This window comes from Streptomyces sp. NPDC058457, assembly GCF_042720695.1.
Taxonomy (GTDB): Bacteria; Actinomycetota; Actinomycetes; order Streptomycetales; family Streptomycetaceae; genus Streptomyces.
In genome coordinates this window covers 1-93491 of record NZ_JBHXLU010000042.1, presented here as the reverse complement: position 1 = coordinate 93491, position 93491 = coordinate 1, and the positions used below count along the sequence as shown (strand labels likewise).

General features: G+C 72.6%; 63 protein-coding genes and 6 pseudogenes. 28 read left to right on the top strand and 41 right to left on the bottom strand.

Annotation, left to right across the window (positions count from 1 at the left end; genetic code table 11):
- The 3 genes from ACFWPS_RS29120 to ACFWPS_RS29110 all read right to left on the bottom strand — a co-directional run.
- The coding region (locus tag ACFWPS_RS29120) for an SDR family NAD(P)-dependent oxidoreductase (protein WP_383709887.1) at positions 1-13633 on the bottom strand (13633 nt) is incomplete at its 3' end.
- Between the two features lie 9 nt (positions 13634-13642).
- Positions 13643-19615: an SDR family NAD(P)-dependent oxidoreductase gene (locus ACFWPS_RS29115; RefSeq protein WP_383709884.1), complete on the bottom strand. Its 5973-nt coding sequence runs from the start codon at positions 19613-19615 to the stop codon at positions 13643-13645.
- Complete coding sequence (locus tag ACFWPS_RS29110; protein ID WP_383709881.1) at positions 19612-20769, bottom strand: alpha/beta fold hydrolase; 1158 nt, start codon at positions 20767-20769, stop codon at positions 19612-19614. The genes ACFWPS_RS29115 and ACFWPS_RS29110 overlap by 4 nt, the downstream gene beginning before the upstream one ends.
- A 157-nt stretch (positions 20770-20926) precedes the next feature.
- On the opposite strand from ACFWPS_RS29110, the gene ACFWPS_RS29105 reads away from it, so the two are divergent.
- Entirely contained in the window at positions 20927-21532 is a 606-nt protein-coding gene (locus ACFWPS_RS29105) for an isochorismatase family protein (protein ID WP_383709878.1), read from the top strand.
- A gap of 93 nt (positions 21533-21625) precedes the next feature.
- Here ACFWPS_RS29105 and ACFWPS_RS29100 read toward each other — a convergent pair whose 3' ends face one another.
- The 4 genes from ACFWPS_RS29100 to ACFWPS_RS29085 form a co-directional block, all read right to left on the bottom strand.
- Complete coding sequence (locus ACFWPS_RS29100; RefSeq protein WP_383709875.1) at positions 21626-22825, bottom strand: NAD(P)/FAD-dependent oxidoreductase; 1200 nt, start codon at positions 22823-22825, stop codon at positions 21626-21628.
- Positions 22826-22832: 7 nt separating this feature from the next.
- A complete protein-coding gene (locus ACFWPS_RS29095; protein ID WP_383709872.1) occupies positions 22833-23783 on the bottom strand; it encodes a DUF6039 family protein in 951 nt (316 codons plus the stop codon).
- A 49-nt stretch (positions 23784-23832) separates the two neighbouring features.
- Positions 23833-24240, bottom strand: coding sequence for a DUF3224 domain-containing protein (locus tag ACFWPS_RS29090; protein WP_383709870.1), 408 nt, complete (start codon positions 24238-24240; stop codon positions 23833-23835).
- 77 nt (positions 24241-24317) lie between these two features.
- Positions 24318-25832 (bottom strand): class I adenylate-forming enzyme family protein, encoded by a 1515-nt coding sequence (locus tag ACFWPS_RS29085; protein ID WP_383709867.1) that lies wholly within the window; start codon positions 25830-25832, stop codon positions 24318-24320.
- 84 nt (positions 25833-25916) lie between these two features.
- Between ACFWPS_RS29085 and ACFWPS_RS29080 the strand changes: the two genes are divergently transcribed.
- Positions 25917-26687 carry a class I SAM-dependent methyltransferase gene (locus tag ACFWPS_RS29080; protein WP_383709864.1) on the top strand — a complete coding sequence of 257 codons (771 nt, stop codon included), beginning with the start codon at positions 25917-25919 and terminating at the stop codon, positions 26685-26687.
- 54 nt (positions 26688-26741) lie between these two features.
- Here ACFWPS_RS29080 and ACFWPS_RS29075 read toward each other — a convergent pair whose 3' ends face one another.
- The 9 genes and pseudogenes from ACFWPS_RS29075 to ACFWPS_RS29035 all read right to left on the bottom strand — a co-directional run bounded on the left by ACFWPS_RS29075 (position 26742) and on the right by ACFWPS_RS29035 (position 36297).
- On the bottom strand, positions 26742-26939 hold the full coding sequence (locus ACFWPS_RS29075) for a ferredoxin (protein ID WP_383709861.1): 198 nt from the start codon (positions 26937-26939) through the stop codon (positions 26742-26744).
- Positions 26940-26948: 9 nt separating this feature from the next.
- Positions 26949-28013 carry an NAD-dependent epimerase/dehydratase family protein gene (locus ACFWPS_RS29070; RefSeq protein WP_383709858.1) on the bottom strand — a complete coding sequence of 355 codons (1065 nt, stop codon included), beginning with the start codon at positions 28011-28013 and terminating at the stop codon, positions 26949-26951.
- Positions 28010-28900: pseudogene (locus tag ACFWPS_RS29065) on the bottom strand (NAD-dependent epimerase/dehydratase family protein); the annotation flags it as partial. The gene ACFWPS_RS29070 and the pseudogene ACFWPS_RS29065, both read right to left, overlap by 4 nt.
- A gap of 75 nt (positions 28901-28975) precedes the next feature.
- Positions 28976-29929: pseudogene (gene rfbB, locus ACFWPS_RS29060) on the bottom strand (dTDP-glucose 4,6-dehydratase); the annotation flags it as partial.
- Positions 29930-29939: 10 nt separating this feature from the next.
- Positions 29940-30998 (bottom strand): glucose-1-phosphate thymidylyltransferase, encoded by a 1059-nt coding sequence (locus ACFWPS_RS29055; protein ID WP_383709855.1) that lies wholly within the window; start codon positions 30996-30998, stop codon positions 29940-29942.
- Positions 30999-31012: 14 nt separating this feature from the next.
- Positions 31013-31750 (bottom strand): class I SAM-dependent DNA methyltransferase, encoded by a 738-nt coding sequence (locus ACFWPS_RS29050; protein ID WP_383709852.1) that lies wholly within the window; start codon positions 31748-31750, stop codon positions 31013-31015.
- A gap of 82 nt (positions 31751-31832) precedes the next feature.
- A complete protein-coding gene (locus ACFWPS_RS29045) occupies positions 31833-32897 on the bottom strand; it encodes a methyltransferase (protein WP_383709849.1) in 1065 nt (354 codons plus the stop codon).
- 83 nt (positions 32898-32980) lie between these two features.
- Positions 32981-34189, bottom strand: coding sequence for a cytochrome P450 (locus ACFWPS_RS29040; RefSeq protein WP_383709847.1), 1209 nt, complete (start codon positions 34187-34189; stop codon positions 32981-32983).
- 557 nt (positions 34190-34746) lie between these two features.
- Positions 34747-36297 (bottom strand): class I adenylate-forming enzyme family protein, encoded by a 1551-nt coding sequence (locus ACFWPS_RS29035; protein ID WP_383709844.1) that lies wholly within the window; start codon positions 36295-36297, stop codon positions 34747-34749.
- A gap of 192 nt (positions 36298-36489) precedes the next feature.
- Between ACFWPS_RS29035 and ACFWPS_RS29030 the strand changes: the two genes are divergently transcribed.
- The gene (locus tag ACFWPS_RS29030; RefSeq protein WP_383709841.1) at positions 36490-38004 is read left to right on the top strand and encodes an MFS transporter; all 1515 of its coding nucleotides are present in this window, start codon (positions 36490-36492) and stop codon (positions 38002-38004) included.
- Between the two features lie 12 nt (positions 38005-38016).
- Here ACFWPS_RS29030 and ACFWPS_RS29025 read toward each other — a convergent pair whose 3' ends face one another.
- The gene (locus tag ACFWPS_RS29025; protein ID WP_383709840.1) at positions 38017-38925 is read right to left on the bottom strand and encodes a polyketide synthase dehydratase domain-containing protein; all 909 of its coding nucleotides are present in this window, start codon (positions 38923-38925) and stop codon (positions 38017-38019) included.
- Between the two features lie 2 nt (positions 38926-38927).
- Positions 38928-45971 carry an amino acid adenylation domain-containing protein gene (locus ACFWPS_RS29020; RefSeq protein WP_383709837.1) on the bottom strand — a complete coding sequence of 2348 codons (7044 nt, stop codon included), beginning with the start codon at positions 45969-45971 and terminating at the stop codon, positions 38928-38930.
- Positions 45972-46294: 323 nt separating this feature from the next.
- Here ACFWPS_RS29020 and ACFWPS_RS29015 point away from each other — a divergent pair, with 323 nt between their 5' ends.
- Positions 46295-46660 (top strand): VOC family protein, encoded by a 366-nt coding sequence (locus ACFWPS_RS29015; protein WP_383709834.1) that lies wholly within the window; start codon positions 46295-46297, stop codon positions 46658-46660.
- A 519-nt stretch (positions 46661-47179) separates the two neighbouring features.
- Here ACFWPS_RS29015 and ACFWPS_RS29010 read toward each other — a convergent pair.
- Positions 47180-47526, bottom strand: a pseudogene (locus ACFWPS_RS29010) (IS3 family transposase); the annotation flags it as partial.
- 79 nt (positions 47527-47605) lie between these two features.
- On the opposite strand from ACFWPS_RS29010, the pseudogene ACFWPS_RS29005 reads away from it, so the two are divergent.
- Positions 47606-48493, top strand: a pseudogene (locus ACFWPS_RS29005) (MFS transporter); the annotation flags it as partial.
- A gap of 55 nt (positions 48494-48548) precedes the next feature.
- Here the strand turns inward: ACFWPS_RS29005 and ACFWPS_RS29000 are convergent.
- The 4 genes from ACFWPS_RS29000 to lnt all read right to left on the bottom strand — a co-directional run bounded on the left by ACFWPS_RS29000 (position 48549) and on the right by lnt (position 53619).
- Positions 48549-50516, bottom strand: a complete 1968-nt coding sequence (locus ACFWPS_RS29000) for a helix-turn-helix domain-containing protein (protein ID WP_383709831.1) — start codon at positions 50514-50516, stop codon at positions 48549-48551.
- Between the two features lie 81 nt (positions 50517-50597).
- Positions 50598-51404, bottom strand: a complete 807-nt coding sequence (locus tag ACFWPS_RS28995; protein WP_383709828.1) for a 3-hydroxybutyrate dehydrogenase — start codon at positions 51402-51404, stop codon at positions 50598-50600.
- A 54-nt stretch (positions 51405-51458) separates the two neighbouring features.
- The gene (locus ACFWPS_RS28990; protein WP_383709825.1) at positions 51459-51938 is read right to left on the bottom strand and encodes an NUDIX domain-containing protein; all 480 of its coding nucleotides are present in this window, start codon (positions 51936-51938) and stop codon (positions 51459-51461) included.
- A 67-nt stretch (positions 51939-52005) separates the two neighbouring features.
- Entirely contained in the window at positions 52006-53619 is a 1614-nt protein-coding gene (lnt, locus tag ACFWPS_RS28985) for an apolipoprotein N-acyltransferase (protein ID WP_383709822.1), read from the bottom strand.
- Positions 53620-53806: 187 nt separating this feature from the next.
- On the opposite strand from lnt, the gene ACFWPS_RS28980 reads away from it, so the two are divergent.
- Complete coding sequence (locus ACFWPS_RS28980; protein ID WP_383709820.1) at positions 53807-54850, top strand: O-antigen ligase family protein; 1044 nt, start codon at positions 53807-53809, stop codon at positions 54848-54850.
- 85 nt (positions 54851-54935) lie between these two features.
- On the opposite strand, the gene ACFWPS_RS28975 is transcribed toward ACFWPS_RS28980, so the two are convergent.
- Positions 54936-55493 carry a hypothetical protein gene (locus ACFWPS_RS28975; protein WP_383709817.1) on the bottom strand — a complete coding sequence of 186 codons (558 nt, stop codon included), beginning with the start codon at positions 55491-55493 and terminating at the stop codon, positions 54936-54938.
- Between the two features lie 89 nt (positions 55494-55582).
- The gene (locus ACFWPS_RS28970) at positions 55583-56374 is read right to left on the bottom strand and encodes a glutamate racemase (protein ID WP_383709815.1); all 792 of its coding nucleotides are present in this window, start codon (positions 56372-56374) and stop codon (positions 55583-55585) included.
- Positions 56375-56413: 39 nt separating this feature from the next.
- On the opposite strand from ACFWPS_RS28970, the gene ACFWPS_RS28965 reads away from it, so the two are divergent.
- Positions 56414-57607 carry a glycosyltransferase gene (locus ACFWPS_RS28965; RefSeq protein WP_383709812.1) on the top strand — a complete coding sequence of 398 codons (1194 nt, stop codon included), beginning with the start codon at positions 56414-56416 and terminating at the stop codon, positions 57605-57607.
- Positions 57608-57619: 12 nt separating this feature from the next.
- Here the strand turns inward: ACFWPS_RS28965 and ACFWPS_RS28960 are convergent, their stop codons facing one another.
- Positions 57620-58969 (bottom strand): TerD family protein, encoded by a 1350-nt coding sequence (locus ACFWPS_RS28960; RefSeq protein ID WP_383709809.1) that lies wholly within the window; start codon positions 58967-58969, stop codon positions 57620-57622.
- Between the two features lie 279 nt (positions 58970-59248).
- Between ACFWPS_RS28960 and ACFWPS_RS28955 the strand changes: the two genes are divergently transcribed.
- The 4 genes from ACFWPS_RS28955 (at position 59249) to ACFWPS_RS28940 (ending at position 64067) form a co-directional block, all read left to right on the top strand.
- Positions 59249-59707 carry a DUF6643 family protein gene (locus ACFWPS_RS28955; protein ID WP_383709806.1) on the top strand — a complete coding sequence of 153 codons (459 nt, stop codon included), beginning with the start codon at positions 59249-59251 and terminating at the stop codon, positions 59705-59707.
- A gap of 42 nt (positions 59708-59749) precedes the next feature.
- Positions 59750-60574, top strand: coding sequence for an MOSC domain-containing protein (locus ACFWPS_RS28950; protein WP_383709803.1), 825 nt, complete (start codon positions 59750-59752; stop codon positions 60572-60574).
- A 274-nt stretch (positions 60575-60848) separates the two neighbouring features.
- A complete protein-coding gene (locus ACFWPS_RS28945; RefSeq protein ID WP_383709800.1) occupies positions 60849-61454 on the top strand; it encodes a hypothetical protein in 606 nt (201 codons plus the stop codon).
- A gap of 174 nt (positions 61455-61628) precedes the next feature.
- Positions 61629-64067 (top strand): right-handed parallel beta-helix repeat-containing protein, encoded by a 2439-nt coding sequence (locus ACFWPS_RS28940; RefSeq protein ID WP_383709797.1) that lies wholly within the window; start codon positions 61629-61631, stop codon positions 64065-64067.
- Here the strand turns inward: ACFWPS_RS28940 and ACFWPS_RS28935 are convergent, their stop codons facing one another.
- Complete coding sequence (locus ACFWPS_RS28935; protein ID WP_383709794.1) at positions 64068-66476, bottom strand: hypothetical protein; 2409 nt, start codon at positions 66474-66476, stop codon at positions 64068-64070.
- 293 nt (positions 66477-66769) lie between these two features.
- Between ACFWPS_RS28935 and ACFWPS_RS28930 the strand changes: the two genes are divergently transcribed.
- Positions 66770-67588, top strand: coding sequence for a DeoR/GlpR family DNA-binding transcription regulator (locus ACFWPS_RS28930; RefSeq protein WP_383709792.1), 819 nt, complete (start codon positions 66770-66772; stop codon positions 67586-67588).
- A gap of 88 nt (positions 67589-67676) precedes the next feature.
- A complete protein-coding gene (locus ACFWPS_RS28925) occupies positions 67677-68147 on the top strand; it encodes an SRPBCC family protein (protein WP_383709789.1) in 471 nt (156 codons plus the stop codon).
- Positions 68148-68151: 4 nt separating this feature from the next.
- Here ACFWPS_RS28925 and ACFWPS_RS28920 read toward each other — a convergent pair whose 3' ends face one another.
- Positions 68152-69276 carry a PLP-dependent cysteine synthase family protein gene (locus ACFWPS_RS28920; protein WP_383709787.1) on the bottom strand — a complete coding sequence of 375 codons (1125 nt, stop codon included), beginning with the start codon at positions 69274-69276 and terminating at the stop codon, positions 68152-68154.
- Positions 69277-69644: 368 nt separating this feature from the next.
- On the opposite strand from ACFWPS_RS28920, the gene ACFWPS_RS28915 reads away from it, so the two are divergent.
- Positions 69645-69968, top strand: a complete 324-nt coding sequence (locus tag ACFWPS_RS28915) for a hypothetical protein (protein WP_383709784.1) — start codon at positions 69645-69647, stop codon at positions 69966-69968.
- 214 nt (positions 69969-70182) lie between these two features.
- Complete coding sequence (locus ACFWPS_RS28910; RefSeq protein WP_383709781.1) at positions 70183-70779, top strand: ATP-binding protein; 597 nt, start codon at positions 70183-70185, stop codon at positions 70777-70779.
- A 47-nt stretch (positions 70780-70826) separates the two neighbouring features.
- Here ACFWPS_RS28910 and ACFWPS_RS28905 read toward each other — a convergent pair whose 3' ends face one another.
- Positions 70827-71117, bottom strand: a complete 291-nt coding sequence (locus ACFWPS_RS28905) for an SHOCT domain-containing protein (protein WP_383709778.1) — start codon at positions 71115-71117, stop codon at positions 70827-70829.
- Between the two features lie 174 nt (positions 71118-71291).
- Between ACFWPS_RS28905 and ACFWPS_RS28900 the strand changes: the two genes are divergently transcribed.
- From ACFWPS_RS28900 to ACFWPS_RS28885, 4 genes and pseudogenes are all read left to right on the top strand, one after another.
- Entirely contained in the window at positions 71292-71846 is a 555-nt protein-coding gene (locus ACFWPS_RS28900) for a TetR/AcrR family transcriptional regulator (protein ID WP_383709776.1), read from the top strand.
- A gap of 5 nt (positions 71847-71851) precedes the next feature.
- Positions 71852-72241 (top strand): cupin domain-containing protein, encoded by a 390-nt coding sequence (locus ACFWPS_RS28895; protein ID WP_383709773.1) that lies wholly within the window; start codon positions 71852-71854, stop codon positions 72239-72241.
- Between the two features lie 15 nt (positions 72242-72256).
- Positions 72257-72841, top strand: a complete 585-nt coding sequence (locus tag ACFWPS_RS28890; RefSeq protein WP_383709771.1) for a DUF4865 family protein — start codon at positions 72257-72259, stop codon at positions 72839-72841.
- An 8-nt stretch (positions 72842-72849) separates the two neighbouring features.
- Positions 72850-73757, top strand: a pseudogene (locus ACFWPS_RS28885) (phosphotriesterase).
- Positions 73758-74047: 290 nt separating this feature from the next.
- Here ACFWPS_RS28885 and ACFWPS_RS28880 read toward each other — a convergent pair.
- Both ACFWPS_RS28880 and ACFWPS_RS28875 read right to left on the bottom strand, forming a co-directional pair.
- A complete protein-coding gene (locus tag ACFWPS_RS28880) occupies positions 74048-75283 on the bottom strand; it encodes an ROK family protein (protein WP_383709769.1) in 1236 nt (411 codons plus the stop codon).
- Positions 75284-75393: 110 nt separating this feature from the next.
- Complete coding sequence (locus ACFWPS_RS28875; protein ID WP_383709766.1) at positions 75394-76071, bottom strand: alpha-ketoglutarate-dependent dioxygenase AlkB family protein; 678 nt, start codon at positions 76069-76071, stop codon at positions 75394-75396.
- 68 nt (positions 76072-76139) lie between these two features.
- On the opposite strand from ACFWPS_RS28875, the gene ACFWPS_RS28870 reads away from it, so the two are divergent.
- Positions 76140-77270, top strand: a complete 1131-nt coding sequence (locus ACFWPS_RS28870) for a methyltransferase (RefSeq protein ID WP_383709890.1) — start codon at positions 76140-76142, stop codon at positions 77268-77270.
- On the opposite strand, the gene ACFWPS_RS28865 is transcribed toward ACFWPS_RS28870, so the two are convergent.
- Positions 77257-78129, bottom strand: a complete 873-nt coding sequence (locus ACFWPS_RS28865; RefSeq protein WP_383709764.1) for a ketose-bisphosphate aldolase — start codon at positions 78127-78129, stop codon at positions 77257-77259. The two genes, ACFWPS_RS28870 and ACFWPS_RS28865, sit on opposite strands and share 14 nt — an antisense overlap.
- A 2-nt stretch (positions 78130-78131) precedes the next feature.
- Positions 78132-79025, bottom strand: coding sequence for an SIS domain-containing protein (locus ACFWPS_RS28860; RefSeq protein WP_383709761.1), 894 nt, complete (start codon positions 79023-79025; stop codon positions 78132-78134).
- Positions 79026-79157: 132 nt separating this feature from the next.
- Here ACFWPS_RS28860 and ACFWPS_RS28855 point away from each other — a divergent pair, with 132 nt between their 5' ends.
- Positions 79158-79937: a DeoR/GlpR family DNA-binding transcription regulator gene (locus ACFWPS_RS28855; RefSeq protein ID WP_383709760.1), complete on the top strand. Its 780-nt coding sequence runs from the start codon at positions 79158-79160 to the stop codon at positions 79935-79937.
- A 30-nt stretch (positions 79938-79967) separates the two neighbouring features.
- Here ACFWPS_RS28855 and ACFWPS_RS28850 read toward each other — a convergent pair whose 3' ends face one another.
- The 3 genes from ACFWPS_RS28850 to ACFWPS_RS28840 form a co-directional block, all read right to left on the bottom strand.
- Complete coding sequence (locus ACFWPS_RS28850; protein ID WP_383709757.1) at positions 79968-80363, bottom strand: luciferase family protein; 396 nt, start codon at positions 80361-80363, stop codon at positions 79968-79970.
- Positions 80364-80567: 204 nt separating this feature from the next.
- The gene (locus tag ACFWPS_RS28845) at positions 80568-81497 is read right to left on the bottom strand and encodes a carbohydrate kinase family protein (protein WP_383709755.1); all 930 of its coding nucleotides are present in this window, start codon (positions 81495-81497) and stop codon (positions 80568-80570) included.
- Positions 81494-82171 carry a class II aldolase/adducin family protein gene (locus tag ACFWPS_RS28840; protein ID WP_217544821.1) on the bottom strand — a complete coding sequence of 226 codons (678 nt, stop codon included), beginning with the start codon at positions 82169-82171 and terminating at the stop codon, positions 81494-81496. Before ACFWPS_RS28840 ends, ACFWPS_RS28845 begins: the two co-directional genes overlap by 4 nt.
- A 57-nt stretch (positions 82172-82228) precedes the next feature.
- Here ACFWPS_RS28840 and ACFWPS_RS28835 point away from each other — a divergent pair, with 57 nt between their 5' ends.
- Positions 82229-82951, top strand: coding sequence for a TetR family transcriptional regulator (locus ACFWPS_RS28835; RefSeq protein WP_383709752.1), 723 nt, complete (start codon positions 82229-82231; stop codon positions 82949-82951).
- On the opposite strand, the gene ACFWPS_RS28830 is transcribed toward ACFWPS_RS28835, so the two are convergent.
- From ACFWPS_RS28830 to ACFWPS_RS28820, 3 genes and pseudogenes are all read right to left on the bottom strand, one after another.
- Positions 82902-83333 (bottom strand): cupin domain-containing protein, encoded by a 432-nt coding sequence (locus tag ACFWPS_RS28830; protein WP_383709749.1) that lies wholly within the window; start codon positions 83331-83333, stop codon positions 82902-82904. The genes ACFWPS_RS28835 and ACFWPS_RS28830 overlap by 50 nt on opposite strands.
- A gap of 47 nt (positions 83334-83380) precedes the next feature.
- Complete coding sequence (locus ACFWPS_RS28825) at positions 83381-84205, bottom strand: phosphoenolpyruvate hydrolase family protein (RefSeq protein ID WP_383709746.1); 825 nt, start codon at positions 84203-84205, stop codon at positions 83381-83383.
- An 86-nt stretch (positions 84206-84291) separates the two neighbouring features.
- Positions 84292-85478, bottom strand: a pseudogene (locus ACFWPS_RS28820) (Tm-1-like ATP-binding domain-containing protein).
- 495 nt (positions 85479-85973) lie between these two features.
- Here ACFWPS_RS28820 and ACFWPS_RS28815 point away from each other — a divergent pair.
- Together ACFWPS_RS28815 and ACFWPS_RS28810 are read left to right on the top strand one after the other, a co-directional pair.
- Positions 85974-86264: a hypothetical protein gene (locus ACFWPS_RS28815; protein ID WP_383709743.1), complete on the top strand. Its 291-nt coding sequence runs from the start codon at positions 85974-85976 to the stop codon at positions 86262-86264.
- Positions 86265-86383: 119 nt separating this feature from the next.
- Entirely contained in the window at positions 86384-87586 is a 1203-nt protein-coding gene (locus tag ACFWPS_RS28810; RefSeq protein ID WP_383709740.1) for an MFS transporter, read from the top strand.
- 73 nt (positions 87587-87659) lie between these two features.
- Here ACFWPS_RS28810 and ACFWPS_RS28805 read toward each other — a convergent pair whose 3' ends face one another.
- Complete coding sequence (locus ACFWPS_RS28805) at positions 87660-89405, bottom strand: alpha/beta hydrolase (protein ID WP_383709737.1); 1746 nt, start codon at positions 89403-89405, stop codon at positions 87660-87662.
- Positions 89406-89527: 122 nt separating this feature from the next.
- On the opposite strand from ACFWPS_RS28805, the gene ACFWPS_RS28800 reads away from it, so the two are divergent.
- From ACFWPS_RS28800 to ACFWPS_RS28790, 3 genes are read left to right on the top strand one after another with little or no spacing between them, the layout of a single operon-like run.
- Entirely contained in the window at positions 89528-89836 is a 309-nt protein-coding gene (locus tag ACFWPS_RS28800) for an arginine deiminase family protein (protein WP_383709733.1), read from the top strand.
- A gap of 13 nt (positions 89837-89849) precedes the next feature.
- Positions 89850-90554: a CPBP family intramembrane glutamic endopeptidase gene (locus ACFWPS_RS28795; protein WP_383709730.1), complete on the top strand. Its 705-nt coding sequence runs from the start codon at positions 89850-89852 to the stop codon at positions 90552-90554.
- Between the two features lie 38 nt (positions 90555-90592).
- Positions 90593-91327, top strand: coding sequence for a maleylpyruvate isomerase family mycothiol-dependent enzyme (locus ACFWPS_RS28790; protein ID WP_383709727.1), 735 nt, complete (start codon positions 90593-90595; stop codon positions 91325-91327).
- 66 nt (positions 91328-91393) lie between these two features.
- On the opposite strand, the gene ACFWPS_RS28785 is transcribed toward ACFWPS_RS28790, so the two are convergent.
- Complete coding sequence (locus ACFWPS_RS28785; protein WP_383709724.1) at positions 91394-91795, bottom strand: MarR family winged helix-turn-helix transcriptional regulator; 402 nt, start codon at positions 91793-91795, stop codon at positions 91394-91396.
- A gap of 86 nt (positions 91796-91881) precedes the next feature.
- Here ACFWPS_RS28785 and ACFWPS_RS28780 point away from each other — a divergent pair, with 86 nt between their 5' ends.
- Positions 91882-93357: an MFS transporter gene (locus ACFWPS_RS28780; RefSeq protein WP_383709721.1), complete on the top strand. Its 1476-nt coding sequence runs from the start codon at positions 91882-91884 to the stop codon at positions 93355-93357.
- Positions 93358-93491 lie beyond the last annotated feature (134 nt).

Sequence of the window (93491 nt, the reverse complement as noted above, 5' to 3'; positions counted from 1 at the left end):
GTGAGGGTGAGGGGGACCGTGAGGGTGACGCCGACGCGGCCGACTGCTCAGGGGCGGATACGGGCGCGGCCCCGTCTGCGGTGGGTTCGGGGAGCCAGTAACGCTTGCGTTCGAAGGGGTAGGGCGGCAACGGGACCCTGCGTGGGGGCGTCTGCGGCCAGAGCCCGCGCCAGTCGACCGGCGCCCCGTCGACCCAGAGCCTGGCCGGCTTGGCGGGGCGGCCGCGGGAGAGGAGGCCCGCGACGAAGGACGCGCCGTCCTCGTCGTCGAAGAGGCCGCCCGCGGGCCCCGCGGTGCCGGTCACGGCGCCCGGCGCGGTGCGCCCCTCGGCCAGGGCTGTCAGCGCGTCGATCAGTCCCGCCCGGTCGGCCGCGGTGACCGCGAGGCGTTCCGGCAGCTCCGCGCGGCCCACCTGAGTGGTGTAGGCGACCTCGTGCAGAGGCACGTCGACGCGCTGTCGCAGGAACGCGGCCAAGTCCCTTGCCTGCGCTCGCAGTTGCTCAAGCGTACGGGCGGAGAGCAGCAGCCAGCGCTCGGCCTCGGGGGCGTACGGGAGTCCTTCCCCGGCCGGCTCGGTCGCCCCGGGCATCCGTGTCGCACCGGAGGCCGTGGCGGGAACGTACTCCTCGATGACGAGGTGGGCGTTGGCCCCGCCCGCGCCGAAGGAGCTGACCCCGGCCAGGCGTGGCGAAGGTCCCGGCCAGGGGCTGGGCTCGGTCGGCAGGTGGAACGGGGTCCCCGACAGTTCGATCTTCGGGTTCAGCCGGTTCAGCCGCGCGCACGGAGCGATCCGGCGGTGCCGCAACTGCAGCAGCACCTTGGTGAGTCCCGCGATGCCGGCCGCGCCCTCCAGGTGGCCGATGTTGGCCTTGACCGAGCCGAGCGCGCACTCGGCGGGTGCTTCAGGCCCGGTCAGCACCTTGGCGAGGCCCGCGATCTCGATGGGGTCGCCCAGGGCGGTGCCGGTGCCGTGAGCCTCGACGTAGCCGACGGAGCGGAGGTCGGCTCCCGAGGCGCGCCACGCTTCCCTGACGAGATCGGCCTGGGCGTTCGGGTTCGGGACGGTGTAGCCGGAGGTGCGTCCTCCCGCGTTCACGTGGCTGCCCCTGATGACGGCCCAGATCGTGTCGCCGTCGGCCTGCGCTGCGGCGAACGGTTTGAGGAGCACCGCGCCGACGCCCTCCCCCGGCGCGAACCCGTCGGCGCTCTCGTCGAAGACCTTGCACGCACCGTCACGCGAGAGCATGTTCATCGAGCTGAGCGCGATGAGGTGGGCGGGATGGAGGATGAGGTTGACTCCCCCCGCGATGGCCATGCGGCACTCTCCGCGCCGCAGGCTCTGCACCGCCAGATGGACGGCGGTCAGCGAGGACGAGCAGGCGGAGTCCACGGTGAAGCTCGGCCCGTGCAGGTCCAGCGTGTAGGAGACGCGGTTGGCGATCGACCAGGAGGGCGAGTGGCCGTCCCCGTACCGCCCCCGCGGCCAGCCTCCGGCGGCGGCAAGCTGCCCGTAGGCGCCGTACATAGTGCCCGCAAAGACGCCGGTGGACGGCTGGCGGGTGCGGGGCGAAAGGTAGCCCGCGTCTTGAAGGAGGGTCCAGGACGTCTCCAGGAAAAGCCGTTCCTGCGGGTCCATCGTCGCGGCGTCGCGCGGCAGGATCCCGAAGAAGGCCGGGTCGAACAGGTCCACGCCGTCGATGAATCCGCCCCAACGGCCGTATGTGCGCTGGGGTTGCCCGGGCTGGGAGGTGAAGTGGGTGCGCCAGTCCCAGCGTTCGGCCGGTACCTCGGTGACGCAGTCGGCGCCCTCGGAGATCTTCGACCAGAAGGTGTCGAGGTCGGGGGCGCCCGGGTACCGGCCCGTCACGCCGATCACCGCGATGGGTTCGGCCGCGTCGTCCTCGGACGGCACGTTCTCCGTGGCGATCTGCGCCTCGCGCGTGTCCGGCGGCTCCTCGGCGGGATCCTCACGGTCCTCGGGGCCGATCACGGCCGCCAAGGACGCGCCGTGGGCCTCGATGAGATGGGCAGCCAGATCCGTGATGGTCAGATGCTCGAAAAGGAGCGTGGAAGGCAGTTCGCCGAGATCGCGCTCGAACCGGTCCACCAGGGCGAGACTGACCAGGGAGTCGATGCCGAAGGTGTCGAAGCCCGCCGTCTCGTCCAGGGCCTCGACGGTGAAGTGCAGTACCTCGGCGAAGACGTCCTTGACGTAACGGCGCGCGCGGGCCGCGGTGACGGGAACCGGCTCCGTGCTCCGCGCTCCCTCCGGCCGACGGCGCGCCGCGAAGACTGCCTGCGCCAGCTCCTCCTCGGGCGTGCCGGGCAGGCCGCGGACCCGCTCGGGCGTGGTGCCGGCCGCCGTCAAGGCCGCACGCCACTGCCGGGGTGACAGCAGGGGTGCGTGCGCGAGCCGGTCGGCCGAGGTGTCGAACCGCCACCAGCCGGCGGTGAGTCCGAACGTCAAGGTGAGGAAGTCGTCCGCCCGGGTGACCTCGTTGACGAGCAGCAGCCCCCCGGGGCGGAGCAGCGAGACGACCCTTTCGAGAACGGCGGACAGGTCAGCGGTGGCGTGCAGCACGTTTCCCGCGAGGATCATGTCGTAGCCGTCCGCGGGCACGTCCAGATCCTGCTCGCGCGGGTCTCGCTCCACGTCGAAGGGTCCGAACGTCACCTCCGGACGGTCCCGGTAGCGCTCCTTGGCCCGGCCCAGGAAGGCGGGCGAGACATCGGTGTAGTGAAGACGCACCGCGACCGCCGACTCGGCACAGGCACGCAGGACGACATCGGTGCCCGCCCCGGTTCCCGCGCCGATCTCCAGGATGCGGGCGGTCCGCCCCTCGCGCCGCGCGAGCCGGGCGGCCTCGGCGGCGACCTCCTCCGCGAGCAGCGCGTGGTGGTGGTCGGCGGCCGGGTTTCCGCCGTAGACGCGGGCGAGTTCGTCCGTGGCACCCCTGGGGAACAGCACTTCGACACCGCTCACGCGTCCGGCGAGCACGTCGGGCAGCGCGTCGACGCACCGGCGCAGCAGGTCCAGATGGGCGGCGAGTCCGGGGTGACGGTCGGTGAGGTCCTCGTCCTGACCACTCCGTCGGCGACTGCCGGGCTGCAGCAGGGTGAGCATGTCTCCGGTCCGGCGGACGGTCCCCGTACGTTCCAAGATGTCCAGCAATGCGTAAAAGAGCCGCGTGTTGTCCGGGGTGAGGTGGAGCGCGGCAGCCAGCCCGCCGATGGTCGTCTCCTCGCCCACCGCGGGGATGCCGGGCAGGCCGCGGAACCGGCGGTCGAGGAGGTCGCGCGCCGTGGCGACCAGTTCGGCGTGACCGCGCACGGCCGAGGCGAGTGTGGGACGGGAGGTTGTGAGGAGGTCCGGTACGAGGTCGCTCGCCGCGCCGTTGAGGACGAGGGTCTGGGGAAGCGCCGAGGCGAGCACCCGCTCCAGGGCGGTCAGCCCCTCGGCCACCTCGATGGGTGCGATGCCCAACTCGACGAATCTGCGCCGGTACTCGGGGGTGGCGACCGCGCCGACACCGCCCCAGTAGCCCCAGTTGACCGTTGACGCCGGGACGCCCGCATGACGCAGCTCCATGGCGAGCGCGTCCTCGAACCTGCTGGCCGCCGCGTAGTTGCCCTGGCCCGCCGCCGGCAGGAAGGAGACGGCGGAGGAGAAGAACACCAGGAAGCCCAGCGGATCCTCGCGCACCGCGTCTGCCAGGGCCAGCGCGCCCTTGGTCTTGGCGTCGAGCACGGCCGTGAGGTCGCTCTCGGTCATGGTGGCGAGGGTGCTGTCCCGCAGGTCGAGGGCCGCGTGGACGACACCGTGCAGCGGGCCGGCCTCGGTGCGGGCCGCCACGACGGCGGCGCGCAGGGCCTCGGCGTCGGCGGCGTCCGCGCGCAGGTACAGGGCGCTCCCGCCGAGGGCGGTGATCTCGGCGCGAGCCGCCTCTACGCCCGCGTCCGGCGCCCGTCGTCCGAGCCAGACGAGCCGCGCTCCGTGCCGGCGCGCCAGGTGCTTGCTCAGCGCGAACCCGAGCCCGCCGGTGCCGCCGAGGATCAGATACGTGCCCCCGTCGCGCCAGGGCGCGCCCGGCGCCGACGCGGGCGCGGACACAGGCGCGGAGACCGCTTCGAGCGTACGGACGTATTCCCGTCGCCCGCGCACGGCGACCAGCGGGCGGCTCCAGTCGGCGGCGAGTATCCGGTCCGCCTCGGCGCGGGCGTCGTCCGGCTCCCCGAGGTCCAGACAACCGACCCGCCAGCGCGGGTACTCGGCGGCCATGGCCGCCGCGAGTCCGGTGACGGCGGCCGCCTCCGGGTACGGGACCTCCTCGGCACGGACGGCGACCGCGCCGCGCAGCACGATCCCGAAGGTGAGGGGCGCTCGTCCCCGGCCCGCCGCCAGCGCCGCCTTGACCGTACGGAACACAGCCTTCGTCAGATCGTTCGCGGCGGCCGGCCGGTCCAGCGGGGGCGCCGCCCGGCCGCGTCCCGGGACGACCGCGTAGACGGTGTCGTAGGGCTCCTCCCGCTCGTCGAAGACCGCCCCCGCCTCGGTGAGCGGCACACAGCGGACGACGACTCCGGGGTTCCGGCCAAGCAGAGCGTGCACCAGCGGGTCGCCCGGATCGCCCAGGACAGCGACCCGCCGAGGCGCCGACACCGGCTCCGGATCGTTCCGGGCGGGCAGCGGACTCCAGACCGGCTGGTACAGCGCGGGAGGCTCGGGGGGCGATGCGAGTGCCGGTGCCGGCGCTGGCGCTGCGGGGCGCAGGACAACCCCGTCGAGGCGTACGCAGACGCGTCCCTCGAAGTCGGCCAGCCGGACGGTGAACCGGCGGTCCGCCCCGGTACCCGGCCCCATGGCCCGGACGTGGGCGTAGCGGGGTACGGCGGCGGGATCGAGGACGCACACCTCGTCCACGGAGAAGGGCAGCAGGGGTGTTCGGGCCGTCGACGAGTCGGCGGTGCCGTCCGCGAGAAGTGCGACCACGCTCTGGAGGGCGCCGTCGAGCACGGCCGGGTGCGGCACGGTCGTCGTCTTCGTCCCGTCGAAGGAGACGGGCGCGAGCGGCAGCAGCGTTCCGATCGCCTCGTCCGGTCCGTGGGCGCGTAGTTCCGCCAGGGAACGGAAGGCGCCGCTGTAGCTCAGACCACCTCGTTCGAACGTGCGGTACAGCTCGTCGGCGCTCCAGCTGCGCGTCCCGGGACCGGTCAGGATGGCAGGGTCGAGATGCTCGCCCTGGGAGGGCGCGGGCGAAGTCCCGTCCGTGTTCTCGTCGCGACGGTCGTAGGGGGTGCGGACGTCGTGGGCGTCGTGGGCGTCACGGGGGTCGCGGGGGTCGCGGGGCAGGAGCACGCGTGCGTGTTCCGTGGCGGGTGCACCGTCGACCGTGGTGGACAGGGCGACGGTTGCCTTACCGGGCCCGGTCCGCAGCGCGAGGTGGAGCTCGGCGGAGGTTTCGACCTCCAGGGGGCGCGCCCAGCGAAGTCCACGCATGAGCAGAGGAGTTGACGCCCCTTCTGCCAGGGCCGCGGCCGCCGCGAGGCAGACGGTGGCGGTCGCGGGCAGGACGGTGCGGCCCGCGACGCGATGTCCCGCGACGATCCAGTGATCGGGGCCGATCCGCAGCGTCCTGGTCTCCTGCGCCTGGTCGACAGCGGTTCCTGCCTCCTTCTTCCGGCTGCCGACGGCCGGGTCCGGTCGCGCGGGCCAGTGGCGGTCCTTGGTGAGGGGATAGGGCGGCAGCGGCACCCGGCCGGCGGGCGGTCCGGCGAAGAGGATCTGCCAGTGAGGCAGCCGGCCCGAGCGGTACACGTCGGCAGCGGTACTCGCCGAACGGGAGGCCACGGCGTCATCCTGCGGTGCGACCGGGGCTGGGTCGGGTACGGGATCCGGTCCGTTCTCCGCGATCGTGCGGAGCCCTTCGAGCAGGCCGGTGTGGTCGGTGGTGGTGAAGGCCGCGCGTACGGCGTGGTGGCGGTGTCCGGTGGCGAGGGTGTGAGCGATGCTGCGCAGCCTTGCCGCACTCGGGCGCCCGGCGAACGCACGGGCCAGGTCGGCGGCGCGGTGGCGCAGTTCGGCGTCGGTCCGGCCCGAGACGACGATCAATTCCTCATCAGCCTCATCCGGGGTTCGCACCGGGTCCGGGCCGGTGGGAGGTGCTTCGGCGATCACGAGGTGGCAGTTGGTGCCGCTGAATCCGAAACTGCTGAGCCCGGCGATACGGCGCCCGTCGGGTCCCGGGCGCCATGGCTCCAGCGCCCGGACGACACGGCAGGGGCCGGCGTCCAGATCGATACGGGGGTTGATGTGCGGCGAACCGAGCGTCGGCGGAAGCGCGCGGTGGCGCAGGGCGAGCAGCACCTTGATCAGCCCCGCCACGCCCGCTGCCGTGGTCGTGTGCCCGATGTTTCCCTTGACGGAGCCGAGGCCGATGGTGCCGGGTTCGGCGGCGGTCGGCCCGAAGACCGCGTTGAGGGCCTTCACCTCGATGGGGTCACCCAGTTCGGTGCCGGTGCCGTGCGCTTCGATGTAGCCGACGTCCTGGGGACCGATGCCGGCCAGTTCTTGTACTCGGGTGATGAGTTCGCTCTGCGAGGTGGCGCTGGGCGCGGTGATGCCGTTGGTCCTGCCGTCGCCGTTCACGCCGGACGCCAGGATGACGCCGTGGATGTGGTCGCCGTCCGCGACGGCCCGGTCCAGCGGCTTGAGGACGACGACACCGACCGCCTCGCCCAGCACGATGCCGTCGGCCTCCGCCGCGAACGGTGTGCAGCGGCCGGTCGGCGACAGCATCCCCGACTTGCTGGTCCAGATGTGCATCTTCGGTGTGGACAGCACGGACACTCCGCCCGCGATGGCGGTCTCGCACTCTCCGCGCAGAAGACTCGCGCAGGCCAGGTCGACGGCGACGAGCGAGGAGGAGCACGCGGTGTCCACGGCGAGCGTGGGACCGGTCAGGTCGAGCAGGTAGGCGATGCGGGCGGCGAGCACGGAAGGGGCGTTGCCCAGGAAGGCGCCGCTGGTGCCCGCTGTCCCCTGCTCGGTGAGCAGATCGATGTAGTCGCCCGTCGCGCATCCGGCGAAGACACCCCAGCGACGAGGACCGGCGGCCGGCCCCGCGTACCCGGCGTTCTCCAGCGCGCGCCACGCCTCCTGGAGGAACAGCCGCTGCTGGGGGTCCATGGTCTCGGCCTCGCGCGGCGGCAGTTGGAAGAAGGACGCGTCGAAGGCGTCGACGTCCGGCATCAGCGCCGCCCACTTGCTGTAGGTCCGGTCGGGAACTCGCCGGTCGGCAGCGAAGTGAGCCTCCACGTCCCACCGTTCGGGCGGCACGTCGCGGATGGCACAGCGGCCCGCGGCCAGGTTCTCCCAGAAGGCCTCGGGATCGGTCGCATCCGGGAAACGCCCGGACAGACCGATGACAGCGATCGACCGGGAGGAGACGGGCCCGGGGCCCCCTTCGGCATCGCTCACGGTCCGCGCCTCGTCGGCGACGCGCTCGACCGGGGCGAGAAGCACCTGCCCGGCGCCTGGGGCAGCGGAGGGGGACGCCGCCGGGCCGGCTCCCGTGGCGGACGCCCCGACGCTTCCCGCCGACGACGCCCCCGGGGTTCCCGCGTGCTGCCCTTCAGCTCCTTCCACGCTCGGCGCCCGGACGGTGCCCGCAACCGACGCCTCATCGGTGTCCGCAACCGGCGCCCCGCCCGTCCCCGCAACGGACACCCCCGCAACTCCCCCATTCGGCTCCCCTACAGCACTCGCAGCACGCACAGGGGAAGCCGTCGCTTCCCGGTACAGGGCCGCTGTCCCCTCCAAGTCGGCTCGTACCGCCTCCGTGAGGGCGGGGACCGTCGGGTGGTCGTAGACGGTGACCGAGTCCAGGTCGGTGCCGAGTCTGCGATTGAGGCGGCCGATCAGTTCCACGGCGCCGACCGAGTCGAGCCCCATCTCGGCCAGGCTGCGCGCCTCGTCGATCTCGTCGGGCCGCAGGAACAGCACCTCTCCGACGCTCTCCTCGATCGCAGCCCTGACCGCCTCCGCGCTGATGCGGGACTCCTGCACCGGGTGCTCCTGCCGGATGCCGGCGGCCTGCGCAGGCGTACTCTGCCCTTCCAGGGCACCGAACCGCTGGGCCACCAACCGCCGCGCATCCTCCCCCAGCACCTCCCGGTGCATCGCCACCTCGCTCTCGATGACCGGCGCCAGGTCACTCCACGCGCGCCGCGCCAGTTCGGACTTGAGGGCACGCACCGCTGCGGGCGCGTGCTGGGCCACCGCGCGGGCCAGGGCGAGGGCGTTGGGCAGCACGTCCTTTCCCTTCAGGACGAGCAGGTCTGCGCCCCTGGCGGCGAGTTCGCCCCCGCGCAGGGCGCGACCCGTGAACAGCATTTCGGCCGCGGTGACGGCGCCGAGCCGTCGTGCGAGGACGTGGCTGGCGCCGAGGCCGGGAGTGAATCCGTAGGAGAGGAAGTTGGCGCGGTACTCGGCCTCCTCGGCGAGGACCACGATGTCCGCGTGGAGGCCGAAGGTGAAGCCGCCGCCGGCGGCGTGCCCCTGCATCGCGCAGATCACCGGCCGGTCGCAACGGGCCAGCCCCTGGTAGAGGAAGGGAACGTCGGAGAAGCTCGCCTCGCCCGCGGCGATCGAGTCCAGGGCGCGCTCATCGCCGCCCATGCTGAACATCCGGCCGGTGCCGGTCAGTACGACGGCGCGTACGGCGTCGTCCTCGGCAATGCGGCCGAAGGCCGACTCCAACTCCTCGACCATGCCGTCGCCGAACGTGGCCGACCGCAGGGTGACGAGGGCGATGCCCCCGTCGAGAAGCCGCAGTTCTACAGCGCCGACGTCAACCGGTTCCATGTCTCCGCCCTGTTCCACGCCGTTTTCCGCATCGTCGTCCGACACGCTCTCGTCCGGCGCGGGACGAGCCGCCACGCCGTCCGCCGTCGCCCGTTCCGCGCGCCAACCGCCGAGCCGGCACGGCTCCTCCTGGAAGGGGTAGCCCGGCAGCGGCACCCGGCACGGGCGGGTCGCCGGGTCGTAGCACTCCTCCCAGGGCAGGTCCACGCCCGCCGTCCAGCTCTCCGCGCACTGGCGCGGGCGTCCGTTCCGGAAGGCGGCCACGCACTCCTCGGTGGATGGGACGACCGCGTCCGCGTCCTCATTCCAGTACTCGCCGCGCGCCCGGTCCGCGAGGGCGCCGTCCGCGTACCGGCCCAGGGAGGTGACGAGGTGTTCGACAGAGTCCGTCAGTACCGCGAGCCTGATGGCCATCGGGGCGCGCCCGACCTGAAGGCTGTACGTGATGTCGTCGAGGGCGTCGGGGCCGGTGTCCGCCGGCGCCGCGCAACGGCCCGCCAGTTCGCCGAGGGTCTCCTCCAGGCCCACCCCGGCCAGGTCGGGGGCGGCCAGGTCGGGGACGGTGGAGAGCAGGGCGGGGAGGGCCGTCAACTGGATGTGGTCCACGCCCAGTTCGGCGAGGGTCGCGCGGGGGTCCCGCGCATCCGGCGGAATGGCGAGCGCTTCGGCCAGCGCGTCCACAGCGCGGTCCTCGGCCACCGTCTCCCGGCGGGGCGGGGTGGTCGCCCGGAGGCGGTCGGCCAGGGTACGCGCGTATTGCCGCAGGGTGTCCTCGTCCTTGGCGGACAGTACGGCGAGACGTGCGCCGGTGGGGTGTGCGCGGGTCCTCGGTGCGGCGGACCGGTTCACGTACTCCTCGATCAGGACATGGGCGTTGGAGCCGCCGGCCCCGAACGCGCTGACCCCCGCCCGCAGCGCCCGCTCCCCCTGGCGCGGCCAGGGGGTGGCCCGCAGCGGTACCTCGAACGGGGTCGCGGAGAAGTCGATGTGCGGGTTCGTCTCCTGGGCGTGCAGGGAGGGGGCGACCGTGCCGTGCCGCAGTTGCAGCAGCACCTTGGTGACGCCCGCGATGCCTGCCGCGCCTTCCAGGTGGCCGACGTTGGACTTCACCGAGCCGAGCAGACACGGTGCGACGCCGGGCGGCCTCGTCCCGAACACCCGTGCGAGCGCCGTCACTTCGATGGGGTCTCCGAGTGCGGTGCCGGTGCCATGGGCCTCGACGTAGCCGACGGTCGCCGGGTCCCAGCCCGCGCGCTGGAGCGCGGCGCCGACCAGCCGGGCCTGTGCGTCGGGGCTCGGGACCGTGGCGCCCCCGGTGCGGCCCGCGTGGTTGATCGCGGTGGTGCGGATGACGCCGTACACGTGGTCGCCGTCCGCGCGCGCCTTGCCGAGCGGCTTGAGGAGGAGGGCGCCCACCCCCTCGCCCGGCACGTAGCCGGTGCCGTTCTTGCCGAAGCTGCGGCAGCGGCCGTCCGTGGAGAGCCACTGCCCTTGGGCGAGCTGCAGGTACTTCTGCGGGTGTGTGGTGACATTGACCCCACCGGCCAGCGCCAGCGCGGATCCTCCGGTGCGCAGACTCTCCACCGCGAGGTGGAGGGCGGTGAGCGAGGAGGAGCACGAGGTGTCGGTGGCGATGCTGGGGCCGGTGAGGTCGAAGGTGTAGGAGACGCGGTTGGGGATCGAGCTGTGCAGCGCGAAGGGGGCGACGCCGTCGGGCGCGCCCTCGGCGAGCTGGTAGTGGTTCCACATCACGCCGGCGAAGACACCGACGGCCTCGCCGCGCAGGGTGTGCGGCGGGTATCCCGCGTCCTCCAGAGCGTGCCAGCAGGTGGAGAGGAAGAGCCGTTCCTGCGGGTCCATCCGTTCGGCCTCACGGCGGGAGATCCCGAAGAACAGCGGATCGAAGTGGTAAGCGCGGTCGAGGAAGCCGCCCCACTTGCCGTACGTGCGCCCCGCCGCGCCCTTGGCAGGGTCGTAGTAGAGGCTGTGGTCCCAGCGGTCCGCGGGGATCTCGGTCACGCAGTCGTCGCCGTCGACCAGGCGCTGCCAGAACGCGTCGAGGTCCGGCGCCCCGGGGTAGCGCCCCGCCATGCCGATGACGGCGACCGCGCCGTCGTCCGGGTCCGGTGCGGGGGGCGGAGCCATGGTCGGCCGACTCTCCGGCGCGAGCGTCCTCGCCTCCGGCGCCGCCTCACGCAGCAGCGAGCCGAGCGCGTCGGGGAGGCCGTGCAGGACGGCCGTTCTGGCATGGCCGGAATGCAGCACCCACTCCAGCGCGTGCAGGCCCTCGTCCGTGGCCAGCGGAAAGACCCCCGTGGTCCGGCCGGCGCCGAGGACCCGGTCGGCGGAGAGCCGCATGCCGCCCTCTGCCCAGTAGGTCCAGTCGATGGCGATGCTGCGGCCGTGCCGGTCGGTACGCGCGGCACGCCGGTGGGCGAAGGCGCCCAGGAAGGCGTTGGCGGCCGCGTAGTCGCACTGCCCGGGGTTGGGCACGATCGCGGACAGGGAGGAGAACAGGGCGAAGAAGTCCAGGTCGTCGGTGGCGGTGGCCGCGTCCAGGTGCAGGGCGCCGAGGGCCTTGGGCGCCAGGACTCGGGTGATCTCCTCCGGGTGCTTGTGCGGGTACACCCCGTCCGCGCGGACACCGGCCAGGTGCAGTACGCCGTCGATACGGCCGAACGCGGCCCGTGTCTCCTGTGCGGCACGGACGGCCTGCTCGGGGTCGGTGACGTCGGCCTGTACGTACCGGGCTTCTCCCCCGCGCCAGTTGCCGAGTTCGGCCGACAGCTCCGGTGGCAGGGAACCGCGGCCGGCCAGGACCACGCGGGCGGTGTACCGCTCGACGAGGTGTCGTGCGACCAGCTTGCCGAGTCCGCCGGCCCCGCCGCTGATCAGGTACACGCCCTGGTGGCGCAGTGCTCCCGGGGCGTCCCCGGACGGCGGGGGCGCGGGCAGCCAGCGCCGGACCAGCCTGCAACCGCCCTCGTGGCGGACCTCCGACTCGTCGGAGGGATCGAGCACCGCCTCCCGAACGAGTTCGCGGACGTCCTCGGCGGTGGCGGCGCCGCCACTCGCGGCGGGGGCCGACACGACTCTGCATCGCAGGCGGGGTGTCTCCGCGGTGACGGTCCGGGCCAGGGCCGCGAGGGCGGCGGGGACGGGCGCGTGTGCGTCGGTGCCGGGACAGATGACGTGCAGTCGTACGCCTGCGGTACCGCCGCGGTCGATCAGGGCCCGTGCGGTGTGCCAGAGGGCGACGCACGCGTCGGTGACGCCGGTCTCGTCGGCGGTACCGGGCAGGACGAGAGCCACTTCGGCCGCCGCGCCGCTGCCCGGGTCCACGAGCGCGTCGAGAGCGCGGGCGGCCTCGGCCGCCGCGGCGGCGTGGCTGTCCTGGTCGAGCCGTGGTTCCGCTGTATCGACGGTGCGGAGCGCGGGGACCGCCCCGTGCGGGAGTTCCGTGAGGTGGCGGCGCGGTCCCATGACGACGAGTGGGCCGGGACTCCCCACGTCGCGGCGCGGTACTTCCTCTTGTAGCCAGCGGTCGACCAGACAGCGGGTGCGGGCTTCTCCGGCCTGGGGGCCGTCGGCGGCGGCGCCGGCGGGTGCCTCTGCGGGTACGTCGGCAGGGCCCGCCGGGGTTTGGATGTCGAACTCGGCCGCCAGATGCGCGGCGAGGCTGTTGATGTCGCTGTACTCGAACAGCAGGGTCGGATAAAGGGGTGCGCCGACGACCTGTTCCAGTTCCCGGCCCAGGGCGAGCAGCGCGACGGAGTCCAGGCCGAGGTCGTAGAAGCCGGTCTGGGCGTCGACGGACTCCGGAGCGCGTTCGAGGACGGCGCCGACCAGTCCCCGTAGAAGCGCCACGACGTCCGTGGTCGTGGCCCGCCCGGCGGGCGGCGCGGCAGCCTCGGCGGAGGCGCCGCGTCGAGAACCGGGGGACTCGGCGCGTTTCCAGGTCACGCCGGTGCATGCGGCCACGAACCGTCCGTCGTCGTCGTGGAGTGTCAGATCGCGCGTCAGGGCCACGCCGCCACCGGCCGCGGTGGGTCCTGCCGGTGCGGGCACCAGAACGTGGCAGCTGCCCGTGGGGGTGCGCGGTGCCCTGAACTCGCGGATGTGCACGAGGAGATACGGCTCGCCCGGTGCGGAGCCCTCGGGTTCGGGGAACGCCACGAGGGTGGCGGCGTCCAGCAGCGCGGGGTGCAGGGCGAACCCGGCCGCGCCCGCCGTGTCCGGTTGTTCGAGGCGCAGCGTGGCGAGGGTGTGGGTGGCGGTCCGGTGGAGGGTGCCGGTACAGCGCATCGGCGCGTCGTGCACCACTTTCCTCGCGGCGGCCGCCCGGTAGCGATCCGCCATGGCCGTCGTCGTGGTCGCCGTCGGCGCGGACAGGGCGCCGGGGTCGATGTCAGGTGGCCGGGGCTCGTCCTCGTAGTGGAGCGAAGCGGTGAGATGCTCCTGCCAGTCGGTGGGTTGGCCGTCCTCGCGCAGGGCGCGGCTGCGTACCCGTACGTCGTGGACGCGGCGCGCGTCGGGGTCCGACACGGTGCAGTGGATCTGCCGGTCGCAGCCGTCCACGGCGGTCAGCGGGCGCACGAAGACGATGTCGCGCAGGACCGCTCGGGCCCGGTCCTCGCCCGCCGCGGCCAGCATGCGGTGCACGAGGTCGAGGAAGGCCGCGCCCGGCAGTACGGCGACGCCGTCCACCCGGTGCGCACCGAGCACGAAGTCGTCTGTGGTCACCGTCGTGCGGCACTCAACTGCGGTCATGGGACTCCCTCACACAGCGTTCGACCGGTGGGCGGGCGCGATGTCGCGTCCGCCGACGGTCAGTTCGAGGTCCAGGAACGAGGAGCGGGTGGGCGCGGTCGCCGTCCGCTCCTCCCGCCGTGGTTCCAGCCACAGTCGGCGGCGGTGGAAGCCGGGTGGCGGCAGGGGGCTGCGTCGCACGGGCCGCCCCTCGCGCTCCGCCGGGTCGAGCGCGGCCGCGATGAGGTGGGCGTTGGTGCCACCGAGCCCGAAGGAACTCAGTCCCGCCACGCGCTCAGCCGCTCCCGAAGGCCACGGCGAAAGGCGGGTGTTGGGGAAGAAGGGGGAGGTGGAGAAGTCGAAGCGCGGGTTGGGGCGGTCACAGGAGAGCGTGGCGGGGATCAGTCCGTGCTCCAGGGCGAGGACGGTCTTGGCGAGTCCCGCGATGCCCGCGGCTGACAGGAGGTGGCCCAGGTTGGTCTTGACGCTGCCTATGGCGCACGATCCGGGGCCCACTCCGGCGAACACGTCGGTGAGGGACCGCAGTTCGATGGGGTCGCCGATCAGGGTGCCGGTGCCGTGCGCCTCCACCATCCCGATCTCATCGGGGCGCCGGCCCGCGTCCTGAAGCGCGCGCCGCACGACGCGCGCCTGGGCCTCGGGGCTGGGGGTGGTGACGCCCATGGTGCGGCCGTCGTTGTTGACGGCCACCGCTTCGATGACGGCGTGGACGCGGTCCCCGTCCGCGAGGGCCGCGGCGAGCGGCTTGAGCAGGACGACCCCGCACCCCTCGGCCGGTACGAAACCGTCGGCGCGCTCGTCGAACGTGGCGCATCTGCCGGAGGGCGAGAGCGCGCGGGCCGCGCTCAGTTCGAGGTAGGGCTTCTCGTCCAGCAGAATCTCGACGCCGCCCGCGAGGGCGAGCCGCGACTCCCCCGCCAGCAGGCTGCGCACGGCGAGTTGCACACTCACCAGCGACGACGAGCAGGCGCTGTCGACCACGAGGTTGGGGCCGCGGAAGTCGAAGTGGTGTGCCACGTGCGCGGCGATGAAGTTCTGGTCGGAGCGGAGCGCGCCGGACCAGGTGCCGGCCCGTGCCCCGTAGTCGGACATCCGGGCGCCGACGAACACGCCCACGTCCTGGCCCGCGAGCTCGCCGTCGTCGTACCCGGCTTCACGGACACAGGCCGCGGATCCTTCGAGGAAGAGCCGGATGGCAGGGTCGAGGCAGGTGGCTTCCTCGTCGCCGAAACCGAAGTAGGCCGGGTCGAAGTCCTCGATGCCCTCGACGAACCCGCCCCACTTGCTGATGCTGCGGGCCGGGGCCCGCTCCGGCCGGTACCAGCGGTGTACGTCCCACCGGGAGGCGGGCACCTCGGTGACGGCGTCGCGGCCGGCAAGCAGCCCCGCCCAGAAGGAGTCCACGTCCGGGGCGCCGGGGAACCGGGTGGCAAGACCGATCACCGCGATCCGGTTGTCCGGCGTACGTTCCTGGGGCGACGGCGGACGGTCGGACGGGACCCGTTCCTCGGGCGGTGCGGCGTGGGCCGTAGGCTCGGCCCGCTGGACTCCGAGGTGAGCGGCGAGGGCGTCGAGGGTCGGGTGTTCGAGCAACGCGGCCGGGTGCAGGGGCCTCTCGATCCGGTCCTCGATCATGCGCAGCAGTTCGCCGAGCATGATCGATTCCACGCCGAGGTCGCTGAAGGACGTCGAGGTGTCGAGGGCGTCGGCCGGCATGCGCAGCGTGTCCGCGAAGATGTCGATCAGCCAACGGGGCGGGCCCATAAGGGACTCGGGTGGCTCAGGTGGTTCAGGTGACTCGGGTTGCTCGGGCGGAACAGGCGACTCGGGCATGGCGACAGTGGCGTCCCTTCGCAGCAGGACCAGCCGGTCGGGATCGGGAGGCGGTGCGCCCTCCTGCGGGGCGGCCGGCAGGATCCGGGAGCCGGAGGGCAGGGCGAGCGCCCGTTCCAGGACACGAAGTCCTTCGGCGTCGGTGAGCGGACCGATACCCACCGGGGCGCAAGGGTTGGGCAGGTGCCGGGTGCCGCCGCTCTGCGCCCACTGGGGCCAGTCGACGGAGATCACTCGGGGGCGGTCCATACCGGATCGGCTTGCGGCGGCGAAGTCGAGCAGCCCGTTGGCGGCCGCGTAGTCGGTGCACCCCGCCGCGAGGGACGGCACCGCGCTGCACACCGAGGAGAACAGGAGGAGGAAGTCCGGGTCGTCGCCCTGGTCCGCCGAGTCCGCCAAGGTGGCGAGCAGTGCTTCCAGGCCGTCGGCCTTGGGGTCCAGCACTTCCCTCGCCTCGTCGAGCTCCAGGTGTGCGAAGCCGTCGGTGGCGCGGGCGGGCCGTCCCGCGCAGTGCACAATGCCGCCGATGCGGGAGACGGTCCGCCGCACCTCCGCGAGCATCGCCCCGAGCGCCTGCCGGTCGGTGAGCGGCGCCCGGTGCACCCGCACGTCCACGCCCCGCTCCCGCAACTCGCGTACCGTCGCGGCCGATTCGGTAGCCGCGGGGTCGTCGTCGGCCACGCCCCCCGGCCGGGGTGTCCCGCACAGGACGAGGGTGCGGGCACCGCGTTCCGCCAGCAGCCGGGCGACGCGGGCGCCGATCCCGCGCGTTCCGCCGGTGATCACGTAGGCGGCGTCGGGGTCGGTGCGCAGGGGCTGCCAGGGCGCGCGCACCGGGCGCAGTTCGGGAAGCAACCGGGCCCCCGCCCGATGGCACACCTCCCCCACGGCATCCTTCGCCGACCACTCCGCGAGGATCTGGGTCACGAGGTCCTCCTCGTGACCGGGACCGGTGTCGGTGTCGAGGACCGAGGCCCTGAGACGGCGGTACTCCGCACCGATGACGCGAACGAAGGCGGCGGTCCTGGCGCCCGCCTGATTCGTGGACGGTCCGTCGAGGCTCTGCAGCCCCGAGGTGACCTGGAGGACACGCAGTCCGGCGACCGCCCGCTCGCCCACCAGCGTCCGCAGCACGGCGAGCCGGGCCCGCCACAGTCCGCACTCGACGGGCGAGCGGTGCAGATCCGCCAGGTCGAGCAGGCCGACGGGCCCGGTGTGATCGTCGAGGAAGCTGCGGACGATGTCCTGCGCCCCGGTCTCGTCGACGTAGCCGGGTACGCCGTCCCGCAGTTCGCCGCCCTCACGGACCAGCAGCACGCGCCGCCCGCCGAGCCGCTGCGCCAGGGCGCGGGCCACCGGCTGCGAGGCGTCCGAGAACAGGCAGAGCAGCGCCTCGTCCGGTGCACCGGACACCGTGGGCAGGGCCCCGACGGACCGCCAGCCGCGGGTGTACAAGGGGATGTCGTCCCGGACGGGCTCGGCGACGCGGGTGTCAGCGGCCACCGGTGCCGCGGCGATGGCGGTCGTGGTGGCCTCATCCAGTTGCGGCGGCCAGCAGCGCATCCGGGCGAACGGGTACGAGGGCAGCGGCACGAGACGCGGTGCGTACCGGGTGTCGGCCGAGCGCACGTCCGCCCACGTGACCCGGCCGCCGTCGACCCAGTGCCGGGCCAGGGCGGCCAGGTCGTCCGAGGCGGGCGAGGAGTACTCCGAGCCTCCGCGGATGCGGCCGTGGAAGGCGTGCGGATCGTCCCTGACGGCCTCGGGGCCACCGTCGGCGAAGCGTTCCAGGCGCTCGCGCAGTCCCGCGAGGTCCGTGGCGAGGACCGCCAGCCGCTCCCGCAGCGGCTCCCGCCCTACGTACAGGGTGTACGCGAGATCGACGAGGTCGGCCGCGCTGTGCCCGTCCCGCTCGCGGAGCGCTGCCGCCAGGCGTCCCGCCACGGCTCGCAGGCTCCGCTCGTCGTAGGCCGAGAGCGGGAAGAAGAGCGGTCCGGCGACGGTGGCCGCGCTCTCCCCGCGCGGGGCTGCGGGAGGCGCCTCCTCCACGATGAGATGCGCGAGTGTGCCGCCCGCGCCGAAGGAGCTGATCCCGGCCCTGCGGGGGTGTTCGCCCGCGGGCCAGTCGGCGGCCGTGCGCTGCACCCGGAAGGGCACGGAGTCCCAGTCGATGCCGGGGTTCAGCTCCTCCGCGTGCAGGGACGGCGCGAAGCTGCCGTGCCGCATCTGAAGGATGACCTTGGTGAGTCCCGCGATGCCCGCCGCCGGTTCCACGTGGCCGAGGTTGGACTTGACGGACCCGATGGGGATGGTCCCCGGCGCGAGGCCCCGGCCGCCGAAGACCTCGCCGAGCCCCGCGATCTCGACCGGGTCGCCCAACGACGTACCGGCCCCGTGCGCCTCGATGTAGCCGATGGTGTCGGCGGGCACCGACGCGTCCCGCAGGGCGGCGGCGACCATGGCGGCCTGTGCGCGCGGGTTCGGGACGAGGAAGCCGTTGGTGCGGCCGGCGTGGACGGTGGCGCTGCCGCGCAGTACCGCGTGGACGCGGTCGCCGTCGGTGAGCGCGGCGCGCAGGGGTTTGAGGAGCACGACGCCAGCACCCTCCGCGGGCACGAAGCCGTCGCCGTCCGCGCCGAAGCTGCGGCAGCGCCTTCCTCGCGCGGTGAGCCGCATGCGCTGTTGCTGGCGGAACTTGTTCGGGTGGACGGACAGGTTCACACCTCCCGCCAGGGCCGCCTCCACCTCGCCGGAGCGCAGGGCCCGTATCGCCAGGCCGATGGCGACCAGCGACGACGAACACATCGTGTCCACGGTCAGGCTGGGGCCGTTGAGGTCGAAGTGGTAGGAGACCCGGTTGGCGATCCCGCCCAGGGTGGTCCCCGTGTCGAGCGGGGCGCCGCGCAGCGTCGACTCCACTCCGAAGTAGGGGTACTCGTTGTACATGGCGCCCGCGTAGACGGCCACCTTTCCGGCGTGCCGCTCGCGCAGCCGGCTGCGCGGATATCCTGCGTCGTCCAGCGCCTCCCACACCACTTCGAGAAAGATCCGCTCCTGAGGGTCCATCAGGTCGGCGTCGCGCGGGGTGATGCCGAAGAGCAGGGGGTCGAAGGCGTCGATGCGGTCGAGGAAGCCGCCGTGCGCGAGGTCGGCGGGCCAGTCGTCCCGCGCCCGGTCCGCGGGCAGGGTCGTCACGCAGTCGGTGCCGCTGACCAGACGCTGCCAGAGCGTGTCGAGGTCGGCTGCCTGGGGGTAGCGTCCCGCGATGCCGATCACGGCCACGGCGCCGTCGTCGTCGTGCGGCTCCTCAGCGGCCCGGTCGGTGCCGCGTGCCGCGGTGTGCCGGGGGTCGTCGTCCGGGCGGTCCGCCGTCCGCAGGTGCGGGTGGCGGCGGGCCAGTTCGTCCGCCACACCGGCGAGGTCGGCGTGGGCGTAGAACAGCGTGCGGTCCCGCTCGCCCAGTTCCTCCTCCAGCCGTGCGTTCAGTCGCGAGACGAGGAAGGAGCTGAGGCCGTACCGGTCCAGTGGCGTACGGGGTTCGAGTTGCTCGGGCGACAGACCGGACACCTGCGCGTACGTCCGGGTCAACCAGGCGAGAGCGGCCGCCGCGTCGGCGGCGTGCCCCCTGTCGCCCCTGTCGTACGGGGCCGTCGTCCGAAGCGGGTGGGTCTCCTGCCCGGCGTCGACCGTCTCGTCGCCCCAGGTGGAGGTGGGCAGCGAGACGCGTCCGGCCGGCTGCGTCCAGTACGCGCGCCAGTCCACGGGCGCGCCGTGCACCCAGACGCGGGCCGCCTCGCATTCCGTCGTCGCGGCGGTACCGCTCGCGCTGATCGACGCACTGACCGCGCCGCCCCCGTCGTCGGAGGTGCCCGTAGCCAGTGCGGGGTGCGACCGACCCGCGAGGTAGGCGTCAAGTGCCTCGCCGACGTCGGTCAGTTCGGTCACGGTAATCGCGAGACGGTGTTCCAGCTCGGCCCTTCCGGTCTGCAGGGTGTACGCCACGTCGGCGAGCGGCAGTTCCCGTTGCCCGTCCGGCCCGGCGGCTTCGACGAGGTGCTCCCGCAGGAGGCGGGCGCTCGCCCTGAGCCCGGCCGGGCCGGAGGCGGAGAGGACGACGGCGTGCGGGGCGGCGGCCTGGTCGCGGTTCACAGTTCCCCCCGGGTGATGAAGCGCGTGGCCAGGTCGAGCATCGCGTTCCCGGCCCGGAAGAGCCCGAGATGGTCTCCGCTGTCGGCCACCACCAGACGTGCGTCGGGCAGCGCCGCGGCGACGTAGCGGGAGCCGTCAGGGTGGGCGGTGTCGTCGTCCACGCTCGTCACCACCAGCGCGGGCTGTTCGATGCGGGGCAGTTGCGTGGCCACGTCGGCGCCCATGAGGGCGCCGTTGAGCTGGCAGTAGCGAAAGAGCAGTTCGGGGGTGGCGTACGGGTAGAGCACGAGGTGGGCGAGGCCCGGCGGGACGGTGGTCAGCATCGACTGGCAGAGCACGGCGTGCACGCTGCTCGCGCTCACCCGGTTCTCCGCGGCCATGGCCATGAACGCCTGGAGGTTGCGCTGATGGCTCGTCTTCGGCGCATGCTCGCCCAGTTCGAAGTCGCCGTGCCAGAGGCTGAGTGAGCCGACCCGCTCCGGACGCGCGCCGGCGGCACGCACCGCGAGGACGGCGCCGCCGCAGAGGCCGACGACGTGGGCCCGCCGCAGACCGAAGTGGTCCATGACCGCGAACAGGTCGCCGACCTGGGCGGCGACGTCGGTCGCGCCGCCGCCTCCGCCCGTGTCCACGAACAGACCCCGGCTCTCCCAGGTGACCACCCGGTTGTGCACCGCGAGTCTGCGCATCCACACCTCGGCGAGCCGGGCCGGCATGCCACAGGCCGACGCGAGGACCACCCCGGGGGCGTCCGGATCGCCGGCCGCGTAGCCGGGGAGTGCGGCGCCGTCCGCGGCGCGCACGGTGTCCCGCTCGCAGAAGCTGTCGAAGTCGAGGGCGAGGGCGGAGTCCACTGTCGTCTCGAACTCGTCGGAATCCTCGTCCGTGGTCGTGGCCGTGAGCGATGCCTCCAGCCGTTCCAGTGCGAGACGGGCGCTGACGACCCGGCCGAAGGGGCTCAGGTTCCTGCGGTTGGTCAGCCGCATCGGCGGCACGTGAAGCTGTTCCGTGACCCGGTCCAGGACGCGCTGGAGCCCTCGTCGGTCGGCGGGCGCCACGTGCAGGGGAGGCGCCAGCGCGTGGGCCAGCGGACCGACGTCCTTCACCGCTTTCGTCAGTTCGGCCACAGCACGCCGCGTCTCAAGGCTGAGCACTCTTTCGTCAGCTCCTTTTTCCGGCCAGGCTTTGCCAGCAGGCTAGGGAGGCGCTCCGGACCCGGCTGCTCAGTGTTGAGCAGGGCGGTCTCAGGCAATTCCCTAGCCTTTTCCTACGGGCCTTCTCGCGGGCCCGCACGGAGCGAAAGGGAATTCCATGAGCACCGAGGACGCCTTGGGAATCGACCCGAAAACCACCGCTCTCGTGCTGGTCGACTTCCAGCGCGGCGTGGTCGAGGGAATGGGAGGTGCTGCCGAACTCGGACCGCATACCGCCGAGGACGCGGTCGGCAGAGCGCGTCGGACTGCGACGACGCTGCGCGAACTCGGCGGCCTGGTGGTCGTGGTCCGCGGGTCGATGGGCCTGACGGGGGTGCCGTTCCCCGCGCCGCGCACCGACGCCGGCGTGCCCGCGGGCGTCCCGGTCCCGCCGCACTGGGCCGAGATCCACCCCGAACTGACGGACTGCGCCGATCACGTCGTCACCAAACACCAGTGGGGCAGCTTCTACGGAACGGAGCTGGAGGTGCTGCTGCGTCGCAACGGCGTCACGACGCTGCTGCTCGCCGGGATCGCGACGAATCTCGGCGTCGAGTCCGCCGCCCGCGAGGCCTACGACCGCGGCTTCGAACAGGTGCTGATCGAGGACGCGACCACGGCGTTCGACGCGGCGGCCCACCACGACTCGGTGTCCCGGGTCATGCCGCTGCTCGGCCGGGTGCGCAACACCGAGCAGGTGCTGGCCGCGTTCGCACGCCGCTGAGCGGGTTGCGCGACAAGGCGACCACCGCAGCAACGGCCGGACGGAATCGCGGATTTCCGTCCGGCTGCCGGGCACCGTGCCGGTCCCACGGACCTACCCGGTGGCGGCCACCTCCTGCATCAGCCGCAGCAGCTCCGGGGTGTAGAGACCGTCGAGCGGGGCGACTCCCGAGAGCGTGTCGAAGTATCGCTGGGTCAGCTCGGGCGAGGTGGAGACGGCGCGCAGGAGAGCGATCCTGCGGCCCTGGGCATCGGCCTGCGCCACCCCCAAGGTGGCCTGGAACGGGCCGCTGAGCCTCGTGTCCCGTTCGGTGGCGAAAGCGCTGAGGGCGTCGGCCTGTGCGACCGGGTCGCCGACGTGCTCCTGGACCCCTTCGACGAGCAGCTCCGCCTGCATCAGCGCGTCGCCGATGCCCTGGGCCGTCAGTGAGTCCTTGTGGTGGCCGGCGTCACCGATGAGCACCCAGCCGGGCCCCGTGGCGGTGCGAAAGAAGTTCTGCTGGTCGCCCGTTCCGTACAGGCGTTCCATGCGTTTCGCGTTGTCGAGTTGGGCGTGCAGGGCGGGGGCGTTGACCCGGACGCTTTCGAGGTAGGCGTTCACGGCGTCCCGCCGCACCTCGTCGAAGCGGTGCTGCGGGTGGTAGGCGGCGATCAGGGTGGCGTCGTTGGTGGGGACCGCGGCGATCCATCCGGTGGGCCCCTCATACATCTCGAAGTCTGTGCGCGGCCCCTGCCAGAAGGTGTAGTAGGCGCAGGTGAGGGCGGGGTGCTCGACCTGTCTGGCGGCTCCGGCAAGCCGGGCGACCGTGGAGCGCATCCCGTCTGCTCCCACCACCAGATGGGCCCGCTCGGTGTGGACGGCGCCGCCCGGGCCGTTCCAGCGGACACCGGCCACCCTGTCACCGTCGTGGAGGAGGCCGGTGACCTCGCAGCCGTCCCGGAACTCGGCTCCTGCGGCGACAGCGCCCTCGACGAGGATGCGGTCGAGGAGGTGTCGCCGGGGCGCGTACGCCTCACGGATGCCGTCGATGCCGCTGGAACAGCCGGTCACCCGGACACCGCCCACCTCGTAGAGGACGCGTTCCAGCGGCGGGCAGCCGGTGGCCCGCACGGCGTCGAGCAGGCCCCAGCGGGCCAAGCGGGCCACGCCCGGCTGCTGGATGTAGAGCGTGGAGAGGGTGTCCGCGGGGAAGACCGAGCGTTCCAGCAGGAGCACCCGGTGGCCGGCGCGGGCGAACAGCATGGCGGCCGGGGCACCGGCGGCGCGGGCCCCGACGACGATCACGTCGTACACGACCCGATCACTCGCCCTCGGCGGCCTGGGTGGCGTACATGCCCCAGTGCTGCGGCGTCAGTGCCATGTCTCCCAAGGAGCCCTGGACGAACATGCGCTCCCACCCGCCACCGCCCCGCTCGTCGGATATCCACTGTTTGGTGAACACCTCCCGGGTGGCCGAGGTGTTGACCGCGCGCAGCCCCATCAGCGTGTAGTAGGAGCTGAGCGACTTCAGGTGGATGAAGTGGTGGATGCGGTCGGACTTCCCGAAGGCCTCCTCGTACAGGAAGATCGTCGCGTGGCCCTTGAGGCTCTCGTTCCAGGCGTCGCACAGGGCCCGTGCGAACATGCGGCCCTCGGCCCGGAAGGCGTAGTTCAGCTCACCGGTGCGGTGCATGAGGATGCCGCAGTTGGCGGAGTGCAGGATCTCGTCGGCCGGGACGTCGGTCTGCAACTGCGCGGTGGGGACGTCGAAGCGCACACCGCCGCTGCCGTCCTCGCGCACGGTGTCGAGTCTGCTGTCGGCCGTGCCGTACATGCCGAAGGTCGAGGGAATCAGCACCTCTTCCTTGAGGCCGCCGTCGAGGAACATGCGATCCCAGGTTCCGCCACCGCGCTCCTCGGGGATGCGGGGGCGCATCATGATGTCGCGCCACCCCGCGTCCTGGGTGCCCATCTGCACCAGCGTCTCGTACGCGTCGAAGGACTTCAGGTGCATGAGGAAATGCAGCCGGTCCTTGACACCGAACGTCTCCTCGTACACGAAGACGGACACGATTCCGGCATAGTTGGTGTTCAGGTATTCGGCGAGTTCCCGGCCGAACTGGCGCCCTTCCGAACGGAATTCGGCATGCAGCTGACCGACCCGTTCGACGATGACGCCGGAATTCGCGGAATGCAGGATCTTCTCAGGAGGGAGGGTGGTCTGGTGCTGGGCGGACGGGATGAAGAAGTCCTGGGACGTGGGAACGGGCATGTGCGTGGTCTCCTGCCTGTACGTAGGGGGAATGACGGGGTGAGCGGGGTCAGTCGAAGCGGTAGCTGAGGGTGACGGTGCCCGCGGCCTCCTCCTGGGAGAGGTAGTTGCCGCCCCCGGAGAGCCCCGCCAGCTCCCCGGTGCCGGAGCCGGGGACGACCCACAGCTCGGCCTGGAGGGTGCCCTTGTCGAAGGTGCCGTTGGTGCGCAGGGCGAAGCCGCCGCTCCGGCCGCCGAGGGTGCCGGTGACCGTGAGCATGCCGGCGATGTCGGCGAAGGTGTCGTCGGGCCGCACCATCAGGTACTCGGCGCGGACGTCGCCCTCGATCTCGCCCTCGAACCGCTGGGTCGTCGAGGCATGCACGATGCGTGCGCCGCCCTCCTGCTCCTCGCCGAGAGGCTTCTCGTCCCACGACACCATTCGAAACGTCGCCTTCGCCGCGTGCTGTCCAGACATGGCGGATGTCCTTCCGTCGTTGTGGGTCCTGCCGCTGTGGGGCGCCAGGGATGCGTGTGCCGTTCGGTGTGTGAGGATCAGGGCCGGGCCGGGCGCGCGGCGGCCTCGCGCAGCCGGTCCCGCAGGACCCGCTTGCGCACCTTGCCGTTGGGTGAGAAGGGGAGTTCGGGCAGCAGCTCGATCTGTCGCGGCACCTGATGCGGGGGCAACCGGCGCTCGAGGAAGGTGTTCAGGTCGTCGAGAGTGCCGTCCGGGGCGAGCACGACGGCGGCGGCCACCCGCTGCCCGCCGCTCCCGTCCGGGACGCCGAAGACAGCTGCCTCCAGGACCGCGGGATGCTCGTACACCGCTGCTTCGAGAGCGATGCTCGACAGGATCTCGGTGGGAGTGTGGATGGCGTCCTCGGCCCGGTCGAACAGGTAGAGGTCGCCGTCGTCGCCGATGTAGCCGAGGTCGCCGGTGCGGGTCCAGTCGTCTCCCGGGGGCTGCTGGTTGTGCAGGTAGCGGCGCCGCGGAGCCGCGCACCGCAGCTGGATCCGGCCCAGGTCGCCGTCGGGTACGGGGACGTCGTGCTCGTCCACCACGCGGACCCCGGTGCTGGGGGTGGGACGTCCCACGGAGAGTGGCCGCGCCGGGTCGTAGGTGCTGACGACGACACCGGGCACCGCTTCGACCTCGGTGTAGGAGCTGTTGAGGCGGGCGCCGGGGAACATCGCAAGGAGCCGGTCCGCGAGCGCGGGGGCGATGGCCGCGGCGGCCGAGGCGAGGGTGTGCACGGAACTGAGGTCGTACCGTTCGTGGATCTTCGCGGCGACCATCCGGGCGGCGATCATCGGATTGACCATGACGGAACCGACACCGTGCTCGGCGATGAGTTCTCCCATGCGCTCCACGTCCCCGGGCCGGGTCGCGATGAGGGTGGCCCGAAGGGACAGCGCGACGTTGGTGGTGGTCACGCTGGCGGTGGTGCCGAGCTGCATGGGCACGATGAGCGGGCGGGGGTCGCCGAACTGCGCGAACGCCTCGGGTCCGCGTCCGAAGGTCAGATTGCCGTGCGGGACGCGTACCGGCTTGGAGTCGCCCGTGGTGCCCGACGAGTACAGGAGGTCACTGATGTCCTCGGGCCCCACCCGCAGGTCCACGGGCGTCTGTTCGCCGGTCTCCAGCGCGGCGACGGTCCTCACCCAGCAGCCTGGGTCGTCGGGCGGAGCTGTGACGCTGCCGCGGATCATGCCGCGGGGGCGGCACTGGGCGAGGCGGCGGGCGGTCTCCGCCCTCGGCATGGTGTCGTTGAGGTGGATGGCGGTGCAGCCGGCTTTGAGGATCCCCATGTAGGCCACCGCGTAGTCGACCCAGTCCATCCCCCCGAACAGCAGGGCCACCACCTCGCCGCGGGCGGCCCCGGCGTCAAGGAGGCCGTGTGCGAGGGCGTCCGACCGGGCGTCCCAGTCGGCGTAGGTCATGGTCGCCGCCCCGTCGACCCGCATGACGGTCCGGTCGGGATCCTCCGACACCCGCATGCGCAGCAGATCGGGGACAGCGAACCCGGAGGTGGTCGTGGTCTCGGTGCTCTTCGCTGACGGTGTACTCACATCCCGCAAGCTAGGCAGTGCCCACCGCCCCGGCTGCCCAATTCTGCGCAGTAGGGCGTGCGGTTGAGGGGCGATGCTGTGTCCATGACCGACTCGCTTCCGACCAGCGCCCCCGCCAAGAGCTTCGACCGCATCGCCAAGACGTACGACGCGACCCGTGACGGGGACGCGCGGGGCCGCGCGGTGGCCGCGCTCGTCATCCCCCACTTGGTGCCGGGTCCGGTGCTCGAAGTCGGCATCGGGACCGGTGCCGTCGCCGCGGCGCTGGCCCAGGCGGGCCACCCCGCTCTCGGGGTGGACATCTCCGCCGAGATGCTGCGACAGGCGAGACAACGGCTCGGTGCGCGGGTCACGCGCGGCGACGCGCGGGCCCTGCCGTACGCGCGGGGCGCCGTGCCGAACGTGCTCTGCGCCCATGTCCTGCACCTCGTGGGCGACATGGACGCGGCGGTGGCGGAGGCGGCACGGGTACTGGCACCGGGTGGCCGGCTGGTGGCCGTGCACGGGGAGACCTACGCGGACCCGCCGGCCGATGTGACCGAGGCGATGAAGCCCCTGGACCCGTTGCGCGAGCGCCCCGACACCGTCGAGGGCCTGGCCCGCGCGGCCGGGGCGGCGGGGTTGCGGACTGTCACGCAGTACGCCCTCGGACCCAACGAACGCGGCTTCTCGCCCGAGGACTTCGCCGGCGCCATGGAGGCGCGGCAGTACCCGTACCTGTGGGACGTGACCGAGCCGGTCTGGCGCGGACTGGTGGAGCCGGTGATCGCGGCGTTGCGGGCGCTGCCCGAGCCCGCGCGCCCGCGCCCGCTCCAGTGGTGGTCCCCGCTGAGCGTCTTCGCCAAGGACGGATGACAGGCCGCGTGTCCCGAGTTCCGGGCCGGACGCGCCGGCTCGGGAGCGGCCGGGTCAGTCCTCGATGAGCCGCAGCGCTCCTGAGGGGCAGGCGCGCACGACCGCCCGCACCCGGTCCCCCGTCTCACGCGCGGGCAGCTCGCGCAGCAGCACGACCGTGCCGGTGCGCTCGCTCTGCGCGAAGACCTCGGGCAGCGCCCACACGCACTGGCCTGCCCCTACACAGCGTTCCTCGTCCACGCTCAGCCGCATGCCCTCTCCTCACCCACCGTGGCCCTGCGGGGCCGACCGCATCGGCGCGGTCGCGAACTCCTTGACCCCGTCGAGGAAGTCGGTCCGCGCCCGCCAGCCGAGCTCCAGCGCCGCCCGCTCGGCCGAGGCGAACACATGGCGTACGTCGCCGATCCGGTACTCGCCGGTGATCCGCGGGGCGGGCGCCCCGCCGGCCGCGGCGAGCGCCTCGGCCAGCTCGCCGATGCTGCGGGGTGTGCCGCTCGCGACGTTGTAGGCACGCAGTCCGGGGGTGTCGCGGGCGAGCGCCGCGACATTGGCGGAGGCGACGTCGCGTACGTGCACGAAATCCCTGCGGGGTTCGCCGTCCTCGAAGACGCGGGGCGCCTCGCCGCGGGCCACCGCGGAACGGAAGGTCGCGGTGACGCCCGAGTAGGGGCTGTCCTGCGGCATGTCGGGGCCGTACACGTTGTGGTAGCGCAACGCGGTGGCGCTCGCGCCGGTCTCCCTGGCCCAGGCTGCGACCAAGTGTTCCTGGGCGAGCTTGGTGACCGCGTAGACATTGCGCGGCGGGTCCAGCGGATCGTCCTCCTGCACGGCGCTCGCCATGACGTCGGTGCCGCAGCGCGGGCAGCGCGGCTCGAAGCGGCCCGCATCGAGATCGGCGCGCTCGCGCGGGGCGGGCCGTACCCGACCGTGGGCCGGGCAGTCGTACCTGCTGTCGCCGTAGATGACGACCGAACTGCCCAGGACCATCCGCCCGGTCCCCGCCTCCGTCATGGCGGTCAGCAGGGTGGCGGTGCCCAGTACGTTGCTGCTCGCGTAGGCGGGCGCGTCGAGGATCTCGCGCCCCCTGCCGACCATCGCGGCCTGATGGCTGACCAGGTCCACTCCGCGCAGGGCCGCCCGCACGGCGGCGGGGTCGGTGAGATCGGCGTGGTGCAGGTCGACCCCGTCCGGCAGGGTGGGCGGGCCGTCCGGGTGCACCGCGGGCACGAGGGAGTCCAGGACCCGCGGTTCGTGCCCCGCCTCCAGCAGGGCGGCGACGACCCTGCTGCCGATGAATCCGGCTCCTCCGGTGACCAGGATCCTCATCGTTTCTCCTCATGGGTGCCGACGGTAACGGCGTGCGGGCCGGCGATGGACCGCCAGGTGCGGGCCAGCCCTTCGGGCAGTGAGGTGCTCGACCGCCAGCCGAGCACCTGGTGTGTCCTGCTCGTGTCGAGCACCGCGTCGCGGCGGTCGAAGCTGCGGCGCGGGGCGTACTCCACGGACAACTCGCGTTGGACGGTGGCCTCCAGGGCTGCCAGGAGGTCGCTGAGCGAGGTGCCCTCGCCGGAGCCGATGTTCAGGGCGGCGGGCAGGGGCAAGCCCGCTGTGTGCGCGGCGCGGACCTTTTCGAGCGCGGCGCAGACGTCGTCGACGTACACGTAGTCGCGGACGGTGGCCGGGTCGCCGATGACGCGCAGCTGGGTTCCCTCGGCGACGGCTCGCAGCCAGTGGGCGACGACTCCTAGTCCGGTGCCGGTGCGCTGGCCGGGTCCGTAGACGTTCGACAGCCGCAGGGCGATCCCGGGAAGTTCGGCGCGGCGCGAGAACAACGCCTGTTCCAGGGCCAGTTTGGCCGCCCCGTAGGCGTTGGAGGGGTGCAGGGCGGCGTCCTCGCCGTACGGGCAGGGGGCTGCCACGTCGTAGACGGTGCCGCCCGAGCTGGCGAGGATCAGGAGCGGTGGTCGCTCCAGTGCGGCGAGCGCGTCCATGAGGCGGAGGAAGTGGTCGTGGTCGGCAGCCACCGCCGCCGGGTCCCGCCCGGCGGTGGCGGGGTTGACTCTGGTGGCCAGGTAGTAGACGGTGTCGGCCGTGCGCAGCTCCGGCGCCGGGGCGCCGTCGTCGTCCACGGCGGGCCGTTCCCTGGTGAAGGGGACGATCCCCTGGTCCCGGCCGAGGTGGGTGCGCAGTCTGCTTCCGATGAATCCGTCGGCGCCGACGATCGCCGCGGTGGAGCGGGGCCGGCCGGTGCCTCGGCGGTGGGGCGTGGGGACAGGCGCGGCCGCCGGGGCGGCCCACCAGGAGCGGTTCTCCTTGTACCACTGGACGGTGTCGGCGAGTCCATGTTCGAAGGGCACGCGGGGCTCGTAGCCGAGTTCATCGCGGGCGGCCGTTCCGTCGAGGGCGTATCTGCGGTCGTGTCCCTTGCGGTCGGCCGTGTACTCGACGCGGCTCCAGTCCGCGCCGCACAGGGCCAGCAGGCGTCCGGTCAGTTCGAGGTTGGTGAGTTCGGCGCCGCCCGCGAGGTTGTAGACGGCGCCCGGTCTGCCGTGTTCAAGGGCGAGCTGGATTCCCCGGCAGTGGTCGTCGACGTGCTGCCATTCGCGTACGTGCCGGCCGTCGCCGTAGAGCGGGACGGTGCCGCCCGCCAGCAGTCGTGTCACGAAGAGCGGGATGATCTTCTCGGGGAGCTGGTGGGGGCCGTAGTTGTTCGAGCAGCGGGTGATCGTGACGGGCAGCCCGTGGCTGCGGTGGTAGGCGCGGGCGAGCAGATCGGCCGACGCCTTGGAGGCCGCGTAGGGCGAGTTGGGCTCCAGCGGTGCGTCCTCCGTCCACGAACCGCTGCTGATGGTGCCGTAGACCTCGTCCGTGGAGACCAGCACGATCCGCGGGATCTCGGCGCGCAGGCAGCTCTCCAGCAGCGTCTGGCTGCCGAGCACGTTGGTGCGGACGAAGGTTCCGGCACCCGTCAGGGAACGGTCCACGTGGGACTCGGCCGCGAAGTGGACCACACCGTCGTGGCCGGGCACGATCCGGTCTAGGAGCGCCTGGTCGCACACGTCTCCGCGGACGAAGGTCAGCCGGGGGTGCGGGGCGGGCAGATTGCGCAGGTCACCGGCGTAGGTGAGGCTGTCGACGACGGTGACGGAGGCTTCCTCCCAGCCCGGGTAGCGGCCGGCCAGCATGGACCGTACGTAGTGGGAGCCGATGAAGCCGGCGCCCCCGGTCACGAGCACTCTCATCGGCCGTCCCTCATCCCGTGACCGTCGCCGTGCCCGCGTCACCGAGGATCAGCGTCGCGGTGGAGCGGGTGCCGCGGACCTCGGCGCCGCGCCCGATGATCGAGTCCGTGAGACCGCGGACGCCGCTGACCGTGGACCTCTCCAGGAGTACGGAGCGGGCGACGGCGCTGCGCTCCACCAGGCAGTGCGGGCCGACCGACAGGTGCGGGCCCACGTCGGCGTCGCGCAGTGTGGCTCCCGCGCCGACCACGACGGGTCCGGTGACCCGTGAGCGCACCACCTGGGCCGTGGGATCGACGACGATCTGTCCGGTGAGGACGGACTCCGCGTCGACCTGTCCGCGAACGTCGCGCTCCACGGTGTCGAGGATGGTGCGGTCGCAGTCCAGCCAGTCGTCGATGCGTCCGGTGTCGCACCAGTATCCGGTGCACATCTCGGCGCGGACCGGGTGCCCGTTGTCGACCAGCCAGCGCACCGCGTCGGTGATCTCCAGCTCCCCTCTGGCGCTGGGGCGGATGGCGCGTACCGCCTCGTGGACCGCGGGCGAGAACGCGTACGCCCCGGTGACCGCCAGATCGCTGACCGACCACTCGGGCTTCTCGACCAGGCCGCGGACCCTGCCCTGCCCGTCGACTACGGCGATGCCGTACTCGCTCGTGTCCTCGACCTTGGCCAGCAGCAGCACGGACGCGCAGCCGCCGGCGAGGAAGCGTGCGACGAGGTCGCCGATGCCGTCCGTGAACACGTTGTCGCCCAGGTACATCACGAAGTCGTCGTCGCCCAGGAAGTCCCGGGCGATGAGCACACCGTGGGCCAGGCCGGCCGGCCGGTCCTGGTGCAGGTAGCTGACCCGCAGCCCGAGTCGCGCGCCGTCGCCGACGGCCGCCCGGATCTCGGCCCCGCGGTCGCCGACGACGATGCCGACCTCGGTGATGCCCGCCGCCGCGATGGCCTCGAGCCCGTACAGCAGGACAGGTTTGTTGGCCACCGGCACGAGCTGTTTGGCAGTGCTGTCGCTGAAGGGGCGCAGCCGGGTGCCCATGCCGCCCGCCAGGACCAGTGCTTTCATCGCTCCTCCCGGCGTCAGGCGGGGCAGACGAAGCCGAAGAAGAAGCGATCCGGCGCGGTCTCCAGCACGGCGGGGAACGTGTCGCCGAGCAGCCTGAGCACTTCTTCGGAGGGCAGCAGCTGGGTGCGGTACGAGGCCCAGCGGATCCGGCCTTTCGTGGCGCGCAGGGTCACGGCGGAGGCGAGGAACAGCGCCGAGCGTGCGGCGTGGCGCAGCGCTCCGTAGCGCTGCCGCTGGAACTCGTGGAAGTGGTCACGCGTCCAGACGTTGCCGATCAGGTAGCCGCCGGGGGCGACGAAGGTGCGCAGCCGCTCCAGAACGGTGCGGACGTCGCCGAGGTGGTGGATGGCGTCGACGCACACCACCAGGGGGGCAGGTTCGAGGCCGTGGTCCTGCCAGAAGTCGCCCTGCACCACCTGGAGCCGGTCGTCGGCGACGCGGGCCTTCGCACGGGCCAGGCCCTCGGCGGAGATGTCCACGGCGATCAGTTCGCTCGGGCCGACCCGATCGGCGACGATCTTCGTGAACTCGCCGGTGCCGCAGGCGAATTCGATGACGCGATCGGCCCGTGCTCCGTACTTGTCGATCAGATCGCCCAGTACCGCCTTCTGCGCGCGGTAGTGGTCTCCGAGTACCGGGTCCAGTTCCGCCTTGTCACGGTCCCAGAACCGGGCGGCCCAGTACTCCCTGCCTTCCGGCGGATAGCCGGAGATCAGATTGTTGCCGAGACTGACCAGCCGCTCTGCGATCATCCCTGTCTCCACTTCTGCGGGGCTGCCGCCCGCGAGGTCTGCGGACCCGTCGGTCCGGGGTTGCGGCGGGGTGTGCGGGAGGTCAGGGCCGGACCGCCTGGAGCACCTGCCAGGGGCGGGGGCTGGTGGCGCTCGGCACCGGGGTCGTCTTCTCGTAGCGGAACCCGACGCTCTCGACGAGCGTGATGAACTCGTCCTCGGTCCGTGCCCGGCCGCCGGTGACGGTCTGCAGGCACAGGCTCATGATGTCGAGGTGGTCGGGTTGTCCCCCGGCGGGGCGGGTCCACTCGACCACCAGCAGCCTGCTGCCGGAGGGGGCGTTGCGCAGGCTGTTGCGCAGGATGCGGGCGCCGTCCTCGTCGCCCCAGTCGCACAGCACCTGTTTGATCAGGTAGAGGTCGGCGCCGGGCGGGGCGTCCTCGAAGAAGCTGCCGCCGAAGAAGTCGAGGCGGTCCGCGACCGGGGAGTCCGCTCGGGCCGCGCGTCCCCGTTCGACGACGGCCGGCAGGTCGAACACGGTGCCGTGGGCGTGGGGCGCCGCGGTCAGGATGTGGGAGAGGAGGATGCCCAGGCTGCCGCCGATGTCGACGATCCGGTGGTAGGGGCCGAAGTCGAAGCCCGCGGCGAGCGCGCGACCGGCGTCGTTGCTGAGATCCGCCATGGCCTCGGCGTGCCACAGGCGCTCTTCGGGGTGGTGGTCGTAGTGCTGGTAGAGGTCCTCGCCCCGGTCGTCCTTGGCGGGCCTGCCGGTGAGGATCGTCTCGTGCAGCTTGGCCATGCGGTTCCACATGCCCTCGCCCATGTTCATCAGGGCCATGGCCGGGAAGGGGCCGGAGCCCCGGGCGAGCGTGCCGCCGAGGTCGGTGAGGGTGTACGCGCCCTCACCGTCGGACTCGACGAGCCCCAGGATCGCGCAGGCGTCCAGGAAGCGGGTGAAGGTCGCGGGATCCGCGCCGATCGCGGCCGCCAGTTCCGCGCTCTTGCGCGGTCCTGAGGCGAGCCGCTCGGGGATCTCGAACCGTACCGCCGTGGCCACCACCTGGCAGTCCCAGGGACGGAAGACGATCTGGCTGAGGCTGCGTCCGTCCGGCGCGGGGCTTGCCTGCTGCCCCGTTGTTCCCTGACGTGTGTGCGGTGCGGTCGGCATGAACGGCCCTCCGTCACGATCGGTGTCGTAGGTGACGCTAGAGACCGTCGTGCGAGCGGGCCGCTCAAGATTGCGCGTTCACCTCACCAGGTCACCGGCAGGGCGTCGAGGCCGAAGAAGGCGGAGCGCTGGCGGAAGGGCAACTGCTCGATCGGGGTGGCGGGTCGCGCCCCGTCGAGCTCACGGAAGAGGACATCGAAGACCTCCTGGAGTTCCATGCGGGCCAGTTGGAGCCCCAGGCACTGGTGCGGGCCGAAGCCACAGGCCACATGGGCCGAGGCGTTGGGGCGGCGCGGGTCGAGACGGTCGGGTTCCGGGAAGACGGCCGGGTCCCGGTTGGCCACCATGGGCAGGACGACGACTCCTTCCCCGGCCCGCACGGGCGAACCGCCGATATCCGTGTCCTCGGTGGCGACCCGGGGCATCCACTGCGCGATGGCGAGATAGCGCAGCAGTTCCTCGACGGCGCCGGGGACCAGGGCGGGGTCCGCGGTCAGTTGCTCCCGCGCGCCATCGTCCCGCATGAGCGCGAGCGTGCCGAGCGAGATCATGCTGGCCGTGGTCTCGTGGCCTGCGACGAGGAGCAGCAGCACGATCGCCGGGAGCTGCCGGGGATCGAGCGAGGAGTCGGCGTCGAAGCTCGCGACCAGGTCGGAGAGCAGGTCGTCGGAGGGGTCGCGTCGTTTGGCGTCGGCCAGCCGCAGTACGTACTCATGCAACTGGGTGACCGCGTCGGCGACGGCCTCGCGGCTCATCTGCGGGGCCCGCACCATGACGTCGATGAGCACGCCGAACCGCTCGCGGTCCCCGTACGGGACGCCGAGGATGTGACAGATCACCAGGCTCGGCAGGGGCATGGCGAAGGCGCTCACCAGATCCGTGCCCGGGCCCTCGCGCTTCAACGCGGCCACCAGCTCTTCCACGGCGCCGCGCACGACCGGGCGCAGCCTCTCCAGCCGGGCCACCGCGAAGTGGGCGGTGGTCAGCCTGCGGTAGCGGCGGTGGTCGGCGCCGTCCATCCGGAAGAAGGAGAGCTGCTGCGAGGACGAGCCCGAGCCGGCGCGCGCCGTCGGGAAGCCCGGGTGGCCGCCGTCCGCGCTGAAGGGGCCCGCCAGCACGGCCCGTACGTCCTCGTACCGGCCCGCCAGGTGAGCGGTGCGGCCGGCGGGCAGGCGCACCCGGGGAAGCCTGCGTTCGCCGAAGAGTCGCCGGTAGGCGTCCGGTACGGCGAAGGGCTGCGCGGCGGACCGTACCGCCGGGAAGGTCGTCAGCTCGTGGACCGGTGCGTTCATGGGCGGGTTCTCCTCGGTCGCGTCACCCCTGGGCAGCGGTGACGCTACGGTGGGGCACGGCGGCGGGCTGCTCAATAGGGGGCACGGCCTGCCGGCGCACAGGGTTGAGCAGACCGGCCCTTGTGACGTCCAGGAGATGGGCCTGTGACGGCTCGTACGGGAAGAGCAGGCCCTGGAGCGAAGGGACAGGCCAGTTCGCGGTGATCCTGCTGGTGGGAGTCACCGGGGCGCACGGTGTTCCTGGCCGCGGCGGGGCTGCGGATCGATCTGACGGCGCCGGCGGACCCACCGGTGTTGCTCTCGGCGGTCGCGGTGCTCGTGATCGCCGTCGTCAGCAAATTCCGGGGCGCGTGGCAGTCGCCACCTCACTGATGGCACCGCGCATACTGCGCCTTGCGATGCGGCGGCTGGAGCAGATTGCGGAGGAATCGCTGCGAGCGCGGGAGTACGAGCGGCTTACGGGGGTTGGGGTACCAGCCGGGCCGAGCCGGACAGCGGAGTGCCGAGCCGCACCGCGAGGCGTCCGGATGCGGCCCGGGTGCGGCGGGTGCGAGGGGTCAGAGGGCGAGGTCCGCACACTCACGGGCGAGGCGCCACTTCAGGACCTTGCCGAGGTCTCCCCGCGGCAGCGTGTCGAGCACGACGAGCCGGTCGGGCCGGTCCTCCCGGGCGAGCATGTCCTCCATGCGTTCCCGCAGCCGGCCTTCGTGGACCGGGCCGTTGACCGTCACCGCGGCCACGATCTGCCCGCGCCCGTTCCCCTGCTCGTCCGCGGGAGGCAGTGCGAAGACGGCGGCCTCCACGACCTCCGGCTGCCACAACAGGGTGTTCTCCAGTTCCGAGGAGGAGAGGGTACGACCGTCCCTGACGAGCACGTGGGCCGCCCGGTCGAAGAAGTGCACCTTTCCCTCCCCGTCGATGTGGCCGAGGTCCCCGGTCCGTGTCCAGCCGTCCGGACGGAAGGTCCGCGCCTCCTCCTCGGGCAGCGCCACGTACGAGCGGCGGGGCGCGGGATGGCGCAGGTGGATCCAGCCCCGCTCCCCCGCGCCGACGGGCGCCCCCTCCTCGTCGGTGACCATGACCTCGGTGCCGTCCGCGGGCGAGCCCAGGCTGACGGCGGAGCGTGCGGAGGGGGTGAGGGCCGACAAGTAGCCGGGCGGGAGAGGGCTGTTGAGGAATGCGGGCGCTGATTCGGTGGAGCCGTATCCGGCGAGGATCCGCGCCTGGGGCAGCGCGCGGTGCAGCCGTGCCACCGAGGCCGGGGCCACGGGTCCCGAGCCCACCATGAGGGCGGCCAGCCCCGCGAGGTCGTGGCGGCGGGTGATGTCGGTGGCGGCCCAGTGCCGCACGGCACGGGGCGGCAGAACCACGGTCGCCGGCCCGAGACCGGCGGCGGCCTCGGCGATCGTCTCGGGGTCAGGAGCGCTCAGCACGTGGACGGTGGCCGGTGAGGTCAGCGCCATCATGAGGGCGCTGTGGGCGGCGTTGGTGCCGACCGGTACCGCGCACAGCACGTGCGGCGCGCCCGCGGTGAACCTGCCGCGCGCGGCACGCCCGTGGGTGAGGTTGGCGTGGGTGACGGCGACGGGCTTGGCCCGCCCGGTGGTGGTTCCCGAGGTGTGGAGGATGTCCGCGACGTCGCCGGGGAATGCCTCGTCCGCGGGCGCGGCGTCGCCGCCGCGCCGCGTCAGCTCCCCGAGGGTGTCGGTCCAGCCGCCGGGGCAGCTCTCGTGCGCGCCGGACGGACGGATGAGCCCGACGACACCGCAGTGAGCCATCCTGCGCCCGGCCTCCCCCGCGGGCAGCCCCGGCGGCAGCGGCACGGTCGCGGCGCCGAGGCGGTGCAGGGCCAGGGTGGCGACGGCCTGGTCCCACCAGCCGCCGGGCGGGCAGAGTACGGCCACCCGGTCTCCGCGGCGGACGCCATAGGCGTGCATCCCGCGGGCGAGCGCCGTGGCGGCGGTGTCCCAGTCGCCGAGGGTGAGGGATCGCCAGCCGTCGACGACCAGCGCGACATGGCGGCGCCGCTCACGGATGTGCTCGCGCACGAGACGGGGAACGGTGCTGTGGGAGCGGGGGTCGCGGGCGGTGGCGGGAGGTGACGTCATGGCCGCCGACCTTAGATTTCGCGGCTCCGCCGCACTGCGCAGGACTGAGCACCGAAACACCCGCGCCCGCAGCCATACTCACCAATCGCTGTGCAACCTGCGGGCCCGACAGGGAAGTTGGCATCCTCGCTAAGGTGTCGCGTACACGTAACGTAGCGGCGACCGGTCACCACAGCTCGTTGGAGGAACCGCGTGACAGCAACTGGTGCAGGGACAACCGAAGAGACGCCCGAGCCGGGAGCCGAAGCGCCCCCCGCCGCGCGCGGCATCATCACAGCGGGGGCGTTACTCTCGCTGATCCTGTCGTCGATGGACGTCTCCATCGTCGGCACGGCCCTTCCCCGGATGGCGGCCGACCTCGGAGGGCTCAGCCTCTACTCGTGGGTCGGCGTGAGTTACGGCATGGCCGCCGCGGTGGTCATCCCCATCGGCGGGAAACTCGGTGACCTCTTCGGCCGTAAGCCGCTGCTGATGGCGGGACTCGGCGGGTTCGTCCTCGCCTCCCTGCTGGGCGCCCTCGCCCAGAACATGGCGCTGCTCATCGTGGCGCGCACCGTGCAGGGCGTCTGCGCGGGCCTGCTCACCGCCAACATCTTCACTCTCATCGGTGAGATCTACACCGCCGAGCGTCGGGCGCAGATCCAGGGTGTCTTCTTCAGCGTCGCCGGTCTCGGCATGGTCGCCGGCCCGCCCCTCGGCGGTGTCATCACGGACAACTGGGGCTGGCGCTGGGTCTTCTGGATCAATGTACCGCTGGCCGCTCTCGCGCTGCTCACCGTGACCGCCGTGCCGTTCAAGCAAGTGGGGGGCCGCTGGCAGGACATCGACTTCCTCGGCGTCCTGACCCTGACCGCCGGACTCGTCCCGCTGTTGTTCGGGTTGTCGCTGACCGGTGACGGGCACGCGTGGGGGTCCCCGGAGGTACTGGGTCCCGTCCTCGGCGGTCTGATCGTGCTGGGCCTGTTCTGCCTGGTGGAGTCCCGGTACGCCCGCCAACCGCTCATCCCCTTCGAGCTGTTCAAGGTCAACCAGGTGGCCGTCCTCGTGGTGGTGTCCTTCCTCTCGGCCGTGGCGATGATGGGCACGACCTTCTACGTACCGCTTCTCTACCAGGGTGTCCTCGGGGTCAGCGCCACCTACTCGGGAAGCCTGCTGATCCCGCTCGCCGTGGCCATGATGGTGGTGCCGCCCCTCACCGGTAAGTACCTGCCGTCCGTACCGCACTACCGCTATCTGGGAGCGGCGGCGTTCGCCCTGCTCGTCGTGGGTCTGGTGATGCTGTCCCGGGTGCGGCCCGACAGCGGGGACTGGATGCCGCTGCTCGCCATGGTGATCATCGGCATCGGCGTCGGCATCGTCTTCCCCCTCACCACCACGGTGGTGCAGAGCGCGGTGCCGCTGGAGCTCCTGGGCGTCGGTACGAGCCAGATCCAGTTCTGGCGGACCTTCGCCTCGCCCGTGTCGATCGCCGTCCTCGGCACCCTGCTGAGCACGCGCGCCGGCGGCCTGGGATCGGGCGGTGGCAGCGGCCCCTCCGCCGAGCGGCTGGCCGACGGCCTGAGCGACGTGTTCATGGTCGGCGCGGTGCTCGCGGCGACCGGACTGGTCATCACCTTGTTCCTCAAGGAGATTCCGCTGCGCGGCGCACCGGCGAAGCCGCGCCCCGCGGTGGACTCCGAGGATGCCGCGTCGAAGGACGCCACCTGACGCCCTGACGGGCTACCCGACCGATCGGGACCCGGACCTGCGCACCACGGTCTCCTCCAGAAGCCGGTCGATCAGACCGGCTTCACGGATGCGCTTGCAGGTGAGCCGGTCGAACCGCGCGGCGGGGCGGCGCTTCTCGTCGTAGAGCAGCAGGTCCGAGTCGAACAGTTCGCCGGACGGCGTCAACGCCTCCCGTCGCGGCACGTGGACCGTGAAGGGGCCCGGCAGGGGGCGCGGGGCGCGAAACCGCTCGATGAACATCGGGATGAAGGGCTCGGCGATCGAGGTGCGCGTCTGCGCGTAGGCCACGATGGTCGCCGCGTCGAGCTTGGCAGGGTGCATCTGGAACCACCCCTCGCTGTACGGATCGGGCTCGGCCAGGGCGAGTTCCGCCAGCAGTTCCCCCTGTCCGGTGGTGAGCGTGCCGGTGCAGGTCATCGCGGGGCCGTGCCGGATGTCGCGGGCCCGGGTGTGGGCGTACATCTCGGCCATCGCGCCGACGCGTGGCGCGCCGTGCCCGCCGGTCGCGCACACCGCCTCGGGACACGGCGGGAACTCCTCCCCGCCCGGCTGCGGCATCAGGTGCAGCTCGGCGCGGAAGTTCTCCCGCCACGGCCCGAAGGGCTCCGGTCCGTCCAGCCAGCGGCTCTCCCCCACGACCTGCGCCGAGCCGAACCTGAGCCTGATTTCGCGGTCGAAGCCTTCGGCCGTGGCGATCGCCTCCGCGAAGACGATGTTGCGCAGCTCGGCCGAGGCAGGGGAGACGCCTCGTGCACGCAGGACCCGCAGCACCATGTCGAGGAAGGTGACGCCCGGCAGGACCGAGACGCCGTGCACCCTGTGGTCGCGGGGGATGAAGTCGGTGTCCCGCAGTACGAGGCGGCACTGCTCGGGGAGTCCGGCCGCCGGGGGGCCCGCCACGGTCACCACTCCTCTTCCGCGCCGGGGCCGCGCAGCACCACGTGGGCGTACGATCCGGCGGCGCCGACAGCGTTGACGAGCGCGCGCCGGACGGCCCCCGGGTCACCGCCCCTCGCCCGCCAGTTGGTGAGCCGGTCAGCGATCCGCAGCGGCAGCCCGTCCCAGTCGACGAGGGGGGTGCGGTGCCCGGCGACGAGGGTGGGCGCGATCGACCGATGGCGCAACTGGAGGAGCACCTTGATGAGTTGGGAGAGGCCGGACGCCCCTTCCAGATGGCCGATGTTGGGTTTGACGGTGCCGATGAGGAGCGGGGACGAGGCGAACACGTCGGCCAGTGCCTCCAGTTCGGCCACGTCGGCGAGGGCGGCACCGGCGGCCGCGCACTCGACGTAACCGATGTCCGCGGGCGTGGCCCCGGCGCGGTCGAGCACGGTACGCAGGGACGCCGCGAGGGCGTTCGGCGCGGGGCTGCCGTAGCGGCCGCGGCCGCCGTAGTGCCCGACCCAGGTCGCCTCCAGGACGCCGTGCACGACGTCCCCCGCTCGCCGGGCCGGTTCGGCCGGGCGCAGCAGAACGGCCGCGACGCCCTCCCCGGGGCACCAACCGCTGCTGTCCGCGGCGTACGCGCGCACGGGGGCGGCGGAGTCGGTGAGCAGGCCGGCCGCGGACAGCGCGGCCAGGTGGTACGGGTGCAGGATCAGATTGGCGGCCCCGACCACGGCGGCGTCGCACTCGCCGCGCCGCAGGCTCTCCGCCGCGAGGTGGAGCGCCGTGAGGGAGGAGGAGCAGGAGGTGTCGACGGCGAGGCTCGGTCCTTCGAACCCGAAGAAGTGCGAGATCCTGGCGGGCAGGTCGGAGGCGAGCGCGGAGCTGAGGGCCGGTGCCCCGCCGGCCCACGCGTCCGCGCCCACGAGCTGCTGGTCGTGCCACATCGTGGCCGTGAACACGCCGACGCGCGGAGCTTCCCCGGCCAGCGAGGCGGGGGTGTGGCCGCTGTCCTCCAGGCAGTTCCAGACGGTCTCCAGCAACAGGCGTGCCTGAGGGTCAAGGGTCGCGGCCTCGGCAGGTGAGAGGCGGAACCGACGGGCGTCGAACCGGTCGGGCCGGTGGAGGAAACCCCCCGAGGTCACGCCCGGTCGGCCGGGTGCCGCGGCCGCCAGTGCCTCCCTACGGTCCTCGGGTACAAGCCCGGTGGCGCAGTGCCCCGAGCTGAGCCGGCGCCAGTAGGCAGCGGTGCTCTCCGCTCCGGGGAACCTCCCCGCCATTCCGGAGACGACGACCTGCGCGGTGTCGTCCTGGCGCCGTCCGACCGGGGCCGGGGCCGGGCCGAGCGCGGAGACCCGCTTCCCCGTCGGCGCGACAGCCGCTTCGTCCGTCCACCCGGCGGTGAAGGGGGCCCGGTCGGCTCGCTCGTGCGCGACAGGTCCTCCCATCAACGCGTGCAGGAACACATGGCCGTCGTCCAGGGCGAACTGGTCCCTGACGGTGTCGAACGTCATCGTGCCGACGGGGCAGAGCCCGACCCGGCAGCCGGCCTGTCCCGTCATGAGGAGCTGTCCGATGTAACCGGCCTCCAGCAGCAGGAAGTTCTCGGCGGCCTCCCCGTACAGCGGGGTGATGCCCTTCGTCTGGCCGATGAGATAGATCCCGAATCCGGAGCGGTCGAAAACCGGCCGGTTGTAGGGGAAGTGGACGTTCCTGGTGATCCGGGGGGCTGAGTTCACCAGGTGCAGCCGGCGGTCCACGGGGTGGTGGTAGTAGATCCCCTCGGGTATTCCCTCGACGCCCCGCTCACGGACGTGGAGGTAGGTCTGGACTGCGTAGGTGTCCCCGGCGGAGGCGTGCAGTCGCCGGTGCGCACCGTTCCCCCCGGAGTCGCTCAGCAGGGCCAGCAGCCGGGCCAGGGACTCGGAGGGCAACGGCTCGTCGAGGAAGTCCCGCCTGCTGCCCCGCCACGCGTACCAGACGGGGTCCATGTCGTGTCTCGGCAGTTCGACAGCCGGCTCCCGCACGTCGGCCGGGCGCAGGTTCCACCTGGCGGCCTTGAACGCGTCCCGCTCCTCGGGCGAGAACAGATCGACCTGCTCCGGTGCGTGTCCGGGTCCCGGCGCCGCGACCCGCGTACCGGTCACCGGGCCGGTTGCGGGTGCCCTTGCGGTGTCCGGTCCCGTATCCGTAGCCGTCTTGGCAGGGCCCGCCCGTCCGATGCGCCGGCCGACCACACGGGCGATCCCGCCCACCGTCAGGTCGGCCACCAAGGCCGCCACGGGAACCCGCTGTCCGTACCGGCGCAGCAGCCGGGCGGAGACCTGCACCAGGGTGAAGGAGGTGACCCCTTGGTCCCAGAGGTCCGCGGCGGTGTCGATCGCCGGCACACCGAGGATCTCCGCGAAGACCGCGGCGATCTCCTCCACCAACGGCAGTTCCTCGGGCTGATCCTCCTCGGGCTCCGGCGGTTCGGTCGTCCGCTCCGGAACCGGCAGGGGCAGGGCCGAGCGGTCGAGCTTCCCGTGCGCGGTGGCGGGGAAGGACGGCACGAACACCACGAAGTTGGGCACCATGTAGGACGGCAGCGCCTTCGCGGCACGCTCGCGCAGCGCGCCCTCGTCGCCGCTCCCCTCCTCGGCGGGGATGACGTGCGCCACCAGGAGTTGGTCCCCCTCCTGTTCGCGCACCGACACCACCACGTCCCGAACCGAGCCGTCCGTGCGCAGTACGTGTTCGACCTCGGCGAGTTCCACTCGCTGACCCCGGATCTTGACCCGGCCGTCGGTCCTCCCCCGGATGTGCAGGCAGCCGTCCGCGTCCCACAGGGCCCGGTCCCCGGTACGGAACATCCGGGCGCCGGGTTCGTCGGTGTACGGATCGGGCGGGAAGGAGGCCATGGTGAGTTCGGGGTCTCCCGCGTAGCCGAGTGCCAGACAGCGGCCGGCGGTGTACAGGTCCCCCTCGGTCCCCGGCGGGCACGGTCGCAGCCGGGAGTCGAGGACGTAGTGACGGCAGCGGTCGACGGGACGTCCGTAGGGAATGGCACGCCATTCGGGGTCGATGTCCCGCACGTGGAAGACGTTGGACCACACAGTGGTCTCGGTCGGTCCGCCCAGCGCGATCGTCCGCACGCCGGGGAAGGCGGCCGCCAGGCGCCCTGGCAGCGACAGCGGGACGAAGTCACCGCTCAGCAGCGCCAGCCTCAGCCGCCCGCCGTCGGCGTCCGGGAGGAACGGGGTGAGCTGGTGCAGTGTGGTGGGGGCGGAGTTCCAGATCGTCACCGGTTCGTTCAGCAGCACGTCGGCGAGCAGTTGGGGGTCGCGCTGTTCCTCCTCGTCGGCCAGGTAGATCGAGGCACCATGCCCGAGGAGCCCGAACAGGTCGAACACTGACAGATCGAAGCCGAACGAGGTGAGTGCCAGCCCCGTGTCGTGCGGTACGAGGTCGAAGTCCCGGGCGCAGAAGGCGATCAGGTTGTGCACCGAACGGTGGGCGACCGCCACCCCCTTGGGCGTCCCTGTGCTGCCCGAGGTGAACAGGACGTACGCCGTGTCGTCCGCGCAGGCCACCGGCGCGGGATTCTCGCCGGCCTGGGGATGAGCCTCGGCGTCGGGCCCCGGGTCGACGACGACGCGGCGGACGGGGTGCGCCACGGGCGGGTCCAGCGGAACGGTTCCCGGCGCGGTCAGCAGGGTGCGTACGCCTGCCGCACGGAGCATCGCCGACACCCGGGCGGCGGGCAGCGCGGTGTCGACGGGCAGGTAGGCCGCGCCCGCCTTCAACACGCCGTACAGCGCGGCCACGAGGGCCGGACCGCGGGCCATGCGGACGGCGACCACGTCACCCGCCTCGACCCCTTCCGCGCGCAGCCGCCATGCCACGGTGTTGGCGCGGCGGTTCAGCTCCCCGTAACCGACCGTGCTCCCCGAACGGCCCCGCACGGCCACCGCCGCGGGCGAGACCCGCGCCCAGTGTTCGAACGGCAGCTGTATCGGTCCTTCGAGGGCAGGGGCGGGGGAAGCCTCGGTGACGTTCCAGCCGTACAGGACGGCCTCGCGCTCCGCACCCGTGGCCACCACGACCGCCTCGTCCGCGATCGCCCGCTCCTCCTCGGCTGCCTCGGCCGACCAGGCGCGCACGCCCGCCTCGAAGAGGGCGAACAGCTTCTCGTCGAGCCCGCCCCCGAGCACGCCGGGTGCCAGGTCCCAGGCGTAGGAGAGGGTGTCGGCCTCGGCCACGCAGACGACGTCGAGATCGCAACCGGGCGTACTGGTCAGCCACTTGCCCTGGGTTACCCCTTGCGGCAGCGGATGGCGGGTCAGGTCCACGAGTGCCGTCAGCACCACCGGATAGGAGAGGGCGACCGAACGGTCCCGCAACGCCCTGCGGCTCAGCTCCGCGAGCCCGGAGGCGCACCGGTGCGCCAGGTCGGCGGTGATCTGCAGACGGGCTGACCGGGCTGCCTCTTGGAGCGGTGTTCCCCGAGGCGGGGCGGGGAGCCAGTCGAGGAAGGACTCCTCCGCGGGACGGTGGCGTTCCGATTGTTCCGGCCACAGGACGACCGACAGCGCGTACGGGTCCGTGATCTCCTCCGAGAGCGCGGCGGTGAGAGCGGCGAACAAGATGTCGTCGACCGCCACGCCGCGCACGGCGGCGCGCCTGGCAAGCTCCCGGTATCCGGTGAACGTGCCGGTCAGCCGGCGCCGGCCGCCGCCGCGTCCGACGACGTCCGCGCGCGGCAGCACAGGACCCGGTGGCATGGCCGCCAGCCGTTCACGCCAGTGCGCGGCCGCTCTGCCGCGTCGGCCACCGGGTACGTACCGGTCCGTGTCCGCTGGGGCGGTGGCGAGTTCGGGCCCGGCCGGACCGTTCTCATCTGCGTACAGCCGCCACAGTTCGCGAAAGAGGAGGTGGATGGAGCGGCCGTCACCGACGAGCAGGTCCATCGCGCAGTGCGCGGTGTGTCTCCCCGCGTGGTCGCGGGTCACCCGTACGTCGACGAGCGGCCAGCGGTCGAGAGGGAAAGGGCGGGAGGTCATCTCGGTGCGGATACGGGCGAGGTCCCCCTCGTTCGCGTCGGCATCGGCGCCGAGGTCGATGAAGGGGATGTGCACAGTGCCCGTTCCCCGGGGGCGGACGCGCAGTCGCGCCCCGTCCGTCTGCGTCCGCAGAGCGTCGTGGCGCTCGACGAGCCGTCGCAGGGCTCCATGGAGTCGTACGAGGTCGAGCGCCTCGACCTCGTACGACTGGTAGCACTGACAGCCTTCGGCCTCCGCCGCGGCTTCCGTGACCGTCCGGCCGACCATGTACGCCTGTTGGAGATCGCGCGGCGGCAGCTCGATCCACCGGCCGCTGCCTTCCGTGCCCTCCCGCTTGTCCGTCGCGGCCGGGCCGAGCGCGGACAGGGCCGTACGGAACGCCGCGAACGCGGTGTCGGCGGTCCCGGTGGCGAACCGCGTATCGTCCACGTCCCAGCGGAAGCGCAGACCGCCGTCCTGCACCCACATCTGATGGTCGAGGGCGACCCCGCTGGTCTGACTGACCCCGTAGACCGTGTCGGCGCCAAAGCCGCCCGCCACACCCTCCCCCGGCCCGACATCGATCAGGCTGGTGAACACGACGGGCAGGGCGGCGGGTTGGCGTCCGCTGGCAGCGCGTACGGCCCGCGCCGCCTCCACACCGGACACACCGCCGTGTCGCAGCTGTTCGCCCAGCAGGCGGTTGGCCGTGCGCGCGGCCTCGGCCGGCGAGGGCTGATCCATGTAGGTGACTTCATGAACGAGCGTCGAGGTGAAGGGCCCGACCAGTTCGTCTGCGGCACGCGGCAGCCGCGGCCGGTCACTACTCGTGAGCAGAAGGGTGAAGGGGGCCTTGGCCCCGGCCCTGACCAGCGACTCGGTGAAGCAAGTGAGCACCAGGGCCGTGGGCGACACGTCCCACTCGTCAGCCAGCCGCGTCAGTCTCCGCCACGCTGCCGCGTCCAGCGCGCCGTCGAGAGGACGGCGCATCCGCGGGACCTGCTCCTGGGCGTCCCCGGGGCCCGAAGCGTGGGCCGCCGGCTCCAGAACGATGTCAGGAGGGCCAGAGGCCACTTCCCCCAGCCGCACCCAGTAGTCCAGGTCCTCCGCATGCCGTGGCCCTGTCCGTTCGGCGAGGAGCGATCGGACACAGGAGGCGACCGTCACGGCGTCGTCCGCCCGCTCGTCCCTGCCGTCGACCACCCCTCGGCCTTCGTACTCCGCCTTCCATTGCTGAAGGACGAGGGCGAATCCGTGCGCGTCGGTGACCACGGTGTCCAGGCTGAGGTGGATGATGCCGACTCCGCCGGGCAGCAGGGACGCCTCGACGGCGAACAGCGGCCAGGCATCGGGCCGATAGCAGCGGTGCGACAACCGCTCCCGTATGTCCGTGACGGACCGGACGCCCGTCGCCTCGTCGAGCTCCGTGAGGTCATGGACCGGGAGCTGCCAGGGCGGCGGATCGGCCAGTGTGCGCTGCGTGCCGTCCTGTCCGACGAGGGTACGCAGCATGTCGTGGCGCCGCACCACCGCCAGCCATGCCTTCTCCAGCCTGGCGGGGTCCAGCCAGGCGACCCGGAACTCGCGGTAGAGGTGGCAGCCGGCGGGATCGGCCGCGCCTTCCTGCTTGGCCACGACATAGGCCTCTTGCAGGAATGTCAGGCTGAAGTCGGCCTCGTCATCGCCGAGTTGAGGCGCCGATTGAGGCTCTCGGGCACCCTCACGACTCTCTGCCCGACCGACCAGCTCCTGAAGGTTCTTCAGGTCCGCGTCGGCCAGCGCCGCGATGTCGAGGTCGTTGACGCCGAACGCGCGCCGCATCCCCAGCAGCAGGCGGGTGAGAGCCAGAGACGAGAGCCCCCAGGCCCGCAAGCTGCCCTCGGGCAGTTCGGGCGCCTGGTCCGGGCGTACCTCGGCCAGCAGGCGCCTCAGTTCCGGGGCGATCTGCCGACTGTCGGTCCTCGGCGGGCCCCCCGCATCTGGCGCGCCCGAGCCCTGGCCGGCCTGCGAGGTCTCCTCGTCCCAACTGTCGGACTCCACTGTCTCTCCCCACGTCGCGAAACGGACGGGACGTGCCGCGCCCGGTCTCCGGCCCCGCCCACCGGCCGGGCCTGGACTGCCCTCGACAGGGATGGCTGGTCAGCCCCCAGTACGCCACCGCGCACGGCGGATCACCGCCCACTTTTGAGCAGCGCCGGCAGAGCCGGGCGGTCCACGGTGAATCGTTTGCTCGAACAACGGCGCACAGGTGCGTGAATACTCCAGGTATCCCTACGACAGCCGCGATCAGCCCCTAAACTCGTGGCCTTCGGCGCCGGGCCGATCATTGTCGGACCGCCGCGAACCCAACTGAAGGAGCGTGTATGTCTGTCGCGGAATTCATCGGGATCAACCTCGACTGTCCGAACCCGCCGGCCCTCGCCGAGTTCTACGCCACGCTCACCGGCGGCAAGGTCACGTACAGCGCGCCGGAGGGAGCCGCCATGTCCGTGGAGGGCGGGCCCACCATGCTGTTCCAGCGCAAGGAGAACCACACCCCGGCGTCATGGCCCGACGGAGAGACCCCGAAACAGTTCCACCTGGACTTCTACGTGGACGACCTGGACACGGGCGAGGCCTCGGCAGTCGAAGCGGGCGCGACAAAGGTCTCGTTCCAGCCGGGTGACGGCAAGTGGCGCGTCCTGGCCGACCCGGCGGGGCACCTGTTCTGCATCTGCCCTCGTAGCTGAGAGCCGGCCCCGGCGAAGCCGACGCGGCTGAGAGGCGTCGAGCACCTGGCCGAAGGCGCAGTCCACCATCACCGAGCACACTCCGGGGCTGCGCCTGCGTCGGTGCGGTTGTCCGTCCTGGCGGGCGCCGGACGGAGCAGGTCGTCGGTGAGCGCGTGCGTGTCCACGCCCGCGTAGCGGACGATGGGATCCGTCTCAGAGACGTGGAGCCGGTCGGCCAGGCCGCGGGTAGCGGCCCGGATGACGAGGGAGGAGCCGGCCGCCGTGTTGCCCAGTGCACCGCCGCACGTTGGAGGTTGCGTGCGTGTACGGCGTCTGGCGACGTACACGGAACCACGTGGCTGACCTGGGCTGAGCTGGCCGACGTCGGCTGGCAGGAGACAGACGCCTCCGACACACGAAGCCGCACCGCGGCCGTGGGCGTCGGCAGTCCGGGGTCGGGCCTGGAGCGTCATGCGCACACTCAGCGAAGTCCGTGGCGCGGAGAACGTACGACTCGAGGTCACGCAACAGCACCTGGCGGTGTGCGTCGATGAACGCTACGAGCACTTCGACAGCCGGTCGAGCCCGGCCGCGAAGAAAGCCGGGGCCGCCTTGAGGATCTCGTTCGCCCGTCGCAGTTCGGCGTTCTCGGCCCGCAGCCGCTTGATCTCCGCCTCCTCTTGCGACGTGACTCCGGGCCGCCGGCCGACGTCGGCCCCGGTCCTGCGGCCCCAGGTCCGCATCGTCGCGGCGGCACCGATCCCCGACTTGGCCGCGACCGCCTTCATGGCGGCCCACTCCGTCGGGCGGTTCGGGCGGATCTCCGCAACCATGCGCACGGCGCGCTCGCGAAGCTCGGGAGGTAGGGGGACGGCACGTGCCATGACTCGATCCTCGCAGGGAATCGAGCCTCCATCAGCCCCGGAGCGGTTCACGGTTCAGCTCCGGGTGAGCCATCCGACCAACACCGCACCCGTCCTGCTGACGCTCCTGCGGCTGGTCCAGGGGTTCGCGCTGGGCGGTGATTGGGGCGGAGCCGTCCTGCTCGTCTCGGAGCACGGGGACGCGCACCGGCGCGGCTTCTGGGCGTCGTGGCCGTAGACCGGGGCCCCGGCCGGCCAGTTGCTGGCGACCGGCGTGCTGTCGCTGCTCACCTCCGTGCTGCCGGACGACGCCTTCGTGAGCTGGGGCTGGCGGATCCCGTTCCTGCTCTCCGGTGTCCTGGTCGCCGTCGGTCTGTGGATCCGGCTCTCCGTCGACGAATCACCCGTGTTCCGCGAGGCGTTGCCACGGTCCGAGGCACGGCGGAGTGCCGGGAGGGCCGAACAGCCGCCGCCCGTCGCCGTGTTGCGGCACCACTGGCGTGACGTGCTCGTCGCGATGGGCGCGCGGATGGCGGAGAACATCAGCTACTACGTCATCACGGCCTTCGTCCTCGTCTACGCCACCACCTCCGCCGGCGTCTCCGAACAGACCGCCCTGAACGCCGTCCTCATCGGCTCCGCCGTGCACTTCGCCGTCACCCCGGCGTGGGACGCGCTCTCGGACCGGGTCGGGCGGCGGCCCGTCTACCTGCTGGGCGCGGCCGGGATCGGGCTGTGGATGTTCCCGTTCTTCGCCCTCGCCGACACCGGCCGATTCGGGTACCTGGTGCTGGCGGTGACCGTCGGACTGGTGCTGCACGGCGCCAGGTACGCGCCCCAGGCCGCTTTCTTCGCCGAGATGTTCGCGACCCGGATGCGCTACTCCGGCGCCTCCGTCGGCGCCCAGAAGGAGACCCGGCGGCGCGACCTGGCCGACGACGGCACCGCGAGCGTCACGCCACGCGCCGAGGACGTGCCCGCCCGCTGAGCCCGCGCCGCTGGTCCCCCGGCCCTCGGCCGCCGCTGGTCTCTCGGCCCCGGGATCAGCGACGCTCCGGCGGCGCTCCCAACCGCTGCAGGCGCAGGGCCAGTTGGATCTCCAGGACGCGGGCGGGCTGCTGCCAGTCGTCGCCGAGGAGGCGGGCCACCCGCTCCAGCCGCTGGGCCACCGTGTTCACGTGGACGTGGAGTTCGTCCTTGGTACGGGCCGGACTCATCCCGCAGGCGAAGTACGCGTCGAGGGTGCGCAGCAGTTCCGTGCCGCGCCGCGTGTCGTAGGCGACGACCGGGCCGATGGTGCGCGTGACGAATGCGGTGACGTCCCGTTCACCGGCGAGAAGCAGGCCGAGGAAGCCGAAGTCCTCGGCGGCGGCGCCGTCCCCGCCCCGGCCGAGGAGGTTCAGCGCGTCGAGGCAGCGGCGGCCCTCGGCGTAGGCGGCGGCCACCGTGTCGGGGCGGGTGGCGAGGTCGGCGACGGGGGCGGAGGCGCCGACGGTCACCGGCCGGTGGACGGCGGTGCCGAGCTGCCGGGCGATGCGGCGGGCCAGGTCGGTGGCGGTCTCGCCGGGGTCGAGGGGCAGCAGCAGGACGGTGCCGCCGTCGCGGGCGGCGGCCAGTCCGCGCCGGGCGGTGGCGAGGTGGGAGGCGGCCGACCACAGCCTGCGGCGGGCTGCGGCCGCCTCCTCGGCGTCCGCAGCCGGGCCTTCCAGGCGGGCGGCGAGCACGACGTGGGTGGCGTCGAGGTCGGCGTGCAACCGGGCGGCGCGGTCACGCAGTTGGCGCGGCTCCCGGTCGCGGGCGTCGAGGAGGTCGTCCAGCAGCTCGCCACGCACCCGCTGTTCGGCCTCGGCGGCGGAGCGGCGGGCCAGCAGGAGCAGTGAGGTGACCATCGCGGCACGCTCCAGGGTGCGCTGGTCGACGGGGTCGAGGCCGGGACGGCCGCGCAGCACAAGGGCGCCGAGGAGCTCGCCGCCCGCGGCGACCGCGGCGATCCAGTCGTCGCCGTGCCGTACCGCGTGCCCCTCCGTGCGCGACGTCTCCAGCGACCGGGCGTCGGCCGTGTCGGTGAACTCTACGGTGCCGCCCAGGACCTGGGAGACGGCGGCGGCCACGTCACGGACCTGACCGCCGCGCAGGACGAGCTCGGCGAGCCGGTCGTGGACGTCCGAGGCGCGCTCGATGACCGCGCTGCGGTCCTTGATGATCTCGTTGGCCCGCTCCAGGCCTGCCATGGCCGAACGGGTCTCGGTGAGCAGGTTCGCCGTGTCGATGGCGGCCGCGGCGAGCGCGGCGAAGGAGCCGAGCAGGGCGATCTGCTCCCGCTCGAAGACGCGAGCCCGCCGGTCCGCCGCGAACAGCACCCCGATGACATGCGGTCCCAGCATGAGCGGCACGCCGAGGATGGCGACCAGGCCCTCGTCTCGCACCCCCGCGTCGATGGTAGGCGTGTGCTGGAAGCGGTCGTCCTTGAAGTAGTCGTCGGTGACGTACGGCCGCGCGGTCTGCGCGACGAGCCCGCCGAGCCCCTCCCCCATACCGAGCCGCAGCTGCTGGAAGCGGGCCGCGACCGAACCCTCGGTGACCCGCATGTAGGTGTCGCCGCGCGCCGGGTCGTTCAGGCTCAGATAGGCGACGTCCGTGCCGAGCAGGGAGCGGGCGCGCTGGACGATCGCCTGGAGCACGGCGTCCACGTCCCGCAGTCCCGCCAGGTCGTGCGCGGTCTCGAACAGGGCGGACAGCTCGGCCTCGCGCCGGCGTCTGCCCTCCAGCTCGCTGCGGACCCGCAGCGCGAGCAGCTTCGCCCGCTCCAGGGCGGCGATCCGCTCCGGCGGCCGGTTCTCGGCGCGGGCGAGCAGCACCGGCTGCTCGTACGCCTCCGCCGAGGCGCCCCTGGCCAGCAGTTCGAGGTACGCCGGGTCGGCGCCCCCGGGCACTTCGGCGCCCAGGTCGAGGGCACCGGCCGCCGGGGCCGGGGCCGGCCGCCTGGCGGACTGCACGTGATTGCGAGACATGGTCACAGGATTCCGCATCGCCGCTCCGGCCCGTCGGGCCTGTGGAAAACTCGCGGGCCGGCGGGTGTCCGGCCCGTTCCGTCAGTGGGCCGTCCAGCCGCCGTCGAGCACCAGCGAGGTACCCGTGACGAAGGACGCCTGGGGGGCGCAGAGATAGGCCACGGCCTCGGCGACCTCCTCGGGTTCGACGAGCCGCTTGACGGCACTGTCGGTCAGGAGCACCTCGGTCAGCACCCGGTCCTCGGGAATGCCGTGCGCCCGGGCCTGGTCGGCGAGCTGCTTCTCGACCAGTGGGGTGCGCACATAGCCGGGGTTCACACAGTTCGAGGTCACCCCATGGGGCGCTCCCTCCAGAGCGGCCGTCTTCGACAGACCCTCCAGACCGTGTTTGGCGGCCACATAGGCGGACTTGTAGGCGGAGGCGCGCAGCCCGTGGACGGAGGACACGTTCAGGATCCGCCCCCAGCCCTGCGCGTACATGTGCGGCAGCGCACCCCGGATCAGCCGGAACGGCGCCTCCAACATGACGGTCAGCACGGTGTGGAAGACGTCCGGCGGGAACTCCTCGATGGGTCGCACCAGTTGGAGACCCGCGTTGTTGACGAGGACGTCGGTGCCGGCGGCGGCGCGCTCGGCCGCGTCCAGGTCGGTGAGATCGAGGACGTACGGCTCGACGGCGCCGACGCCCGCCGGGCCCAGAGCCCGCCCGGCGGAGTCCACGAGCTCGGCCAGCCCCGTCGCGTCCCGGTCGACGGCTCTGACCCGGGCGCCGGCCGCCGCGAGACGCAGGGTACAGGCGCGGCCGATGCCCCCGGCGGCGCCGGTGACCAGGGCGGTGCGGCCGTGCAGGTCGAGGGCGGACGCGGTGCGGGTGCTGGGCGAGCTCATGGGTCGACCCTAGGGGGCGCCCACCCGCTCCCACATAGCGTCAGCACACATACTTCAGCTGAAAGCCGTAGCGTCGAACCATGTGGGTGCATCCGACAGGGCCTGCTTGATCCGGAACACACCGAAGTCGTTCAGCTCCGGCAGGGCGTCCACGGCGAACCAGGCCACTTCCAGGGACTCGTCGTCGTTCACGCGGGCCTCGCCGCCGACGGCCCGGCAGCGGAAGGTGATGTCCATGTACTGGCAGACATCGCCGTTCGGGTAGGTGACGGGCTCCAGCGCCTGGACGAGGACCACCCGCTCGGCGACACAGCGCACCGCCGTCTCCTCGAAGACCTCCCGCACGGCGCAGGCCGCGGGCTGCTCCCCCGGCTCCGGAATGCCGCCGATGACCGACCACTTGCGGGTGTCGGTGCGGCGGCCCAGGAGCACTCTGTCCTCGTCGTCGAAGACGATGGCGGTGATCCCGGGCAGCCAGAGCAGCTGATGGCCCGCGGAGGCACGGATCGTGCGGATGAAGTCAGGAGTAGCCATGAGGCGACCCTAACCGCCCGGTTCCTCGTACCCGGCCGGAAGCACGGGGCGTACAGCGGGTGTACGGCTACGCGTCACCGGCGCGCCGGCCGCGCATTCCGGCCCCGATCGCCCAGCCGACCCCACCGGCGGCGACCAGCACCAGCGCGATCTCGGGCAGGATGCCCAGCCTGGTCGCGGGTGTCTCGGAGGTGCGCAGCGGCACCTTCTGGACCAGGTAGGCGGGCACGAACATGCCGGTCTTCTGGGTGATCTTCCCGTTCGGCATGATGATCGCGCTGACGCCGCTGGTCACCGGCACGGTGACGGTCCGGCTGTGCTCGACCGCACGGATCCGGGACATGGCGAGCTGCTGGTAGGTCATCTCGCTGCGGTCGAAGGTGGCGTTGTTGCTCGGCACGGAGATCATCTCGGCACCGTGCGTGACGGTGTCCCGTACGTCCCAGTCGAAGGCCGCCTCGTAGCAGGTGGCGAGGCCGACCTTGGTGCCGTCGATGTCGAACACACCGGGCTTCGTGCCCCGGCTGAAGTCCTGGCGGACCATGCTGGTCCAGTCCTTGTTGATGGCGCCGACCAGTCCGCGCAGCGGGAGGTACTCGCCGAAGGGCTGGATCTGCCGCTTGTCGTACGTCGACGTCGGGCCCTTGACCGGGTCCCACAGGATCTGCTCGTTGAGCAGCTTGCCGTCCCGCTCGACGACCCCGCCGACCGAGATGGGCACACCCATCGCCTTGGCGGCCTCGTCGATCACGGCGGCCGCGTCGGCGTCGGAGAACGGGTCGACGTCGGAGGAGTTCTCCGGCCACAGCACGAAGTCCGGCTTCGCGGCCTTGCCCGCCTTGACGTCGGCGGCCAGCTTGAGCGTCTCCTTCACGTGGTAGTCGAGCACTGCCTGCCGCTGCGACGCGAAGTCCAGGCCGGCGCGCGGCACGTTGCCCTGGATGACCGCGACGGTGACGGAGCCGTCCTCGGCCTTGTCGCTCACCAACGTCCGCGCCACGACCGCGCCCACCACGGGCACGGCGACGCTCAGCAGGGCCGCGGCCGCGGCCCCGCGCCGGATCTCGCGGGTGCGCCGGCCCTCGACGGCCAGCCGCCCCGCCTCGTACAGACCGAACCCGCACAGGACGACGGCGAAACCGAGCACCGGGGTGCCGCCCAGCGCGGCGAGCGGCAGGAAGACGCCGTCCGCCTGGCCGAAGGCGATCTTGCCCCAGGGGAAGCCGCGGAAGGGCACACGCGCGCGTGCCGCCTCGCCCGCGATCCATATGGCGGCCGCCCACACCGGCCAGGCCGGGAGCTTGGAGACTGCGGCCACCCCCACACCGACCAGCGCGACGAAGATCGCCTCGATGGCCACCAGTGCGAGCCACGGCCCGGGGCCGACCTCGACGCCGGTCCACACCAGCAGCGGCAGCAGGAAGCCGAGCCCGAAGAGGTAGCCGAGACCGAGGGCCGCCTTCCAGGTGCGGCCGCGCAGCACCCATGCGAATCCTGCGAAGGCGGGCAGGGCCAGCCACCACAGGGTGCGCGGCGGGAAGCTGACGTACAGCAGCACTCCGCTGAGGGCGGAGGCGGCGGCCGGGACCAGGCGGCGGAGCAGCCGGAGGGCGCGTGCGCGGGGTGCGGGACGCGGCGTGAGCTGGTCCGACTGGTCCACGGAAGTTGCGGTGACGGTCACCCGGGGAGTGTACGGCGGTTGACCTTGCGGCCGACAGCACGGTCTCGGCATGCAGGAACCACACCGTTCCCGCGCAAGTCGTCCACAAAGCGGGCATCAGCGGTTACGGTGTGCCGAGGCGGGTGGCGGGGCCTGCCACAGGTCGGGGGACCGGGGTACGGGGGGGGCGACGGTGGGGTCGACCGGGATGACGTCCGCTGCCGAGACAGCCGCGGACAACGACAGACGAAACGTTTCTGATGTGGTGGGCGTCGTGGTGCTCGGGGCCTGCGCGGTGTGGCCGCTGATCTCCGCGACCGGTCGCGACGGACGGCCCGAGGGTGTGCTGCTGGCGGTGCTCGCGGTGGCCGCGGGCTATGCCGCGGGCCGGATGTCCGGGTCGCTGCTGCCGGTCGCCGCGCCGTGTGCGGGCGCGGTGGCCGGGCTGGCGCTCGCGGTGGCGATGCCCCAGGTGGCCCCGGGCCCCCAGTTCACGACCCCGCTCGGCCATGCCGGCGCAGTCGCGGCGCTGCTGGTACTCGCGACGGGCGGCGCGTGCTGTGCCGCTTGGGCGACGCCGGTTCCGGCGCTGCGGTTCGTACTGCGGATGCTGGCCGCCGGCATCGCGGTGACCGGGGCGGCCGTGGGCTCGGCGACCGGCTGCGCGGCCAGCACGGTCGTCCTGCTGTCCTCTGTCGCCGCCGGCCGGATGCGGCGGCGGGGGCCGGCCGTCGCCGGGCTGGCTCTGGCGGCCACCCTGGTGACCGGCACGGTCTGGGCGGTCGCCGCGAACGTCCTGCCCGCCGGCCTCACCTCCGCCCTGGCGGGCCCCCTCGCCGAGCACCGCGTACAGCTGTGGCGGGACGCCGTGCGTCTCGCGCACCGGAACATGGCTCTGGGCGTCGGCCCAGGGCGCTTCGGCGAGCTGAGCGGCACCGCGTCCGAGGGCCTGCTGCCCGATGGCAAACCGCACTCCGCACCGCTCCAGCAGGCCGCCGAACAGGGCCTGGTCGGCATCCTGCTGCTGGCCACCGCGTTCTGCTGGATCCTCTACGCCCTGTGGCGGTCGCCCCGCTCCACACCGCTCACCCTCACCGCGGGCGCGGCACTCACCGCCCTGGCCGCGATCGCCGCGGTCGGCAACGCGCTGAGCTTCACGACGGTGTCGGCGGGCGCGGGCCTGCTGGCTGGCCTGGCGACGGCACGCCCCTGGGTGGCCGGGGAGGCGGAGGCGGAGGTGCCGGGCGGTTGAGCCGTACGGGTGTATGGCCCGGGCACCTGTGATCCAGCTACACGTGATGCAGCCCCATGCGGTCCAGCCCTGTGCGCGACCTGCGTCAGCGAGCCGTACCCGGCGTGATCGTCCGCAGGCGTTCCCTGATGACTCGCACCGCGGACTCGGCGTTGTCCACGGTGATGGTGAAGGTGTGGCCGTCCCACAGGCGCAGGACGATGCCCTCGCCACGGCGGACGACGACGGCCGTGCCCTTCTCGGGGCGCCAGCGGTAGCCCCAGCCGCCCCAGTGGCGCGGGGTGATCTGCGGGGAGAAGTCCGCGCCGACCACCTGGGAGAGCGGAATACGACGCCGCGGCACTCCTATATGACCGCAGCGGATTTCGAGGCACTCCCTGTCGAGCTTCAGGTCCACATGCACGAAGGCGAGGGTGCCGAAGAGAACCAGCAGTCCGGCCGCGATACAGCCCACGACCGACATCACCAGCGGGGCGACCCCCGCGTTCCAGGCGGAGTCCACGGCCAGTTCGATACCGAGCGCCATACAGGCCGCGCCGACCAGCGCCAGCAGCCACTGGACCCGGTTCGTGGCGCGCCCGGTCCAGACATCCGGCTGCGGGACGTCCTTGTCCGGAGAGTGGTCGCGGGGGTGGTCCCTCATATCTACGAGATTACTCACGTTTCGCTGCGCGGGTACCGCGTTGCGGAGGGTGACTGCTCACATCGGCGGTATCCCCGGCCCCGAGGGGTTCACTGGGACGCGGCAGGACTGGCCGTGCGCAGCAGGCGGGCCTCGGCATAGCTCAGCGCGGCCTCGGGCAGCTCACCCTCCCGGCCGTTGAGCAGCACCGTCACCGTGCCGGTGGCCGGTGCGCCGGGGGCCGGCTGCGCACCGATCCGGCGCAGTGCCTGGGCGGCCACCGCACCGGCGGAGCCGTGCAGGGCGAGGGGTGCGGCGCCGGGGCGCTGGACGGCGGCGCGGATACGTTCCGCCAGGAGTTCGTAGTGGGTGCAGCCGAGAACGACGGTCGTCACGTCGTCGGGGGTGAGCTCGGCCGCCGCGGTCACGGCCGCGTCGACGGCGGCCTGGTCGGCGTGCTCCACGGCCTCGGCAAGTCCCCAGCAGGGCACCTCGGTGACCGGCACGCCGCCGGCGAAGTCCTCGATCAGGCCCCGCTGGTACGCACTGCCCGTGGTCGCGGGGGTAGCCCAGATCGCGACGGGACCACCGCCGGCGGCGGCCGGCTTGATCGCCGGGACCGTGCCGATGACCGGGATGCCGGGTTCCAGGCGCGCGCGCAGCGCCGACAGGGAGTTCACGGTCGCCGTGTTGCAGCCGATGATCAGCGCGTCGGGCCGGCGGGCGGCGGCGGCCTCGGCGACGGCCATGGCGCGCTCGGTGATGCCCTCGGGGGTACGCGGTCCCCAGGGCATGCCCTCGGGGTCGAAGGAGAGGACGAGATCGGCGTCGGGGCGCAGCCGCCGTACCGCTGCGGTGGCCGCCAGCAGGCCGATTCCGGAGTCGATGAGCGCGATCTTCACCCGGCCACGATAGACGATGGGCCGTTGGGAGCAGGACGGATGGGGCAGACTGCGCGGGTGAGCGCCTTCGTGTGGACCGCCGCCGTATCTCTCACCGCCTGGCTGTGGCTGCTGCTCTGCCAGGGCTTCTTCTGGCGCACCGACGTCCGGCTGCCGCCCCGGCGCGAGCCCGCTCGGTGGCCCGACGTGTGCGTGGTCGTCCCGGCCCGGGACGAGGCCGCGGTACTGCCCCTGAGTCTGCCGTCGCTGCTGGCGCAGGACTATCCGGGGCGGGCGGAGGTGTTCCTGGTCGACGACGGCAGTTCGGACGGCACCGGGGAGCTGGCCCGGGAGCTGGCCGCGCGCGACGGTGGGCTGCCGCTGACCGTGGCCTCGCCCGGTGAGCCGCCGGCAGGCTGGACGGGCAAGCTGTGGGCGGTACGGCACGGCATCGCCCTGGCACGCGCGCGTGACCCCGAGTACCTGCTGCTGACGGACGCCGACATCGCGCACGAGCCGGACAGTCTGCGGCTGCTGGTGGCGGCGGCCGGCACCGGGGGCTTCGACGCGGTCTCGCAGATGGCCCGGCTGCGGGTGGCGAGTCTGTGGGAACGGCTCGTGGTGCCCGCCTTCGTCTACTTCTTTGCCCAGCTGTACCCCTTCCGCCGGATCGGCCGGAAGGGCTCGCGCACGGCGGCAGCGGCGGGCGGCTGTGTCCTGCTGCGCGCCGACACGGCGGAGCGGGCACGCATCCCGGACGCCATCCGGCACGCCGTGATCGACGACGTGGCGCTCGCCCGCGCGGTGAAGGGCACCGGAGGGCACATCTGGCTGGGGCTCGCCGAGCGGGTGGACAGCGTGCGCCCCTATCCGCGCCTGCACGACCTGTGGCGGATGGTCTCCCGCAGCGCCTACGCGCAGCTGCGGCACAACCCGCTGCTGCTCCTCGGTACGGTCGCCGGTCTCGCGCTGGTGTACCTGGTGCCACCGGCGGCGGTGCTGGCCGGGGCGGTCACCGGAAGCACCGCGGCGCTGCTCCTCGGCGCCGCGGCCTGGCTGGTGATGACCGTGACGTACGTACCGATGCTCCGCTACTACCGGCAGCCGCTCCGGCTCGCCCCGCTGCTGCCCTTCACCGCGTTCCTCTACCTCCTCATGACGGTCGACTCGGCGGTGCAGCACTACCGGGGGCGCGGGGCGGCCTGGAAGGGCCGTACGTACGCGCGTCCCGGCACGGTCGCCGACGAAGGCTGACCGCCCTTCGCGTCACTTGCGGCCGGGCGTCCAGTTCATGCCCCAGCCGTAGGCGCGGTCGACGGTCCGCTGCGGGCTCACCCCGCGCTCCGGGACCAGGTAGCGCGCCTCGCGCTGCACGATCAGGTCGCCGCCGGTGTTGGTGAGCAGGGCGAGCGCGCACACGGTCGAGGGAACCGTGCACTCGTCCAGGGAGAAGTCGACCGGGGCGCCGTGCTGGGGCTGGAGGGTGACCGTGGCGTGCAGGTCGGCGAAGGACGAGGCGCCCTGGTAGATCGTCACGAAGACCAGGATGCGCCGGAAGTCCTGCCTGTGATCGAGGTTGACGGTGAGGTTCTCCCCGCTCGACACGGCACCGGTGCGGTCGTCCCCGTCGAGGTGGATGTACGGCGGCCGGTTCACGGAGCCGAAGGCGTTGCCCAGCGCCTGGACGACGCCCTTGCGGCCGTCGGCGAGCTCGTACAGGGCGCACAGGTCGAGGTCGAGGGCGCTCGCTGCGCCGCGTCGGCCGCCCCAGCCGGGGAGCTCTTTGCGGACCTGCCAGTTGAGGTTGACCCGCAGCGCGCCCGAGGTGCCGCCCTGTTTGGCCAGGGAGACGGAGGGGGCCGCCTTGGTGAGCGTCACCTTGGACAGCCGCACGGTGGCGGTCGGCGGGGGCGGCGGGACGGGAAGGCCGGCGGAGGTCGGCGCCGGGTGCTGCGGGAAGGGCACTCCGCCGGCCCCTGCCCCGGTGACCGGACGGGGGGCCGGCGGAGTGACCGGACCAGGGACCGGAGCCGGGGTCGGCGCGGTGGTCTGCGGCGTGGGCGGCTGCACCGGGTGCTGCGGCTCGTCCACCGTGATCCCGAAGTCCGTGGCGAGCCCTTCCAGCCCGCTGCTGTACCCCTGCCCCACCGCACGGAACTTCCAGCCGCCCTGGCGGCGGTACAACTCACCGAGCACGAAAGCGGTCTCCACCGTGGCGCCCGTACTGTCGAACCGGGCGACCACAGCTCCGTCCGCCGCGCTCCGGACCTCGACGTAGAGGCCGAGGACCTGCCCAAACGTTCCGCCGTCGGCCGAGGCCGCGAGGACGATCCGCTCGATCGGGTGCTCCACGCGCGCGAGGTCGACGAAAAGGGTGTCGGTGACCAGGTCGCCGGAGCGGCGCTTGCCCTCGTGCCGGACCGCGCCCGAGGCGTGCGCCGGCTGGTTGTAGAAGACGAAGTCGCCGTCGGAGCGCACTTTCCCGGCGACCAGCAGCAGCGCCGAGGCGTCCGCGTCGGGGGCACCCGGACCGGAGCGCCAGCCCAATTCGACCCGCAGTGCCGTGGTCGGCACCGGCGTATTCGATCCTTTCGGCATTGACATGTCCGCCCCCATCATGTGTCGGCATGCCGGGCGCGCCCCGGCGGTCCCAGGTCATCCCTACCCTCACAACCTATTCCCGGGGACAGGGATCTCCCATGAGCGGCACAGGAAGATCCCTGGCCAACTGCAGGTAACCGGCTCGGAACTCGGCCTTTACACGATCAGAACGCTGATTGCCGTCCTTTTTTGCCGAGTTCGCTCGGATTGGGGATCCGGCGTCACTGCCGACACGGAAAACAACCCTCTTATCGGTCTCCCCAACCAGCACATCGTGGGCTTAACTTATGTGCCATGACCTCCCCCCGCTCCACCTATGGCGGCGGCTACTACTCCGCCTCCTTCCCGGACACTCCGATCTACGACTCGCTCGTGGCCGAACGGGGCACCCCGCAGATCGCCCCGATCCGGGTCCCGCCCGCCTACGACACGGGCAGCAGCTTCAGCAACCTGCCCGCGCTGCCGGCGGCACTGCCCGCCCTCCCGGCGGGCCCTTCCCAGCCGGCCCCGGGCTACGGCTACCCGCAGCAGATGCAGCAGCCCGCGCCGCTGCAGCAGGCGCCCACGGCCTACATCCCCCAGCAGGCGACGGGACCGCGCGGCTACCCCGCGCAGCAGCCGCAGCCGCCCCGTCCGATGATGGGCGCCACGGGTTACGAGGCGATGCGCCCGGCTGCTCCGCGCCCCGCGCCGGCGGCTCCGTACCAGGACCCGTACAACAACCAGCAACAGCAGCAGTACCGCGGCTACTGATCGGCGCCCCCCGATGTCCGTGCCGCCTGGCACGATGGCGTCATGGGGACGGCCGAACTGCAGTCGATTCACGTTCACCCGGTCAAGGCGCTCCGGGGCTTCTCGCCCCGGGAGGCCGTCGTGGAGCCCTGGGGGCTGGCCGGTGACCGACGCTGGGTTCTGATCGACGACGGGGGAAAGGTCGTCACCCAGCGCGTACAACCGCGCCTCGCGCTCGCCGCTGCCGAGCTGCTGCCCGGTGGCGGCGTACGTCTGTCCGCGCCCGGGCGCACACCCCTGCCGGTGCCGGTCCCGGATCCGGGGGTCACGGTGCCGGTGGACCTCTTCGGCACGAAGGTGGAGGCGGTCCTCGCCGCGGAAGCGGCCCATGCGTGGTGCGGCGCCTATCTGGAGGCCGATGTCCGCCTCGCCCACATGGACGCCCCCGCGACGCGCCGCCCGATCGACCCGGACCACGCACTGCCGGGCGAGACCGTGAGCTTCGCCGACGGCTATCCCCTGCTGGTCACCACGCAGGCCTCGCTGGACGCCCTCAACTCCCTGGTCGCGCAGGGCGAGCATGCCGACGAGGGCCCGCTGCCCATGAACCGGTTCCGGCCGAACGTGGTGGTGCGCTCCACGCGGGCCTGGGCCGAGGACGACTGGAGACGGATCGCGATCGGCGAGGTCGAGTTCCGGGTCGCGAAGATGTGCGGGCGGTGCGTGGTGACCACGACCGACCAGGTCACCGCCGAACGCGGCAGGGAGCCGCTGCGGACGCTGGCACGGCACCGCAGGTTCGGCAACCAGCTGGTCTTCGGCCAGAACCTGGTGCCGCACTCCCCCGGCACGATCCGGGTGGGGGACCCGGTCCGGGTCCTCGACTGAGATTCCGGGGGCCGAACGGCGTCCCCCGGCCTCGCCCCCGTCCAGTCCTGTCCGAGCCTCCCCCGCATCCCCCGCATCCCCCGCATCCCGCGCATCCCGCGCGTCGAGCGATCTCCACCGCCGGGCGGGAACCCAGGCCCGCGGCCCGGTCGTTGAGGTCGTGAGAAGTTCATGAGAGTCCCGGCCGGGGGTGATTTCGCTCTCTCTTCGGCCCGGGTCCCGGGTGAACGGACCGGGCGGGGGTTATCACGGAGCGGGAAGGGGGTGGTGGTCGGTGCGAGCGATCCGCGGCCTGTGGCGGTGGCGGCGCAATCCGCTGCGCCGCGCGACCGACCTGGTAGAGGCCTGGGTGGCCCTGGTGGCGCTGGTGCTGATCGTGGTGGCCGCGCCGGTGCTCGGCTCGTTCGTCGGCGCCGCCGCCCAGGGCGCCCTGCAGCGGTCGGTCCGGCAGCAGCAGCACGACCGGCATCTCGTGATGGCCACCGTGGTGCGCAAGCTGGGCGCCGCCCCGGTGGAGCCCGACCCCGACGCCACCAGCGCCCACGACAACCGCAGCCGCGTCCTCGCCGACTGGACCGCACCGGACGGCACCCGGCAGCACGGCCCGGTCCTGACGACCCTCAAATCCCCGCACAAGGGCGACCACTTCGACGTCTGGACGGACCAGCACGGCCTGATAGCGGCCCGCCCGCTGGACGCCGTGACGGCGACGACCCACGCGGTGCTGGCCGGGTTCGGCGCGGCCCTGCTCACCGCGGGGCTGGTCGAGAGCGTCAGGCGCATGATCGTCTGGCGTATGGTCCGTCGCAGGTACGCACGTTGGGACCAGGCCTGGGACCGGGCGGGTCCGGACTGGGGCAAGGCCGGCACGGGCAGCTGACCGCCTTCCGTCTCTGGTCAACCCACCACCTCGGCGCACGCTACGGTGGACCGGCCGAAGCGCATTCGGCATCGACCCGCGCGCGAGCGAACCACAGGGGCCGGGCACCGTCCGCGGTGGCGCCCCGAAGGCGAGCGAGCGATCTGTACGACGAGGTGGGGGCACGGCAACGCCATGGCACAGGGCACGGTCCAGGTGACGCACACCGGCACATCGAGGTGGCGGCGCCGCACGGGTGAGTACGCTTCGCTCGCCGCCGCCCTGGAGGCCGCCGCCGACGGCGACGTCCTCACGGTCGCGCCCGGCACCTACCGGGAGAACCTCGTCGTCCAGCGCGCGGTGACGCTGCGCGGGCCGGAGGGCTCGCCCGGCTCGGTGCGGATCGCCCCCGCGGACGGGGTCCCGCTGACCGTGCGCGCCTCCGCGGTCGTACAGGACCTGCATGTCGAGGGCCAGGACGCGGCCGCACCCGCGCTGCTGGTCGAGGAGGGCACTCCCGAGCTGCTGGACGTGCGGATCGTCACCCGGTCCGCCGCCGGGATCGAGGTGCGCGGCGGAGCCCGGCCGACCGTGCGGCGGTGCACCGTGGACAACCCGGCGGGCATCGGCATCGCCGTTCTCGACGGCGGCGGCGGGGTGTTCGAGGAGTGCGAGGTCGTGGCGGCCGGGCAGGCGGGCGTGGCGGTGCGCGGCGGCGGCCACCCCCGGCTCGAGCGCTGCCGGGTGCACCACGCCTCGGGCACGGGCATGACGGCCACCGGGGAGAACTCCGCGCTGGAAGCCGTGGGTTGCGAGATCTACGAGGTGCGCGGCTCCGGTGTGCAGGTCACCGCGCGGGCGACGGCGCACCTCACCGACTGCGATGTGCACCGCACCACCGCCGACGGGATCACCCTGGACACCGACGCGGTACTCACCCTCGCGGACTGCCGTATCCACGACATCCCGGAGAACGCGGTCGACCTGCGCTCGCGTTCGGTGCTGACGCTGACGCGGACGACCGTGCGTCAGTTCGGGCGCAACGGGCTGTCGGTGTGGGACCCCGGCACCCGGGTGGACGCCAACCAGTGCGAGATCTTCGACAGCACGGGCGACTATCCGGCGGTGTGGGTCAGCGACGGCGCCACCGTGGTCCTGGACTCCTGCCGGGTGCACGACGTGCCGGACGCCCTGTTCGTGCTGGACCGCGGCTCCCGCGCGGACGTCGTCGACAGCGACCTCTCCCAGGTGCGCAACACGGCGGTGTCGGTGAGCGACGGCGCCACCGCGCAGCTCGACGACTGCCGGATCCGGGACGCGGCCACCGGCGCCTGGTTCCGCGACCACGGCAGCGGCGGCACCCTCAACAACTGCACGGTGGACGGCACCCAGACCGGTGTGATCGTCACCAAGGGCGCCGACCCCACCATCGAGCGCTGCACGGTGGACTCCCCGGCCGAGGCGGGCTTCTACGTGTCGGCTGGAGGCCGCGGCACCTTCCAGAACTGCCGGGTCACCGGCAGCGGCGGCTACGGCTTCCATGTGATCGACGGCTGCCGTACGACGCTGCGCAGGTGCCGCACGGAGCGGTGCGCGCGCGGGGGTTACGAGTTCGCGGACGGCGGTCCGGACGCGGGCTCGGGCACCGGCCCGGTGGTGGAGGACTGCACCAGCGACGAGAGCGGCAGCCTGCGGCCGCCCGAGGCACGCGAGACGGTCGTACAGACCTCGTACCAGTCCCCCGGCCTGCTGGGCGCGATCCCCGGCCAGCGCAGCACCGAGCAGGAACCGCTCCTCGCTCCCGCCGCGCCCGAGGAGCCGGTGCGGACCTCGAAGGCCGTGCTCGGGGAGCTCGACGCGCTGGTCGGCCTGGACAGCGTCAAGCGCGAGGTGCGTGCGCTGACCGACATGATCGAGGTCGGCCGGCGCCGCCAGCAGGCCGGTCTGAAGGCCGCCTCCGTCAAGCGGCACCTGGTGTTCACGGGCTCCCCCGGCACCGGCAAGACGACGGTCGCCCGGCTCTACGGCGAGATCCTCGCCTCCCTCGGGGTGCTGGAGAAGGGTCATCTGGTCGAGGTGTCCCGGGTCGACCTGGTCGGCGAGCACATCGGTTCCACGGCGATCCGCACCCAGGAGGCCTTCCAGCGGGCCCACGGCGGGGTGCTGTTCATCGACGAGGCGTACGCGCTCTCGCCGGAGGACGCCGGGCGGGACTTCGGCAAGGAGGCCATCGACACGCTGGTGAAGCTGATGGAGGACCAGCGGGACGCCGTGGTGGTGATCGTCGCGGGCTACACGGAGGAGATGGAGCGCTTCCTTTCGGTCAATCCCGGTGTGGCGTCGCGTTTCTCCCGGACCATCACCTTCAGCGACTACGGCCCGGACGAGCTGCTGCGGATCGTGGAGCAGCAGGCCGACGAGCACGAGTACCGGCTGGCGCCGGGCACGCCCGAGGCGCTGCTGACGTACTTCACGGTGCTCCCGAAGGGCCCCGCGTTCGGCAACGGCCGTACCGCCCGCCAGACTTTCGAGGCGATGGTGGAGCGGCATGCGAGCCGGGTCGCCCAGCTCGCCGACCCGACCACCGACGACCTGACGCTGCTGTACGCGCCGGACCTCCCCGAAGTCGCCTGATCAGCCGCCCGGTTGCGGCCGCTGCCCGGGCAGCTCCGGGCGCAGCCGGGCCAGCAGCCGCTCCCGTTCCTCGGCGAAGACCGGGTCCGCCTGGTAGTCGGAGTGGCCCAGGATCGGCGCGGGAAGCGGGTGGCCCGGAGTGCGTCCGTAGGCGAGCGGGTCCTTCAGGGGCGTGTGGTCGACCTGCGGGCCGTCGCCGTCGGCGATCCGTACGGGGCCGCCGATGGGGTCGGTGAGGCGGTAGAGGTTGCGCCAGCAGGCGACCTCGCGGTGCAGGGAGCCGAGTTCGGCGGGACCGAAGTGGGCCGGGAACCAGCGGCCGTACAGCCGCTCCAGCGGGGAGCCGTACGTCAGCAGGGCGACCCGTCTGCGGACCGCCGGGGTCAGCTGCCAGGCCGCCGCCGCGGCGAGGACGCTGCCCTGGGAGTGGCCGGAGATGACCAGCCTGCCGCCGGTGCGGCGGGTCCAGGTGTCCATCCGCCAGGTCAGGTCGGGGACCGCGCGCTCGGCGTAGCAGGGCGGGGCGAAGGGGTGGGCGGCGCGCGGCCAGAAGGTGCCGACGTCCCAGAGGATGCCGATGGTGCGCCGCGCGGCGGCGTCCTTGTAGGCACGCCGGCCCCAGGTGACGAAGAGTAGGAAGCCGAGCCCGACCAGCCAGGAGCCGAGCGCCTGGGAGGCCTCGGCCGCGCCGTGCACCAGGGTGTGGGTCCGGCCGGCCGCCGTGTCCGGGGTCTCCCCGGTGGCCAGCGCGCCCACCAGCGCCCCGGCGCCCAGCACCAGCGTGGCGGCGCCCAGCACGGTGACGACCAGCGGCGCCCGGTCGGTGAGGACGGCCATGGCCCGGACCCGGGCGATACGGCGGCTGCGGGCCGCGTCCTCCGGCTCCCCGGGGTGGCCGAGGGCGACGGCGGTGCGTTCCGCGCGGCTGAGCCGCGAGGTGTGCCAGGACAGCCAGGCGACCGCGGCGAGCAGCACGACGAGAACCGGCGGGATCACCGATGCCTGCCAGGTCAGCAGTACCGGCGGTCCGGCGATGGAGGTGCCGGTGCCGTCCAGCCAGTCGGAGACCCGCTGGGCGACCCCGCCCGAGATCACCCCGCCCAGTGCGCAGGCGAGCAGCGCGACCGCGGGCCCGCCGAGTCCGCGGATCGCGGCACGCGGATCGGGCAGCCGGCGGTGCAGGTCGTGGGCGACGGCCGCGAGGACGATCACCAGCACGCCCTGGGCCAGTGCCAGACCGCCGAAGGTGGTGTCCCCGGCGAGCCGGCCCGCGGAGTGCCACCCCGGGCGGGACCAGCCGGCGTACACCACCACGAGCAGCAGCAGGGCCAGCGCGCCGAGCGGCAGGCGTCGTACGAGACGCCGGTCCAGTGCCCGGTCGAGGCGGTTCTCGCTGCGGCCCCGGCGGCAGACCACCCACACCGCGGCGAGGGCCCCGGCGGTCAGCGCACCGGTCAGCAGCCACCCGATCGTGTCCAGTACGGCGGCTCCGCCCTGCCTGCGGTCGAAGGAGGCCGCCGGTGCGAGGACCGCGGCGGCGACGGTGAGCAGGCCTGCGGCGGTGTGGGCGGCGCGCAGCCGGGCGACCAGCCGGCGCCCGTACCAGAAGCCGGGGCTGCCGAGAGCGGTGCGGCCGGGCTCGGGGTCGTGGTCCGGCGGCCTGGTGGACTCGTAGGCGCTCCAGGTGCGGTGCGAGAGGTACCAGAGCAGGCCGGTCAGGGCGGTGGGCACCAGGGCGGCCAGCGCGAGCCGGCGTCCGGGTGCGCTCCACCAGCCGCCCGCGGAGCCGGCGGGTGACAGGAAGCCGAGCCAGGAGTGCCGGCCGGCGCAGGCGGTGACGCCCGCGCACTGCCAGGCGGCGAGGTCCAGGGCGACCTCGCAGGCGGCGGCGACCAGCAGCACCGTGAGGGTGAGCCCGGCGAGCCGGACCAGCAGGCCGTAGAAGCGGACGGTGCGCGGCCGGTCCTGGGCGGCGGGGCGCATCCAGTGGGCGAGGTTGACCACCATGAACGGCAGGAGCAGCAGCCACAACGCCCGGGAGGCGTTGCCGGAGGTGAGGTTGCACCAGACGTACGCCTCGGGCACCGGCCGGTCGCGGTAGTCGCCGGGCCGGGACTCGGCGTCGACGTCCTCGGCCCGCCGGAAGACGGCGGCGGTGTCGTCGCCGGTGATCCGCACCGTGCGCGGATCGTCGAGCATCTTCCCGGGCGTGGTGCCGCCGACGCCGTGGACCAGGAGCTCCAGGTCGATCTCCGGTGCGGCGGGCCGCTCGGCCGGGTCGGGCTTCGCGGTCGTGGTCCGGTCCGCGGGATCGGTCTTCGCAGTCTTGGTCCGGTCGGCGGGCGCGGTCTCCGTCACCGCCGGCCGCTCGGCGGGACCGCCGGCGGTGCGTTCCTGTGCGCGTTCCACTCTTCTCGCACTTCCCCCGTGACGCGCCGATGGTCTGTGTCCGTGCGGGTTTCAGGATCGCCGATTCCGGTGTGACGCACACCACTCGCCACTGAATCTCCCCGTTGTGTGTGAAACCCAGTGCAACACGTGGTGACCAAATGACGTGTGTGCGCCGACACAGGGAGTGGCGCAACCTGTGTGGTCCCGTGAAAGGATGGGGCGCCCGCGCACCGAAGCCGGATGGAATGTCCTGGTCGGGGCTGGTACGCAGGGCGTGTCGGACGGCTTGAGGCGAGAGGACCGGAGCGTACGTGAGCGAGAACCAGAACCTCCTCGCGGAGCAGCGCCGCGCCCTGATCCTGGACGAGGTCCGGCGCCGGGGCGGCGTACGGGTCAACGAGCTGACCCGCAAGCTCGGCGTGTCGGACATGACCGTACGCCGGGACCTGGACGCGCTGGCCCGGCAGGGCGTGCTGGAGAAGGTGCACGGCGGCGCGGTGCCGGTGGTCGAGGCGAGCACGCACGAGCCGGGGTTCGAGGCCAAGTCGGGGCTGGAGCTGACCGCCAAGGAGGACATCGCGCGGGCCGCCGCCGAACTCGTCGTACCGGGTACGGCGATAGCGCTGTCCGGCGGTACGACGACGTACGCGCTGGCCCATCATCTCCTGGAGGTCCCCGACCTGACCGTGGTGACGAACTCGGTGCGGGTCGCGGACGTCTTCCATGCGGCCCAGCGCGTCTCGGGGCAGCGCCAGGGCGCGGCGACGGTGGTGCTGACCGGTGGGGTGCGCACCCCGTCCGACTCCCTGGTGGGCCCGGTGGCCGATCAGGCGATCGCGGCGCTCCACTTCGATCTGCTCTTCCTCGGCGTGCACGGCATATCGGTCGAGGCCGGCCTGTCCACGCCGAACCTCGCGGAGGCGGAGACCAACCGCCGCCTGGTGCAGTCGGCCCGGCGGGTCGTGGTGGTCGCCGACCACACCAAGTGGGGCACGGTGGGCCTGAGTTCGTTCGCCAAGCTGGAGCAGGTCGACACGCTGGTCACGGACGCGGGCCTGCCGGCCGCGGCACGTGCGGAGATCTCGGAGCATCTGCGCCGGCTGGTGGTGGCGGGCGAGCCGGAGGCCTGATCGCGACGACGGTACAGACATCTGACGGGCCGCCAGTTATCGTGGCGGAGCCGGTCAACCGCCTTCTCGGCCAAGGGGGTTCTCGTCCATGACGCGCCGTCTGCGCCCCGTGGGGCTCGACTTCGTCGAGACCGCGCCCGTACGTCTGGTCTTCGCGCGGGAGATGTCCGCGCCACCCGAGCGGGTCTTCCACGCGCTCAACGACGACGTACCCGGTTGGGCGGAGTGGTTCGCCGCGGTGACCCACGCCGAGTCCGTCGACGACGGTGCCGGGCGCGCCGTCCGGCTCAAGGGCGGCGGGCGTTTCCGGGAGACGATCATCGCGGCCAAGGAGGCCGAGGTGTACGCCTACCGGGTCGACCTGACCAACGCGCCCGGCGCGCACGCCATCGCCGAGGAGTGGCGGCTCGTGCCGTCCGGCGGCGGCACCCGCGTGCAGTGGACCTTCGCCGTGGACGGCACGGCGCCGTTCCGCCTGGCCGTCAGAGTGGCACGCGCGGGCCTTGGCCGGGCCTTCCGGGGCGCGGTCACCGAACTGGACCGGCGCCTTTCGCAGTAGCGGCTCAGCCGCGCCACACTCCCGTCTCCAGCAGCGACTCGATCGCCGCCGTGTACGGCGCGATGTCCAGGCCCTGCTCGGCGAGCCAGCTGTCCGAGTAGTACTTGTCGAGGTAGCGGTCGCCGGGGTCGCACAGGAGTGTCACCACGCTCCCCTGCCGCCCCTCGGCCACCATCTCCGAGACGATTTTCAGAGCGCTCCACAGCCCGGTCCCGGTGGAACCCCCCGCCTTCCGTCCGATCGCCTGCTCCAGCGCCCGCACCGCGGCCACGCTGGCCGCGTCCGGCACCTTCATCATGCGGTCGATGGCCCCGGGCACGAAGCTCGGCTCCATCCGCGGCCGCCCGATGCCCTCGATCCGGGACCCGCAGTCGCAGGTGACGTCCGGGTCGCCGGTGGTCCAGCCCTCGAAGAAACAGGAGTTCTCGGGATCGGCGACACAGATCCGGGTGTCGCGCTGGGTGTAGTGCACATAGCGCGCCAGCGTCGCGGACGTACCGCCGGTCCCCGCCGTGGCGACGATCCACGCCGGTTCCGGGAACCGCTCCAACTCCAGCTGGCGGAAGATGGATTCGGCGATGTTGTTGTTGCCACGCCAGTCCGTGGCGCGTTCGGCGTAGGTGAACTGGTCCATGTAGTGGCCGCCGGTCTCCACCGCGAGGCGCGCCGACTCCTCGTACATTTTCCGGGAGTCGTCCACGAAGTGGCACTGCCCGCCGTGGAATTCGATGAGCCGGCACTTCTCGGCGCTGGTGGTGCGCGGCATGACGGCGATGAACGGCACACCGATCAGCTTGGCGAAGTACGCCTCGGAGACGGCCGTCGAGCCGCTGGACGCCTCGATCACCGGGCGGCCCGGCCGGATCCAGCCATTGCACAGGCCGTAGAGGAAGAGCGAGCGGGCCAGCCGGTGCTTCAGGCTTCCGGTCGGATGTGTCGACTCGTCCTTGAGATACAGGTCGATCCCCCAGGCCTCGGGCAGCGGGAAGCGCAGCAGGTGTGTGTCCGCCGAGCGGTTCGCGTCCGCCTGGACCTTGCGTACTGCTTCTTTGAGCCAGTCGCGACCGGCGGCGTCGCTGCGGTCGACATCGAGGGTGGCGCCGGTCCGGATCTGCGGGGTGGTGCTCACGGCAGGACTCCTTACGCTTCGCGCCGACGGCGTCCGAACGCGGCCGACGCACCGATCATAAACACCTTCCGCACGCTTCTCACCTGCATAAACGCATCTTTGGGCGTCTCAAAGGCACCCCTGGGGAACAGCAGCGACCAGTGGCGTGAACGCTTCGGGGGCGCATTGCGGCGAGTGCTCCGAGCGCCCCCCGACCGGCGGGTCGTGCGTACTGGTGCTCCGCGCCGAGGGCGGGCAGACTGCCACCGGACGGGACGAACGTCTCGAACGGGGGCGCACACTGGAGCACGACACGAGCCGGAGCGCGCCGGCCGGGGCCACAAGCTTCCGGACCGGTGTCCGAGGTACTCGAAAAGGGGCGGGGCAGGATGGCGGAGCCGGAGTTCACGGCGACGGGCGTGCGGATCGACAAGCGGCTGCGTTCGCTCACCCGGGCCGGGCAGGTCCGGATAAGGGACGGCAGGCTGCAGCTGCTGACGAGCTACGGCAGCGAGATCGACAGCGCACCCGTGCAGGCGGTACGGGCCTCGAAGCCGTGGTTCGCGTCGGAGGACCGGGCCCTGGCCGACCTCAACGGCCAGCGCTACTCACTCACTCTGGGTGACCACGATCCGGCGCCGGGCGAGCCCGGTCCGCCGGCGGCGCGCCGCTTCATCGAGGCGGTACAGCGGGCCGCCCGGCATGACCGCTGAGCCGCTCGGGCCTGCGGGACGTGACCGCTGAGCCACGGCGAGTTGCGGGACCGTACGCACTGGGTCACGCTTGTCTCACGTCACTCTGGGTTTACCGGCGATAACGCTGCGAACCAGCCCGCCGGCCACGACAGCAGGCGGCCCCGTGGACGGCGGCGCCCTGCTGGATCCGTTCTCCGTGTTCTTCCGGGCCTCACGTCGGGGAGTCGCAGCCGTGATCAAACACCCAAGCAGACACTGCTCGGTGGAGCTCCAAGCATTGCCCTCGCGGATAGGCCAGGTCCGCAGAATCGTATCTGCGCAATTGCGCTACTGGCATCTCGACCCGCTGATCGACCGGGCCGCGCTCGGTGTGACGGAGTTGCTCACCAACGTCCACCGGCACGCCCAGCCCGACAAGAACTGCACCGTGGAGATCGAGCTCCAGCTCGACCGCCTCACGGTGTCGGTCCGTGACCACGATCCGCGCCTGCCGGTGGTCGAGGACGGCACGGAGATCGCACCCATGGCCACCTGCGGGCGCGGGCTCGCGATGGTGGCCGCGGTCAGCGAGAGCTGGGGAGTACGGCCGCACGACGACGGCAAGGTCGTGTGGTTCACCCTGCCCGCGCCGACGGCCGCGCCGAAGACGGCTCGCCCGCAGCGCCGGGCCGCCGAACCGGCACCCCGCCGGATCGCCGAGCCGGCACCCGCGACCGCCGGGGCACCCACGCCCGCACATGCGACCGCCGGCGCCCCGGCCACCGCACATGCGACCGCCGCCGTCCCCGGTGCCGCACACGCTCCCGCCCGCTCGGCTGTGGCCAGTTGAGCGGGCGGTGAGTCTCCTCGCCGAGTCCCTTCTCCAGCGCTGGTGCTTCATGCGGCACCGCCCTTGCCGATGCGGCCGAAGTGCTCCTCCAGGACGGACAGCCTGCGCCAGTACTCGTCCTCGTCGATCTCGCCGGTGGCGAAGCGGCGGCCGAGGACCGCGAGCGGTGAGTCTCCGGAGGGGCGACCGGCATCCGTCGGACGCCAGGGTCCGCCGCGGCCGCGCCATGCGGCGCGGCGCAGGAACGTGCCGACGCCGATCACGACGGCCGCCCAGATCAGCGGGAAGAACAGGATCCACGGGCCGGGCCCGCCGTCCCAGTTCGCCAGGGTCTGCATATCGGTTCAACTCCCCAGGTCTCGTTGTGACACATCGAGACTGACCGCCGGGAGGGGGCCGGGTCGTCGTGCAGCCGACGGCAGTGGCCGTACCTCCCGGGGAGTAGACGGCGGTTGGCGTCCTGCTCCGGAAAGGACTGGCATTCTGTAACTACTAGTATGTACAGTCGCCGTATGAGCACGTCGGAGCGGTTGATCGAGTCCACCCGCGAGCTGCTGTGGGAGCGCGGTTACGTCGGCACCAGCCCCAAGGCCATCCTGGAGCGCGCGGGCGCCGGCCAGGGCAGCATGTACCACCACTTCAAGGGCAAGCAGGACCTGGCGCTGGCCGCGATCCGGCGGACCGCCGAGGAGTTGCTGGCCACCGCCGAGGCCCTGCTCACCGGGCCGGGCACGCCGTACGAGCGGATCGAGGCGTATCTGCGGCGCGAACGCGACGTCCTGCGCGGCTGCCCGGTCGGACGGCTGACGATGGACCCGGACATCATCGCGAACGACGAACTGCGCGCGCCGGTCGACGAGACGCTCGACCGGATCCTGGAGCTGATCGCCGGGATCGTCGAAGAGGGCAAGGAGCAGGGGCAGTTCGGGCCCCGCGTGGACGGCGAGGAGATCGCCGCGACCGTGCTCGCGACCGTCCAGGGCGGCTATGTGCTCGCCCGGGCGTCCGGATCCCCGGCCGCGTTCGACGCCGGCGTGCGCGGACTGCTGTCCCTGCTGAGGAGTTGACGTACGTGCACATCACCAGGAAGCACCCGGACACCCTGCGGGGCCCGGCGGAGAACTTCACCGGCACGGTGTGGCTGGACGAGATCGCCGCGCCCGCAGCACCGTCCCGGCTGCGCATGTTCAGCGTCCATTTCGCGCCCGGCGCGCACACCGCCTGGCACCGGCATCCGCACGGCCAGGTGCTGCACGTCCTCGAAGGTGAGGGGCTGGTGCAGCGCAGGGGTGGCGAGGCGGAGACGATCCGCGCGGGCGACACGGTGTGGATCGAGCCGGACGAATGGCACTGGCACGGCGCCGGGCCGCGCAGCTTCATGACGCATCTCGCAGTCGTGGAGGCCGCCGAGGACGGCACGACCGTCGAGTGGCATGAGCACGTGACCGACTACCCGGCCTGAGAGGGGACGAGCGCCATGCACGCCATGCAGTACGAGTTCACCCTGCCCGCGGACTACGACATGGGGGTCATCCGCGCCCGCGTCGCCCGAGCAGGGCATCTGCTGGACGACTGGGACGGCCTCGGTGTGAAGACCTACCTCGTGCGCGAGCGGGGACTTCACGGCTCGCCGGTGAACCAGTACGGGCCGTTCTACCTCTGGAACACCGTGCCGGGCATGAACGGCTTCCTCTGGGGAGGCGCCTTCCAGGGGCCGGTCGACGACTTCGGGCGGCCGCGGATACGGCAGTGGACGGGCCTGGCCTACGAGGAGGGCACCGCCGCCGGCTCCCCGGCCGCGCTCGCCGTGCGACGGCGGCAACCGGTGCCGGACGGTGTGGAGTTGGCCGCCTTCATGGCGGAGGCGGCGGACGAGACAGCGCGGCTGGCAGCCGAAGACGGTGCCGTGCTGGCGGCGTCCGCCGTGGACACGGGCGCCTGGGAGCTGGTCCACTTCTCGCTCTGGGAGCACGACACGCCCAAGGCCGAGGGCGATGTCTTCCAGGTACTGCACCTGTCGGAGCCGGGGCGCGGAGCACTGCCGCGCGGGCGGCAGTGGTGAACGCAGTGGTGAGCAGCGTCCGTACGGTCCTCGGCGACATCCGGCCGCCGGACCTGGGGGTCTGCGACGCGCACGACCACCTCTTCCTCCGCAGCCCCGGCTGCCGGGGCAGGAGCTGAACGACGCGGGCGCCGCTCGGGCCGAGCTGGCGGCGTTCCGGGCTGCGGGCGGGGCGGCCGTCGTGCAGTGGACGCCGTACGGGATGGGGCGGCGGGCCGCCGATCTGCCGCTGCTGTCCCGGGCCGCCGGTGTGCACGTGGTCTGCGCGACGGGACTGCACCAGGCGGCGCACTACGCCCCGGAGTCGCTCGACGGGCTGCGCGGGCGGCTCGCCGAGGTCTTCGTCTCCGAACTGACCGAGGGCATCGGGACGTCCGGGGTACGCGCCGGTCTGGTCAAGGTGGCGGGCGGCTTCCACCAGCTCGACGCACACGCCCGATGGACCATGACCGCGGCGGCCGAGGCCCACCACGCGACGGGCGCGCCGATCGCCGTCCATCTGGAGCTGGGCACCGGCGCGCTCGACGTACTCGACCTGCTCTGCGGTGAGTTGGGCGTCCCCGGCGACCGGGTGATCCTCGGCCACCTCAACCGCTCCCCCGACCTCGTCGTGCAGCGGCAGGCCGCCGCCTCCGGCTGCTGGCTGGCCTTCGACGGACCGTCCCGGGCCAACCACGCCACCGACTGGCGGATGCCGGAGGCCGTACTGGCCCTGGCCCAGGCCGGGTTCGGGGACCGGCTGCTGCTCGGCGGGGACACCGTGGTGGCGGGGGCCCGGTCGGTGGACGGCGGGCCCGGGATGCCGTACGTGCTGCGGCGGGTGCGGCCGCGCCTGGCGGCCGAGTTGGGCGGGGAGCACGTCGAGCGCATGCTCACGGACAACCCGGCCCGGGCCTTCGCCGTCGACTGGCGCTGATCGCCTCAGACCACCGAGATGTCCACCGACGGGCGGAGCCTCGCGGCGGCGGCCGGCGTCTCATGGGCCGAGCGGGTGCCGATGGCGGCGCCAACAGACCCTGTTCCGCGGTGAGTTCAGCCACCGGGTGGACGATCTGCTCGAAGGCCCCCAGCAAGCGCGGGCCCCACCGGCGGGTGCCGATACGGGCGTACGCCGGTCCGGCCTCCGACGGCCGCTGGTGGCGGCGTTGTGCAGCCGGGCGGCGCAGTGGTAGGCGGGCGGCGGTGGGCCGTTGCGGTGGCAGGCCGCTACCGCAGCGCCCCCAGCGGGTCGTCCAGCACCGGCTGCCAGGCCAACTCGGCCGCTCCTACCAGGCTGTTGTGGCTCAGCGTGCACGGCAGGATCGGCACACTGCCGCTCTGGCCCCACAGACTCCGGTCGGCGACCACCGCACGGAGCCGCTCGGGGTCGGCGTCCAGGAGGGTGCGGTGCAGGCCGCCGAGGATGATGCGGTCGGGGTTGAGGATGTTGACGAGCCCCGCCAGGCCGAGGCCGAGCCGGTCGATCAGGGCCTCGGTGGCCCTGCGGACGGTCGGGTCGGCGTAGTGGTCGCGGACCAGATCCTCGGCCTGCCGGAGCAGCGACACCTCGGGGCCGGGCTCGCGGCCCGCCTCGATCAGCAGGGCCAGCGGATCGGCCTCCACGTCCAGGCAGCCCCGGCTGCCGCAGTGGCAGGGACGGCCCTCGGGGTTCACGGCGAGGTGGCCGACCTCCAGGGCGAGGCCCGAACTCCCGGTGTGCAGACGGCCGTCCAGGACCAGGGCGCCGCCGACGCCCCGGTGTCCGGTGGCCACGCACAGCAGGTCCCGGGCACCCCGGCCGGCGCCGTGCCGGTGCTCGGCGAGTGCGGCCAGGTTCACGTCGTTGCCCGCGAACGCGGGGCCGGTGATCCCGGCCGCCCGCACGCACTCCGCGAAGATCCGGCGCACGGGCGCTCCCACCGGCCAGGCCAGGTGGAGGGGGTTGAGGGCCAGGCCCTCCGGTTCCGCGACGGCGGACGGCACCGCGAGACCGGCGCCGACACAGCGGAGGCCGGTGGTGCGCAGGAGGTCGGCGCCCGCCTCGACCACCGAGCCGAGCACCTTCGCCGGGTCGGCGTCGACCGCCTCGCAGCCGGGGGCGGTCGCGACGATCCGGCCGCCCAGACCGACCAGCGCCGCACGGAAACCGTCGGCGTGGACCTGCGCGGCGAGCGCGACGGGACCGTTCTCGGCGACCTCGAGCCGGTGCGAGGGGCGGCCCTGCGACCCGGCGGCCGCGCCCGGGTGGGCGTCGACGCTGATCAGGCCGAGCGCCTCCAACTCGGCGGCGACGGCACCGGCCGTGGCCCGGGTGACACCGAGCTCCGCGGTGAGCACCGCGCGGGTGGGGGCGCGGCCGGTGTGCACGAGTTCCAGTGCGGGGCCGAGTGCGCCGCGTCCTCGGTCCAACCGGGGTTTCGAGGTTCCGTTCCCCGTCGGGCCGGGGGCCGTTTTGCCGCTCATGAGAGGGAGTCTGCCATGATCCGTAGGAGCGGTCGTAGTGCAGGTGCGGCGCCGTCGGGGCTGGTCGCGCCCACGCGGCGGCAGCCGCATATCGATACAGCCCCGCGCCCCTAAAGGGGCGCTACAGCCGGGGCACGTTCAAAGCCGCTTTCTCGCAGCGTGACGTTGAGGCGGCCGGTCAGGCCCAGCTCCGTGGGCCCCGTGCCCGGATACACCTTCGGGACTCCGTGATAGGCGAGCCTCGACTCGCCCCCGAACACGAACAGGTCCCCCGACCGCAGCTCCACGTCCGTGTAAGGCCTGCCCCTGCTCTCCGTGTTCCCGAAGCGGAAGACACACGTGTCCCCCAGGCTGAGCGACACCACCGGCGCGTCCGACTTCTCGTCGGCGTCGCGGTGCATGCCCATGCGGGCATCGGCGCCGTAGAAGTTGATCAGTGCGATGTCGTACGACAATCCGCCGGCCGCCTCCGGGCCCGCTGCGTCGGTCACCGCGCGGCGGCCCAGTTCGCCGAGCCACGCCGGGAACGGCTTCACGGGGCTGCCGTCGCCGTCGACGGCCGTGCGGGCGTAGGCGTACGGGTACCAGTGCCAGCCCAGGCAGACCTGGCGGGCGGTCATCGTGCCACCCCCGGGCGTGCGGACCGTGCGCAGGCCCGCCGGGGGCCGGGCCCAGTCGCGGCAGGCGGTGAGCAGCGCGCGCTGGCGGTCCGTGTCCAGCCAGTCGGGGACGTGCACGGCGCCCGGCGCGATGCGGGCGCGCGCCCTCGGGAACAGCTCATCCTCCATGCCCCCCATCCTGCCCGACCAGGCCTGAGCTGCGGTTCGGCTAGCCTGGAGGCACGATGAGCGACCGTATGACGACTGCCTGGGGCGAGTTCGAGCTGTCCCGCTTCCCGGAGGATCCGCGCGACCGGCTGCGTGCCTGGGACGCCTCCGACGCGTACCTGCTGCGGTATCTCGACCGGGAGCGGATCGGACTGTCCGGCACGGTCGTGGTGCTCGGCGACCGCTGGGGAGCGCTGGTCACGACACTGGCCGAGCACCGGCCGGTGCAGATCACCGACTCGTACCTGAGTCAGGAGGCGACCCGCGTGAACCTGGCGCGCGCGGGTGTCGAGCCGGGCGCGGTGCAGTTGCTGACCACCCAGGATCCGCCGCCGGAGCGGGTCGACATGCTGCTGGTGCGGGTGCCGAAGAGCCTGGCACTCCTTGAGGACCAGTTGCTGCGGCTGGCGCCCGCCGTGCACGCCGGCACGGTCGTGATCGGCACCGGCATGGTCAAGGAGATCCACACCTCGACGCTCCGGTTGTTCGAGCGGATCATCGGACCGACCCGGACCTCGCTGGCCGAGCAGAAGGCCCGGCTGATCCACTGCACGCCGGATCCGGCGCTCGCGCGCCCGGAGAATCCGTGGCCGTACAGCTACGCACTGCCCGACGGCATCGGCGCGGTCTCCGGGCGTACGGTCGTCAACCACGCGGGTGTCTTCTGCGCCGACCGGCTCGACGTCGGGACGCGGTTCTTCCTGGCGCATCTGCCCGAGGGGGGCCGCCGGATCGTGGACCTGGGGTGCGGGAACGGGGTCGTGGGTACGGCGGTGGCGCTGGCCGATCCGACGGCCGAGGTGCTGTTCGTGGACGAGTCGTTCCAGGCGGTGGCCTCCGCGGAGGCCACCTACAAGGCCAACGGGGTTCCCGGGCATGCCGAGTTCCGGGTCGGGGACGGGCTGGCCGGGGTCGCGGCCGGGAGCGTGGACGTGGTGCTGAACAACCCGCCGTTCCACTCCCATCAGGCGACCACAGACGCGACGGCGTGGCGGATGTTCACCGGGGCGAAGCGGGCACTGCGGCCGGGCGGCGAGCTGTGGGTGATCGGCAACCGGCACCTGGGCTACCACGTGACGCTGCGCCGCCTGTTCGGCAACAGTCAACTGGTCGCGAGCGACCCGAAGTTCGTGGTGCTGAAGGCGGTCAAGCGCGGGTAGTCCCGGCGGCACCCGCCAGCACACCGATGATCCTGGTCACCTCCCGGGCCATCGCCTCCCGGCCGACGCCGAGGTACGTACGGGAGTCGACAGCCTCGGGACGGTCCGCGAGGAAACGGCGGACGGACGCGGTCATCGCCATGTTGAGCGCCGTGCCGACGTTGACCTTGGCGATGCCGCCGGCCACCGCGGCGACCAGTCCCTCGTCGGGGACGCCGGAGGAGCCGTGCAGGACGAGCGGGACCGGCACGGCTGCCGAGAGGCGTCCGAGCAGGTCGTGGTCGAGGGCGGCGGTGCGGGTGGTCATGGCGTGCGCGCTGCCGATCGCCACGGCCAGCGCGTCGACACCGGTGGCCGCGACGAAGTCCCGTGCCTCGGCGGGGTCGGTACGTGCCCCGGGTGCGTGCGCGTCCAGTGCCGGCCGACCGTCCTTGCCGCCGACCTCACCCAACTCGGCCTCGATCCACAGGCCTTGGGCGTGTGCCCAGTCGACGGCGGCCGCGGTCGCGGCGAGGTTCTCGGCGTAAGGCAGCCGGGACGCGTCGTACATCACCGAGCTGAACCCGGCGGCGGGGGCCTGGCGGAGCAGGTCGTCGCCCAGGACGTGGTCGAGGTGCAGCGCGACGGGCACATGGGCGCGTTCGGCGGCTGCGGTGGCGGCGCGGGCCAGCGGGAGGAGCCGGCCGCGGCGGAACTTGACGGCGTTCTCGCTGACTTGGAGGACGACGGGCGAACCGGCGGCCTCGGCGCCGGCGATGACGGCCTCCACGTGTTCCAGGCCGATGACGTTGAACGCGGCGACGGCGGACCGGAGTTCGGCGGCCCGGGTCAGCAGTGCACCGGTGGCTGCGAGGGGCACGCTCACTCCTCGCCGGACGGGGTGAGGATCACCGAGCGGGTGAGATGGCGCGGCCGGTCCGGGTCGAGACCCCGGGCGGCGGCGACGGCGACGGCGAGACGCTGGGCGCGGACCAGTTCGGCGAGCGGGTCGAGGGCGCCCTGGATCCACAGTCCCCCGATGGCGCCGACCTGTTCGGCCAGTCCGGCGGGGGCCGGGCCGAACATCCAGGTGGCGGTGGCACGGGTGGTGATGCTGATCGGGCCGTGCCGGTACTCCATCGCCGGGTAGGCCTCGGTCCAGGACAGCGAGGCCTCGCGCATCTTGAGTCCGGCCTCGCTCGCGAGTCCGACGGTCCAACCGCGTCCGAGGAAGGTGAACTGGGCGCACTCGACCAGCCCCGGTGGCAGGGGAGTCGACAGTGCGGTGCGGGCGTCGGCGACCACGGCGTCGGTGTGCAGGCCGAGGTGGGCGCGGAGCAGGGTGAGCGCGCTGGTCGCGAACCGGGTCTGGACGACGGAGCGTTCGTCGGCGAAGTCCAGGACGACGAGGTCGTCGGCGGCCGACGTCACGGGGGTGCCGGGGTCGGCGGTGATCGCTGTGGTGCGCACACGTCCCTTCAACTCGCCCAGCAGGTCCAGCACTTCGGTGGTGGTGCCGGACCGGGTGAGGGCCAGCACCCGGTCGTACGACCGCCCGTGCGGGAACTCCGAGGCGGCGAAGGCGTCCGTCTCCCCGTGCCCCGCGGACTCGCGCAGTACGGCAGCGGACTGGGCCATGAAGTAGGAGGTGCCGCAGCCGACGATCGCCACCCGCTCGCCCGGGGCCGGGAGCGCGTGTGTCTGGCGGGTGGCCTCGGTGGCGGCTCGTATCCAGCACTCGGGCTGGCTGTTCAGCTCCTTGGCGGTATGTGACATACCACTGTCCCTCCCCTGGGCGACAACGTGATTGTTCTTGCAAGATAGAGCCATCTTTCAATCACAATCAAGCATTTCGCCCAAAGTCAGGTGCGCTAGGGTCACCGGAAGATCGAGGAACGGAGGCGGCGGATGTCGCGCGACGCCCGCTGGAAGGCACTGCTCGAGCTGCTGGTCGAGCGCGGCCGCCTTGACGTCGAGGAGGCGGCGGCCGAGCTGGCGGTCTCGGCGGCCACCATCCGCCGGGACCTGGACCAGCTCGCCGAGCAGCAGATGCTGGTGCGCACCCGGGGCGGCGCGGTGGTCCACGGGGTGTCGTACGAGCTGCCGTTGCGCTACAAGACGGCCCGGCAGGCCTCGGAGAAGCAGCGGATCGCCAAGGCGGTGGCGGACCTGGTCGCGCCGGGCGAGGCGGTGGGGCTGACGGGCGGCACGACCACCACGGAGGTGGCCCGTGCCCTGGCGGTGCGGGGCGACCTGGCCACCGGTGCACCGGCGCTGACGATCGTCACGAACGCGCTCAACATCGCCAACGAGCTCGCGGTGCGGCCCCAGTTCAAGATCGTGGTGACGGGCGGGGTGGCGCGCCCGCAGTCATACGAACTCATCGGGCCGCTCGCGGACGGGGTGCTGGGTCAGATCACCCTGGATGTGGCGGTGCTGGGGGTGGTCGGCTTCGACGTCACGCACGGGGCGTCGGCCCATGACGAGGCGGAGGCCGCGGTCAACCGGCTGCTGTGCGAGCGTGCGGCCCGGGTGATCGTCGCCGCCGACTCCAGCAAGCTGGGCGAGCGGGCGTTCGCCCGGATCTGCGCGGCGGAACTGGTGGACACGCTGGTCACGGACACGGCGGCGGCGCCGGAGGCGGTGCGCCGGTTCGAGGAGGCGGGGATCCGGGTCCTGACCGTGTGACGCCGTACGCCCCGGTGACCCCGCTCCCGGTCACATCCCGCTGGTGTCCGCGCTGACGAATCCCGCGCCCCGCTGGTCGTTGCAGCCGAACACGGGCCGGTCGGCCGGGTCGGGCCAGCTCTGGTGGGCCTGGAGGGCCACGCTCACCAGGGTGAGCAGCAGGTCGACGTCGCTCGCGGCGTCGAGGCGTATGGTCACCCACTGCGAACCCGGGACGATCCGGATCGCTCCCGTGCTCCTGAGGTCCTTGGCGAAGTGCCGGATGGCGTGGGCCGTCAGACGCAGGTCCACATCGCGCTCGGAGTGGAAGTGCGCGATCTCGCCCTCCACCGAACTCACGGCCTGCCCCAGACCGCAGCTGGGTACGGCCTGGGTCAGGTCGGGCCAGGTCGCCAGTTGCGCCAGAGCGCGCGAGGCCAACGTCATGGGGCCATCATGGCCCGCTCACTCTCCGGTAACCAACTAGCGAGCAGTTATTAACCGAGCTGTTGCCGGACTCTGTCCGAACACAGACGCCCGGGACGAGTGGATATCCGCAGGATTTCAGTGGTTCGAGGGACGGAAGGTACCTCTCGGGCGTCCGGGACGACCGTGGCCGACGTCACGTTCCACGCAGGTCCGACACCTCTCCTACGCACGCCTGGCGGCCGTCGCCGCGAACGCGTCGGCCGCGGCGAGGTCGAAGTCCCCGTGATCGCTGCCGAGGCCCTGGGCGACCAGTGCCGCCACGGCGTTGCCGAGGACGGCGGAGTCGTGCGGGGTGCGGCCCAGTCCGATGCCGTAGACGAATCCGGCCGAGAAGGCGTCGCCGCAGCCGGTGGTGTCCACGACGTCGACCTCGAAGGCGGGGACCGGCTCGGCGCCCTCGGCGGTGACCAGCAGCGCGCCGTCTCCGCCCCGGGTGACCGCGACCAGCCCGGCGCCGGCACCGACCAGCTTCTTCGCGCCCGCCACCAGGTCGTCCTCACCGGAGAAGCCGAGTACCTGGTCGTCGTTGGGGAGGAGGTGGTCGACGTACGGCAGCGCCGCCGCGATCTGCTCGAAGCTGCCGAGGACGCCGGGCGCGAGCAGGTCCACGGAGGTCGTCACGCCGTGCTCCTTGGCGAAGTGCAGGATGCGCGCGGCGACGTCGACACCGATCAACTCAGGCCCGCCGAGGTGGAGATGAGTGGCTTCGGCGAGGGCGTCCCAGGGCACGTCGTCGACGCCGTAGGTGATGTTGGCACCGAGCAGGTGCAGCGAGGGCCGGTCGCCGTTGGGACGGATGGGCAGCACGCTCGCCGAGGTGGCGGTGTCGGTGCGGCGGACGAGGAAGCCGGTGTCGATCCCGGCCTTGCCGAGCAGTTGGACCAGCATGTCACCGGTCGCGTCGGCGCCGATGGCCCCGGCGCTCCGCACGGTGGCGCCGAGCTTGGCGAGGCTGAGCGCGGTCCCGCCGGCGGTCCCGGCCGCGGTCATCCTGATGTCCTCGACCAGGGTGGCGCCCTGGCCCTCGGGTATCGCGTCCACCGGCCGGACCAGCACGTCCAGCACATGCACGCCCATCGTGACGACTCTCATGGCTTGCCCTCCTGCAGGGTTCGGGTGGTGCCGTAGTTCCGGGCGATCGCGGCCTCGATCACCGCGAGTTGCTGCCGCTCGTCCAGGACGCGGGGCGTCCCGAGGGCAGCCGCGTGCTGGTAGACACCGCAGGCCCATTCGAGCAACAGGGCGTTCTCTACGGCCTTGTCGAGGGTCGGGCCGACGGTGACCGAGCCGTGGTTGGCCAGCAGGGCGGCGCTGCGGCCGTCGAGCGCGGCGAGCACCGACTCGGCGAGTTCCGGGGTGCCGAAGGTGGCGTACGGCGCCACCCGCACGGTGCCGCCGAGGGCGAGCAACTGGTAGTGGATGCACGGCAGTTCGTCGAGGACGCAGGAGAGGGCGGTGGCCATCGGGGCGTGCGTGTGGACGACGGCACCGGCGCCGTAACGTCGGTAGACCCCTAGGTGCAGGTCGAGTTCGGAGGTCGGTTGCAGGGTCCCGGCGACGACCTTGCCGTCCAGGTCGACCACCGTCACCTGACCCGCGGTGAGTTGGGCGAGCACCGCGCCGGTCGCGGTGACCGCTACCCGGTCCCCCACCCGCACGCTGACGTTTCCCGCCGTACCGATGAGCAGGCCCGCGGCTCCCAGGCGACGGCAGACGTCCGCCACCGCCGCCCGCTCCTGGACCAGCGCGGAGCTTGAGTCCGTCATGGCCGCGACGCTAACCTAAACCTGAAACAAAGTCACGTTCAGATCCAGGAGCCGCGGGTGAGCGAGCCGACCGCCGAGGAGACCGGGGCCGTGCTGCGCCGGACTCCCCAACAGGCCCGCAGCAAAGCCCGGTTGGCGCGGGTGCTGAAGGCCGCTGAGCGCGTGCTGATCGCAGAGGGCGTGCCGGCCCTGACCACCACCCGGGTCGCGGCGGAGGCCGGGGTGTCGGTCGGCTCGCTGTACCAGTACCTGCCCGACCGGGACGCGATCATCGACGCGCTGGCGGCGACGTACTTCGCCCAGCTCGAAGCGGTGATGGAGGAGTTCGTACGCAGCGCGGCGACCGAGCGCTGGTCCGACCCGGTCGGCGTGCTGATCGACACCTACGCCGGGCTCTACCGCACCGAACAGGGCTTCCGCGCCCTGTGGTTCGGCAGCGGCCTGACCGACCGGACCCGGGCGGCGGACCGGGAGCACAAGCGCCGGATGGCCGACGGGGTGCGCCGGGTGCTGCTCGCGCTCGGCATCGCCGATGACCCGGAGGGGCTCGGCCGGGCCTGCCATGCCGCCGTCCTCGCCGCCGACGCGCTCGCCCAGGAGGCCTTCCGCCGCGACGCCGAGGGCGACACGGCCCTCCTCGACGAGGCGAAGGTCATGCTGCGCGGCTACCTCACGGCAGTCGCCGGGAGGCGGGGGCAGCGGGACGGCGGTGCGGTGGGCGCCGCTCCGCTCAGCGGGCCCGCTCCCAGACCGGCTGAACGCCCGGAGTCAGCGCGGTGAAGTCGGGCAGCTCCCGCAGGGCCAGCTCGGCGCCGCCCGGTGTGTAGACCGCGATGACGCGCAGCTGCCGCCAGCCGGTGTTGAAGGTGGAGTGCAGCGTTCCCCTGGGCACGTGGACGAAGTCCCCCGCCGCCACCGGGAACTCCCCCGAGTCACCGACGGTCTGGACGCCCTCGCCGTCGATGAAGTAGAGCATCTCGTCGGAGTGCGGGTGTGTGTGCAGATCGTGTCCCTTGGTGGGGTTGATGATCACCTCGCCCGCGGTGAGCGGCGCCCCGGGGAACAGACCGGCGCTCACTCCCCACTTGATGCTTCCCCAGTCGAAGACCTCGGTCGGCAGTTCGGAAGGCCCGGTGCGGGTCCTCGCCTCGGATTCGCTCACGGTTCCTCTTCTCGTCGGCGGCGTCGCAGTCGTGGATGTCGTAGGACTCATCGGAAGCTGATCGACTTGAAGTCCTCGGTCTGCCTGCGGATACCGGTCTCCGTGGGCAGGCGTTCGATCGAACTGGCGCCGAAGAAGCCCACGACTCCGTCCGTCCGCCAGAGGACGTACTGTGCGTCCGCGGGTTCCGCGATGGGGCCGCCGTGGCACAGCACGAGGATGTCCGGGTTGACCGCCACCGCAGCATCCCGCATCGCCTGGATGCGGGTGACGCACTCGTCGAGGGTGAGCGCGGTGTGGGCGCCGATGGTGCCCTTGGTGGTCAGGCCCATGTGCGGGACGAGGACATCGGCACCGGCCTCGGCCATGGCGGTGGCCTGGCCGGCGTCGAACACGTACGGCGCGGTCAGCAGGCCGCGTTCGTGAGCGGCCGCGATCATCTCGACCTCCAGGCCGAAGCCCATCCCGGTCTCCTCCAGGTTCTGGCGGAAGACACCGTCGATGAGCCCGACCGTGGGGAAGTTCTGCACACCGGTGAACCCGGCCGCGTTGACCTGGTCGAGGAAGCGGCGCATCACCCGGAACGGGTCCGTGCCGTTGACGCCCGCGAGCACGGGGGTGTCCTTGACCACGGGGAGCACCTCGTCGGCCATCTCCATGACGATGGCGTTCGCGTCGCCGTAGGCCAACAGGCCCGCGAGGGAGCCCCGGCCGGCCATCCGGTACCGCCCCGAGTTGTAGATGATCAGCAGGTCGATGCCGCCCGCTTCGGCGGACTTCGCGGAGAGGCCGGTACCGGCACCGCCGCCGATGACCGGCCGTCCTGCCGCCACGGTCTTCCGCAGCCGTTCGAGTGCCGTGCTCCGGTCCATGTTCACGTCCTTTCCATCCGCCCACGGGCGCGCGTCTTCGCCCACCCACGGGAGCGGGTCGGGGTCCTCACCGGTTGTCGGGGTCCTCACCGGTCGGAGGTGATCAGCCGGTGCAGCCGCCGGGCGGCGGCGCGCCCGAACCCGGGGTCGTTGATGTGCTGATCCACCTCGATGATCTCGGCCGACGACCCGGTGAGCGCCTCGCGCAGCGCCGCGAAGAGCTCCGCGTCCGCCGTGGCGTCCCGGAACGGGCCGTCCTCCTTGTCGATACCGCTCACCCCGCGCAGCGGGAGGAAGAGCGCGACCGGTCCGTGGGCGCGGGACAGCTTCGTGCCGATCCGCCGGCCGAGTTCGGCGTTCTCCCCCGAGTGGTCCGCATCAGCGTGACCGTCGGGTTGTGGGTCAGGAAGCTCCGGTCGTCGAACCCTCGGGGGACCGTCTCCCGCGGCCCGAAGCTGACCATGTCGAGTGCCCCGAGCGAGACGACCTGCGGGATGCCCCGTTCACCGGCCGCCTCCAGCCGGTGCGGGCCCGCGCTCAGCACCCCGCCCACGAGGTCGTCGGCGAGTTCCGTGGTGGTGAGGTCGAGCATCCCCGTGAGCCGGCCGTCGCGCGCCAGTTTCTCCAGGGCGCGGCCGCCGGCGCCGGTGGAGTGGAAGACGAGCGGTTCGTAGCCGAGGGCGGTCAGCTCCGCCCGCGCCTCGTCGGCGGCCGGGGTGGTCAGGCCGAACATCGTCACCCCGCCCAGGGGCCGCGGCCCGCCGGCCGGTGCGGTACGACGGGCTTCCTGTGCCTCGGCCATCGCGGCGATCGCGGCGGCGGCGTTGCCGAAGACCTGTCCGGAGACGGAGTTGATCCCGGCGACGTCCACCACCGAGTGCATGAGCGTCACGTCGCTCTCGCCGACGTACGGCGAGACATCGCCCGAGGCCATCGTGGAGACCAGCAGTTTCGGTACCCCGACCGGCAGGGCGCGCATCGCCCGGGACGCGACCGACGAGCCACCGGAACCGCCGACGGCGAGCACACCGTCCAGCCGGCCCTCCGCGTACAGGGCGAGGACCACCGAGGCGGCACCGGAGGCCATCGCCTCCATGGCCGCGCCCCGGTCACCGGCCTCCCGCAGCACCGTGAGGTCGGCGTCGCCTGCCCGGGCGACCGCCGAGGAGGTGACGTCCGCGGCGCACTCCGAGAACACTCCGACGTCGGTGCTCGCCCCGTGGGCGCGCACCCGGTCGGCGATCCAGGCGTACTCCTCGCCCTTGGTGTCCATCGTGCCGATGAGAACGACCGTGGCCATCGTGCCTGCCTCCTGCTCTCCTTCGAACCCTGTGCCAGGAATTGTTGCGGGGTGGGAGCGTGGCGTGTGGTCCACTTACGGCCGAGTGGACCAAGGCCGAGTGGACCAAGGCCAGGTGGACCAAGGCCAGGCCGGGTGCACCAGGACCTGGTGGCGAGGCCGGGTGGACCGAGCCGGGAGGTGGGCGGTCGATGCGGACGGACCAGGACGCCGAGCGGGTGGCGCGGCTGCTCGGCGTGTGGCGTGGCGAGGCGTCGGTGAGTGTCCCGCTCCGGGGCGCGCTCGCCGAGCTGATCGACGGCTCGTACCTGCCCGCCGCCCCGGGAGATCATCGGACGGCTCGCCGCACTGCGCGGCGGCATCGACCTCGGCGGCCCGGTCGCCGACCGGCTGGCGGCACTGCTCCTGCTGCCCCGGGCCGACCGGCAGCGCGCGCTGCGCCGCGAGTTCCTGGCCCGGCAGTTCGCGGTGACCGAAGAGGTGCTCCGTACGGAGCTGCCCCACTGGCGGTGGAGCACGCCGGTGGGCGGATCGGGTCTGTGGACCGACACCGGCCGGGACGCCGTGGCCCTCGCGCAGAATGCCCTGGCCCGCGGCATCCGGCTCACCGCCGGTCCGGCCTTCTCGCCGCACGGCGGGCACCGCACCTTCGTACGACTGCCCGTATGGCACCCCCAGTCCCGCTTCGCCACCGCGGCCCAGCTCCTCGCCGCCCTCCAGGGCACCCGTTCTCCGTACCGGACCACGTCGTCCACCTGATCGCAGCGCCTCCCCCTGGTCACGCGGATCTCCTTCCACCGATAGCCGGGGCGGGGACAAGCCCGCCCCCGCCGCTCGCCGCCCTTGTCCCAGCCCCGGCCCTCACCTAGCCTGAGTTTGTGCCGCTGATAAACAAAACCCGGACGCACAACGTCGTGCCCGGCAACGCCCTCACCCGACTCCGCATCGCCCTGACCGTCTTCTTCGCCATGGACGGCTTCATATTCGCCGGATGGGTCGTCCGTATCCCGGCCATCAAGGAACAGACCGGCGCCTCGGCCAGTGCCCTGGGACTCGCCCTGCTCGGCGTCTCGGCCGGAGCCGTGATCACGATGATGTTCACCGGACGGCTGTGCCGCCGCTACGGCGCCCACCCCGTGACCGTCGTCTGCGCCGTCCTGCTCTCCCTCAGCATCGCCCTGCCCCCGCTCACCCACTCGGTCCTCGCCCTCGGCGCCGTACTGCTCGTGTTCGGCGGCGCCTACGGCAGCATCAACGTGGCCTTCAACAGCGCCGCGGTCGATCTGGTACGAGCCCTGCGCCGCCCGGTCATGCCCAGCTTCCACGCCGCTTTCAGCCTGGGCGGCATGACCGGCGCCGGCCTGGGTTCACTGATCGCCGGAGTACTGACCCCCACGCAGCACCTGCTCTGCCTCACCGCGATCGGCCTGCTGGTCACCCTCTTCGCAGGCCGCACTCTCCTCCGTACCCCTCCTCCCACCACTCCCGACGACAACGCACCGCAGGCCGCATCCACGCAGCACCGCCCGGCACCCCGAACCCGTCTGCTCGTCGTCACGTTCGGTCTGATCGCCCTGTGCACGGCCTACGGTGAGGGGGCCATGGCCGACTGGAGCGCCCTGCACCTGGAGCAGGACCTCGGCGCCGCACCCGGCGCGGCCGCCATCGGCTACTCCTGTTTCGCCCTCGCCATGACCGTCGGCCGGCTCAGCGGCACCCGGCTGCTCGAGGTCCTGGGACAGACCCGGACCCTGGTGTTCGGCGGCACGACCGCCGCGATCGGCATGCTGCTCGGCGCACTCGCCCCGGCCCTGTGGGCGGCCCTCCTCGGATTCGCGATCACCGGACTCGGCCTCGCCAACCTCTTCCCCGTCGCCGTCGAGCGCGCGGGCAGGCTGGCCGGCCCCGACGGAGTCGCCATCGCCTCCACCTTCGGCTACGGCGGCATGCTCCTGGGGCCACCCGCCATCGGTTTCATGGCGGACTGGATCTCCCTCCCCACGGCCCTCACCACCGTCGCCGCTCTCGCCGCCACCGCCGCGGTCATCGCACTCCTGACCCGGCACACGGCAGGGCACTGACCGAGGGCTCCGCCCGCCCCGCCGTGTCGTCCGGGCCTTGGTCCACGCCCTCGACGACAGCCACGGGGGCGCCTCAGTCCAGCAGCCCCGGTTCCCGTACCGACTCCAGTACCCCGGCGAGTCTCTTCGTGTCAGCGGCCGTCCATTCCGGTGGACTCGTGATCTCCGCCCACGCGCTCGTCGGCAGGGTCCCGTACCGGTGGCCGAATCCGTCGGGCACGCTGTCGGCGCCGGCCAGGTCACAGGCCACCTGCCAGAACGTCAGCAGCGGATACCACTGCATCGCCGGTGAGACGTCCCGGGCCCGCGGCCGGTCCAGCCAGTCCGGCTTGCGGAAGGCGAGGTCGGGCGACCACCAGACGACCGGGTCGGAGCCGTTCTGGAGGTAGACCGCGCGGGGCTCGCCCCAGGGCGCGGCCGGGATGCCGTAGTCCGCCGGGACCTGCGCGAAGCGCACATGCGCCCCGTCGTCGACCACGGGCCGCCATTCGGGGCTGCCCGGCTGCCGCTGGGCGGTGACCTTCATCCACAGCGGGTTGTCGTAGGTCGGCCCGACGAACAGCGCGCCCCCGGTCTCCGCGACGAGCGTGGACAGGGAGCCGTTCAGGGCGGACTCCATGGAGAAGGAGCCGAGGCTCTCCCCGTAGACGAGGAGCCGGGGCCGGGAGCCGGCGGGGAGCGTCCGCCACTTGGCGTAGACGGCGTCGAAGAGGGCACGTCCGGTGTCGGCGGCCTCGTCCTCGGTGAGCGCGGAGACCCAGCTGGGCAGATAGGAGTACTGCATGGCGACCTGCGCGGTGTCGCCGCCCCACATGTACTCCAGGGGCTTGCTGCCCTGGTCGTTGATCCAGCCGGTGCCGGTGGTGCCCATGACGGCGAGGACGCTGCGGGAGAAGCCGCCGGTGCGTTCGAGTTCGCGTACGGCGAGAGCGGCGCGTTCGTCGAGGCTGTCGGCGGAGCGCAGGCCGACGTAGACCCGTACCGGATCCTCGGCCGGGCGGCCGGTGAAGGCGGCGATGTCGGCGCGGGGCGTGGCCGTGCCGACGAAGTCGCGGCCCTTGGCGCCCAGCGTGTCCCAGGGTGCGGCGGAGTCGGGGCTGCCGGAGAGGGTGGGCAGGCCGGGCTGGTGGACGCCCTTGGTGGTGCCCTGGTCGGCGAGGGACGCGGCGCTCTCGATCGCGTCCAGTGCGGCGCGCAGCAGGAAGCCCTGGACGACTCCGACGATCACGAACGCGGCGAGGGCGACCCCGGTGGCGTACGCGACGGGGCGCGGCAGGTGGGCGCCGAACGCGCGGGCTGCGAGGCGGGTGCCGAGCCGTACCGTACGGCCGGCCAGGAGCAGCAGCGTCCCGACCAGCGCGGCCACCACCGGGACGAGCGCCCACTGCCACCAGACGATGTGCGGGGGCAGGGTGACGGCCCGGCGGACCTGCCCCTCCCAGCGGACGCTCCAGGCGGTGACGGTGACCACCGCGGCGGCGCCCAGCACGGCCAGGGCGGCCCAGAGGGTACGGCGGAGCCGCGGGCGGATGCGGGCGCCCGCCCAGCGCAGCAGCAGCCGGGCGAGGGTCTCCAGTACCGCGCCGACGGCGTAGCCGACGGTCGCCGAGACGCCGGCCGCGAGTCCCTGGAGCCACCAGGCCCGTGGGAGCAGGGACGGGGTGAGGGACAGGCAGTAGCACAGGACCGCCACCGCGATCCCGCCCCAGCACGGCCGCCGCCGGACCACCCGGTCGGGGCCCGCATACCGGCGCACCCGCTCCGCCGCCCGCCTGGTCCATTCCTTCGCACGATTCAGAGCCCTGCCCGCACCGCTCACTTGGCCACCTCGGCACCACGATCGGCCACCGCACCCGCGGCCGCATCCGGAAGATCCTTCAGGACCGCGCTCCCTTCCGGGAAAAGGTGCAAAGCCTCGCGGGGTATCCCATCGTGGTGGACATGGCCCAGGCCCGGACGACCGAGAATCCCCGCTCCGCACTGCCCGCGGCCGCACCGCCCGCGGCCGGACCGAGGCCGCCCACGCCGACCGCGCTGCTGGTCGGCTCGACGGCCGGTGCCGGGGTGTTCGCCTTCCCCGGGCCGGATCCGGGCGTGATCGTCACCCACCGCCGCAACACCCGGACCGGCACCCCGCTGCGGAAGCCGGGCTTCGAGGTGGTCACCGTCGTCGGCGCCGAACCGGGCCGGGGGCGCGGCGGCGGGCGCCGCACGATCTGCCCGCCGCCGCGCGACCCGGCAGGGTTCTGACCCCCCGCCCGGCATGCCGCTCCCCCGGCTCCCCACCCGTACCGCCGTGGCGGCGGTGGTGGCCGTCCTGGTGCTGGCGAATCTGCTGGACAACCGCTGGGCCGGCTCCTGGATCCTGCTCACCGCGGCCGTCGCCTCGGCCGTCCTGGTGGGGCTGCTGTTCTGGGCCGGGGGCAGCTGGTCGGAGCTGGGGCTGGGCCGGAACACCCTTGCGGACGGGGTGCGTTGGGCGGCGGCCCTGATCGGGATCGTCGCGGCGGTCTATCTGTGCGCGGCCCTGCTGCCGGTCACCCGCGGGCTGTTCGCGGACCAGCGGACGGACGCGCTGAACGGCTCGGAGATCGCCTTCAAGGCGCTGGTCGCGGTGCCCGTGGGGACCGTGCTGCTGGAGGAGACGGCCTTCCGCGGGGTGCTGTTCGCGCTGCTGTGCCGCCTGCGCACGGCCACCACGGCGGCCGTCCTCTCCTCCGTGCTCTTCGGCCTCTGGCACATCCTGCCCTCGCTGAACCTCAACAGGGACAAGCCGACGCTGGGTTCGCTCTTCGGGCACTCGGTCGCCGGGGCGGTCCTGGTGGACATCGGCGCCGTGCTGTTCACGGCCGTGGCGGGCTGCCTGCTGTGCTGGCTGCGGGATCGCAGCGGCTCCCTGCTGGCGCCGATGGCCCTGCACTGGGCGGTCAACGCCCTGGGCTACGCGGTGGGGTTCCTGCTGCGCTAGCGGCAATCTCCATGGCGCGTATCCGGCAGACTCACGGCATGGAGACTGCCGAGTTCCTCGAGATCCTCGACCGGGAGGGCCGGTTGCTGGCCGCGGCCGCCCTGGAGGCGGGGCTCGACGCCCCGGTGCCCGCCTGCCCGGACTGGCAGGTGCGCGACCTGCTGCGGCACACCGGCACCATCCACCGGTGGGCCGCCGGTGTCGTCGCCGACGCCGAGACCTCGCCCCGCCCGATCCCGGACCCGCCGGGCATCGACGGCACCGAACTGACCGCCTGGTACAGGGAGGGCCACCGCCGGCTCGTCGACACCCTCGGCGGCGCACCGCAGGACGTGACGTGCTGGACCTTCCACCCCGCCCCGGTCCCCTCCCCGCTGGCCTTCTGGCTCCGCAGGCAGGCCCATGAGACGACCGTCCACCGGTACGACGCCGAGGCCGCACGGGGCGGCCCGGCGTCCCCGGTCGGCACGGACTTCGCGGTCGACGGCATCGACGAACTGCTGCGCGGCTTCCACGCCCGCGCACGCAGCCGGGTCCGCAGCGAACACCCACGGGTACTGGGGGTGCGCACGGTGGACGCGGACGGGGCATGGACGGTGCGGCTGTCGGCGCGACCGCCGGTCACGGAACTCGGCACGCTCCGGGGCGCGACCGCCGAACTCTCCGGTCCCGCCGACCAGCTGTACCTGGCCCTGTGGAACCGGGTGCCGGTGCCGACGGTGACCGGCGACCCGGAACTGGCCGGCCTCTGGCTGACCAACTCCGGTATCTGACCGCCCGGTTCGGCAACCGCCCGGCGGTCCGCGGCACCCCCGGCGGTCCGCCGCGACCGGCCGGGCTCAGCCGGATCCGGCGGCCAGCATCCGGGTGAGCACCGCGCGCTGCACCGGCAGCACCTCGCCGTGCAGCGCGCGCCCCTTGCCGGTGAGCGCCACCCGAACGCCCCGCCGGTCCTCCGGGCACATGGCCCGCTCGACCAGGCCGTCCTTCTCCAGGCGGGCGATCAGCCGGGAGAGCGCGCTCTGGCTGAGGTGCACCCGCTCGGCGATCTCCTGCACCCGGAAGCTGCAGGCGCCGTCCGGCGCCGGACCGTCGGAGAGCAGGTCGAGGACCTCGAAGTCACTGGCGCACAGGCCATGGCCGTGCAGGGCACGGTCGAGCTCGCACTGGGTGCGGGCGTGCAGGGCCAGGATGTCCCGCCATTGCTCCACGAGCGCCTGCTCGGGCTTCGTCGCCGCCATCCGGGCACCGTAGCAGAGAAACGAGATTGTTGCATCGTAATTAAATGCTCTTGCATTCGATGCATGTGCATGTACTGTCTGGGGTCATGACCTCTCCGCTCACCGCCCCCGCTTCCGAGGGACGCTGGACACCCCGGCTCTGGGGCACTCTGCTGGTGCTCTGCGCCGCCATGTTCCTGGACGCGCTGGATGTGTCGATGGTCGGCGTCGCCCTGCCGTCGATCGGCTCCGACCTGCACCTCACCACCTCGACGCTGCAATGGATCGTCAGCGGCTACATCCTGGGCTACGGCGGCCTGCTCCTGCTCGGCGGCCGCACCGCCGACCTCCTCGGCCGACGCCAGGTGTTCCTCGTGGCCCTCGGCGTCTTCGCGCTCGCCTCGCTCCTCGGCGGCCTGGTCGACTCGGGCCCGCTGCTGATCGCCAGCCGCTTCATCAAGGGACTCAGCGCGGCCTTCACCGCGCCGGCCGGACTCTCGATCATCACGACCACGTTCCCGGAGGGCCCGCTGCGCAACCGCGCCCTCTCCATCTACACCACCTGCGCAGCCACCGGCTTCTCCATGGGTCTGGTGCTGTCCGGCCTGCTCACCGAGGCCAGCTGGCGCTTCACCATGCTGCTGCCCGCCCCCATCGCCCTGATCGCGCTCGTCGCCGGACTCAGGCTGCTGCCGCGCAGCTCCCGCGAACGCGACCACAACGGCTACGACATCCCCGGAGCGGTCCTCGGCACCGCCTCGATGCTGCTCCTGGTGTTCACCGTCGTGGAGGCCCCGCAGGTCGGCTGGGCGTCGGCCCGCACCCTGCTCTCCTTCCTCGCGGTCGCCGTCCTGCTCACCGTCTTCGTCCGGGTCGAACGCCGCTCCCCCGGCCCGCTCATCCGCCTCGGCGTGCTGCGCTCGGGCAACCAGGTCCGCGCCCAGTTCGGCGCGATCGCCTTCTTCGGCTCGTACGTCGGCTTCCAGTTCCTGACCACCCTGTACATGCAGTCCGTGCTCGGCTGGTCGGCACTTCACACCGCCCTGGCCTTCCTGCCCGCGGGCGCACTGGTGGCGGTGTCGTCGACCAAGGTCGGTGCGGTCGTGGACCGCTTCGGCACCCCGCGGCTGATAGCGGCCGGCTTCGCGTTCATGGCCCTCGGCTACGCCCTGTTCCTGCGCGTCGACCTGGACCCGGTCTACGCGGCGGTGATTCTGCCGTCGATGCTGCTGATCGGCGCCGCCTGCGCCCTGGTCTTCCCGTCCCTCAACATCCAGGCCACCAACGGCGTCGACGACCACGAGCAGGGCATGGTCTCCGGGCTCCTCAACACCTCGGTGCAGGTCGGCGGTGCGATCTTCCTGGCGATCGTCACGGCCGTGGTCACCGCGGGCGCGCCCGCCCACGCGACCCCGCAGGCGGTGCTCGACAGCTACCGTCCCGGGTTCGTGGTGGTCACGGGCGTGGCCCTCGCCGGGCTGCTGATCACGCTCACGGGGCTGCGGGCCCGGCGTCCGCAGGAGACCGTCGTGATCGCCAAGTCCACCTCCCTGGAGGCGGAGCGCGTGTCCGTACGCGACTGAACGGGGACGCCTGCGAACGTGGGCCCGGGCGGGGGGGGGTTGAGCCCGGGGGCCGCGCGGGGGTGAAGGGGGTGTGGCGGGTGAAGGGGGGGGGGGGAGGCAGGGCGCTCCGGGAGCGATCGACGGAGATCAAG

Excerpts from the sequence above, each read along its gene's own strand:
- ACFWPS_RS29105 (WP_383709878.1), top strand. The coding sequence starts at position 20,927 with ATGAGCACCGAGGACGCCTTGGGAATCGACCCGAAAACCACCGCTCTC.
- ACFWPS_RS29095 (WP_383709872.1), bottom strand. The coding sequence starts at position 23,783 with ATGCCCGTTCCCACGTCCCAGGACTTCTTCATCCCGTCCGCCCAGCAC.
- ACFWPS_RS29090 (WP_383709870.1), bottom strand. The coding sequence starts at position 24,240 with ATGTCTGGACAGCACGCGGCGAAGGCGACGTTTCGAATGGTGTCGTGG.
- ACFWPS_RS29080 (WP_383709864.1), top strand. The coding sequence starts at position 25,917 with ATGACCGACTCGCTTCCGACCAGCGCCCCCGCCAAGAGCTTCGACCGC.
- ACFWPS_RS29075 (WP_383709861.1), bottom strand. The coding sequence starts at position 26,939 with ATGCGGCTGAGCGTGGACGAGGAACGCTGTGTAGGGGCAGGCCAGTGC.
- ACFWPS_RS29070 (WP_383709858.1), bottom strand. The coding sequence starts at position 28,013 with ATGAGGATCCTGGTCACCGGAGGAGCCGGATTCATCGGCAGCAGGGTC.
- ACFWPS_RS29055 (WP_383709855.1), bottom strand. The coding sequence starts at position 30,998 with ATGAAAGCACTGGTCCTGGCGGGCGGCATGGGCACCCGGCTGCGCCCC.
- ACFWPS_RS29050 (WP_383709852.1), bottom strand. The coding sequence starts at position 31,750 with ATGATCGCAGAGCGGCTGGTCAGTCTCGGCAACAATCTGATCTCCGGC.
- ACFWPS_RS29045 (WP_383709849.1), bottom strand. The coding sequence starts at position 32,897 with ATGCCGACCGCACCGCACACACGTCAGGGAACAACGGGGCAGCAGGCA.
- ACFWPS_RS29040 (WP_383709847.1), bottom strand. The coding sequence starts at position 34,189 with ATGAACGCACCGGTCCACGAGCTGACGACCTTCCCGGCGGTACGGTCC.
- ACFWPS_RS29035 (WP_383709844.1), bottom strand. The coding sequence starts at position 36,297 with ATGACGTCACCTCCCGCCACCGCCCGCGACCCCCGCTCCCACAGCACC.
- ACFWPS_RS29015 (WP_383709834.1), top strand. The coding sequence starts at position 46,295 with ATGTCTGTCGCGGAATTCATCGGGATCAACCTCGACTGTCCGAACCCG.
- ACFWPS_RS29000 (WP_383709831.1), bottom strand. The coding sequence starts at position 50,516 with ATGTCTCGCAATCACGTGCAGTCCGCCAGGCGGCCGGCCCCGGCCCCG.
- ACFWPS_RS28995 (WP_383709828.1), bottom strand. The coding sequence starts at position 51,404 with ATGAGCTCGCCCAGCACCCGCACCGCGTCCGCCCTCGACCTGCACGGC.
- ACFWPS_RS28990 (WP_383709825.1), bottom strand. The coding sequence starts at position 51,938 with ATGGCTACTCCTGACTTCATCCGCACGATCCGTGCCTCCGCGGGCCAT.
- ACFWPS_RS28980 (WP_383709820.1), top strand. The coding sequence starts at position 53,807 with ATGACGTCCGCTGCCGAGACAGCCGCGGACAACGACAGACGAAACGTT.
- ACFWPS_RS28975 (WP_383709817.1), bottom strand. The coding sequence starts at position 55,493 with ATGAGGGACCACCCCCGCGACCACTCTCCGGACAAGGACGTCCCGCAG.
- ACFWPS_RS28965 (WP_383709812.1), top strand. The coding sequence starts at position 56,414 with ATGGGGCAGACTGCGCGGGTGAGCGCCTTCGTGTGGACCGCCGCCGTA.
- ACFWPS_RS28960 (WP_383709809.1), bottom strand. The coding sequence starts at position 58,969 with ATGGGGGCGGACATGTCAATGCCGAAAGGATCGAATACGCCGGTGCCG.
- ACFWPS_RS28955 (WP_383709806.1), top strand. The coding sequence starts at position 59,249 with ATGACCTCCCCCCGCTCCACCTATGGCGGCGGCTACTACTCCGCCTCC.
- ACFWPS_RS28950 (WP_383709803.1), top strand. The coding sequence starts at position 59,750 with ATGGGGACGGCCGAACTGCAGTCGATTCACGTTCACCCGGTCAAGGCG.
- ACFWPS_RS28940 (WP_383709797.1), top strand. The coding sequence starts at position 61,629 with ATGGCACAGGGCACGGTCCAGGTGACGCACACCGGCACATCGAGGTGG.
- ACFWPS_RS28925 (WP_383709789.1), top strand. The coding sequence starts at position 67,677 with ATGACGCGCCGTCTGCGCCCCGTGGGGCTCGACTTCGTCGAGACCGCG.
- ACFWPS_RS28915 (WP_383709784.1), top strand. The coding sequence starts at position 69,645 with ATGGCGGAGCCGGAGTTCACGGCGACGGGCGTGCGGATCGACAAGCGG.
- ACFWPS_RS28905 (WP_383709778.1), bottom strand. The coding sequence starts at position 71,117 with ATGCAGACCCTGGCGAACTGGGACGGCGGGCCCGGCCCGTGGATCCTG.
- ACFWPS_RS28900 (WP_383709776.1), top strand. The coding sequence starts at position 71,292 with ATGAGCACGTCGGAGCGGTTGATCGAGTCCACCCGCGAGCTGCTGTGG.
- ACFWPS_RS28890 (WP_383709771.1), top strand. The coding sequence starts at position 72,257 with ATGCACGCCATGCAGTACGAGTTCACCCTGCCCGCGGACTACGACATG.
- ACFWPS_RS28880 (WP_383709769.1), bottom strand. The coding sequence starts at position 75,283 with ATGAGCGGCAAAACGGCCCCCGGCCCGACGGGGAACGGAACCTCGAAA.
- ACFWPS_RS28875 (WP_383709766.1), bottom strand. The coding sequence starts at position 76,071 with ATGGAGGATGAGCTGTTCCCGAGGGCGCGCGCCCGCATCGCGCCGGGC.
- ACFWPS_RS28870 (WP_383709890.1), top strand. The coding sequence starts at position 76,140 with ATGACGACTGCCTGGGGCGAGTTCGAGCTGTCCCGCTTCCCGGAGGAT.
- ACFWPS_RS28860 (WP_383709761.1), bottom strand. The coding sequence starts at position 79,025 with ATGTCACATACCGCCAAGGAGCTGAACAGCCAGCCCGAGTGCTGGATA.
- ACFWPS_RS28855 (WP_383709760.1), top strand. The coding sequence starts at position 79,158 with ATGTCGCGCGACGCCCGCTGGAAGGCACTGCTCGAGCTGCTGGTCGAG.
- ACFWPS_RS28850 (WP_383709757.1), bottom strand. The coding sequence starts at position 80,363 with ATGACGTTGGCCTCGCGCGCTCTGGCGCAACTGGCGACCTGGCCCGAC.
- ACFWPS_RS28845 (WP_383709755.1), bottom strand. The coding sequence starts at position 81,497 with ATGAGAGTCGTCACGATGGGCGTGCATGTGCTGGACGTGCTGGTCCGG.
- ACFWPS_RS28840 (WP_217544821.1), bottom strand. The coding sequence starts at position 82,171 with ATGACGGACTCAAGCTCCGCGCTGGTCCAGGAGCGGGCGGCGGTGGCG.
- ACFWPS_RS28825 (WP_383709746.1), bottom strand. The coding sequence starts at position 84,205 with ATGGACCGGAGCACGGCACTCGAACGGCTGCGGAAGACCGTGGCGGCA.
- ACFWPS_RS28800 (WP_383709733.1), top strand. The coding sequence starts at position 89,528 with ATGGCCCAGGCCCGGACGACCGAGAATCCCCGCTCCGCACTGCCCGCG.
- ACFWPS_RS28795 (WP_383709730.1), top strand. The coding sequence starts at position 89,850 with ATGCCGCTCCCCCGGCTCCCCACCCGTACCGCCGTGGCGGCGGTGGTG.
- ACFWPS_RS28790 (WP_383709727.1), top strand. The coding sequence starts at position 90,593 with ATGGAGACTGCCGAGTTCCTCGAGATCCTCGACCGGGAGGGCCGGTTG.
- ACFWPS_RS28785 (WP_383709724.1), bottom strand. The coding sequence starts at position 91,795 with ATGGCGGCGACGAAGCCCGAGCAGGCGCTCGTGGAGCAATGGCGGGAC.
- ACFWPS_RS28780 (WP_383709721.1), top strand. The coding sequence starts at position 91,882 with ATGACCTCTCCGCTCACCGCCCCCGCTTCCGAGGGACGCTGGACACCC.